Source organism: Paenibacillus sp. 8b26 (assembly GCF_050626875.1).
Taxonomy (GTDB): Bacteria; Bacillota; Bacilli; order Paenibacillales; family Paenibacillaceae; genus Paenibacillus.
Genome location: NZ_CP192445.1, coordinates 1,441,788 through 1,557,130, shown reverse-complemented (window position 1 = coordinate 1,557,130; position 115,343 = coordinate 1,441,788). Strand labels below are relative to the sequence as shown.

At 45.8% G+C, this 115,343-nt stretch carries 110 protein-coding genes, 1 tRNA gene and 3 pseudogenes (1 of these 114 only partly in view); 82 read left to right on the top strand and 32 right to left on the bottom strand.

Features of this window, described 5'->3' with window-relative positions:
• Positions 1 to 34: 34 nt before the first annotated feature.
• The 15 genes from ACQ4MX_RS06890 (at position 35) to ACQ4MX_RS06820 (ending at position 22,128) form a co-directional block, all read left to right on the top strand.
• The gene (locus tag ACQ4MX_RS06890) at positions 35 to 1,459 is read left to right on the top strand and encodes a hypothetical protein (protein WP_431089884.1); all 1,425 of its coding nucleotides are present in this window, start codon (positions 35 to 37) and stop codon (positions 1,457 to 1,459) included.
• A 37-nt stretch (positions 1,460 to 1,496) separates the two neighbouring features.
• Positions 1,497 to 3,332: a hypothetical protein gene (locus ACQ4MX_RS06885; RefSeq protein WP_431089883.1), complete on the top strand. Its 1,836-nt coding sequence runs from the start codon at positions 1,497 to 1,499 to the stop codon at positions 3,330 to 3,332.
• A 30-nt stretch (positions 3,333 to 3,362) separates the two neighbouring features.
• Positions 3,363 to 6,869 carry a hypothetical protein gene (locus ACQ4MX_RS06880; protein WP_431089882.1) on the top strand — a complete coding sequence of 1,169 codons (3,507 nt, stop codon included), beginning with the start codon at positions 3,363 to 3,365 and terminating at the stop codon, positions 6,867 to 6,869.
• A gap of 14 nt (positions 6,870 to 6,883) precedes the next feature.
• The gene (locus tag ACQ4MX_RS06875) at positions 6,884 to 7,969 is read left to right on the top strand and encodes a cell adhesion protein (RefSeq protein WP_431091267.1); all 1,086 of its coding nucleotides are present in this window, start codon (positions 6,884 to 6,886) and stop codon (positions 7,967 to 7,969) included.
• 14 nt (positions 7,970 to 7,983) lie between these two features.
• Positions 7,984 to 8,817: a hypothetical protein gene (locus ACQ4MX_RS06870; protein ID WP_431089881.1), complete on the top strand. Its 834-nt coding sequence runs from the start codon at positions 7,984 to 7,986 to the stop codon at positions 8,815 to 8,817.
• A gap of 143 nt (positions 8,818 to 8,960) precedes the next feature.
• Positions 8,961 to 10,181: a hypothetical protein gene (locus tag ACQ4MX_RS06865; RefSeq protein ID WP_431089880.1), complete on the top strand. Its 1,221-nt coding sequence runs from the start codon at positions 8,961 to 8,963 to the stop codon at positions 10,179 to 10,181.
• Between the two features lie 270 nt (positions 10,182 to 10,451).
• Complete coding sequence (locus ACQ4MX_RS06860; protein ID WP_025682889.1) at positions 10,452 to 10,946, top strand: hypothetical protein; 495 nt, start codon at positions 10,452 to 10,454, stop codon at positions 10,944 to 10,946.
• A 36-nt stretch (positions 10,947 to 10,982) separates the two neighbouring features.
• Positions 10,983 to 11,600, top strand: coding sequence for a hypothetical protein (locus ACQ4MX_RS06855; RefSeq protein WP_025682888.1), 618 nt, complete (start codon positions 10,983 to 10,985; stop codon positions 11,598 to 11,600).
• The gene (locus ACQ4MX_RS06850; protein WP_431089879.1) at positions 11,585 to 14,368 is read left to right on the top strand and encodes a filamentous hemagglutinin; all 2,784 of its coding nucleotides are present in this window, start codon (positions 11,585 to 11,587) and stop codon (positions 14,366 to 14,368) included. Before ACQ4MX_RS06855 ends, ACQ4MX_RS06850 begins: the two co-directional genes overlap by 16 nt.
• A gap of 36 nt (positions 14,369 to 14,404) precedes the next feature.
• Positions 14,405 to 18,394, top strand: a complete 3,990-nt coding sequence (locus ACQ4MX_RS06845; RefSeq protein WP_431089878.1) for a DNRLRE domain-containing protein — start codon at positions 14,405 to 14,407, stop codon at positions 18,392 to 18,394.
• A 783-nt stretch (positions 18,395 to 19,177) separates the two neighbouring features.
• A complete protein-coding gene (locus ACQ4MX_RS06840) occupies positions 19,178 to 19,714 on the top strand; it encodes a sigma-70 family RNA polymerase sigma factor (RefSeq protein WP_431089877.1) in 537 nt (178 codons plus the stop codon).
• A 186-nt stretch (positions 19,715 to 19,900) separates the two neighbouring features.
• Positions 19,901 to 20,365, top strand: a complete 465-nt coding sequence (locus tag ACQ4MX_RS06835; protein ID WP_431089876.1) for a hypothetical protein — start codon at positions 19,901 to 19,903, stop codon at positions 20,363 to 20,365.
• Between the two features lie 32 nt (positions 20,366 to 20,397).
• Positions 20,398 to 20,715, top strand: coding sequence for a hypothetical protein (locus tag ACQ4MX_RS06830; protein ID WP_134910635.1), 318 nt, complete (start codon positions 20,398 to 20,400; stop codon positions 20,713 to 20,715).
• A 17-nt stretch (positions 20,716 to 20,732) separates the two neighbouring features.
• The gene (locus tag ACQ4MX_RS06825) at positions 20,733 to 21,080 is read left to right on the top strand and encodes a hypothetical protein (RefSeq protein ID WP_431089875.1); all 348 of its coding nucleotides are present in this window, start codon (positions 20,733 to 20,735) and stop codon (positions 21,078 to 21,080) included.
• A gap of 97 nt (positions 21,081 to 21,177) precedes the next feature.
• The gene (locus ACQ4MX_RS06820) at positions 21,178 to 22,128 is read left to right on the top strand and encodes a sigma-70 family RNA polymerase sigma factor (RefSeq protein WP_431089874.1); all 951 of its coding nucleotides are present in this window, start codon (positions 21,178 to 21,180) and stop codon (positions 22,126 to 22,128) included.
• 117 nt (positions 22,129 to 22,245) lie between these two features.
• Here the strand turns inward: ACQ4MX_RS06820 and ACQ4MX_RS06815 are convergent, their stop codons facing one another.
• Positions 22,246 to 23,334 carry a M24 family metallopeptidase gene (locus ACQ4MX_RS06815; protein WP_431089873.1) on the bottom strand — a complete coding sequence of 363 codons (1,089 nt, stop codon included), beginning with the start codon at positions 23,332 to 23,334 and terminating at the stop codon, positions 22,246 to 22,248.
• Between the two features lie 72 nt (positions 23,335 to 23,406).
• On the bottom strand, positions 23,407 to 24,135 hold the full coding sequence (locus ACQ4MX_RS06810; protein ID WP_149094587.1) for an MBL fold metallo-hydrolase: 729 nt from the start codon (positions 24,133 to 24,135) through the stop codon (positions 23,407 to 23,409).
• Positions 24,136 to 24,346: 211 nt separating this feature from the next.
• On the opposite strand from ACQ4MX_RS06810, the gene ACQ4MX_RS06805 reads away from it, so the two are divergent.
• Positions 24,347 to 24,868, top strand: coding sequence for a GNAT family N-acetyltransferase (locus ACQ4MX_RS06805; RefSeq protein ID WP_431089872.1), 522 nt, complete (start codon positions 24,347 to 24,349; stop codon positions 24,866 to 24,868).
• A 121-nt stretch (positions 24,869 to 24,989) separates the two neighbouring features.
• Here ACQ4MX_RS06805 and ACQ4MX_RS06800 read toward each other — a convergent pair whose 3' ends face one another.
• The 3 genes from ACQ4MX_RS06800 to ACQ4MX_RS06790 form a co-directional block, all read right to left on the bottom strand.
• On the bottom strand, positions 24,990 to 25,436 hold the full coding sequence (locus ACQ4MX_RS06800; protein WP_431089871.1) for a threonine/serine exporter family protein: 447 nt from the start codon (positions 25,434 to 25,436) through the stop codon (positions 24,990 to 24,992).
• 20 nt (positions 25,437 to 25,456) lie between these two features.
• Positions 25,457 to 26,212, bottom strand: a complete 756-nt coding sequence (locus ACQ4MX_RS06795; protein ID WP_134910629.1) for a threonine/serine exporter family protein — start codon at positions 26,210 to 26,212, stop codon at positions 25,457 to 25,459.
• Between the two features lie 112 nt (positions 26,213 to 26,324).
• Entirely contained in the window at positions 26,325 to 27,182 is an 858-nt protein-coding gene (locus ACQ4MX_RS06790) for a hypothetical protein (protein ID WP_431089870.1), read from the bottom strand.
• 415 nt (positions 27,183 to 27,597) lie between these two features.
• On the opposite strand from ACQ4MX_RS06790, the gene ACQ4MX_RS06785 reads away from it, so the two are divergent.
• Both ACQ4MX_RS06785 and ACQ4MX_RS06780 read left to right on the top strand, forming a co-directional pair.
• Positions 27,598 to 28,374 carry an HAD family hydrolase gene (locus tag ACQ4MX_RS06785; RefSeq protein WP_431089869.1) on the top strand — a complete coding sequence of 259 codons (777 nt, stop codon included), beginning with the start codon at positions 27,598 to 27,600 and terminating at the stop codon, positions 28,372 to 28,374.
• A 92-nt stretch (positions 28,375 to 28,466) separates the two neighbouring features.
• Complete coding sequence (locus tag ACQ4MX_RS06780; protein WP_431089868.1) at positions 28,467 to 29,147, top strand: serine/threonine protein kinase; 681 nt, start codon at positions 28,467 to 28,469, stop codon at positions 29,145 to 29,147.
• A gap of 108 nt (positions 29,148 to 29,255) precedes the next feature.
• On the opposite strand, the gene ACQ4MX_RS06775 is transcribed toward ACQ4MX_RS06780, so the two are convergent.
• The 3 genes and pseudogenes from ACQ4MX_RS06775 to ACQ4MX_RS06765 all read right to left on the bottom strand — a co-directional run.
• Positions 29,256 to 30,674 (bottom strand): NAD-dependent malic enzyme, encoded by a 1,419-nt coding sequence (locus ACQ4MX_RS06775; protein WP_431089867.1) that lies wholly within the window; start codon positions 30,672 to 30,674, stop codon positions 29,256 to 29,258.
• 271 nt (positions 30,675 to 30,945) lie between these two features.
• Positions 30,946 to 31,752 (bottom strand): adenosylmethionine decarboxylase, encoded by an 807-nt coding sequence (gene speD / locus ACQ4MX_RS06770; RefSeq protein ID WP_431089866.1) that lies wholly within the window; start codon positions 31,750 to 31,752, stop codon positions 30,946 to 30,948.
• Positions 31,753 to 32,608: 856 nt separating this feature from the next.
• A pseudogene (locus tag ACQ4MX_RS06765) lies at positions 32,609 to 33,427 on the bottom strand (FAD-dependent oxidoreductase); the annotation flags it as partial.
• 218 nt (positions 33,428 to 33,645) lie between these two features.
• On the opposite strand from ACQ4MX_RS06765, the gene ACQ4MX_RS06760 reads away from it, so the two are divergent.
• A complete protein-coding gene (locus ACQ4MX_RS06760) occupies positions 33,646 to 34,422 on the top strand; it encodes a helix-turn-helix domain-containing protein (RefSeq protein WP_431089865.1) in 777 nt (258 codons plus the stop codon).
• A gap of 194 nt (positions 34,423 to 34,616) precedes the next feature.
• Positions 34,617 to 35,465, top strand: coding sequence for a hypothetical protein (locus ACQ4MX_RS06755; RefSeq protein WP_431089864.1), 849 nt, complete (start codon positions 34,617 to 34,619; stop codon positions 35,463 to 35,465).
• Between the two features lie 87 nt (positions 35,466 to 35,552).
• On the opposite strand, the gene ACQ4MX_RS06750 is transcribed toward ACQ4MX_RS06755, so the two are convergent.
• A complete protein-coding gene (locus tag ACQ4MX_RS06750; protein ID WP_431089863.1) occupies positions 35,553 to 36,599 on the bottom strand; it encodes an RluA family pseudouridine synthase in 1,047 nt (348 codons plus the stop codon).
• A 245-nt stretch (positions 36,600 to 36,844) separates the two neighbouring features.
• Here ACQ4MX_RS06750 and recQ point away from each other — a divergent pair, with 245 nt between their 5' ends.
• Together recQ and ACQ4MX_RS06740 are read left to right on the top strand one after the other, a co-directional pair.
• The gene (gene recQ / locus ACQ4MX_RS06745) at positions 36,845 to 38,743 is read left to right on the top strand and encodes a DNA helicase RecQ (protein ID WP_431089862.1); all 1,899 of its coding nucleotides are present in this window, start codon (positions 36,845 to 36,847) and stop codon (positions 38,741 to 38,743) included.
• 50 nt (positions 38,744 to 38,793) lie between these two features.
• Entirely contained in the window at positions 38,794 to 40,683 is a 1,890-nt protein-coding gene (locus ACQ4MX_RS06740) for a B12-binding domain-containing radical SAM protein (RefSeq protein ID WP_134910619.1), read from the top strand.
• A 237-nt stretch (positions 40,684 to 40,920) separates the two neighbouring features.
• Here ACQ4MX_RS06740 and ACQ4MX_RS06735 read toward each other — a convergent pair whose 3' ends face one another.
• From ACQ4MX_RS06735 to ACQ4MX_RS06715, 5 genes and pseudogenes are all read right to left on the bottom strand, one after another.
• Complete coding sequence (locus tag ACQ4MX_RS06735) at positions 40,921 to 41,010, bottom strand: putative holin-like toxin (protein WP_007429455.1); 90 nt, start codon at positions 41,008 to 41,010, stop codon at positions 40,921 to 40,923.
• Positions 41,011 to 41,171: 161 nt separating this feature from the next.
• The gene (locus ACQ4MX_RS06730; RefSeq protein ID WP_025684591.1) at positions 41,172 to 41,462 is read right to left on the bottom strand and encodes a hypothetical protein; all 291 of its coding nucleotides are present in this window, start codon (positions 41,460 to 41,462) and stop codon (positions 41,172 to 41,174) included.
• 803 nt (positions 41,463 to 42,265) lie between these two features.
• Positions 42,266 to 42,319, bottom strand: a pseudogene (locus ACQ4MX_RS06725) (putative holin-like toxin); the annotation flags it as partial.
• Positions 42,320 to 42,325: 6 nt separating this feature from the next.
• Entirely contained in the window at positions 42,326 to 42,931 is a 606-nt protein-coding gene (locus ACQ4MX_RS06720) for a DedA family protein (protein ID WP_431089861.1), read from the bottom strand.
• A gap of 15 nt (positions 42,932 to 42,946) precedes the next feature.
• Positions 42,947 to 43,522 carry a class I SAM-dependent methyltransferase gene (locus ACQ4MX_RS06715; RefSeq protein WP_431089860.1) on the bottom strand — a complete coding sequence of 192 codons (576 nt, stop codon included), beginning with the start codon at positions 43,520 to 43,522 and terminating at the stop codon, positions 42,947 to 42,949.
• 264 nt (positions 43,523 to 43,786) lie between these two features.
• Here ACQ4MX_RS06715 and ACQ4MX_RS06710 point away from each other — a divergent pair, with 264 nt between their 5' ends.
• The 11 genes from ACQ4MX_RS06710 (at position 43,787) to ACQ4MX_RS06660 (ending at position 53,599) form a co-directional block, all read left to right on the top strand.
• Positions 43,787 to 44,623, top strand: a complete 837-nt coding sequence (locus ACQ4MX_RS06710) for a hypothetical protein (protein WP_431089859.1) — start codon at positions 43,787 to 43,789, stop codon at positions 44,621 to 44,623.
• A gap of 79 nt (positions 44,624 to 44,702) precedes the next feature.
• On the top strand, positions 44,703 to 45,059 hold the full coding sequence (locus ACQ4MX_RS06705; protein WP_431089858.1) for a FlxA-like family protein: 357 nt from the start codon (positions 44,703 to 44,705) through the stop codon (positions 45,057 to 45,059).
• A 271-nt stretch (positions 45,060 to 45,330) separates the two neighbouring features.
• A complete protein-coding gene (locus ACQ4MX_RS06700) occupies positions 45,331 to 45,636 on the top strand; it encodes a hypothetical protein (protein WP_431089857.1) in 306 nt (101 codons plus the stop codon).
• Positions 45,551 to 46,072, top strand: coding sequence for a hypothetical protein (locus ACQ4MX_RS06695; RefSeq protein ID WP_431089856.1), 522 nt, complete (start codon positions 45,551 to 45,553; stop codon positions 46,070 to 46,072). Before ACQ4MX_RS06700 ends, ACQ4MX_RS06695 begins: the two co-directional genes overlap by 86 nt.
• A gap of 658 nt (positions 46,073 to 46,730) precedes the next feature.
• Positions 46,731 to 47,156 carry a GNAT family N-acetyltransferase gene (locus ACQ4MX_RS06690; RefSeq protein WP_431089855.1) on the top strand — a complete coding sequence of 142 codons (426 nt, stop codon included), beginning with the start codon at positions 46,731 to 46,733 and terminating at the stop codon, positions 47,154 to 47,156.
• A gap of 180 nt (positions 47,157 to 47,336) precedes the next feature.
• A complete protein-coding gene (locus ACQ4MX_RS06685; protein ID WP_431089854.1) occupies positions 47,337 to 48,164 on the top strand; it encodes a helix-turn-helix transcriptional regulator in 828 nt (275 codons plus the stop codon).
• A gap of 130 nt (positions 48,165 to 48,294) precedes the next feature.
• Positions 48,295 to 49,254, top strand: a complete 960-nt coding sequence (locus ACQ4MX_RS06680) for an aldo/keto reductase (protein ID WP_431089853.1) — start codon at positions 48,295 to 48,297, stop codon at positions 49,252 to 49,254.
• 633 nt (positions 49,255 to 49,887) lie between these two features.
• Complete coding sequence (locus ACQ4MX_RS06675) at positions 49,888 to 50,379, top strand: 8-oxo-dGTP diphosphatase (RefSeq protein ID WP_431089852.1); 492 nt, start codon at positions 49,888 to 49,890, stop codon at positions 50,377 to 50,379.
• Positions 50,380 to 50,381: 2 nt separating this feature from the next.
• Positions 50,382 to 51,389, top strand: coding sequence for a phosphotransferase family protein (locus ACQ4MX_RS06670; protein WP_431089851.1), 1,008 nt, complete (start codon positions 50,382 to 50,384; stop codon positions 51,387 to 51,389).
• Positions 51,390 to 51,428: 39 nt separating this feature from the next.
• Entirely contained in the window at positions 51,429 to 51,950 is a 522-nt protein-coding gene (locus ACQ4MX_RS06665; RefSeq protein WP_431089850.1) for a GNAT family N-acetyltransferase, read from the top strand.
• 614 nt (positions 51,951 to 52,564) lie between these two features.
• Positions 52,565 to 53,599, top strand: a complete 1,035-nt coding sequence (locus ACQ4MX_RS06660) for an NAD(P)/FAD-dependent oxidoreductase (RefSeq protein WP_431089849.1) — start codon at positions 52,565 to 52,567, stop codon at positions 53,597 to 53,599.
• Positions 53,600 to 53,711: 112 nt separating this feature from the next.
• On the opposite strand, the gene ACQ4MX_RS06655 is transcribed toward ACQ4MX_RS06660, so the two are convergent.
• Positions 53,712 to 54,911, bottom strand: coding sequence for a hypothetical protein (locus ACQ4MX_RS06655; RefSeq protein ID WP_431089848.1), 1,200 nt, complete (start codon positions 54,909 to 54,911; stop codon positions 53,712 to 53,714).
• Positions 54,912 to 55,141: 230 nt separating this feature from the next.
• Between ACQ4MX_RS06655 and ACQ4MX_RS06650 the strand changes: the two genes are divergently transcribed.
• The 4 genes from ACQ4MX_RS06650 (at position 55,142) to ACQ4MX_RS06635 (ending at position 58,333) form a co-directional block, all read left to right on the top strand.
• Positions 55,142 to 55,798 carry an HD domain-containing protein gene (locus ACQ4MX_RS06650; RefSeq protein ID WP_431089847.1) on the top strand — a complete coding sequence of 219 codons (657 nt, stop codon included), beginning with the start codon at positions 55,142 to 55,144 and terminating at the stop codon, positions 55,796 to 55,798.
• 166 nt (positions 55,799 to 55,964) lie between these two features.
• Positions 55,965 to 57,026 (top strand): SPFH domain-containing protein, encoded by a 1,062-nt coding sequence (locus ACQ4MX_RS06645; RefSeq protein WP_431089846.1) that lies wholly within the window; start codon positions 55,965 to 55,967, stop codon positions 57,024 to 57,026.
• Positions 57,023 to 58,075 (top strand): sugar kinase, encoded by a 1,053-nt coding sequence (locus ACQ4MX_RS06640; protein ID WP_431089845.1) that lies wholly within the window; start codon positions 57,023 to 57,025, stop codon positions 58,073 to 58,075. Before ACQ4MX_RS06645 ends, ACQ4MX_RS06640 begins: the two co-directional genes overlap by 4 nt.
• Positions 58,076 to 58,153: 78 nt before the next feature.
• Positions 58,154 to 58,333, top strand: coding sequence for a hypothetical protein (locus ACQ4MX_RS06635; RefSeq protein WP_025682442.1), 180 nt, complete (start codon positions 58,154 to 58,156; stop codon positions 58,331 to 58,333).
• A 102-nt stretch (positions 58,334 to 58,435) separates the two neighbouring features.
• Here the strand turns inward: ACQ4MX_RS06635 and ACQ4MX_RS06630 are convergent, their stop codons facing one another.
• A complete protein-coding gene (locus ACQ4MX_RS06630) occupies positions 58,436 to 59,551 on the bottom strand; it encodes a LuxR C-terminal-related transcriptional regulator (protein ID WP_431089844.1) in 1,116 nt (371 codons plus the stop codon).
• Positions 59,552 to 59,861: 310 nt separating this feature from the next.
• Between ACQ4MX_RS06630 and ACQ4MX_RS06625 the strand changes: the two genes are divergently transcribed.
• The 12 genes and pseudogenes from ACQ4MX_RS06625 to ACQ4MX_RS06570 form a co-directional block, all read left to right on the top strand.
• Positions 59,862 to 60,647: a class I SAM-dependent methyltransferase gene (locus tag ACQ4MX_RS06625; protein WP_431091266.1), complete on the top strand. Its 786-nt coding sequence runs from the start codon at positions 59,862 to 59,864 to the stop codon at positions 60,645 to 60,647.
• Positions 60,634 to 61,719: a saccharopine dehydrogenase family protein gene (locus ACQ4MX_RS06620; RefSeq protein WP_431089843.1), complete on the top strand. Its 1,086-nt coding sequence runs from the start codon at positions 60,634 to 60,636 to the stop codon at positions 61,717 to 61,719. Before ACQ4MX_RS06625 ends, ACQ4MX_RS06620 begins: the two co-directional genes overlap by 14 nt.
• Before the next feature lie 534 nt (positions 61,720 to 62,253).
• A complete protein-coding gene (locus ACQ4MX_RS06615; protein WP_431089842.1) occupies positions 62,254 to 62,967 on the top strand; it encodes an HAD family hydrolase in 714 nt (237 codons plus the stop codon).
• On the top strand, positions 62,964 to 63,557 hold the full coding sequence (locus ACQ4MX_RS06610; RefSeq protein ID WP_431089841.1) for a GNAT family N-acetyltransferase: 594 nt from the start codon (positions 62,964 to 62,966) through the stop codon (positions 63,555 to 63,557). Before ACQ4MX_RS06615 ends, ACQ4MX_RS06610 begins: the two co-directional genes overlap by 4 nt.
• Before the next feature lie 27 nt (positions 63,558 to 63,584).
• Complete coding sequence (locus ACQ4MX_RS06605) at positions 63,585 to 64,154, top strand: hypothetical protein (RefSeq protein WP_431089840.1); 570 nt, start codon at positions 63,585 to 63,587, stop codon at positions 64,152 to 64,154.
• Entirely contained in the window at positions 64,147 to 64,305 is a 159-nt protein-coding gene (locus ACQ4MX_RS06600; RefSeq protein ID WP_431089839.1) for a hypothetical protein, read from the top strand. The genes ACQ4MX_RS06605 and ACQ4MX_RS06600 overlap by 8 nt, the downstream gene beginning before the upstream one ends.
• A gap of 1 nt (position 64,306) precedes the next feature.
• The gene (locus ACQ4MX_RS06595) at positions 64,307 to 64,804 is read left to right on the top strand and encodes a DUF2809 domain-containing protein (protein ID WP_431089838.1); all 498 of its coding nucleotides are present in this window, start codon (positions 64,307 to 64,309) and stop codon (positions 64,802 to 64,804) included.
• Between the two features lie 60 nt (positions 64,805 to 64,864).
• Positions 64,865 to 66,070 (top strand): rhamnogalacturonan acetylesterase, encoded by a 1,206-nt coding sequence (locus ACQ4MX_RS06590; RefSeq protein ID WP_431091265.1) that lies wholly within the window; start codon positions 64,865 to 64,867, stop codon positions 66,068 to 66,070.
• A gap of 122 nt (positions 66,071 to 66,192) precedes the next feature.
• Entirely contained in the window at positions 66,193 to 67,125 is a 933-nt protein-coding gene (locus ACQ4MX_RS06585) for an ADP-ribosylglycohydrolase family protein (protein ID WP_431089837.1), read from the top strand.
• A gap of 37 nt (positions 67,126 to 67,162) precedes the next feature.
• The gene (locus ACQ4MX_RS06580) at positions 67,163 to 68,107 is read left to right on the top strand and encodes a class I SAM-dependent methyltransferase (protein ID WP_431089836.1); all 945 of its coding nucleotides are present in this window, start codon (positions 67,163 to 67,165) and stop codon (positions 68,105 to 68,107) included.
• 62 nt (positions 68,108 to 68,169) lie between these two features.
• Positions 68,170 to 68,586: an HD domain-containing protein gene (locus ACQ4MX_RS06575; protein WP_431089835.1), complete on the top strand. Its 417-nt coding sequence runs from the start codon at positions 68,170 to 68,172 to the stop codon at positions 68,584 to 68,586.
• A 26-nt stretch (positions 68,587 to 68,612) separates the two neighbouring features.
• A pseudogene (locus ACQ4MX_RS06570) lies at positions 68,613 to 68,717 on the top strand (helix-turn-helix domain-containing protein); the annotation flags it as partial.
• Positions 68,718 to 68,762: 45 nt separating this feature from the next.
• Here the strand turns inward: ACQ4MX_RS06570 and ACQ4MX_RS06565 are convergent.
• The gene (locus ACQ4MX_RS06565; RefSeq protein WP_431089834.1) at positions 68,763 to 69,032 is read right to left on the bottom strand and encodes a hypothetical protein; all 270 of its coding nucleotides are present in this window, start codon (positions 69,030 to 69,032) and stop codon (positions 68,763 to 68,765) included.
• 458 nt (positions 69,033 to 69,490) lie between these two features.
• Here ACQ4MX_RS06565 and ACQ4MX_RS06560 point away from each other — a divergent pair, with 458 nt between their 5' ends.
• Both ACQ4MX_RS06560 and ACQ4MX_RS06555 read left to right on the top strand, forming a co-directional pair.
• Positions 69,491 to 70,048, top strand: coding sequence for a hypothetical protein (locus tag ACQ4MX_RS06560; RefSeq protein ID WP_431089833.1), 558 nt, complete (start codon positions 69,491 to 69,493; stop codon positions 70,046 to 70,048).
• 27 nt (positions 70,049 to 70,075) lie between these two features.
• Positions 70,076 to 70,636, top strand: a complete 561-nt coding sequence (locus ACQ4MX_RS06555) for a GNAT family N-acetyltransferase (protein WP_431091264.1) — start codon at positions 70,076 to 70,078, stop codon at positions 70,634 to 70,636.
• 2 nt (positions 70,637 to 70,638) lie between these two features.
• Here the strand turns inward: ACQ4MX_RS06555 and ACQ4MX_RS06550 are convergent, their stop codons facing one another.
• On the bottom strand, positions 70,639 to 70,980 hold the full coding sequence (locus tag ACQ4MX_RS06550; protein ID WP_134910597.1) for a GIY-YIG nuclease family protein: 342 nt from the start codon (positions 70,978 to 70,980) through the stop codon (positions 70,639 to 70,641).
• A 32-nt stretch (positions 70,981 to 71,012) separates the two neighbouring features.
• Positions 71,013 to 71,771, bottom strand: a complete 759-nt coding sequence (locus ACQ4MX_RS06545; protein ID WP_431089832.1) for a DUF2087 domain-containing protein — start codon at positions 71,769 to 71,771, stop codon at positions 71,013 to 71,015.
• Positions 71,772 to 71,976: 205 nt separating this feature from the next.
• Between ACQ4MX_RS06545 and ACQ4MX_RS06540 the strand changes: the two genes are divergently transcribed.
• The 4 genes from ACQ4MX_RS06540 to ACQ4MX_RS06525 all read left to right on the top strand — a co-directional run bounded on the left by ACQ4MX_RS06540 (position 71,977) and on the right by ACQ4MX_RS06525 (position 73,958).
• Positions 71,977 to 72,465, top strand: coding sequence for a HEAT repeat domain-containing protein (locus ACQ4MX_RS06540; protein ID WP_431089831.1), 489 nt, complete (start codon positions 71,977 to 71,979; stop codon positions 72,463 to 72,465).
• A gap of 101 nt (positions 72,466 to 72,566) precedes the next feature.
• Complete coding sequence (locus ACQ4MX_RS06535; protein WP_431089830.1) at positions 72,567 to 73,373, top strand: barstar family protein; 807 nt, start codon at positions 72,567 to 72,569, stop codon at positions 73,371 to 73,373.
• A gap of 28 nt (positions 73,374 to 73,401) precedes the next feature.
• Positions 73,402 to 73,698 carry a hypothetical protein gene (locus ACQ4MX_RS06530; RefSeq protein ID WP_431089829.1) on the top strand — a complete coding sequence of 99 codons (297 nt, stop codon included), beginning with the start codon at positions 73,402 to 73,404 and terminating at the stop codon, positions 73,696 to 73,698.
• 47 nt (positions 73,699 to 73,745) lie between these two features.
• Positions 73,746 to 73,958: a hypothetical protein gene (locus tag ACQ4MX_RS06525; RefSeq protein ID WP_431089828.1), complete on the top strand. Its 213-nt coding sequence runs from the start codon at positions 73,746 to 73,748 to the stop codon at positions 73,956 to 73,958.
• Between the two features lie 102 nt (positions 73,959 to 74,060).
• Here the strand turns inward: ACQ4MX_RS06525 and ACQ4MX_RS06520 are convergent, their stop codons facing one another.
• Positions 74,061 to 74,282 (bottom strand): helix-turn-helix domain-containing protein, encoded by a 222-nt coding sequence (locus tag ACQ4MX_RS06520; RefSeq protein ID WP_010349271.1) that lies wholly within the window; start codon positions 74,280 to 74,282, stop codon positions 74,061 to 74,063.
• A gap of 342 nt (positions 74,283 to 74,624) precedes the next feature.
• Between ACQ4MX_RS06520 and ACQ4MX_RS06515 the strand changes: the two genes are divergently transcribed.
• Positions 74,625 to 75,032, top strand: a complete 408-nt coding sequence (locus tag ACQ4MX_RS06515; protein ID WP_431089827.1) for a hypothetical protein — start codon at positions 74,625 to 74,627, stop codon at positions 75,030 to 75,032.
• 46 nt (positions 75,033 to 75,078) lie between these two features.
• Here ACQ4MX_RS06515 and ACQ4MX_RS06510 read toward each other — a convergent pair whose 3' ends face one another.
• From ACQ4MX_RS06510 to licT, 5 genes are all read right to left on the bottom strand, one after another.
• The gene (locus tag ACQ4MX_RS06510) at positions 75,079 to 75,381 is read right to left on the bottom strand and encodes a hypothetical protein (RefSeq protein ID WP_431089826.1); all 303 of its coding nucleotides are present in this window, start codon (positions 75,379 to 75,381) and stop codon (positions 75,079 to 75,081) included.
• Between the two features lie 156 nt (positions 75,382 to 75,537).
• Entirely contained in the window at positions 75,538 to 76,809 is a 1,272-nt protein-coding gene (locus tag ACQ4MX_RS06505) for an MFS transporter (protein ID WP_431089825.1), read from the bottom strand.
• 215 nt (positions 76,810 to 77,024) lie between these two features.
• Positions 77,025 to 78,488, bottom strand: a complete 1,464-nt coding sequence (locus ACQ4MX_RS06500) for a glycoside hydrolase family 1 protein (protein WP_431089824.1) — start codon at positions 78,486 to 78,488, stop codon at positions 77,025 to 77,027.
• A 24-nt stretch (positions 78,489 to 78,512) separates the two neighbouring features.
• Positions 78,513 to 80,423, bottom strand: coding sequence for a beta-glucoside-specific PTS transporter subunit IIABC (locus ACQ4MX_RS06495; protein ID WP_431089823.1), 1,911 nt, complete (start codon positions 80,421 to 80,423; stop codon positions 78,513 to 78,515).
• Between the two features lie 115 nt (positions 80,424 to 80,538).
• Positions 80,539 to 81,372, bottom strand: a complete 834-nt coding sequence (gene licT / locus ACQ4MX_RS06490; RefSeq protein WP_431089822.1) for a BglG family transcription antiterminator LicT — start codon at positions 81,370 to 81,372, stop codon at positions 80,539 to 80,541.
• 360 nt (positions 81,373 to 81,732) lie between these two features.
• Between licT and ACQ4MX_RS06485 the strand changes: the two genes are divergently transcribed.
• From ACQ4MX_RS06485 to ACQ4MX_RS06455, 7 genes are all read left to right on the top strand, one after another.
• A complete protein-coding gene (locus tag ACQ4MX_RS06485; protein ID WP_431089821.1) occupies positions 81,733 to 82,050 on the top strand; it encodes a hypothetical protein in 318 nt (105 codons plus the stop codon).
• Between the two features lie 4 nt (positions 82,051 to 82,054).
• A complete protein-coding gene (locus ACQ4MX_RS06480) occupies positions 82,055 to 82,219 on the top strand; it encodes a hypothetical protein (RefSeq protein ID WP_431089820.1) in 165 nt (54 codons plus the stop codon).
• 76 nt (positions 82,220 to 82,295) lie between these two features.
• Positions 82,296 to 82,369, top strand: a tRNA-Pro gene (locus tag ACQ4MX_RS06475).
• 110 nt (positions 82,370 to 82,479) lie between these two features.
• Positions 82,480 to 84,195, top strand: coding sequence for an ABC transporter ATP-binding protein (locus ACQ4MX_RS06470; protein WP_431089819.1), 1,716 nt, complete (start codon positions 82,480 to 82,482; stop codon positions 84,193 to 84,195).
• Between the two features lie 305 nt (positions 84,196 to 84,500).
• Positions 84,501 to 87,392, top strand: coding sequence for a 2-oxoglutarate dehydrogenase E1 component (locus tag ACQ4MX_RS06465; protein ID WP_431089818.1), 2,892 nt, complete (start codon positions 84,501 to 84,503; stop codon positions 87,390 to 87,392).
• 5 nt (positions 87,393 to 87,397) lie between these two features.
• Positions 87,398 to 88,702 carry a 2-oxoglutarate dehydrogenase complex dihydrolipoyllysine-residue succinyltransferase gene (gene odhB, locus ACQ4MX_RS06460; protein ID WP_431089817.1) on the top strand — a complete coding sequence of 435 codons (1,305 nt, stop codon included), beginning with the start codon at positions 87,398 to 87,400 and terminating at the stop codon, positions 88,700 to 88,702.
• A gap of 137 nt (positions 88,703 to 88,839) precedes the next feature.
• The gene (locus tag ACQ4MX_RS06455; RefSeq protein ID WP_431089816.1) at positions 88,840 to 89,370 is read left to right on the top strand and encodes a YfiT family bacillithiol transferase; all 531 of its coding nucleotides are present in this window, start codon (positions 88,840 to 88,842) and stop codon (positions 89,368 to 89,370) included.
• A gap of 118 nt (positions 89,371 to 89,488) precedes the next feature.
• On the opposite strand, the gene ACQ4MX_RS06450 is transcribed toward ACQ4MX_RS06455, so the two are convergent.
• From ACQ4MX_RS06450 to ACQ4MX_RS06435, 4 genes are all read right to left on the bottom strand, one after another.
• Positions 89,489 to 90,466: an alpha/beta fold hydrolase gene (locus tag ACQ4MX_RS06450; protein WP_431089815.1), complete on the bottom strand. Its 978-nt coding sequence runs from the start codon at positions 90,464 to 90,466 to the stop codon at positions 89,489 to 89,491.
• A 25-nt stretch (positions 90,467 to 90,491) separates the two neighbouring features.
• Positions 90,492 to 91,466, bottom strand: a complete 975-nt coding sequence (locus tag ACQ4MX_RS06445; protein ID WP_431089814.1) for a type I phosphomannose isomerase catalytic subunit — start codon at positions 91,464 to 91,466, stop codon at positions 90,492 to 90,494.
• Between the two features lie 174 nt (positions 91,467 to 91,640).
• The gene (locus tag ACQ4MX_RS06440) at positions 91,641 to 92,222 is read right to left on the bottom strand and encodes a class I SAM-dependent methyltransferase (RefSeq protein ID WP_431089813.1); all 582 of its coding nucleotides are present in this window, start codon (positions 92,220 to 92,222) and stop codon (positions 91,641 to 91,643) included.
• Complete coding sequence (locus tag ACQ4MX_RS06435) at positions 92,223 to 93,176, bottom strand: TIGR01212 family radical SAM protein (protein ID WP_431089812.1); 954 nt, start codon at positions 93,174 to 93,176, stop codon at positions 92,223 to 92,225.
• A 304-nt stretch (positions 93,177 to 93,480) separates the two neighbouring features.
• Between ACQ4MX_RS06435 and ACQ4MX_RS06430 the strand changes: the two genes are divergently transcribed.
• Positions 93,481 to 93,678, top strand: coding sequence for a hypothetical protein (locus ACQ4MX_RS06430; RefSeq protein WP_014280552.1), 198 nt, complete (start codon positions 93,481 to 93,483; stop codon positions 93,676 to 93,678).
• Positions 93,679 to 93,782: 104 nt separating this feature from the next.
• Positions 93,783 to 94,496: a tRNA (guanosine(46)-N7)-methyltransferase TrmB gene (gene trmB / locus ACQ4MX_RS06425; RefSeq protein WP_149095281.1), complete on the top strand. Its 714-nt coding sequence runs from the start codon at positions 93,783 to 93,785 to the stop codon at positions 94,494 to 94,496.
• 26 nt (positions 94,497 to 94,522) lie between these two features.
• On the opposite strand, the gene ACQ4MX_RS06420 is transcribed toward trmB, so the two are convergent.
• Entirely contained in the window at positions 94,523 to 95,656 is a 1,134-nt protein-coding gene (locus ACQ4MX_RS06420) for an MGDG synthase family glycosyltransferase (protein ID WP_431089811.1), read from the bottom strand.
• A gap of 51 nt (positions 95,657 to 95,707) precedes the next feature.
• Positions 95,708 to 96,235, bottom strand: coding sequence for a phosphatase PAP2 family protein (locus ACQ4MX_RS06415; RefSeq protein WP_044646674.1), 528 nt, complete (start codon positions 96,233 to 96,235; stop codon positions 95,708 to 95,710).
• A 601-nt stretch (positions 96,236 to 96,836) separates the two neighbouring features.
• On the opposite strand from ACQ4MX_RS06415, the gene ACQ4MX_RS06410 reads away from it, so the two are divergent.
• From ACQ4MX_RS06410 to ACQ4MX_RS06370, 9 genes are all read left to right on the top strand, one after another.
• Complete coding sequence (locus ACQ4MX_RS06410) at positions 96,837 to 98,075, top strand: glycosyltransferase family 2 protein (RefSeq protein WP_431089810.1); 1,239 nt, start codon at positions 96,837 to 96,839, stop codon at positions 98,073 to 98,075.
• Positions 98,076 to 98,392: 317 nt separating this feature from the next.
• Positions 98,393 to 98,890: a translation initiation factor IF-3 gene (gene infC, locus ACQ4MX_RS06405; protein WP_014280557.1), complete on the top strand. Its 498-nt coding sequence runs from the start codon at positions 98,393 to 98,395 to the stop codon at positions 98,888 to 98,890.
• 20 nt (positions 98,891 to 98,910) lie between these two features.
• On the top strand, positions 98,911 to 99,111 hold the full coding sequence (gene rpmI, locus ACQ4MX_RS06400; RefSeq protein WP_013309379.1) for a 50S ribosomal protein L35: 201 nt from the start codon (positions 98,911 to 98,913) through the stop codon (positions 99,109 to 99,111).
• A gap of 53 nt (positions 99,112 to 99,164) precedes the next feature.
• The gene (gene rplT / locus ACQ4MX_RS06395) at positions 99,165 to 99,524 is read left to right on the top strand and encodes a 50S ribosomal protein L20 (protein ID WP_431089809.1); all 360 of its coding nucleotides are present in this window, start codon (positions 99,165 to 99,167) and stop codon (positions 99,522 to 99,524) included.
• A 377-nt stretch (positions 99,525 to 99,901) separates the two neighbouring features.
• Positions 99,902 to 100,939, top strand: coding sequence for a BMP family lipoprotein (locus ACQ4MX_RS06390; protein WP_044646671.1), 1,038 nt, complete (start codon positions 99,902 to 99,904; stop codon positions 100,937 to 100,939).
• Positions 100,940 to 101,080: 141 nt separating this feature from the next.
• The gene (locus ACQ4MX_RS06385) at positions 101,081 to 102,619 is read left to right on the top strand and encodes an ABC transporter ATP-binding protein (protein WP_431089808.1); all 1,539 of its coding nucleotides are present in this window, start codon (positions 101,081 to 101,083) and stop codon (positions 102,617 to 102,619) included.
• Positions 102,612 to 103,691, top strand: coding sequence for an ABC transporter permease (locus ACQ4MX_RS06380; RefSeq protein ID WP_044646669.1), 1,080 nt, complete (start codon positions 102,612 to 102,614; stop codon positions 103,689 to 103,691). The genes ACQ4MX_RS06385 and ACQ4MX_RS06380 overlap by 8 nt, the downstream gene beginning before the upstream one ends.
• A gap of 1 nt (position 103,692) precedes the next feature.
• Positions 103,693 to 104,652: an ABC transporter permease gene (locus ACQ4MX_RS06375; protein ID WP_044646668.1), complete on the top strand. Its 960-nt coding sequence runs from the start codon at positions 103,693 to 103,695 to the stop codon at positions 104,650 to 104,652.
• A gap of 266 nt (positions 104,653 to 104,918) precedes the next feature.
• Positions 104,919 to 105,272, top strand: a complete 354-nt coding sequence (locus ACQ4MX_RS06370; protein WP_431089807.1) for a hypothetical protein — start codon at positions 104,919 to 104,921, stop codon at positions 105,270 to 105,272.
• Between the two features lie 34 nt (positions 105,273 to 105,306).
• On the opposite strand, the gene ACQ4MX_RS06365 is transcribed toward ACQ4MX_RS06370, so the two are convergent.
• Positions 105,307 to 105,747, bottom strand: coding sequence for a GNAT family N-acetyltransferase (locus ACQ4MX_RS06365; protein ID WP_431089806.1), 441 nt, complete (start codon positions 105,745 to 105,747; stop codon positions 105,307 to 105,309).
• Between the two features lie 614 nt (positions 105,748 to 106,361).
• On the opposite strand from ACQ4MX_RS06365, the gene ilvB reads away from it, so the two are divergent.
• The 8 genes from ilvB to ACQ4MX_RS06325 form a co-directional block, all read left to right on the top strand.
• A complete protein-coding gene (gene ilvB / locus ACQ4MX_RS06360; RefSeq protein ID WP_431089805.1) occupies positions 106,362 to 108,107 on the top strand; it encodes a biosynthetic-type acetolactate synthase large subunit in 1,746 nt (581 codons plus the stop codon).
• 1 nt (position 108,108) lies between these two features.
• Positions 108,109 to 108,594, top strand: a complete 486-nt coding sequence (gene ilvN / locus ACQ4MX_RS06355; protein WP_431089804.1) for an acetolactate synthase small subunit — start codon at positions 108,109 to 108,111, stop codon at positions 108,592 to 108,594.
• Positions 108,595 to 108,757: 163 nt separating this feature from the next.
• Complete coding sequence (ilvC, locus tag ACQ4MX_RS06350) at positions 108,758 to 109,750, top strand: ketol-acid reductoisomerase (protein WP_014280566.1); 993 nt, start codon at positions 108,758 to 108,760, stop codon at positions 109,748 to 109,750.
• A 123-nt stretch (positions 109,751 to 109,873) separates the two neighbouring features.
• A complete protein-coding gene (locus ACQ4MX_RS06345) occupies positions 109,874 to 111,415 on the top strand; it encodes a 2-isopropylmalate synthase (protein WP_431089803.1) in 1,542 nt (513 codons plus the stop codon).
• A gap of 204 nt (positions 111,416 to 111,619) precedes the next feature.
• A complete protein-coding gene (gene leuB / locus ACQ4MX_RS06340) occupies positions 111,620 to 112,696 on the top strand; it encodes a 3-isopropylmalate dehydrogenase (protein ID WP_431089802.1) in 1,077 nt (358 codons plus the stop codon).
• 301 nt (positions 112,697 to 112,997) lie between these two features.
• Positions 112,998 to 113,537, top strand: coding sequence for a peroxiredoxin (locus ACQ4MX_RS06335; RefSeq protein ID WP_014280569.1), 540 nt, complete (start codon positions 112,998 to 113,000; stop codon positions 113,535 to 113,537).
• Between the two features lie 266 nt (positions 113,538 to 113,803).
• Positions 113,804 to 114,220, top strand: a complete 417-nt coding sequence (locus ACQ4MX_RS06330; protein WP_007429530.1) for a hypothetical protein — start codon at positions 113,804 to 113,806, stop codon at positions 114,218 to 114,220.
• 341 nt (positions 114,221 to 114,561) lie between these two features.
• Positions 114,562 to 115,343 carry the 5' portion of an ATP-binding protein gene (locus ACQ4MX_RS06325; protein ID WP_134910565.1) on the top strand. 322 nt of this gene lie beyond the right edge of the window, so 782 of the gene's 1,104 nt are visible here — the first part of the coding sequence; the start codon lies at positions 114,562 to 114,564; its stop codon lies off the right edge, out of view.

The window sequence follows — 115,343 nt, the reverse complement described above, 5'->3', positions numbered from 1 at the left end:
ACACAATCGTAATTCAAAGAAAGGGGAGAAACAAATGTCATTCATTGATACGACAGCAGCAGCATTTACTCCAAAAGTAACGGAAGCGGACCTACAGCCCCGTTTGGGAGAGTTGCTGGCTACCGCAGGCTGGAAAGTCGCAGCCAATTATAAAAGGGTCATTTTCGACGCCAATATTACCCATCCCTCAGATGCAGTGAGGAATTATCAAAATTTCCGGATTACAGTTGCCGAGCATTTTATATATTCCAATAAGGATAATCAAAGCTTTGGTATCGCCATCGCCGGAACATGGTACCCTCGATTGGTTGATTATGTGAAGCGTCCGGATAAAGATTCCTACAAGCAGTTTGGGGAATGGGCAACGAATGAATTCCGCAAATACCGGCTGTCCCATACTTTATATGTGTACATGCTGGAGGATTTGAAAGGATTGAAACCAGACGGTGCAGATGTTGTACTGGCCTGGAATGATAATTCTGAAGCAGGACAGCTTCGAGCAGCGCTAGATATCGAAGTAGAGGAATCTGCCTGGAAAACAACGGTTAGCGGTCCTATGTTTACGGTGACTAAAGCAGAAGGAGCACGTATGCAGTCACCGATCATGCAAGCAGGTCTGCGCTACAAGCTGATGGAGTCTTATTATAACAACTCTTTTAACTATCCTGTCCAAAACACAAACTGGTGGAGTGATTCTGAAATTTCGGTGAAGGGGACTCTTTCAGACACCAATTTCTTTTTCACCATTCAGTGTGATAATGTACCGGCTCCAGAAAACAATCTGGTTCCGATCATTCCGCTCTACTTTGGCAAGCTGGACCCGGTTGAGGAAGGCGATAATGTTTATGCTTTATTTGCAGGAACGGTTCCGATCATGGATACGGTGAATGGAGTCGCTACGTATGACTTTGACGATACCACCACCAGACAACCCCATATTATGCCTTTATTAAAATCATATCCTAACTTTCCAGCTAATGGTATGGATAATATCATGGTTAATCGCGCCAAGCTGGGTGCAAGATATCAAGCCCATTATCTTTCCTGGAATTCGCCGCCCAATCTTATGCCGCCAGCCAGAACTTCTGCGGATGGCAAGAAAGATTACCCGCGCGCCTGGAATAATGCTGAAAATCCTTTGTATAAATACACTTTCAATCCTTCTCGTTACAGTGGGAAGGTGCATACTTCCAAAGTATACGTTATTCACCCCGAGGAGGGTGTGCGCGGTACGTTAAAAGATACGATCTCCTTGGCTGCCTTTTCGTTTAAGGCCAACAAATTAAGAGTCAAGCGGGCCAACTGTCCAGATGAATTTGATGTATACCGTTACTTCTTGGTAGAGGGAATTTCCCCATTGACCAAAAAACCAGGTACTCAATTCAGATCTGCGGGCATTGGCTTGTATGTGAACACAGTAGATGATGAAGGAAATGAAATAAAACCAACTACCCTATAGTGTAGCTTGGCTAATCTAATAGTAGAGGTGATTGATTGTGTCGTGGTTTGATGGAGATGCTACTTTTCAACTGTTTCCGCAGGAATTGGAGAAACAATTCAATGCTCATGGCTGGAACACGTTTATTAAATACCGGGCAGTAACCGGGAACCCTAGAAATACAGCGACCAAATTCGCTGACGTCCGATTGTTCAGATCCACAGGCAGTGACGGTCAGATACGTAATTTCGGCATGGCTTTTGGTTACGGTGGAACGGTCAAACAGCCCGGAGAGATGGACTTCATCTCACAAAACTCCATGCTTGGAGAAGCACAGCGGGTACAAGGTAGTGACACGCAATTGCAGGTTGTCGTACGGCCTGTAGAGGCGGACTCGGAGATGCTATATAAGAATGGCGTATTCGTTCAGAAGACAGAATATACCTTTGAACCTTACAGTGGCGTGTTTAAGCTGAATAAAGCTGCACTAGCAAGCGATCAATTTACCGTATCCTATGCACCTGCTGCTAATGCTCCAAGTCTACCTAAGCGTTTATTTTTCTTTACCTTCGATGATGTACGCTCGGAAAAAATTGTGGAAGCTGTAAATAACGGAGTAAGGGTAGGCGATCCTGAATCCCTTCTTCCTGACGGAGATGGAACTCGTCGAGAATTTAAAATACCTGCTGACACGACCATCAAGGCAGGAAGCGTTCGGTTGTATATTAATCAGGTAGAGGTTTCTCCTGCCGACTTTACGGTTGACTATGATACCAATACGATTAAAATCCCAACCACGGTTAAGGCGCCGGACGCTGGCAGTGAGCTTCATGCTTCTTATATCAGAGTACTGGCGGGTACGGGAACAGACATGATTAATTTCGGGGATGTGACTACCCGGAACTTTGACCCGGATTCCGGAGCAAGCTTAATGGACGCTGTGTACTCCTGCATATACTATATTTATCCTTCGTTGCCTACAGCGTTGTCCTTTACTTCACTGGATAATTATACTCGCGGCTGGCAGCGTGATTCCAGCATCTATTATTGGGGGAACTTCAACAAAGACCGTATTGTCATGTTTCTGCGTCCCGATCCTACCTCGGGTCCTGAAAACACATACTTTGCACCACTTTACATTGGCAAAATGACCACGCTTGGCAAATCGCCAAGAAAAAATCACGTGCTGATCTCCGGATGCCGGGAAAAGGACGAAGTGAAATGGAAAAAGGATATGAAGCTAGGTGCCACATACGTAGATTATGGACTGAATACCTCGAACGGTAACAGCTCGGTACAGCTTCAACAATCTATTGGCGGAACGTATTACCAACAGCATTATCTTGCCTTCATTACACATGACAAACAGGTGGATGCAGGTGAGTCTCGTTTCAATCCTTCGGTATACAGTGGAAAATACCATATTTCTCCTATGTATGTGGTTCATCCAAATGACGGTTTTGTCGGTAAGCTGGATGAATGCTACGCTGTTCATCCGAAAAATATCTCTCAGCTCGACGAGCTGGAGGTCGTGGAAACGACAGATCATGAAATTCTGGGCACAGGTGATGGGAAAAATAAGGTGTTCCATTTATCTCATCAGCCTTCATTAAAAGATGATGGTACACCATTCAATCTGGTGATCAAAGTTAATTGTGTCGAGGCCAAATTTGGCACAGATTATACATTGGATTTGGAAACCAAGCAAATCACGTTCCTGGACGGTAAAGCGCCGAAAGCGGATGAAGAGGTTCTGGCCACCTATGAGTACAAACAGATTTACCGTTATACCTTGGCGGATACACCTGTGAGTCCGTTCACATTGGCTACCATTAGTCCATTCGCTCCGATCGGCTTGGGTATTCTGAAGGAAACGCTTGTTAAGAACAGTTAACCTACAGGGTTAAAGGAGGTCGGCGGTGACATGCTGGACGGTAAAAAATCTTACCTGATCAGTATCACCGCCCTTTTTTCTAAAAAGGGCTATGAACTGGCATTTGGTACAGACATGATCTTGGATACACAGCGGGATACGCGTTACCATCTGTCTGCTCCTGTGAATAGTACGTACCGAACACTGAGGCAGGATACGTTAAAGAATGCATCCAAAGCTCCATATTCCGCTACAAGTTTATTCGGGAGAGATTGGAGAGAGGCAGCCATTGCTGGTGAATTCGAGGGTCAAACCGTGGAAGCTGTTCACTCGACCATTGTATCTTACCTATCAGATATTCACAGGTATTTTAGAGGAGAAATCAGACAGAAAGCGCAGCAGCCTTCACATTCCACAGTGTCAGATGCGCGTTGGAAAATCGGTAGCGAGATCCATTCCATGGAACATGCAGATTCTATTCAGCAGGGATATAGGCAGGAGCCCATTCAGGCTAATTCTATTTTTAATGCGGTGCAGGAAGAAGACGCTGTTTCTGAAATGAGGCAGCAGGTAGAGGCTTCAAGTGATGCTTATGAATCCGGGAAAATTTTCTCTATCTATGAGGGACTTCTTGATGCAGGCTCTGTATCTGAGCAGCGTCAGGGTAACGGATCGCCTTCTTCAGAATCTGCAATTCACGGAGAAACGGTGAAGCAGGGAGACAACGTTGAACAACAGACGGTTATTCACCAGATATTTCAGGATCGAGAAGTAGTGGTAGAACAGCAAGACGAGGCTGAAAGCCTTGCGATGGAAACTCTTTTCCAGCCAGTAAGTGAGGCGTTGCGCTATCGAACCGATATTCGGGATGCCCTGATTGAGACATCAGAGTCCAGTGTGAAGGAACAGATTTTGGATTCGGACGAAATCAACGATTTAACAAAAGCCGGGAAGCTTGAACAGGTAGTCGGGACTATTCCCGATGATCTACTGGGGACAGATGCTAGAGCAAAGGATGATGATGCCCCTGTAGAAGCTCGTATGGCGAAGTCTGACAAAAGCGAGGATACTATCATGAATCGGCAGATGCCTGCCAGACAGCGTCAGTTTATAGATTCCACCGATGAGCATAGCACTGCTGCTTCCATGCGTTCTGGCACTGGTACTGAACATGAACGAATGAGCGCAACGGAGTTGAACCAAGACAAGTTCATGATGATTCAAAAGTCCGCCACAGGTAAAAGTATATATCTTCAAGAGGCTACGGAATCTCAAGGCAAACTGGCAAAAGAAATCCGCTCTATATATGGCGAACAAGCGATGGAACTGGTCGAAGCGGGAATGGGAAGTGACCTGCCAGAGGGTTTGCAACAAGTTGGCGTACCCGCTATACCAAGCTCGATTGAAAGTGTAATTCAGCGAATGGAGGAGGCTTCAAACGGCGGTTCGCTGGAGGGAGTTCAAGGTCACTCGGTGGTAGGAAGTATGGAATTCGGTGGTGGCACGATAGGTGTGCAGACAGAAACGGTTACAAGTGGTTTCGCTTCCTCAGGCCGTGACAGTCTGATCGAGCCTACAAGCGTATCCGTCTATAAAAATGAACAAGTCTATCCTACCAGTCTAGATCAGTATAGAGTAGCTTTTCCATACGACGACTCTAAAGTTCTGCCAGTGGAGCAGAGCAGTACAGCTTATATTCATGCCTCCACAGATGCCGACAATGAACAATTAGGTTCAGCATTATCTGAACATCACGCAACGTTAGACGACTCTCAGCGTGGAGAGCGGATATATGTCAGTGAAGATGGAGAGTTGGACGACCTTAGTTCTGCGGATTTTAATCAATTGGAGTTGGAGACGCAGCCTGGAGAGTTACTTGCAGCTGATGTTCTGAGAGAAATGATTGCGGAATTCCCTGAAATCAGCAAAATGGCTCGAATGCTCCGGATTATGTTCGGTGAGCAAGCGATGGAACTGATTGAAGCAGGCATTGAAAATATTGTGGCAGAGGCTGTGAAGGAAGGGACAACTCAGGCTTCGGTTGGTCTAATTACAGATAGCGTCATTCATCAGTTGGAAATATCATTGGATGGTGGTTCGCTGGAAGCTATCCAGATTCGTTCGGATCAAGCCAATATTGAGCATACCGAAGGAACGTTACAAACAAACGCTGAACAAGGAAGTAAGTCTTCCGCTGAAGAGGGACAGCTTACAAATTTCGAATCCGGTAACTCCTATTCTTCCAAGGAAGGTGCGTATCATGCGATGGAACATGCAGAAAGACGCATGTCTATCGAAGCTGAAATCCAAGCGTTGGGCAGGGCACTTATTAGCTCGGATCGTGCGAGTGTCACGATACAGGACACGCAAACAGGCAGAACCTTCTCCAGCACTACAAGTGTCATGGAGTCCATGGAACAGGCCGTTCTCCAATCGTTTACGGATGGTGAATATAGTCATTTGGAGAGGGCAGCCATGAGCACTGGAAACTTTGATACAACGGAGTCAGGGCCGCTGGAAAGTGCACAGCATATTGGGGAATTGGATGCGGAGAAAGTGGCGTTGGTTCCAGCAGAGCGAACAAGCATTGAGAGCTTGGAAGCGGAGAGAGTCACGCTGGTTCCGTCGGAGCGGATAAGTATAGAGAGCCTGGAAGCGGAGGAAGCCACGCTTGTTCCATCGGAACGTGTAAGCATCGTGAGTTTGGAAGCCGATCGGCATGAGGTTAAAGCTGGCGAGCTTTTAGAACAGACGAGGGAAGCTGACGTTACTTCATCGGAGCACGCTTTTGTCTATCCGGATATTCAAGCAAGTGTTATCACTAACGGCACTTGTGCTGACAGTCAGGAATATAATCAGGTCTCCGATGCTGTCCTCGTTGACGGAGAGCAAGCAGCCTCTATGGAATCGGTTCGCGAGACGATTACAGATGAGATCGATCAGGCGAACAGCATCATGAGAACGAATGAGGCTGTGATCGAGCAGGTGCATGGACAAGGTAACAACGTTGAAAATGTGCTTGAAGCCATATGGGTTCATGAGGAAGGTTCCAACGGTGAGAAGCAGACCTACACCAGTGTCAGAGACGGTCTTGAAACTGCCACGCTAGGAGATATCAGCAAAATGGTGGATATTCAGGAGCTGGAACAAGGCCAAGCCAACGAACAAACGTTGGAAGCAGTGGTGCCTGCTCATACAAATGCAGAGCCTATTTTAAAAATAGAAGAAACCGATCTACATGCTATATCTGAAGGAACTCGCAAAAAGAAGGTCATGTCTACAAATATTGAGGATGAACACCAACAAGCTAGCAGAAAGAAAAAGGTAATAAAAACACAGATTACAGATGCACAAGAAGGTACACGTTTGAAAAAGACAGTTACTGTTCGTATCGAAGCCCCAGAGTCGGCCAAGCGGCATAAAACCTTGAAGACGGTGATCGAGACTCCATCCGAAGCTACGAATCAATCGATACCGGGCATGCCTAAACGTAAAATATGGATGATTATGGGCAAGATCGCTTCTTGGAACATCTGGAACTGGAAGAAGACAAGGTAGGTGATAGAAATCTCATGGGGATTTATAAGAAATGGAGTGGATTGATTTTTGATGACATGTTCCAAAGTGGAGAAATCCATTCCCGCTACCAATTATCTCCGACAACGGCTTGCGCCCTGGATACAGGTTCACAGCAGTTAATCATGTCCCACACTGAACCGGAAACCATGCTTTTGTTTGACGCACCAAAGGATGAGCCTACCCTGCTGTTAGAAGTTACTGCCGACTATGTTCCTATTGCATACGGTGATGAAGGGGGCATTGTCATCTGGCAGGATGGCTACCATCGGCTGGAATTCCTGGAGAGTAAGGATACGACGACCCGGGAGTATAGCCGATGGCGGGCAGAGAAAAAGGGCAACCGATGGACCTTTTATGCTGATCGCGGATTGGGGTGGGAGCTATTTGACTCGGCTGATCTGGAGGCTGAAAAAATAGGTGTCCTCTTAAAAAATCCACAACGTGATGAATATGAAAAGCTTGGCTTAGACAGGCTCGTGTTATGTAAAAGCAACAAAATAACGATGGGAAATTTGCCAGAGGGGTATTCCGTGTTTTTATGCAATCCTGATGGATATGCTATTGCTTCCTCTAAGGTAGAGCCCACGTGGACAGGGGCCCATTTGGAGCTTCCGACAATGCCCTTTAGCGGCATACTGAGGGTCTATGATGAAAATGGTGTTCTTTTATCGAGCCTTGGTGCAATGGATATGTACGGTGGTGATCTGTATCTGTATGGTACCGATCTTCGTGTGCTGTGGAAGGATAAAGAGCTTAGTTTAAGCGGGGAAACCTACCTGGGCACGATGTATGACAATACCATTCAGGTGCAAATGGAGCTATATAATCCCTCGAAAAATAAGAAGGCCGAGCAGATCTCGATGGGGATCCTGAAATATCTGGAGGAGTTTGGTTATGAATGGGCGGACTTGAGTCATGATGATGGAACGGATCATCCGCAAGGGGATTATATGCAGCGACTCCCTATGGGGACTCTACCCCCCGACGGCAAGATGAAATTCTGGATGAAGATAGAGCGCAAAAATGAGCACTTTGGCATCAAGCCTCTTCATTTTATTTTGGATATTACTCATATATAAGGAGGTGTTGGATTTTGGCTGGTACGAAGATGACGTTGCGCAGATATGGAAATGAACTAATTTATTGGAATGAGCAGGAGATTATTGTGGATCAGGCCTACCTGGACAAGCATGAAGACTTGTACATCCGTCTGACACATCCTTATATATTGGGTACAAAGATGCTGGACGTATATCTGAATGGGCAGCATTTGCTGGTTCAGGGTGGATATGAGGAAGTGGACGAAAACACGATTCGTCTCGATTTGGGTACTTATCCACAGGAGCACCCACTGGCAGGACAGCACATTCCTCTCGTGATTGATGATGAAATATACATCCGTACCTGGAAGCCTGAGTATCGTCAAGGGGGTGGGGGCGGTATTGATGATCTCAGGTTCAAAAGGCTGGAGGAAGAGGTTGTTTCGGCCCGTAAATATACGGAGCGTGATGTTCAGTTTCACCGTCTGGATGACAGGCTGGATTATATTCAAGAGCGGGCAGAGGCCAAAACGATGGTATTTGTGCTGGATCGGATTCCGCTGGGTCCCTGTAAATATGAAATGAGATTCCCCTTCGAAGGTAAGATCAGGGAAATATATGCTTCTTGCGGAGTGTACGGGACAAGTAAAAGTGAGTTTTCCATTGAAAAATGCTCACAGTTCGACTATGAAACGTTGCCGAACTGGACTAATATTTTCACCCGTAACCTGACCATTCATGCAGGTGAAAAATCCAGCAATACGAGTCATCTACCCTATATTCTTTCCGATCCTATGATTCACAAGAATGATCATTTTCGTATTTACACTCATGTGGCAGGCGAAGACTTAAGAGGCTTGACACTAGAAATTGTCGTCACTATATAAGGTAGAAAATAAGGTGAAAAATTAATGATTTACAACAAAATATGACTACAATATCGGATAAGAAGGCATCAAGCAAACTTATATTGCATTCGTAACAAAACATAAATGGGATTTTGTGAATTCCCGACAAGGAGAGATGGGTTATGGCAGAAACAAGAGGTATTGCGAGATTCCGTGGTGAGCAGTTGAATAACAAGCTGTTGCGGAATCAACATTTTGATGAAGCGAATAAGATTGCAGAGAAGTACATTGACCTCCAGTTTCATAATCACCGTGAAATTTTGGAAGACACCAAGATTGATGTATTTGTACAGGTAAACGAAAAAGCGGTTGCCGGCAGCACACAACTGGATGTATCGGGCGATATCGGTACAAGAACCATCTCAACCGGAGACAGAGTAGAAGGTGTTGTGCTGAGCGAGAAGGTGCAGCTTCGCTCCGCCGGTACAGACAGTCCGATCGGAGACAGCGATTCTGACGTGGTATACGGTCGTCTTGAAGAAAGTAAAGGCAGCTACCTTCTGAAATTTTATAGTGTAGAAGGGGGGGAAGAGCAGCCTTATACATTTGATGCAAAAGCGGGCAAAATTGATTATCGTTTCGTGATTCGCACGAATTTGTCTGTCATTCCTTCGGATGCGATCATTCAAGGCGGTAGCGGATTCGTGGAAGGTGCCACCGATGCCAAGGCCTATATGAACCTGATTCAATTGATGAAGGATGTATATGGTCCGACGGGTACGCTGGACAATGACGGTAATTCGAATCTGATAGTTTCTATTCAAGATCAGATTAGTCAGGAGGTACAAGATCGCCAAGATGCGGATCAGGCGGTTCGGAATCAGTTGGCGTCTGCTACAGGCGCACAACTGATCGGGGTTGCGACAGATCCGAACTATAGCGGAGTGACTTTACAGTTGGCTCTCAGCCATTTGGCGCAGCGCTTGAAATCTTCTGAGGATTTGATGAATGGAATTAATGACCGGGATGCAGATTCTTCAAATGGTTACTTCAAAGCAGGTGCTTTTGGTAATGCGGAAGGTCGTATTCTTGATTTGGAGAAGGCGGCAGATGCTGCGTTCAAAGCATTAAGTGTGAAAGTGGGCACCATCGAAGCTGCGGATGAAGAAGAGGTATTTGAAGCCGTTGGGGGCGAGACGGAATACACTCTAAAAAAGGGAAAAGCCAAAGACAAAACGGTACGTCTGGCCATCAATGGGCAACTCCAAACACCAGGTATTAACTTCACTTATATCAAGGATGCCGGCGGATTGATTACAGGCTTTAACTTTACGCCGGATACGTTGAAGGTTGTCGAAGATGTACCGGATGTTTTGTTCATTCAGTATAAAAAGGCTGAATAAGTAATAAGCAGGCTTAATCCTATTTTCTTAAACAGGTAACTCTTTATATCCATCAGCTTGAGTTATAGTAGCACCCCTTAGAAGCGTTGAACGAGTGTATGCTCATTCGTAGCAGCTAAGGGGTGTATTTATGTCTACCTCTAAAGAGTTTTGTAGGTTTTATTTCCGCAGAATGTTAGTTTTCGATTCTAGTTACTTATATTGAGTATGCCATGAAGAACGTGGCGAAGAGTTTTATTTTATCTTTTCTAAAATGAAGGAGGAAAAAACATGCCAGCACCAGCAGTATCATGGCTTAAAACAGACAACGTAACAACATTGTCAAAATGGGAGATCGGGACGATAGACGCGGGATCTTCTTCTCCATCCCTGGGTGTACTTATTTGGAACAACCGGGGAAATGTAAACACTGATTTCTCTACGATGACCAATTGCACCATTACGACCAAGGATAGCTCAGGTGGGGATAGTGGTGAGCTGGTCCTGAATACATGGATTCAGGTACGTGTGGATAGTATGGCAGAATCCAGCTTTACTTCAATTGGCGGGACAGCGACGAAAGTCATTCAGGCTGGCGGGAATACGGTCAATTCCAAGGGAACCTTTTCGCCGGGAAACAAGGAAATTCTGGGCGTTATCAACGATGGCTCCGTAGGGAACTCCAAAGGCAATTACACACAAGTGACACTACAAGCAAGCGTTCCAGCTACCGCCACGGCAGGTAATGTAAATTTTCTGACACGTGTGGCCTATCAATACGTCTAACAACTGATATCCAATACAATGGGAGGAAGAATATCTATGTTTGCACAATGTAACGGATATTCTCCTGTGTCACAGGATTTTATTTGGCTAGGTGAGTATACGGATGGTACTCACCTTTCTGAGTATGATTTTGTCACTCAGGCAGAAAATAGCTTTTATGCTATTCAAAGAGATAAATTGATTCGTTTTGGCATGGTAGGGCATGGTCAAAGCTTTTTCTTTGAAAGTGACGGTATTTTCAAATTAGCTGGCAGGATGGTGGAACTGGTATATTCAACGCCGGACAAAGACTATAACCTGACGGGTAATGTGTTTCAATCCTACAGAGACATTATTTCATATAAGGATGCGGAGGCATCTGGATTACCCAATTATAGCCCTGCTGCGGCTGGAGAAAAAGGCGTAATGAGCAGTACGATTACCCAATTTAATTTTGGATATAAGGCGGCACTTCTGATTGACCATGTTGAATTTCATGTCAAAGCGATCTGTAAGATTCCATTCAACGCACCCGTTCATATGGCATTAAGACTAGTATCCAATACGGAACTGAATGGTAAATTACAGGTCAAGGTAAACGGCTTGGTTACTCAGGAATTCAGTGCTCCATTAAAACCCGATATCGGAGGTGAATTGAATTGGCTGGTTCAGTAATTCGTAATTATACGATTGAAGTGGATAACATCAATAAAAAGTCAGTATTCAGTATATATCCATATCCTGTAGAAGTCCTCACTCCAAATGGCTGGGAGAATATCCGAGAAGAGTTTGAAGAGCTTCAGGGAAAAAAACTAAATGGAAATTACACACTAACACCTGATGAAGAGCAGATGTATCAAGAATATAAGCAATTGGCTGATTCCTTTTACGAAAATAAAATAGCATCCACGATTATTTTGGATACCGTCGATCCGACGGGAATTGACATCGTAGGCAGAGACCGGGTTCAGCATGTATTGGATGCGGAAACCCGTGAGCAGATCCCGTTTGGCCGTGAATTCGCTTATGTGCATGGAGCCTCCAATCTGAGTGGAACGATTATTTTACCCTATGATGATTACTCGGATGTATATGTCGTCAGCGATGCGGATGAAGATGGTACTGCTGAGCTGATATACGTGAAGACGGAGGAAGAGACGGGCGGAGTAAGACCCTATTACGAAAAGGTAGAGGGCCAGACCTATATTTATGTGGACCATTTCTCAGGTGGCGGCGGAACGCAGGCAGATCCTTATATCGTTTCTACCGAACAGGATTTGGATGATGTACGGAAGAAGCCCGGAGCTTGGTATATGCAGGATAGGGATATTGTCATGGGCAGCTTTCAGAGTGGAGAGGGGTTTACACCAATAGGGAATGGTAGTACCTCTCTTATGTTCACAGGTGTGTATGATGGAAATGGTTACTCTATAAAAAGCTTGTACATGAATCAGGACAGAAATTATGTTGGTTTATTTGGATATACCAGATTAGCCACAATACGTAATGTAAGATTGATTGATCCTAGCATCACTAACAAAAAGGGGTATACAGGAGCTTTAATAGGTTGTGCATATAATACTTTAATATATAATTGTAATGTTATTTCGGGTGTAGTAGAAGGTCAGAATGGATATGTTGGTGGCTTAATAGGATATTTCTATCAAGATAACGGTAGTTACTCAGGCAGCTCAATTATTAATTATTCATATAATTATAAGTGTAACGTTCGATCAGCCGGCAATATTGCAGGAGGGTTCATTGGAGATGTAACCCGCCTATCTGGTGGACTTTCCATAGCATATTGTTACTCTACGGGTACGGTTGAGGATATCACATTAGCTCGGGAAAGAAGCAATATTGGAGGGTTTATAGGCAGCAGCAATATGGCTGCTGCAATCACAAATTGTTACTGGGATATAGAAACCTCTGGAGTTCAAACCAGTGCAGCGGGTGTTGGCAAATCCACATCGGAATTAAAGACTGCATCCACATTTGTGAATTGGGATTTCGCTATTTATTGGTATATGAGCCAGGATTACAATGGAGGATATCCTGAGCATCGCCAGTTTATTCGATACCAAAGTGGGATAGGCACAAAGGAAGACCCTTTCATGATCCTGACAGAGTTTGATCTATCTCAAATGCGTTGGTTCCGCAATGAATCTTACTTTAAATTCGAAGATGATATCAAAATGACAGAATTCCAGGCGGAGGACGGATTTTACCCCATTGGTTTTAATCTTGTGGGTAAAGAATCGTATTTCAAAGGATATGTTGATGGTGGGGGGCGCTGTGTTGCTAACCTATTCATCTATCGTCCCAATGATTCATTTGTAAGTCTGTTTGGCTACATGATGGGCGGGTGGATCAAAAATCTGGATATTATTGATTGTAATGTTACAGGGTTTCATTATACGTCGGCATTAGCAGGCCAGGTTTCCAAATCTACCATTAGCAATTGCCATGTCGATACATTTTCATATTGCAAAGTTACAAGTACAGGAAGTCATGGTGCCGGTTTGGTAGGACAAATAACTACGGATGGAACCTTAGAGGACTGTAGTGTAAATGTAACTGTTGTAGGAGTAAGCTACACTGGAGTGTTCGCAGGCTATCTCACTGGTAATGGAATCATACGCAGATGCTATGCTTCTGGTAAAGGCGAGAGTACAGGAGATTACCTAGGGGGATTTCTAGGTTACGGTATTAGTTCTTCTATAGTGGAGGATTGCTGCACGGTTGCGGAGTTAAATGGAAAAACGGTGGGTGGATTTGGTGGAAATACGGCTACCCTCACTATAAGACGGTGCCTTGCGTTAGGCAAGGCATTTGCTTCATCCACTTGGAGTGGATTTATTTATACAGGTAGTGGAGTTTTTTCGGATAATTACTTTGATAAGGAATTGTATAAGAATGCTTCTGGCACAGGGGGATCAGGCTTGACTACCCGTGAAATGAAGTACAGGGGAACCTATTCCAATGCGGCCTGGAATTTTGACGATACTTGGATTATGGACCCCAAATACAATGACGGTTATCCCGCATTAAGGAAGCTCCGGCCTCTTGATCTGCCATTGCTCGGCTTCCGTAATGAATTTGGTAAATACTATACCGATAATGCAGGAGAGCGGCTGCGTTACCTGGAGTTTGGCACATTAGTAGCAAGCCAAACCTCTTCCCCCAAACCAGTATGGTTGCAAAACAATGCTGATTTCCCGGTGAATCAACTCAAAGCATGGGTGGATAGTGCGACGGTAGCCAAAGGGATGGAAATTGATTTAAGTATGTCGGATACTCCATTTTTGCCTGCTCAGGAATTAGCCTTTAATGGCACCTTGGCCAAGGGCGGCGCGGAAAAGTTCTATGTCCGAATCAAGTCGGATATTGCAGTGAAGACGGGTGGAACGTTTGATCTAAGGGCGAAAGCAAGCCCCATGTAATGATGTTCCAATACAATGGAATAGGGCGTGATGTTCATGTTTAGTAAGAGAGGATTAATCCTTTCCCTTCACGCTTCCCTTGCCGATCAAGGTTTGGAGGTTGGCTCCAACTCAAAACCCACTTCGCAATGGCATGATTTGAGTGGTAAAGGAAATCACGGCATACTGAATGGCTTCCATTTTACGAAAGATGATGGTTGGGGGGGCAGAAACACCCTCGCCGATCCCTATGCCCTGTTTTTTAATGGGACGAGCCATTATATCCAATGTACAGGCGCGGATACCTCTAAGCCTATCGCCAGTGTTACCTTTGAAGTGTGGATATATTATATCGGGGGCAACGTTGTTTTGTCTTCTGGGGGAGAGTTGAACGATACTCAGGGCATTTTAGTCATGTTTAACCCTGCAGGGGAATTGGAGCTTCAGATCGCGACCCGTACGAGAAAAGCATATGCCAACTTAGGGAAATTACCCAGAAACAAATGGTATCATATTGTTGGCGCATATGACGAAATTACAGGCAATCTATCTACCTTTCTGAATGGGGCTCCTCAAGGAAATGTACAAGCTGAAGTCACTGAACATATCAAGCAGCCAGATGGACTTTTTATTGGTAAACACAATACAGAGGCAAGCCAATGGTTTCGTGGATATATTCCTGTTGTACGGATGTACAATGCTGCGCTAACGATGGATGAAATCGTTGCAAACTATATGGCTGGTTACCTTTTGGGGATAAGTCATTCTGACATGCAGATTCATGCGAGAGTACCGGAAAGGCAGAATCTCACAGCATCCTTACAAGTGGGAATTAGCGGGGGAGTTCAAGGAAAGCAGACCATTATTCCTACCGACATGGCTGACATGTCTTCACATATAACCGTTAAAAAGCCTAGTCATATAGTGAGCAATATGCATATTAATACTCATGTTTCTGTAAAAGCGCACTATGCGGCCCACCCTGCGGATCATGATGATGTACAGAGTACTATTGAAGTTAAAGTAGCGGATAATCTTGCAGCCGTACTGGGTGTTAGTGCGTCAGGGAAAACGGCTGTAAAGGCTCGATACGGTATCCTGCCTGCGGATAACAGCGATGTTCAAGGTAGAGTGGCAGTTAAGGTATCCGATCATCTCACTGCTGTGCTGAGTGTTAGTTCATCAGCTATAGCAGTAGCCACATACGATGTGAAGCGGCTCATGCCAAATGATTTGCACTCCAGCCTGAATGTTGTGCAACAGGGATTACCTTCCCGGATATCGGTTCAAGCAAGTACTACTTTAGCCGCCCAATACGATATTCATGCTGCTCAGAAGAAAAATCTCAAAGCTGCAATAGAGATCAAAAAGCCTAATGATATCGTCAGCAGCTTAAAGGTAAACACTCAGGCAATCAGTAACGGAAGATATCAGGTACGGGGAATTGAGCCTGCTAATCTCAGCTCCAGCCTGCAAATTAAGTCTATTCATCAAATATATTCATTATTGTCTGTACGAGCCCATACTCACCTGGGCGTGAAATATGGTATAGAGTCTCTTGGAGCCGAAGACTTAACCTCCTTCCTGACGGTACCAAGTATATCTGAACTACACGGTAGCATTCAGGTAGGCAGCCATACCCGAGTAATAGGGCACTACCATATTCATAAACGTCATGTTATAGATATATATGCTAGTCTGGAAATTAAGAAAACGGAGAATCTACCTTCATTCTTGTCTATTGCATCCTGTACCCAGTCTACCGGCAGATACCGGATAACTTCTCGGAGTTATGATGATCTTCCCTCGGCAATGACGGTTCGGGAAGTTTCGGATATGGCTTCATCCATAGGAGTTGCACCCTATACCTGGATGAAAGGCAGATATGATGTTATCGAGCCCCCGACGTACACGACTAGTATTTATTCTAATAAAGATGCTTTTGTGCGGGAGTCTCAGCCCAGATTAAACTATGGTGTTGAGGAACAAATGTATGTCGGATATTCTGCCTCGGCTCAGGAGAGATACAGATCTTATGTTGGTTTTGATTTGGATACAGCTTCAATTCCCGAGAAAAATACAACGATTAAATCGGCCGAGCTCAAAGTGTATTTCGATGGTCGCAACGTACCCCTGAAGGGGATACAGCTCATTGAAGCATCCAGGGAATGGGCAGAATATGGAGTCACCTGGCAAAATCAACCGTTTCCGTTTGGCTTTAACAGCCCGGATTCAACCTATAACGGTATAAACATCGTTCAAGATGTAGGTGGAGATTCAGGGTACATTTCTTTTGATGTGACTGATTCCATTCGTGCATGGTATGAAGGAAAAAGGCCGAATTTTGGATATATCTTTAAAGCTCTGGATGAATTTGAAAATGGAAGTATTCGTTTTTTTACCAAGGAGCAAAAATCGTACCGTCCTATATTAGATATTACCTACTATGATACTCGTATCTATAGTTTGGGCAGGAACAGTATAGAAGGCGGCCTTACCTCTCGTGTAAGCAAGGGGTCGCAGCTTAAAGGCTCGTTACGCATCAAGCAGTCCTATGGAGCAACAGTTTGGAAGGGAAGCCTGTTTGTCCATAACCAAAGGGAGATCCTGGCCGATATCACAGTGACGGTACCTAACTTAAACGGTAAGGTGTCCATACGGCGCAAGGATAATCATTCTTTGAAAGCTCAGCTTGTTATTGCTGTTGCACGTGAGAATTCAATGGACAGCACCCTGTGGGTGAATAGGAAAATAGTACCTTCGAGTATGTATGTCTTTTACAGGGGGAACCTTGCTTCCGAACTGAGCGTTGCCCGCTGGGCAGCTCCGTTTCCCGAACTTCTGGCAACGATTCTTGTCAATCGTAAGGAAACGCTTGGGTCGATCCGTGTAAGAAGGACAGAGCATCAGGATATCTTTTCCGGTATGGAACTGAGTATCCCTAATATATTAGGGAGCATAACCGTTTTTCAGGGAGCAGTAAAGAAAAGCACTATTTCAGTCCGTAGATCTCGTGAAGCGGATCTGATGGTGGAAGGACGTATACTTTATAGACAAGATATGCCTGCAGATATGAATATCCACAATCCTGATTTTTACGGCAGGCTTCAAATTGTGTTTAGTAATCTGCTCATATCCGATTTGTCTGTAAGAACAAGAGCGCATTCCGGGCTACTTTCAACGGTCACAATACCGCATTATACTTCTTTGAGATCAAGTATAGCGATCTGGCCGAAAAAAGATGTGCCTTCAAGCCTTTCCGTGCTTTCAGGAAATTTATGGGCCTGCATATCCATTCCGTACCATAAAAGAATGGATATGCAGTCACGAATTACAGTGCGAGTTAAGCTCATTTCAGATTTGGAAATTGCAGTAGGAGTAAGATCCGGCAATCTAGGCTCTAACATAAAGGTTCGAGTGGACAGTTATACGGATCAGTCTTCTCATCTGCGAATCAGACGTAGTCATTTGGACTCTATCTCGAGTGAGCTTTACGTAAAAACTTGGGAGAAATCTGAACTTAAAGGCAGGATCAGTGCACGGAAAAGCCGTGAATCTGATAGATGGTCTCGAATCTTGGTGCGTCTTTCCGATCAGCAGGATTGGGATACCGAACTATCGGTTCGTGTTATGGAACACCATGATCTGAATGCTGAAGTGGGGATTAGGCGGGACGCAGCGTATGATAAATATGGTCATGTTGCCGTTCGACATTCAGAGCAAACAGAGCTTCCATCAGATTTGGGGATTCGGGAACATAGTCACATCACAGGCTCTCTAACTGTGAGAAGGACAGCCCAAATAAGCTTACAAAGTGATATGAGTGTGTGGGAGAAATCCATTATTACTGGCTCAGTGGTGGTCAGACAGTATCGACAAAATGATCTTCATGGTTCCATGGACATTTGGAAAAGATCTATATTAAAAGGCCATATTTCCGTGTGGCAGAAATCATTACTACCTGGGGCTATACAGGTTCAGGTGTATGATGATATGGCTTCCAGTATAGATGTGGCTACAGAATACGGATACTGCTTTACCATGTAAACTTAACCCCTGCTATTCGTAGCAGGGGTTAAGTTTTACTGATTTTTACTTATATTGAACCTGTCGGGGAAGAAAATAGACAAAAGGCAGGTGATATGGGCTGGACATAAATGTAATAACCGCGGTTATTGGAGTCATCGGTACAGCCATTTCAGGAGTCATCGGCTACGCCAGCGGTCGTAGCAATAATAAGGTCTCGGATCGAGAGCTATTGTCAAAAGATGAGCAGGCTTTCCGGGTCACCCTAATGGATGCATTGTCAAGTCATAAGGAGGAAATCCATCGCTTAAGTGAAGAGGTAGCTGTACTTCAAGCTGAAAATTTAAGTTTGCTCGCAGAAAACAGATCCTTGAATGCGAAGGTAGAGGCATTGGTAGCTAGACTTGAAGGTGGATAGGAAATAGATTTTTAGGTTGATACTTGAAATAGGTCTTATGGAACATGTTCGAAAACCAATGTTAGGAATTGACAAGGTTATATATACCTATTAAAATGAGAACGTAGGTTCGTATTTTGAAAAAGTAATAGATAAATTGCAACTCTTCTGATAGATATGACGACTATTAGAGTAGAATCCTAAAAATTATATATTCAATTAGGTAAATGGAACTGATTCAAATGTATTACGTATTAAAAAAAAGAGTAGGGTAAGATAAAGAAAAAAGTGGAAACTAATTGTCGAATGTCGAAATTCGGAAAGGTTGTGATACAAGTTTTAAGGAGGGAACAGAGTGAACTGGAACCTATTGATTTAAAATAAACTATTAAAATAGGAGAACCGCAATGATAACGACAAATGTTAGCTCATTTGACCCAGATACCTTAAATCATATTTTTAACTTTATACTTCGTGGTGTTAACGAGGAGGATCGAGAAGATGTGAAACAGGATTCAATCGTTCAAATTCTGACAGCGATCCACAAAGGGAATATAAAAAAGGATATATCTACTTTTTCACATACGGTTATTAAACGTTCTGTGGTTGACTATTATCGTAAAAAAAAACGTAAAATTACACAGTTCAGTACAACCGTTAACTTTTGCGATGGCACAGATGAAGAAGGCTCTATGGCCAATTATTACTCGGTTCAAGTGAATGATTATGGGTTTAAATTAGCAGACGTGAAGGTAGACTACTTAAGCAACCGTAACAGATTCACAAAACAGGAGCAACGAATCATAAATTTCATGCTATTCACCGAAGAAGGAATGGATATGAAACCTGCAGAAATCGCTCATTATCTTGATATTCATAAATCTCATGCTTGTCGAGCCGTGAAAAAACTAAGAGAACTCTATAAAACTGAGATTGACAAATAAACACTGATTAACAAATAAACACTCTGATATACCACTATCAGAATAAAATCAAATCCAAAAGGAAATAGAAAGGCACTACGCACTGCCCCTTACTATACATTAATTAGTATACATATCTGACTGAGGCATTGCAAGTGAATGATTCTGAAAATTTAATGAAAATTGTTAATAAGGAAGGTAGTTTACATGTTGAGTCGCTATTTAGTCGGTGGAAGATTAGACCCACCTTTCTATCCTACCAAAACAAGGCCCTGCATAGCAAGCCGCAGGGTTGATATAGATGGTTTAAGAGCTTTAGAAGGTAAAAGGATGGTAACAGATACCTTTAAAATATCCAATGATCTTGAGTTTTTTGCTATTTCAATAAAGGCGGATGTTATTACCCCTGCTGATTATTGGTCTTTAGTGGTTGATGAAAATGTAATTGTTAACCATGTATATTGCAAAGATTATAGTGAAGGTCTCTATTTTCAGGTAGCTCATCCTGTAATGGGCGGGAGGGAATTTCGTTTTGAATTTTACACGGAGAGTGCTGACCGCAAAAGAATAGAAGTATCCTATTATTTTTTGACAGACCCGAAGGTTACCCTTCGTCTAAACGGTATAACGAACCAAAGCTATGATCCTATTTCTCTACCAGACCGGGTTTAAGGAACAGCACCAAGGGAAGGAGGTTATAGAACATGATCGGTTATATGAATAAATGCCCCCATTGTGGGGCGGAATCTTCTTTTGTTCCTGAAGAGATGGAATGCGATCAATCCCTTGTTCTTTGGTGTAAGCACTGTGGGGATTATATCAATCAGACCATAACGATGGAATCCTTGAGGAAGTGGTGGGCGAGATACGACGCAGGCGAAGACGCATTTAAGCCACCTGTGAGCAAAGGCATACTGCTTATGTTTGAAAAGCTGGAACAAACGTTGGCAGCAGAACCTGACTGTAACCTGAATCGGGTTGAAATACATCTCAAGGATTTTACAGATTATCGCTATAAATAAACTCTGGAGGCAAGGCTATGAACTATACGAACAACAACAGGTATCAGCAAGATGGGGAAGATTCTGATTCAGTAGAATTTATACAAATTATTAGGAAAATTCAGAGAGTTGTCAAAGAGAATAAGGAGCTTAAAAGGAAAAATCATCATCTGATTTCCCAAAATAGACAACTTGCGGCCTGTAATCAATTGCTCGAATTGCAAATGAATGAATATACGTCTTTGGTTCAGGAAATGGAGCAGCAGTTCCTTACCCAGCACGAGTATGTGTTGGATTCGATGCAAACTAACCAAACGCGTTCAAAGAATTTTTTATACTTGGATGATTCCGGCCATACGTATCTCATTAACTATTCAGATAAATAAATTCTAAAAAGGTAGACCGACTACTGGAGTGTGAGCGTGATCAATGTAGAAGAAAATTCATTATGCTGGTATTTCCAGAAAATACGGGGTGAACGGATTGCTCAGTGATACGTATGTACAATTAAGAAAGCCTGCTGTGAAGGATATGCATAATATAAAGCTGATCTGTGCGTGTAAAGAGGACAAAGACCTTCTTGGGGAATTTCTTCAAGAGAATCGGAAATTTATGTTTTCGATTATTATGCGATATAAGGGAAGTATAGAAGAGCTAAAAATGAAATTCAAGGTTACTGAAGATGACTTATACCAACATGCATGTATAGGATTACTAACGGCGCTCAAGGATTTTGATATTCATCGAGGAATTAAATTTACTACGTATGTAGTAAGACCAATTTTATGGGAGGTTAATCAGTTATTATATAGCAACTCTCAAGAGGTAAGACTTAGTCGAGGAGCTATTGATATGATCCGAAGGATGGTAGAAATAGAAGATACACTGGGCTACAGGCCGAGTGAGCAAAAAATGGCGAAGCTCCTTCAAGTTCCTATAGAACGTTACAGAGAAGTTGCCCAATTCAGTGATGCAATGGAACATTTTGATTCAATAGATAACTTCGAAGCTACAGACAACTCACAAAATAACATGGATGAGCATGTGATTAATAAGGTTTATGTTCAACAACTGTTATGTAGTTCTCTGTTTACAGAACATGAAAAAACGGTGATGCACTTAATTATGAAAGGAGCTAATAACTCCCGGATATCTGAAATACTCCACGTATACCCCATGACAATCAGCAGGACGTTAGCACGCATCAGGAAAAAAATAGACAAACACAAACAGGATACTGAGAATATCCAAATTGAAGCTCAATCAAAATACAGAGAAGAAATTAACTTAATTGTAGAGATGAGTAAAGAACATAAACAAGTCTTGAATGTTACAGACATTACAGATGTACTTAAAATATCCGGCTATGATATTTCAAAGTATTCAAAACGTGTTCTTTACTATATCCGCAAAAAAGCAAAATTAGCTATATAAAGTATAGCAAAGTTAATCGCAAATCACAACTGCTCTCGATCGATATTAGAACCAAGAGGGTGAAAAAAGCCCATGCAGTTTTCAGCATGAGCTTTAAAGCGAAAAGAAATATCAAACTTATCCCAGTACCGTTAGCTCTTTCGGAAAAGAGGTCAGTACTTCTACGCCGTCAGAGGTGACCAGAACGTCATCTTCAATCCGCACACCGCCGAGGCCTGGCACGTAGATGCCGGGCTCTATGGTGAACACGAAGCCCTCATGAAGCAGGTCTTCATTGCCGCCATGCACAGACGGATATTCGTGAACGCTCATGCCAAGGCCGTGTCCAACCCGATGGTTAAAGGCGGGACCATACCCGGCAGCTTCTACAACTGCACGTGCTGCCTGGTCTACCGACGCGCAGGATACACCCGGACGAATGGCGGCAATACCAGCCTCGTTTGAGCGGAGTACCGTCTGATAAATCGTCTCCAGCTCAGCTGACAGCTTGCCAAAAGCAAAAGTACGCGTAATGTCTGAGGCGTAACCATCTGAATATACACCCATATCAAACATAAGCAAATCGCCGTGTTGCAGCTTGCGTGTACCCGGAACACCATGAGGTAACGCTGTTTTGGGGCCAGATAGCACCGTGGTGTCAAAGGACGGGCCATCTGCGCCGATTTTCTTCATCTGGTATTCGATTTCGGCTACCAGCTCGACTTCTGTTACGCCTTCACGCACATGGGTCAAGCCGTGGCGAAGTGCGTCCTCCACCAACTGTGCGGCATGCTTCAGACGCCGTACTTCCTCAGACGTTTTCCTTACGCGCATATCCTGAAGTACGGGGCCGAGATCCACATATTGAGCCGCACCAATGGCAGTATGTAGCTGTTCGTAGCGGAGTACGGAGACATGTTCTTTTTCCAAGGCGAACACCTTCACTCCAGTGCCTGTGCGCTGGCGCAGCAGATCATATGGATTATCTGTATCTGTGTGGGTAGAGATGCAAGTCACGGAAGAAGCAGCGTGGGCCGCCTCCGCATCGAGTGCAGGCACGATCAGTTCAGGCTCCTCGTCCCGTAGCAGCACCAAGCCGAGGAATCGCTCATGCGGCTCACTGGCAAAGCCAGTCAGGTAGTAGATATGCTTGGGATCGGTTACGAGCAATCCGTCCCATGACTGTAACTTCAATTCATCATATAGCCGGGTTATTTTATCATTCATGCAGATTCATCCCTTTCTATTCATGAATTCATTATAACGCTTATTACATATTTGTTTATAGATCTGACTACTTTAGTCTCGTTCCTGACTTAATGTCTGTAGACGTGCCTGTACATTCTGATCATAAAAACCCCCATGGTAGCACAGCACCTTCTCGACATCCAATACGGTCAGTTTACCGAGGCTTTCCAAGGCCAGTGGCATATCCGGTGTAGCCGATTCAGCAGGGCCGACCAGTTTGCCTTCAACTACACGGAGCTCGTCCGCCGCCAAAAGCAGCTTTTGTGCGGGCACATACAAGCTGATATGTCCCGGTGTGTGACCAGGTGTATGAATAATCTGTATTCCTCCACCATAAGGAAGATGCTCACCGTCTTCGAGGACATGGGCAAAGCGCAAGTCCGGCAAGCGGCGGATCATATCCTCTGCTTGCTGTTTGAGTGTATTATCCAACTGATTAATTCGTTCCGGTGTCAGCTTCACAAACGGCCGATCCCCTGTCATATAAGGAATATCATCCTTATGAGCCAATAGAGCGGTATTCGGTAGCAAGTCCAGTAGTGCATGAACATTACCGATATGATCAATGTCCTGATGCGTTAAAATAATTCGCTTCAGGTGGCTGATATCCTCTCCCACATCTGCAATAGCCTTGCGCAACGCTTCCAACTGGCCTAGCATCCCCGTGTCAATGAGCGTAAGCCCGTCCTCATCCTTGAGCAGCACAGGATAAATCGTTGTTTTTCCAAAGAAAGATTCCATAGGTATTTCCAAAATCAAAATTTGAGTTCCAATATTCATATAAGCTGCTTCAGAATCCCGTGAACTCCGAAGCACACCTCCTGTCTCATATTGTTAAATGGGTCGGCTAATCTTTGAAGCTTTTGATTTTCTTCAAGCTCTATTATAGAACCCTTTGCATCCGAACCGCAAAAAACAACTCGATATGGCTGTTTGGGAGCTTGTCTTGTACAATGAAATAAATCAACAGAACAGGAGGCGGATACGAACGATGAATAGGGACCAATCTTTTTCCATTGAATTTGCGCGCAGGGAGAATCTTCCGGATATTGTGGGCATTTATAATTCCACCATTGCAGGACGAATGGTAACGGCAGATCTGGAGCCCGTGACAGTGGAGAGCCGTATCCCATGGTTTGAGGCTCATCAAGAAGACCATCGACCTTTGTGGGTTCTGAGACATAAAGAGGCGATTGCAGGGTGGGCCAGTCTCCAGTCTTTTTACGGACGTCCAGCTTATAACGGTACGGCGGAAATCAGTATTTATGTCCATGAAGATTCTCGTGGAACTGGAGCAGGAAGTCGTCTGGTGCAGCACGTACTGAATGAATGCCCTAGGCTTGGAATTACGACGCTGTTGGGGTTTGTATTTGGTCACAATGAGCCGAGTATCGCCTTGCTGCGCAAGTTCAGTTTTGAGCAATGGGGTTATTATCCGCGTGTTGCGGTGCTGGACAGCATAGAGCGGGATTTGGCTATTCTGGGTAAACGAGTGGATGTTGAGGATAAATAGACGAACAAACGTCGTTTATAAAGTGGAACATGAAAAAAAAGCTGCATCCAAAATCTTCTGTGCACTACAATCGTGCGTGTTTTTGGAAGCAGCCTTTAATGTTGTGAAAAAATGATGTTGCTTATCCCGTCGTTTTACGCTGCGGTTTCAAACGTATGTTGTGAAAAATCTGATTGAGCACTTCAGACAGCACCAAGCCGACAGCAATGGCACCTGCGATCATGAGTGTGCTCATAGCCAGCTCCAGCGCCTGAGGATAATTATGCTGTACAAACTGTCGCATCGCATTGTAGGCCATTCCTCCCGGAACCAGCGGAATCATGCCTGCCACGCTGAAAATAATAACGGGCATTTTGTACAGTCTGGCCAAGCTCTGGCTGATGATCCCGATCAGAACCGTTGCCAAGAGGCTGGCACTCACGGGTCCCATGCTGTCTGTCGTCCAATAATAGACGAGCCAGCCCAGCATCCCGACGAAGCCGCATTGCAGCAGTGAACGTCGGGGAGCGTGAAAAAGAATGCCGAAAGCAGCGGTAGCAATAAAGCTTGTGAATAATTGTGCAACCATAAACTTGGATCTCCTCCGAATCACATATACGAAATGATAACCGCAACACCGGCTCCAATACCAAATGACGTCAGGCAAGCGTCAGCCCCCTTGGATATGCCCGAAACGAGGTGTCCTGCCATTAAATCCCGAATGGCATTTGTAATTAATAAGCCTGGCACCAATGGCATAACGGAGCCAATAATGATTTTGTCCATCATCTGGCCCCAGCCTGCAACTGTCAGTAAAGCCGCCAGCAAGCCAATTAGAAAAGATGCCGAAAATTCTGAGAAAAACTTAACCTTAACGAGCCTGTGAAAATATTGCACGGCTGCGAAGCCAGCCCCGCCGCAGAGAACGGCTGCGGGGAAATCCCGCCATACCCCGCCAAACATAATCATAAAGCAACCACTCGCCAATGCCGCGGCTGCCAGTTGTACGCCGTTGGAATAGCGGTGTGGACCACGTTCAATCTTGGTCAGCTCCGTAACCGCTGCGCGGGGTGACAAGCCACCCAGACTTATTTTACGTGAAATCGCGTTAACCTCTACAACCTTATGCAAATCCGTGGTCCGCTCCACAATCCGGATCAGCTTGGCAGGCTCTGCGTCGTTAATGGCAAAAAAAATCCCAGTCGGTGTCACATAGCTATGGGACTGGGGTATGCCGTAGGCCGAGGCAATGCGGGACATCGTGTCTTCGACGCGATAGGTTTCGGCTCCATTTTGCATCATGAGCTTGCCAGCCAGCAGACAAACCTCGATGATCTCAGGAGTAGGATGGGAATGATTATTCATGCTCGCTCTCTCTCATTCGTACCGGGCCGCTAGGCCGTATTATTTGTATATATTGTAGCACAACAAGCCGCCTTTTCAGAGGCGGTTGTGTGGGGAAATAAGGAGTAATCCGTCAAGATTCCATCGTATCGGGAATAACTGTATAGTAGGACTCTTCCAAATGTGTTGCCGCCTCAGACAAGCCCATGGATCTAAGCTGTCCTGCTACAAAAACACGAAGGGCAGAATGGGTGAACAGATGGCGTGTTTGAGCATCCCGGATAAAGGCCAATCTCGCTTCACGCGAACCGTTGCGGAACAAATCACGAACCGTTTCACCTTGTTTATCCCAATGAAAGGGCTCTGCCACGCTTAAAAGAGCACTCTTAATAGACGAACGCTGTTTTGAGGAAGAAGGAAAGGTCGGAATGCCCAAGCCGTTCAGTGTAGGGGCAGCTTCGTTTTGCTTGCGCTCGATTCGCAAATTGTCGATGTAGGCAGCCATATCCTGAATCGGTTGGACACCGAAGCGTTCCCGAAAGCACTCCCGCACTAACGCGGTGCGCTCATCGACGGCCTGAGGAGGCCGATGTCCTGCATGTCCTGTATAATCCTGTCCACTGGCGTAGTATCGCTTTAACGAACTGTTCTCCGTATAAACAACACTTAAAAAATCCTGCAAGTGGCGGGCAACCACCCATACACCCGTCCAGTCAACAGGGGATATGCACACAATGGGGGCCTGCGAAAGATCCTTTTCAAGTCCAAAATCTGTTAAAAAGCCGTAATGTATTCCGTCCACGCCCGCGTGGGCAAAGGGAATCACATCCGGCGGTGTAGCCATATATCGTGGCGCGCGGCCATGCTCCATAATCAATCCCAAATCAAAACTCAGAGAATGCCGGTTCGCTTCAAGCTCCTGTTCAAATTCTATAAGTGCCTCAATCAAAGGTGTAGCTGATCCGTAGGCAGGGTTAGAACCGGAATTCATCGTGTATGCCTCCTTATCCAAGTACATCCGTAAAGCGTTCATCCCTAAAAGGTACGTGATTTTACACGAAATGTAAACCTGTATGCTGAATCTTTTCAAAAATGTGACCTTTTACCTGTGTGCTATGAAATAAGCCGCTTTCGGGCAAAACAGGACGAGATACCTATTTTAGATAAGTACAGAAGAAAGTGAGTTTGCGAAAAGGATGGTCTTTTCATTTTATGACTGTCACGGTGAAGTGTGAATGCGGGAGTGGTTATAACAACAGATACAAATAGCAGATCAACTATAGATATGAGCTATGGATGGCGAAGGGGTAAGATGTAATGTGCAACGCATCGGGTCAGCGGGTATAATATCAGGACAAGGTGAAGATGGACGACATCCAATGATTTTTACAGAAAGAAGTGGGTATATGAACTTGCACAAGAAGGCCGTATTTTTTGATGTAGATGATACAATGTACGATCATTTGCACCCTACTCGCGATGCATTGCGTACAGTATTAGGATTGAATGAACGTTTTCCTTATGAAGAGGCTTATCATCGTATTCGTTATTACAGTGATGTATTGTCGGCAAAAGGAGGACTATTGGAGGGGAAGGCTGGGCTGGATGAGCTGGAGGATATGAGGGAAGGCCGTTTTGTCCTGGCTTTACAGGAATTTGGGGTGAATATTACCCGTGAGCAGGCAGTGGATATCCAAAAAGAGTACCTGGATCGTCAGTACCGGATTGAGCCTTTCGAGGGAGCTACATCGTTAATGGATGAATTGAGCTCGGCAGGATATCTGGTCGGCTTGATTACGAATGGCCTCAAAGATCACCAGATGAGCAAAATCAGGGCCATGGCTCTGGAAAATCATATTGCGTCAGAGCATATTTTTGTATCCGGAACGGTTGGCTATGCCAAGCCTGATCCACGTATTTTCGAAGTGGTGAACGAACGGACAGGGACTCTGGCAGAGCATTGCTGCTATATCGGGGATTCCTGGCGCAATGACGTGGCGGGAGCTGTGGGGGCCAACTGGCGGGTCATTTGGTTCAATCACAGGAAGGCTGCCCCGGAGTCTGAGGTAGCGGGAGCCTATGAAACAGTGGCAAGCTATTCAGAGTTGAAAAAATTACTGCTGCCGGACGCATCAAGCACGGCACATACCATATCTACCCAAGCGGGTCACACACCATCCTGAATCCATTCCTGAAGACGGCTCGTAATACAACTTATCCGACATATGTCTAACTTCATTCAAATGGTTCAGAACAGAGAAGGAAGGGATCGCACATGGTTGAACAATGGAGGCAGGCAGACGAAATCATAAGTCAAGTGACTGTTTACAGTACCGAGGATAATGATCCGGTTACGATTAAAACAGTCTCCCAAGACGTCCGTTGTATTGGCATCGGGACGGATGCGGCCGTATTTACGCTCGATACGTTGCCCGGCTACGCGTTCAAGGTGTACTCAGACATGGCGATCGAGAAGAAAGATGTGGAGGCCGACGTATACGAGCGGTTGCGGGGGTCCGATTTTTTTCCTCATTATTACGGGAAAGGCGATAAGTATATCGTCATTAGCTATGAATCAGGTATTACGCTGCTGGATTGTCTGCTGCAAGGCATTCCGGTGCCGGAGCAAGTGATCCAGGACGTGGAAGAGGCGAGGGAGTTTGTCCGTTCCAAGGGGCTGAATCCCCGTGATATTCACCTCAAGAACGTACTGATGCAAGATGGACGCGCCAAGGTATTGGACGTATCCGAATACGTGAAGGAGGGCGATGACAAGCGCTGGGAGCATCTGGTGTGGGCGTATCATACGTTTTACTCAAGTATCTCGGAGGTTAAAGTTCCGTCATGGATTCTGGAGACGATTAAAAAATGGTACTACAGGCTGGACAACTCCAGCTTTAATCTGGAGGAGTTCGCCCAACGAGCCAGCCAGTTATTTTCCAAATGGAAGTCATAGCCGCAGAAAATCTTCATCTTCTTATAAAAAAGGATTGCACCCGTATTAGGGGAGCAATCCTTTTTGGCACGTTACCAGACATGTCTTACGGAATAAGCAGATTCTCTTTTACCTGAAATCGCGAGGTACTCTTCTGGCGGTTCCGCTCTCAATCGCAGCCCGAATAACTTTTTCACGTACCCGCTGAACGGCATTCTCGTTAAATACGCCGGGGATAATATACAGCTTATTTAATTCTTCGGGACGGATGGTGCTCGCAATGGCTTCTGCTGCTGCCAGCTTCATCTCTTCGTTAATTTCACGGGCGCGACAGTCGAGTGCCGCGCGGAATATGCCGGGAAAGCAAAGCACGTTGTTGATCTGGTTAGGATAGTCTGAACGTCCGGTGGCAATGACGCCTGCAATGTCTTCGATATCCTCGGGGGCAATTTCGGGAACCGGGTTAGCCATGGTGAACACCACCGGAGCTTCGTTCATGTGTTTTACGTCTTCCCGTTGAAGCAGCCCGCCAGCCGATAGACCGATAAACACGTCAGCGCCTTTCAGAACCTCGGACAGCGTGCCTGACAGCCGCTCGGGATTGGTATGCTGTGCATACCAATCCCACACCGGATGATCGTACGTTTCATCGGCTGTGATGGCCCCGTGGCGATCTACACCAATGATGTTAACTGCACCCGCAGACAGCAAAATTTTAGTGCAGGCTACACCCGCAGCTCCGATACCGCAGACGACGATTTTGACATCAGACAGCGCTTTGCCGACGACCTTGAGTGCATTGATCAGCCCTGCGTACAATACAACAGCGGTGCCATGCTGATCATCATGAAAAACAGGAATATCCAGCTCCTGACGCAGCCGTTGCTCAATCTCAAAGCAGCGAGGTGATGAAATATCCTCCAGATTAATACCACCGAAAGCTGGAGCGATTTGCTTGATCGCCTTGATAATTTCCTCGGTGTCCTGCGTGTCCAGACAAATCGGAAAAGCATCAACAGACCCGAGCTGCTTGAACAGCATGGCTTTACCTTCCATGACTGGCATAGCCGCATAGGGGCCGATATTGCCCAAGCCCAGGACAGCGCTCCCGTCCGAGACGACAGCAACAGTGTTCCGTTTGATTGTCAAACGGAAGGCTTTGTCCGGCTCCTCATGAATCGCCATGCACACGCGTGCTACATCTGGAGTGTACACCCGGGACAAGTCGTCGCGATTCTGTATCGGAACCTTGGGCTGCATTTCAATTTTACCCCCGAGATGCAGCAGAAAGGTCCGGTCAGAAATGGACAGCACCTTCACGCCTTGTGCTTTTTTAATCCGGGCAATCATTCGGTCGATTTCGGCCGGGTCGGCAATGGTCACTGTAATATCCCGCACGGTGACCTTTTCAGAGGTGCGAATGACGTCAATCGCAATAACATCCCCACCATGTTCGTTGACCAGCGTAATCAATTGACCAAATTGGATGTGCTCGGTGGAAATTTCCAGTCGTAAAATGATGTTTTTACCGCCAATACCGCCTTGCATGCAAATTCCTCCTTTGTGTTACATAAGAAAATAAGTGGGATCAATTGATTGCGCTTACAATCGAAAGCGTGCCTAAGAGGTGCAATTTAATATTTCAACTAGTGGATTCTTTCCCTATCATAGTGAACAATCTCTCACTTGTACAGATAAAGCTGAATCAATCTCCCATTTTGCATCAAAAAAAGGACAAAAGCCCGGCTCCATGTCAGCTCCAAAGCTATGGTCCTTTTCTTATAGATAACCTGTAGTCCATTCTACTGTCTTCATCCCGCTATGTCATATTTTTGCCGTAATAGATTTCGTCCATTTCTATCTTAAGCCGGGCGGTTATGTTTTGCTGCTCGTTCTCGCCCAGACTTTCCTTCGTATAGCCGAATAGATAATTGTCCAGATCGAATTGTTTCAGCTTGCATTTGGTGTGGAAAATGTTTTCCTGATATACGTTCACGTCTATCATGTCATACTGGCTGCGCACTTCGTCAGGAATATAATTTTGAATGGAGGCGATGTCATGGTCAATAAACAGCTTGTGCCCATTCGTATCACGAGTAAAGCCGCGTACCCGATAATCAATCGTCATAATATCCGTGTCAAAGGAATGGATCAAATAACGGAGTGCCTTGAGTGGAGAGATTTCTCCACAGGTAGAGACGTCAATATCGGCCCGGAACGTGCTGATTCCCTCGTCGGGATGATATTCCGGGTAGGTGTGGACAGTGATATGGCTTTTATCCAACTGCATAACGACAGAATCGGGCAGAGGACCGGGTGATTCATCGTAAGACTCTGTAGGCACCTCCACGATAGGACCTTCCGATATAAGCATGGTCACACTGGCTCCTTGAGGAACATAGTCCTGCTGGGCTACGTTGAGCACATGTGCTTCAATGATGTCGGACACATTTTTTAAAATGGCAGTCAGGCGATCCGCGTTGTATTGTTCGTCAATATATTCGATATAGGTCTCGCGTTCTCCCCTTGTTTTGGTATAACAAATATCGTACATGTTGAAACTTAACGATTTGGTCAGATTGTTAAACCCGTGCAGGGTAATTCGCTGTTCCGGTGTCATGGTCATGGGCTATTTCCCCTTATAGTCGCAGTATTCATACATAATGTTCCCATCACGTCTTTTCATATACAATGAATCAACGTTCATGTACACTCAAGTTCTGCTCATATAGACGAATTTCTACGATTTCAGCCCGTGGGCAACCGTGAGTGGCCTTCACAACCAGACGAAGCTGATCTGTAGCAACGGGGTTCCTGATTTCATGAATCCTTTTTCGCTTTCGATTATTTCGTTCCGTGTGGAGGGTTACCCAGCTTCCATCTGTAAATGCCTCGATTCGATAATGACGTACCAATTCGGGCATGACTTCAAAAGGGGCCCGATGATGGTGAAGATTGATCAAATCCTCGTTAACGTCATCATTAAAGGTACAATGAATCTCCCGAACAATCGTTTTTTGCGGCACCCGCAGCTCAATCCATGCTTCCTGTCCGGCAAGCAACGGATCGGATACCCACATGTTTGGTCCACCATATGGTCGTACATGCCCGTTTATAATATTAGGGGGAGCGTAACTATTCGTTTCCTCTATAATGCGAAAGCAAAAGCATTTGCGCACCATAGACGTGGCACCGGATCGCATGGTCCATTCCAGCATCGCGCTGGCTCGCACATATCCGTGCAGTCCCGAGCTGGAGCAGACAGCCTGATCCTGTATAAAAGAAAGCACGCCGCTGAGCGGTTGATGGGACATGTATAGCGATACATGTTCATTCGCTCTCACGATCAAGAAGGCATTCGCTGCCTGGTCAGGTGCCCAAGGCAGACGGGCCTCAACCCACTGCTGATCACCTGCGGAAACCGCAGTTTCACAGGAGGCTTGGAGCGAAGCAGGTACATAGTTTTGCGGTTTGCCCGTGTCCCACAGCTCGTCACGTATCCGTTCATTATCATGTACCGTGTCCAGTTCACCGCCCCATTCAATCCACCAGTAGTGGCAGCCGGAATCTCCGCTGCGAAGGATTCGGCTTTTGGGAATCGGTGTTTGGCGGATGTCCTTGGCAAAGGAAGGAGGTACGTATTTGACGGAATGCCCGGTATCACGTGTATAAAATAAAATCGTACTGCCGAGTAACGTCATATCTGCCGTTTCAGGAGCCAGTGATTCTCCGAATTCTTGCTGTGACTCGCGTCCCAGCCGATATTTGGCACCTGCCAGGAATCCGACCAGCCCGTCTCCCGTACAATCAAGGAACACGCTGCTCTCAAAGCGGATACGCCGTTCCGAGCCTGTCATCCATCCGGTCACTGCCCGAATCATACGCTGCTGTCCTTTTTCCTTAGACTCGCTTTCCTTAGATTCGTTGGTTGCGAATACGAGTTCCTCCGATTCTACATCATAAATATCCGTGTTGAGGAACAAGGTAATGTTCGGTTCAGCAAGAACAAGATCAAGGACAACCGCATCCCACAGATAAGGATTCCCGTCAGGGTTGCGATACTGATTCTCCGTGAATAGCTCGCCCATAATGCCGCTTTCACGGGCGTACCGGTTTACCCCGTGTTTCGTGGCTCCGCATACCCATACCCGCACAACGCTGCTGGAGTTTCCTCCCAGCACCAGACGATTTTGTACCAGCGCCACCGTCTGGCCCAGACGAGCCGCCGCAACAGCTGCACAGACACCGGCCAATCCCCCGCCTGCTACGGTAATATCGGCGCTAAAGGTTTCCTGTCTCATGCAGTCTCACGCTCCTTTATGATCGATCGAGATCATGTTACCCGAGAGAGCTTCGCTTTGACATGCACGGAAACATCATGCACATATACTTAATTTCACGTTCAGCTAATCTTTAGTAACAGGATTTATAATGTGACTAGGCGGATCATGAATAGCACGCTTTGTGGATATTTGGCTCATAGTCAGCAGGACATGGAAAATGAAGGTGGTGAACGCCCGTGTTTGGGGTACACATTCATCAGCATGTATATTGGAAGCGGAAAGAATTTTTTCAGTTGGCGTTTGATACTGACGCGTATTGGATTGCCAATGTAATTGAAGAAGGAAAGTTTGCTTATACTATCAAGGAACACCGTGGGGAGGCGAAAGCCGGGTCCTTGATTCTTTGTCCGCCCGAAGAGGTATTCCACCGTAAAATCCTAACGCCGCTGAGCTTCCACTTTTTTCGTTTTTCACTCCCTGAAGCCAGTAGCATTGGCGCATCAATCCATGCTGTTTTGGATAAGGAAGATGAGGATCGCTTTCTATCGAATTGCCGTTATTTATGTGCGAACGCGCTGGATGATAGCAGCCGTGCCCGAACATGGAAAAATCATCTGCTGGAGGATTTGCTTTTTTTGTTTTGGAGCAGAGCCAGCAGAGGGGGCACGGAGGAACGTACGAATCGGGTGAATGACCCGTTGATCCAACGTGCGCTTCACTATTTTCAGGAGCATGCATGTGAACCCTTGTCCATCAAAGAAACGGCTGCTTGTTTGGGGTTAAGTTCGGTGCAATTCACGAGGCGCTTTCAAGCGGCGGTGGGCTTGACACCCATCCGGTATGTGACCTCACTGCGTCTGGAGAAGGCCCAGACTTTATTGCTGGAGACAGAATATACGCTGGAAGATATTGCGGAAAAATGCGGATACCTGAACGGATTTTATTTTAGTCGGGTTTTTTCCGCCAGAAGACACATATCACCTTCACAATACCGTAAACTTAACCGAATATGATTATAGACTTGCAAAGATAGTGACTTTGGGCATTGCATAAAATGAAAAAAGAAACTTCAGCTAAAACCAAACGTATAATAAAATAAACGTAAGAAGCTGAGAATTATGAAGTTAAAATGAATTTGATAGCAAAAAGGATTTCACAATACCATCCCATGTTACACTGAAAGTAAAACGGTGAAAGGAGTTTCAAGATGCTGGCTTTGTCCGATCCGGCCTGGGCTTTGCTCCAAGGCCCCTATGGTTCCTCTCAATACGTCCCGGAAATGTTGAAGCAGCTCCAAGCCGGATACGACGGCGAAATAGCTGACACCTTGTATTGGGAGGAACTATATCACCAAAATACGTTATATACATGTACCTTTGCGGCTGTACCGTACCTCGTAGATATTGCGTTAAGCAGTTCTGATATAAGTATTCGAGCAGATATTTATAACATTTGCGGAATATTTGAAGCGAAAAATGTTAATCCCTTACATTCAAAAGTTCCGTTGGAATTTGCAAGGGATCAGGTAGAACTGGATGCAGGTCTGGCTGAGTATATATATGAACAATACCAGCAAGCCATTGTCCGGCTTACCGAATTGACCGAGGAAATGGTGTTGTATGCCAAGGATCACGAAGGAAATGTCGGCAAACGATATGTTTTGGCTGCGGCTGCTGCCTTTCAGGGTTATCGGTGCGTAGCTTATATGCTTCAAAGCTTTGATACTGGGGATGAATATACACTGGATTGTCCGCATTGCGGAACCCCGCTCTATATTTGGCCTGTTGAACATAGTGATGTTCTGGTGGTTTACGATAAAGATCCGGTAAATTCAAACAGTCTGGTTCCCTATTCGATCCAATCCGGCTCATTGGACCATAAAGGCTCGAATCTACAGTGGCTATACCAATATGCCCAAAAAATTGAGGAAAACAACCTTTTAGCGCACTTACCCTACTTAAACGGTTGGCTGAGTTGTCCTGTTTGCAATGCACCCATTTCCATTTGGGACGAGCTGATGAAAACGGCCAATGGTGTCCGAAAGCATACCGCTTAATGAATAAAAAAGGGAGCTGTATCATACAGCCCCCTGATTCCCCGTAGATTTTTCCACTTCAATTATTCCTGCTTGTTTTACGTAAGTCTACTCTCGAAACAGATTTAAAAAGGTTTTAGGAATGTCAGATTCAAACCGCAGCAATACTCCAGTGACGGGATGAATAAACGACAATACCCGCGCATGCAGGCCGAGGCGGCCGATAGATTTGGCTTTGGAGCCGTATTTTTTATCTCCGACAATCGGATGGCCGATATCCTCCATATGAACGCGGATCTGATTCTTGCGTCCGGTTTCCAAACGTACTTCCAGTAAGGAAAAATGCCGATTGGCCTGTAGCAGCTTGTAATGAGTAACGGCGTGCTGTCCGTCATTCGGATATGGGCTGGAGTACATTTTCAGCGTCTTGCTTTCCTTTAGCCATGAGGTGATGGTGCCCGCAGCTTTTTTAACCTGTCCTTCTACGAGAGCGATGTACGTTCGTTCATACACAACTTCCTTCCACGCTTGTTGCATTTCCTGCTGTATGGCTTCGCTTTTCGCAAACATCATGACTCCAGATGTATCACGATCCAGACGATGCAGCACAAAAATACGATTGTATGGATGTTCACGTCGAACATGTGCCGTAAGCTGACGGTATGCAGTTACTTCCTGTTCCTGCGCAGAGGCGACGGACAGCAGCCCGGCATCCTTGTGAATGACAATAATAGCCTCATCCTCATGCAAAATACGCAGCCCGGTCAGCGGCACCACGGGAGTGATCTTTTCCTTGGAGAGGGCCACTGTCTGACCTTGCTCCAGCGGAAAATTGAATACGGTACGAGGAATGCCGTTCACGGACACCTGTCCACGGGCCAGCGCTGATTTAATGGAATTGCGGCCCATGCCAGACACATGCTCTACCAAAAAATTCAACAGCTCGGCAGGCTCCTGTACAATATATGTTTTTGCAATGTTTTTTTCCGGTTTACCGTGCTCTCGGGCAGCATTTTTATCAAAAACCCCCGTTTTGCCCCGTGCTTCGGGTCTATGTGAGCCGGATTTTCCGGCGGGTTTGTGGCTGCGTTTGGCGTTGCCTGTGTTTGGCGTGGATTTTGTATGATTTTTTCGATTGGGTTTACGATTGTTCATGGGTTCTTTCTCCTTCTTGGTACCGTGTCTCATCATAGTAATGGACAAACTTGCGGCACCGTGTTCACTATATCATGAGAAAACAGCGAACGCCATGGTAGAAGGGTTCGATAAGAATTTCATTATACATTATACCTATGGACTTCCAGCGGTTGAACATTGCCCTGAACCCCGGTAAACTAAAGGTAACGAAAGATAAGCCGATATGCGTCGAGGACGCCAGAAATATGAGGGGTTTTGAAACTATGAGTGTACAAGCACCAACATTGGAACGGGCGCAGGATCTACTGCAAAAATTTTATGGCTATCCCGATTTCCGGGAAGGCCAGAAGAAAATTGTCGCCAGTATGCTGGAGGGCAACGATACGCTGGGCATTATGCCGACAGGCGGCGGGAAATCCATATGCTACCAAATCCCTGCGCTACTGCATGATGGGCTGACGATTGTTGTATCACCGCTGATCTCGCTGATGAAGGATCAGGTGGATGCACTGACCACGATGGGGATTGCGGCTGCCTATATTAATAGTACGCTGAGTGGCCGGGAAGTGAACGACCGCATACGTGCCGCACGGAATGGAGATTTGAAGCTGCTATATGTTGCACCGGAGCGGCTGGAGCTGGACTGGTTTCGCGATGAGATGGCGCAGTTGCCGATTTCCTGCGTTGCGGTCGATGAGGCGCACTGTGTATCCCAGTGGGGACATGATTTCCGTACCAGTTATCTGGCGGTGGCTCCGTTCGTGGAGGGGCTGTACGAGCGCCCGATTGTAGCGGCATTTACAGCAACGGCGACACCGCAGGTCATGGACGACATCGTGCGGCTGCTTCGCCTGCGTGAGCCGGAGACATTCGTCACGGGCCTGGGACGGCCAAATTTGGCGTTCAGTGTGCTGCGTGGGGAGGACAAGCGCAGCTTTCTGCTGAATTATGCGCGTGAGCATGACGGCGAATCGGGCATTATTTATGCAGCAACACGCAAGGACGTGGACGATCTGTACCAACGGCTGCGGGATGCGGGAATGGCGGCTGGGCGTTATCATGCCGGGATGACCGATCAGGAACGGGCAGACAGCCAGGAGGGGTTCCTGTACGACGATATTCGTGTCATTGTAGCGACTAACGCCTTCGGCATGGGGATCGACAAATCGAACGTGCGCTACGTCATTCACTACAATATGCCTAAAAATATGGAGGCTTACGTACAAGAGGCGGGACGCGCAGGACGTGACGGCGATCCGAGCCAATGTATTTTGCTGTTCGGACCGCAGGATATTGTGACCCAGAAATTCCTGATCGAGCAAAATCCGCAGGATGAGGACCGCAAGCGCAACGACTACCGTAAGCTCCAGCAGATGGTTGATTATTGCTACACGACTCGCTGCTTGCGTACGGCACAGCTTGAGTATTTTGGTGAGGCAGAGGAGCATGAGGCTTGCGGCACATGCAGTTCATGTACGGATGAACGGGAACTGGTGGACATGACCATTGATGCGCAAAAGATTTTTTCGTGTATTCATCGCATGCGGGAACGTTTTGGTGTTTCGATGGTAGCCTCGGTATTGAAAGGCTCGCGTAACAAAAAAGTGCTACAGTATGGCTTTGACAGCCTGCCAACCTATGGTGTAATGGGCAATCGGACGGAAAAAGAAATTTCTGAAATTATTAACGTCCTTGTATCAGAAGGCTACTTGTTGTTGTCTGAGGGACAATATCCGGTTGTGCGCTTGCAGCAGCCTGCCGCTGAAGTGCTGAAAGGTCAGCGCGAAGTCATGCAGCGTGTGGTGCGACATGCCACAGCTTTTGCAGGTGGGACAGGCTCACGTGGACGACAGGGACGCGATGCGTACCCAGCGGCAGTCAACGAAACGGTGTTCGAGCAACTGCGCCTGATTCGCCGCGATTTGGCCGCGCAGGAGCATGTGCCGTCCTATATCATTTTTAATGATGCTACGCTGCGTGAGATGAGTGTAGCGAACCCGCAATCTGAGGCGGATATGCTACGAATCAAGGGTGTCGGCGAAGTGAAGTTCCGCAAGTACGGCAAGCTGTTCCTTGATTTTTTTCAAAATCAGGGGAATGCCGGAGGAACGGTGAGTGAAGATGAGATTTATGCGGACGATGTGTACGAGGATTTTGAATAGCTATACTAAAAGATATGAGGCGTCATGCAAACTATAAAAGGTTGTGACCTATGAAAGTCATTTTATCAACGTTAAACGCAAAATATATTCATACCTCGCTGGCGATCCGGTGTCTCAAAGCCTACAGTGAAAAGGACTTTGACATTGAGCTGGCGGAGTATACGATCAAGGACCCTGTGATGAACATCGTATCCGACCTGTTTCAGCGGGGAGCGGATGTCATCGGCTTTTCCTGCTATATCTGGAACATTGAAGAGACGATTAAAGTCATTGATGTGTTGAAAAAGATTATGCCGGAGGTCAAAATCATTCTCGGTGGCCCGGAAGTCTCTTACGATACCGACCATTGGATGAAACGCCTGCCGAATGTGGATTTTATCGTTGTCGGTGAGGGGGAGGAAACCTTTCATCAGCTGCTTCAGGAGATTGAGGGTACGCAAAAGTACCATTTTGTATATGGACTGGCCTACCGTAAGGGAGAAGAGGTCATTCAGATGCCGGGCCGTCCAAAGGCGGACTTGAACGAGCTGCCGTCACCGTACCGCTTTGCAGAGGATATACCGGAATTAGGCAAACGGGTTGTTTATTTTGAAACCAGTCGGGGTTGCCCGTTCAGTTGCCAGTTCTGTCTGTCCAGTATTGAGGTAGGGGTACGTTATTACGATATTGAGCGCACGAAGTCGGATATTCTGTATCTGATCGACAACGGAGCCAACCTGATCAAGTTCGTGGATCGGACCTTTAACATTAAACGCGATTATGCGCTAGAAATGTTCAAGTTTCTCATTGAAAACCATCGCGGATGTGTCTTCCAGTTTGAGATTACGGCAGATATTATGCGTCCCGAGGTGTTGGATTATTTGGCGGAAAACGCGCCGCCGGGCGTATTCCGCTTTGAAATCGGCGTCCAGTCGACGAATGATCCGACCAATGAGCTGGTCAAGCGTCGCCAGAACTTTGCCAAGCTTTCCCGTACCGTTACGAAGGTCAAGCAAAGCGGCAAGATCGACCAGCATCTCGATTTAATCGCCGGCCTGCCTTTGGAGGATTACAACACGTTCCGTAAAACGTTTAATGACGTTTTTGCGCTCGGCCCGGAAGAGCTTCAGCTCGGCTTCCTCAAAATGCTGCGTGGCACGGGGCTGCGCATCGACGCAGACAAGTACAACTATACGTACATGGATGTTGCGCCTTATGAAATGCTGAGCAATGACGTCCTTTCCTTTGCCGATATCGTTCGGCTTAAACGTTTGGAAGATGTGCTGGAGAAATACTGGAACTCCCATCGTATGGATCACACGGTGAACTATCTGATCGAGCGCGAATTTGCGTCCGCCTTTGATTTCTTTCAGGAGTTCGGAGACTATTGGGAGGGACAAGGCTGGCAAAAAATCGGCCACCAGCTCGAAGACCTGTTCACGCGTCTCCAGTCCTTTCTTGAATCACGCGGAACGAAGCGAATGGATATGGTGCTTGGGCTGATGAAGCTCGACTATTTCCTGAACCATAAATACAAGCCGCGTAAAATCTGGTGGGAACACGCCTTGGAGAAGGACGATTGGTCCAGCTATATGAAAATGGCTCTCCAGCACCCGGATGCGCTGTTGTCACCTGTGGTTGCAGACTTTGTGGCAGATGCGACGCAAACTGCTGCACCTGCTTCTCATGCTACAGATGGCCATTCCGTTTCGGACAGTCCGCAGCCGCAGCCATACCGCGAGGTGATTCCGTCTTTCGCTTCCTTGAAGCTGGGTGAAAAGGAACTGCAAAAGCACGCTGTGCTGGATGTTCTGCCGTTCCGGCTGGATCATATTCTGAGTGGCGGCAGCCCTTTGACCGCCGAAGGCCGCACGCTGCTACTCGTAGTCTACCAGCAAAACGAACAGCAAAAGCCACTCTATTACACCATGCCGATTGGCAAGGAAATTGCAGCGATTTAAGTGGAATTATGAATAGAGAATGTTAGGTGGGCAATCTTACATTTGGGTGCCTGAATAAAAGATTTTCCATATTGGCAATATGGTTTTTCCTGTGATAAACTATAGCCAATAGGTATATACTAAAAAAGAGTAAGGATGCTTCCAACATCCTCACTCTTTGACAACAGCCGCTTATAAGGGCGGTGGCTGTGTTAACAAAGGCGCTGAAGTAGACCGTTTACCTTTGCTGAGGGCGGTCTACTTCTTTTTGTTGAAGGAAATAATCAAGATCACTAACGTTGCAAACTGAATCATCAACATCAGTGTATCTTTAACCTCCACAGGCATCACCTCCTTTGCAGGAGACTAGCCGACCGCCCATCTAAGCCATTCTGTTGTTAGTTTATAGTATATCATATGGATAGTCTTGCTAAAAAGGACAAAAATGAAAACGCCTGTTTCTAGGTGTTTGTTTTCTATTTAAGATAAATAGGTTTAGATTATAATTATTAGTCGGTATAAGATACGCGTAATTCATCTAAAAATTGTATGGCGTCTTTAAATCCTTGTAAATATATTTGGTTCTCCAAAATAGATTGAAGAGAGATTTGAGCATCTTCATATAAGAATAGTGTGTGTTCGAGATGCTCAGGAACGGATTCACGAATTTGCTGGAAGTATTGATTACATTCCATAGAAAATTGATTGTATTCTGGTGTGTTTTTGGAAAGCATGCTATACAATTTTTCTAATCGGTTTCTGATTATGGGTTCAATTAATATCTCTAAAGAATTAGACATGACTTGCAAACCTCCGGGATGAAAAATATTTTTAACACGCTATTAAAAATTATCATGTAAATATTGTATCATTACATAGCGATCTGGTATACCGAAAGGTGACATCATAGTGACATCAAATCAATAGGAAAATATCGAACATTGTGTGAACATTCTAGATTAACTTGAAAGATGAGTAAATAAAGGGAGAATATTACATTTATACACGTCTTTTTGTTAGACAAGCTACCATTGAAAATCTCAATGAAATCGCAGAATTGCTTGATCAATACCGAATATTTTTTAATATAGGAATCGGATATCGAGGGAGCGCGAGCGTTCTTAAAGGAGCGTTTTGTCGCAATGGAATCTGTCGTTTTATCCTAAAGGATATATAAGTTGAATTAGAGAATGTACATAGAAAACGGAGTAGGCGGAATGGTGCTGTACAAGCGAAGCGGTCGCTTTCAAAGCTTTCCATAGGAAAGCCCGCTTCGGAAGCATCACCTCCCTGGATTTCTACCCTAATCATAGGCTTAATTCGAGAAATCCGGGGGCGGTGGCGATGGGAAGCACCATCCGTCTGCGGAGTGGCACCACATGTAACTTTCCATTTCAGTTTATATAGCTCAGAAACATGGAAAGCTAACTGGAGCCAAAGGAATGGGTTTAACAACAGGAAGGGATAATAAGATGGCTCAAAGGTTTTATGAAAGAAACAGCTATATCAGGAACAACGGCTCCAGCATACAACAACTGCATAAAGAGCAGTCGGCCGCGTAAGATAAGGTCGGAAATAGACCGTTTTCCTTAGTCAGGGCGGTCTATTTCTTTTTCATGTAGGTAAGTAACGCCAGAATGAACATGCCGAACATGAGTCACCTTCATTCCTCAGTTGTTTTCTTCCCCCAAACGTATTTCATTATAAAAAATAGTATTGCCAGTACCATAAGAAGCAACGCGATCTGTAAGCCATAATGATGTATAAGTTCTCCTGCTGTTTGTACATGATCGGCGAAAAAATGTCCGAGCAAAAAGAAGATTAGCGTCCAGATCAAGCCTGTTGAGTAAGAGAACAAAGCATAACGCCTGAAGCTCATTTTATTGATCCCGACAATATAAGGGATGATGTGACGAACAATCGGCAGAAAATAACTGATGCAAATGGTGAAATTGCCATACTTATGTACCAAATTTTCCGAAAATGTAATGTACTTGACCATATTCTTTTTTCGTCGTAAACGATCCAGTACGGTTGTACCCAAGAATCTTCCCAATACATAACCTAAGGACAAGCCCGATATAACCCCTAGATATACGATGAAAAAGGCGAGTAGCGGTTGAAGTATTCCCATGCTGGTTACAGCCCCGCCAGTCATCACAATCACTTCGTCTGGAATGGGTAGCCCCACAATCCCGAGCCATAGGGAAAAAAATAGTGCCGCATAGCCATACTGTTCGATGATGGAAATTAAGTATTCAACGTCCATAACGACTCCCCCTATTCATGCTTTCTTCCGGCATACATAGACGAAAGCAGGTGGAATGTTCATGGGCACAAACTTGATTTCCTCAATATCAAACCATTCCCCTAACTGCTGCTTCATTTGCTTGGAATATTGAAAGGCAATAAACATTCCCTGATCCTTGAGCGACAGGTGAATCTGTTCTACAATTTGATCTCGCATTGCTTGGGGGAAATTAAAAAATGGCAGCCCGCTTATAATGCAGTCAAGCTTTTCAATTTCGGCATTTTGCATAGCACGTTGAAGCTCACGGGAGTCGGAGTAACAAAGATAATTCGGAAATTTCTTTTTTAAATCTCGTCGCATTGTCTGATCCTTCTCAAAAAGCAGTACCTTGGTTTGTTCCTTTGCAGCAGATGGAATGTATTGAGTGATTGCCCCGGTACCAGCACCAAGCTCGGCAACACTATGAATTTCACTCCATGGAATGGATTCGATCATTTTTTTAGCTAGAAATCTGGAGCTTGGTGTTACACTACCCACATAGGCTGGCGAATGGAAAAATTTAAATAAGAACAGAAATCTCTCGTGAACCAAATGACTAATACGGATCATGAACCGTTCCCCTACTTTCGATTTTCTGAATACGTTCGTTTATTCTCTGCTAAGAGTAACAAATTATACCTTAGCTTGCTCCTGTCTGGAGTAGGGTTCATATCCCCGTCCTACGGCGGGGATTTTCCTCGACTATAGTCCAGGGAGCAGTGGGGAAATTATTCAGTTATCATTCAGCGTATCCTCAGGTTGCATTCAGTTTCGCTACCGATGAAAGAGAGGTGGGCAACTAAAAACATCATGTACACTGAGAGGGGATCTACTTTGTCACTATCCATTAACAGGCATCTGATCACGACTTCCTATGATACCTCGAATACGGTGAAGTCCAACGAGATTGGATTAAATAACACAGGTAACATCACACACAAGAAATCTAACGATTCACTCGAATTGAGCACGGAATTTATGGAATATGCGGGTGGAATGCAAGCCTCGATTCCTACGGAAAACTACAGTAAGGATTACAAATACGATCAGGATGCGTTTACGCTGACTACGGATCAACAGAAAACGTTATTATCCGAGCTGCAAAGCTACCTGATCTCTTCAAGCGCCTTATCTGAACCAGATGAACCTACTAACAGCAATACCAAGAACCCGCTGGCTTCGGTTACCGAGTTATTATCCAATCTGGATCTTTCGACGGCAACGGATGAGGAAGTATCGGATCTATTCGATAAAGTAGCAGAAACGATCCAGAGTAACCGCCCTGCACCGCCGCCCAAAGATGACTCCTTCCAATCGGAGGTCGATAGCAGCGGTTTACCCCCTATGATGCAAGCGATAGGTGGGATTATGCCTCCGTTCGTATGGAATATACAGAAGACCTCGAACCAGGAGGACAACAGCACTACATCTGAAAAGGAACTTACGATAGATGAAAAAAGATCTCTCATGAGTGATTTGCAAAGTATTCTGAGTTCCAGTCTGGTATCCAGGTCGACGTCCTCAGAGGATGATCAAACAACGGATCTGTTGTCTGCATTAAAAAATGCATGGGGCAATACGGACGAATCGAATGCGACAGATGAAGAAATATCGGCTTTATTTGATAAAATCGCTAAAGTTTTTGAACAATCTGTTTCATCATCTTCATAGTTATACCTTGCAATACCATTACTTAGAGTTAGTTAGCCCACAACTGTAAACCCATACTATTATAAAGGCGGAATCTATTATGAACATTTCATCGACATCCAGCAGTTCTATATCTATTGCAAGCACCACATCTTCATCCAGCACCAATGATACAGCTAGTCTGGAAAAGCAAAAAGCTCAACTTGAAGCGGAGTACAACAAGGTACAGCAAAGTAAGGATAATAAAGATACAAAAGAAACGAAAATGAAGCAGATTCAGCAGCAAATTAAACAAATTGAAGCGCAGATTGCCCAGCAAAGTTCTCAAACCAGCGGTACTTCAACTCAGAAAGTGGAAAAGCCAGCTCCACCAAGCAACACGGAAACCACTCGTGTCAACACTGCTAACAGTAGCGACATTACCGGTGTTGGGAAGTCACTGGATATTTCAATCTAATCCAATCTTTTTTTCTCATTGTACGGCAGACGATAGACAGCAGAAGACAGCAGTTAGCAGGCTCTCCGCCTTATTGGAGGGTCTGCTTTTTTGCATTCAGCAAACCTTCAGTGAGCACTCATTTTATTTTCAATTTAGTGTTCTAAGATGAGTTTGTAGCCGATAAGGACAAGCAATTCACTCCTTAAAAGTTACCTGACACCTTATAGAACCATCAAGTCCATGCATACAGGCTTTACCAAACTATACTTTGTGAAAAGGGATGAATTTTATGAAAAAGAAATTGAATGTAATCGTTACGGCTGTACTGCTGGCTTCCATTACTGCATCGTATGCTTATGCCAGCTCCTCGACGGACGGAACAGCCGCTGCTTCTACTTCATCATCTGTAACTGCCACTCAAGAGGATTCCGCTACAGTAACTTCCACAGACACCAGTGCCACAGGTACTAGCGCAACCGTAGAAGCCCCACCGGAAGGAACGCCCCCGGATGGCGAGCCACCAAGCGGACAACCAGGCGAAGGCTCGGACAGCTATACATATCTTCTATTCTACCAATACAGAAGCTGTGATTAACCTGAAAGGGGCCAAATTAAAAGGAAATACAGGAGTATTGCTGAACGCTGCTGCTGACAAGTGGGGAACCACAGGTTCAAACGGGGCGAATATAACACTGAACGCGGACAATCAAACATTGCCGGGCAGCATTACTGCGGATAAAGTCAGTTCCATTACAGCTAATCTGAAAAACAAAACAACCCTGAAAGGCGCTATGAATTCGGAAAACACAGCCCAATCGGTTGTGTTAAATCTCGATAAAACAAGCAAATGGGTCGTTACAGCAGATTCTTATCTGACCTCTTTGACAGACAGTGACACTAAACTCTCCAACATCGTGGATAACGGACACACCATTTATTATGATGCAAGCACGAGTGCAAATAGCTGGTTGAACGGGGAAACCATCACCCTGTCCGGCGGCGGTAAGCTGATTCCAGTCAGCGCTTCATAAGTAGCTCATTCGATAGAGTTGGTAGTTGAATCTATAAAAAGGTAGTTGCAGGTCTAACAAATCCACAACTACCTTTTTGCATTTAATTTTACAAAAGATAACCAGTTTCTATCTTGTTACTGTATCTAAATATAACCCTTGAGGAACATCTCCACGAGGTCCTATTTTGATGACATAGATATAAAAGGATATGATCTTCAATAGAATATAAAATGGGTATGAGCCACACGGAGACGGTATAAGTTAATATAACCTTGCAATTTTTTTATGTTTAACTCAGGATGTCGTGGATAGAGCCTAATTCAATTTCGTAATTCATTTTCAAAATCCTTTAACTTGAAGCTTGTTCCATTGTCAAATTCTTTTTTTACATTCTTCATAGCTTGGATATCGCTGTCTGTAAGCGGCTCATCGTCATATGGGATGTGAGAGTCTAAAGGGTGATTAATCAGACGTTTGATTAAGTATAAGTTGGGAGAGTTCCTTTTTGTTTACTGCCATTAATATCAACTCCCTATATGAGAAATGTTGACCACAAATAAAAAGAATATACCACTAATATATCATAGAAATAATGCAGGGTAGTAACAAGGGTGAAGCTTTAACGTGAATCTCTATTTCAAGCGATGATAAATTTTTAATTTGGAGGAACTATGCCATGACATTGGAAAATCAAGTGAGTCGAAGCAGTAAGGATGAAGCGCGATTTGTCAGAAATAAATTGATTGAATTTAATGCGAAACACATACCTGAGGATATCCGAACCCGGTATGAGGAGATTAATCTTACTCTCAAAAACGACGATGGTCAGGTGATCGGCGGTCTGTTAAGTGTGCTGTGCTGGAACTGGGTGGAGGTAGATATTTTGTGGGTAGATCAGAGCTACAGAGGGAAGGGCTATGGTTCACAGTTGCTTGGTGAGATCGAACAAATCGCCAAAGATAAAAAGTGTACCTTTATACAACTCAACACGTTTACTTTTCAGGCCCCCGATTTTTATGAAAAGCAGGGGTACGAAGTGATCGGCGTCATTGATGATGCCCCCCGAGGTTTTAAGCACTATTATTATAAGAAAAATATCTAGCGAGGACTCTATATATGCGTGTTCAAATCAAGGAAATCGAAAAACATCATAAAATAATGATTCGTAGTGACGGTGAGGAAAAAGTGTTCGGCTATTGGGCGCGCTTTTAGTTATGTTTATGTACAGATTCGGTTGAGGTAAAATGGTATACATAGTGATTGATCCGAGAAGAGGTGGCACATGTCTAGTGAAAATAGTAAATCGAAAACGATGGGTGCTTTTCTGAAATCACGCAGAAATCGACTTCAGCCGGAACAGGCAGGAATTAGACGTTCACAGGGGCAGCGAAGAACGCCGGGACTCCGACGGGAAGAAGTCGCTATGCTGGCTGGTGTCAGTGCAACTTATTATACATGGCTGGAACAAGGGAGAGAAGTAACAGCTTCCAAGGAGATTATCGAGAGTATAGGAAAAGCACTACAGTTAACCGATGATGAGAGCGCACATCTGATTCAATTGTGGAATCCCAATGAGACGGTTGCCATTTCGTCCATCCACACAACGCTGAACCCGCAATGGCAGAATATTATCGAGCAATTGTCCTATCCTTCCTTCATCAGCAATGACAGGGCGGAGGTGCTCGCTTGGAATAGCGCAGCGAATAAGGTCATCACCGATTTTTCTTCCATGCCAGTTTCTGAACGCGTCATGATCCGATTGCTGTTCGTTGATTCGGGGTTACGTCGTCGTATGATTAACTGGGAAGAATTTGCGTCGTATTCGGTCGCTGTCTATAGAACCTACTATGACAAGTATCGGGGAGATCCTTGGTTTGAGGAAACGGTGGAGCAGTTGCGTGTGGAAAGTACAGAGTTTGACACGATGTGGAAGCTGCACAATATCCAGCTCAAAAAAGTGAACCGCGTTTCTTTTCGAATCCCCGGTGCTGTGGATGTAGTTTCATATGATATTAATTCCCTGGCGAGTATTGTAGACCATCCGGATATGCATATGTGTATCTACACGCCGATTTTGGAAGGGAAAGCTCATTCAAGTAAACAAAAATAACCTGATGCTGACCTTGTGCCTGGTAATCTTGTTACTAGCATAAACATACTGTGGTTGCCTCCTTACAGGTGGATTAGAATGAGTATTGTTCAATTCATCCATTACCCCAAAGAAAAGAGGGAGCCATTATATGCAGAAAAGAAAACTGGGACGCGAAGGGCTGGAGGTGTCGGCTCTGGGTCTGGGCACGATGATGATGCCGAACAACGAGGAGTCGGTACGTACGCTTCAGGGAGCGCTGGATCTGGGTGTGACATTGTTCGATACAGCAGATATTTACGGTGAGGAGTACGCACAGCAACAGTTTGGAGGTAATGAGAAGCTGGTTGGACGGGCACTCAAGGGTCGACGGGATGAGGTTGTGATCGCGACTAAATTCGGGATAACGCACACTCAGGGTCCCAAGGGAGATCCGGCTTATATTAAAAAGTCTGTAGATGCCAGCCTATTTCATCTCGGGATTGATTATATTGACCTGTATTATCAGCATCGGATCGATCCCAATACCCCAATCGAAGAGACCGTTGGAACGATGGCCGATCTGGTCAAGGAAGGGAAAATCCGTTATATCGGCCTGTCGGAAGCGACCGCCGAGCAGATCCGTCGCGCCCATGCGGTGCATCCGATTACCGCGCTGGAAACCGAATACTCTTTGTGGAGCAGAGAAGTGGAAGACGAAGTTCTGCCGCTTCTGAAGGAGCTGGGAATCGGCTTTGTGCCGTATAGTCCACTAGGTCGAGGCTTCCTCACGGGCCAAATCAAGAAGTTCGACGATCTGCCAGAGGATGATTATCGCCGTCACTTTCCGCGATTCCAGGGCGAGAATTTCGCCAAAAACCTGGAGGTCGTCACCCTGGTCGAAAAGTTCGCAGCCCAAAAAGACTGCACTGCCGCTCAGTTGGGATTGGCATGGCTACTGGCACAGGGGGATCATATCGTCCCGATTCCGGGAACGAAGAGACTGGAAAGAGTGCAGGAAAATCTCGGCGCTCTACAGGTTTCCCTGTCGGAAGCCGAGCTTGCGGAGATCGAATGCATCTCGCCGAAAGGCTTTGCCGCAGGTTTCCGATATCCCGGTGGTCATGTCTAAGAACCTGAATGGGGCTATAACAAACGCAGTGCTACAAGACTCTTTGCTTTGGTACTGTGCAATGGCACCACTGGCAATATGAAGTAGATATTGGCATTACAGTAGAGCTTTTTATGAGACCGTTTCTTTCTGAAGTCGCTGGGTAGTACCAACGGCTTTACGGAAGAACGGTCTTTTTTTTCGATGATGCACCTACACAAAAATTCTGGTTCGGTTTTTAGATTTTGGAGAAATAAGCAGCTATTACACTGGCCAAAGTCACAACTTCGATAACGATGATGGCTGCTGTCGCACTGCCTGTTGCATCGGTGATCATGCCAAGCACGGGAGCAACAACCAAGGCGCCAATGTTCGAAACGGTGACAATAAATTCGCTGGTTTGATTAGGTTGCTTGTGGCTGTGAAAGCTCCGTAGCCCATGTCCAGTAAGTCCCGCCGTATAGGTAGGCTGAATTTCAATTTATTTTGAACGTCCAATACATTTTAAGGCATGAATTCTTTGATCCAGTCTATAGTTTGAGTTATTGCGCGATATAAAATAACGCGTTAAAGTTGGAGAATACCATATTTAACCACGCGGTACCGGCTGGAAAGATAGAAGTTATACTATAAAGAATAGTGATAAAGAAAGGTATGATCGGATTGACCACAGAAGTGACACACAAAATATATACGATGTGCATGATTCAGGACGGAACCAAGGTATTGCTCATCAACAGACCGGATAAAAAAGGCTTTCCGGGTTACATTGCGCCAGGGGGGAAAGTAGAGTTTCCAGAGAGCATTGTAGGTGGAGCCATTCGTGAAGTGAAGGAAGAAACCGGACTAACGGTTACGGAGATTGTATTTAAAGGAATTGACGAATATTGCGACCCGAGCCAAGGATTAAGATATATGGTCTTTAACTATTTAGCTACGGCATCTGAAGGAGAATTACTGGAAAATCCTCCTGAGGGAGAACTGCTATGGGTAGATATGAAGGAAGCGCTAGACTTGCCGATGCAGGATTGGTTTAAACGGAGATTTCCGTTGTTTTTCGAGCCGGGAACGTTTGAGGTAAGTTTGGTTTGGCTGGCGGATACCGACGAAACCCTGGAAGTAACGGTCAAAAATTATGGTGTGTAGAGATGACGACGACCATTTATTTTTCATCTAAGCGGTTGGGGGAGGTCACGGCTGATCAATTGCAACGGATGCTGGATCGTTTTGATTTGGGTCGCCTGATATCTTCGGGAAAAACGGCAGAAGGTGTCATGGGACAAACCCTTTATGTTTCCTCAACGGCTGGAAAGTTTGTGTTGAAGGGGAATCCGCTTTTTCCAGGGCAATGGGTGGAAGAAAAGTTTATGGTGGAGCAGCTGCACACACGGACTCCAATTCCTGTGCCAGCTCCGTATCTTGTGGATGAAACCGAGGATATTTTTGGCTGGAGCTATGCTGTTATGCCCCGTTTAGACGGTCAGCACATACATACACCCGAGTTGCAGGCGAAATGGACTCCGCTGGCTAAACAACAGATAGCTGAGATGCTTGCTTCTGTACTGTTGGTGCTTCACAGCTGGAAGGTTGAGAACAGTGGAGAGCTGGATACAATCAGTCTGGCTATTCGTCCTTTTGAAGTTTCTTATCGGGCGTGGTTGTATGGGCGGATTCGATACTGGCTAGAGGATGCCCGAAAGTACTCGGACATTTCTGCACAGGATATGGCATGGGTAGAGTGTATTTTGGAAGGCGCACACAAAGCATTCGATGATCTGGATACCAGTACATTCGTGATGGGGGATTTTAAACCACAAAATTTCCTAGTACAAAACGGGGATAACGACTGGAAAGTCAGCGGGCTTTTTGATTTTACAACAGCCTATTTTGGGGACGGGATTGCAGACCTTCCGAAAATAACCATAATGTATCTGGAGAATGGAGAGGAAGAGCTGGCCAGACGTTTTCTTACAGCTTACTTGAAAGGGATGGAAGACAAAAAAGGATTTGTAGAGCGCTTCCGGGTGCATATGCTGCATCAGCAGATTTTAAATTGGGGTTGTGCCAAAGCGATGAAGCAGGTCACTTGGGATGACAAGCTATCTTTTACAGATTGGGCTCGGAAATTCACGGATATTGAGGGTTATGAACACTAAGCAGAAGAATTGAGATTTTAATATGAGGAAGTGATTGACGTGCAAACAGTCAGATTGGTAAAGCCGGAAAACGTATGGAAAGAGGCCTATCTTTCTTTTTATGAGGATTGGAAAAAGAGTCAGGAGCTTATGGTACCGTGGGTGATTTCTACAGAACCGTATGATTTTGAAGGTATGCTGACGTTTTTGAGTAATCAGGAAAATGGAATTGGTCTGTCTGAGGGCTGGGTCAAAACCTCAACATACTGGCTGGTGACTGCCACTAAGCAGGTCGTCGGAGCGGTGAACATCAGGCATAATCTTAATGAAAAGCTGTTGAATGCCGGAGGGCACATCGGCTATGGTATCCGTCCTTCCGCACGGGGGAACAGCTACGCGGTTACTATGCTTGCGTTGGCACTGGAAAAAGCAAAAGAGCTGGGGATTTCCAGAGCTTTGGTCGTATGCGACTCCGATAATATTGCCTCCAAAAAGACAATCCTCAGAAACGGGGGCATGCCGGACTGGGATTACGTAGAGGAAGACGGGAAGCGTATGAACCGATTTTGGATAGAACTGTAAGCAGATTATGGCATAAAAAAGGCGAGCTCGTTTTGCTTGATAGCAATGTGGACTCGCCTTTTCGCAGATTACGATGGAGAGGGTTTATTTTTGATGCAATACAATAAACCGTTCTTTATCTGTATTGCTGGCTAATGCACTGGCACGAAGTTGGTTATCGCTCGTAACGCCCACAAAAAGATGATTCTTTTGCGATTGTAATGTAATTAATCCGTTAGCCGCTTGGGAAACGATAAATTTCTCTGCATCTCCTGCTGTTGCACTTCCGGCGGTAAGTAGCTGATCATCGCCTACGGATACGTAGGAGTCTGTTCTTTCGGGCTTAAAGTTGTACAGCTTGTTGCCTATATACTCCAGCGTAAAGGTTTTCGGCTTTTTAATATTACTTTGATCATCCGTTTTAAAACGGTATGCTATGGCACGTTGGTGAGGCGAAAACGAACAGTATGGATGGTATTATCAACCATATCATGGTGCATGTGCGTAGAAAATGTAGTTCCAAGGTCGCAAAAGCCTCCGAAGCGGATATGTTTTTAATTCTTAATTGATATTGATAATTATTATCACTTATAATAGAAGCAGACATATCACGTTAAGGTAGGGAGAGTTGCAGAGTGACAGAGTCCTTGGAATTATATGATGTAACGATAATCGGCGGTGGTCCTGCCGGCATGTATACTGCATTTTACAGCGGAATGAGGGATATGAAGACCAAGCTGATCGAAGCCAAGCATGAGCTGGGCGGACGGATGCGCATTTACCCGGAGAAGATGATTTGGGATGTTGGAGGTGTCACGCCGATATTATGTGAAAAGCTGATTGATCAACTAGAGCAGCAGGCGCGGACATTCGAGCCTACGATTGTGCTGGGACAGCAGATCACAGGTTTGGATCGGCAAGAGGATGGAACGTTCCTGCTGACCTCTGCGACAGGGGAACAGCATTGGACACGTACGATAGTCTTGGCAGTAGGCTATGGCATTCTCAAAATGGCCAAGCTGGAGATTGAAGGCGCTGACCGCTATGAGGTAACGAACTTGCATTATACTGTGCAAGAATTGGAGCCGTTCCGAGGCAAGCATGTCCTGATTTCTGGCGGAGGCGACTCGGCTGTGGATTGGGCGAATGAGCTGGAGTCTATTGCCGCGAGTGTGACGGTAGTCCATCGTCGAGAGCATTTTGGCGGACATGAGAAAAATATAGTTCGCATGAAAGCGTCTTCTGTCCAAGTCCTGACACCTTACGCGGTGAGCCAGCTACATAGTAACAATGGCGAGACGATTGAACAGGTGACGATCAGCCATGTAGAGACGGGTGAAACACAGATATTGAACGTCGATGCAATCATTGTGAATCATGGTCTGAAATCCGACTTCGGCCCGCTTCGGGATTGGGGACTGGATATGGGTGAGTGGCACGCCAGAGTGAGCGAGAAGCTGGAAACGAATCTGCCGGGAATTTTTGCCGCAGGCGATTTTGTGGAGTACGGAAGCAAGCTGTATCTGATTGCAGGTACATTCACGGATGCTGCTCTTGCACTGAACAGCGCCAAGCTGTACATTGATCCCGGAGCAGATAAAGTGGCCTATGTATCTTCCCACAACAGCCGTTTCAAGGAGAAAAACCGCGAGCTTGGTGTCGTGGAGTAAGATGCGAAAATAAGTTTAATAGGATAGGGATAGGGATAGGGTAGGCAAAATGCAAAAGAACTTCCGTGACTACTATTAGAGTGGTTTTGGAAGTTCTTTTTTGCATGTGCTATTACGAATGATCCAGTCGAATGATATGAAGGGTGCTGAGGTCACGGTCAAATATGGCGGCTTCTTTATGTTGAATCCAGATCGCGGTCACTTCGGAATCTGGGCTAAAGGAAAGATTGGCGATCCAACGGAAGGTATCCGAATCGGCAAAGGCAATTCCCCCAGATCTTGAAAAATTCAATAACCCAGAGGGAATATAATAGATATAGTCGGAATCTGGTTGGAATAAAACAGATTTCGCTTTTCCGTGTTCAAGCAGAAGAGACTTGGTATGTTTGAGATTTGTTGCGAAAACCTGATTTTTAATCACATGGTAAGGAATAAATGCATCACTCATATGTCCCCATTCAAATTGTCCGTCAGCATTGTATTTTCGAAGTCTGAAAGTAGCTTCACCTTTTATTTTGATATCTGTTTCTACAACAAAAGATCCGTTGTCTAGAAAATACAGATTCCAGAAGGACTCCTCTTCATAGTAATACTCTTTTTTTACTTTATATTTGGTATCCAGAATTTTAATTACAATCCCTTTCCTTGTGGCAGAAACTGTTGCATAAATCTCGTCTTTAGAGGCTTGCTGTAAAGTTCCATTAATTTTTTTAGTCTTGATCAGCTTTCCGTTTGAGTCGAGGTAACGCAATGTAGTTTGATTACCCGCAGAATAGGATACAAGTAAGATATTGTTTTTCAGCATAAAATAGTCCCAACTCATAAAAGTCCATCCTGAGGGCTTTGGTTGGGAGAGTGAACGTGTGATTTTGCCCGTTTGTGCGTTAATAGTATGCAGGAAGATGGTACTTTTGTTTTCACTTGTAGCGATGATTTCGTTGTTCTCCTGCACAGCCTCTATTGTTTGCCTTAGACTATTTGCAGATCCAAGGGAGGTTCTCCACTTCGTTTCCCCTGTTTCCCGGTCCACAGATCTAAACACCAGCTCATTTTGAGCAGTTGTATAATTGAGAACAATTAACTTCCCTGTTTTGTCCGTAAACATGCTATGTAAATTATAGACATCCGGAAATTCAACACTTTTTTCTAAACCATACTTCGCGGGCTTTAATTCCCCAGTCATGTCGGATAACTGGACAGATTGAAGTACAGGAATTTGTCCAGTTTCATTTTCAGCTTTAGCATGTCCATTCCAAAAGCTGAGGCTCATGATTAAAGTAAAACATAGTAACCACCCATTTTTTCGTTTCATACCGTTCCTCCAAGTTTATTAGAATCTTGCTTGTATATCATACATGAGTCAGAGTATATCTACCTGTTATTTATAGGCCTAAATGACTATTTTTTTATGAAATATATCGTTCGTAACTTTTTATCCGTTGATGTTTGGATCCCATACACCATATAGAATAAAATAAAGATGGCCTGTCCATTTCGACCTTATTATAGTATTTTGAATAGAGAAATAAGGAGCGTGAAAAAATGAGTATACGAGAGGAAGCTATTTTAGCAGATATTATTCAAAAGGCAGAACCCTTTGTACAGCAGCAGTTGGAGCATGACCACAGTGGTCACGATTGGTGGCACATTGACCGGGTGAGAAAGCTTTCCCTCGAAATTGCTGCCAAAGAAGGCGCAGATACGTTTATTTGTGAACTGGCAGCGCTACTGCATGATGTAGCGGATGAAAAATTAAACGACTCCAAACAAGCGGGGCTGGATAAAGTGGAGCACTGGCTGCGTCTGCATGTAAGCGATTCGGGCGTGATTACGCATGTGATGACCATTATCGCTACAATGTCCTACAACGGTGGGCAAAATCCGCCTATGAATACGCTGGAAGGTCAGGTTGTGCAGGATGCAGATCGGTTGGATGCACTTGGAGCGATTGGCATTGCGAGGACTTTTATGTATGCAGGCTCAAAAGGCAGTATGATGCATCACCCGGAAAAGGATTTTTCACAGCATGCTTATCGTGCTACGGGGAAAAGTGCTATATATCATTTTTACGAAAAGCTGTTAAAGCTCAAGGATTTAATGAATACCGCGTATGCCAAGGAGTTGGCGGCTGTCCGGCATCAATGGATGGAGATGTATTTGGAGCAGTTTTACAGAGAGTGGAATGTGGATGATAAATAAGGATTTCAATAAGGCTGTTTCCTCTAACCGAGTGTATCGGAGGGGAAGCAGCTTTTTTTATATAAATGTCATATTGATATTATTGAAAATGTATGCTATTTTATTGTTAATAACTAATTGATAATAACAAAATAATAAAAACTAAAACGAAGGCGAGGCATCTGCCATGTTCGGGTTTAATTTTGTGAAATTTCAGCCCAGTGAGTATGTGATGAAGGTGAGAAACGGGAAGGTAGTTCGGGAAGGAGTGGGATTATCTTTTTATTATTACGCTCTAACAACCTCGGTCGTCGTCGCTCCTGTATCTTCTATTGATGTGCCGTTCATATTTGAGGAAATGACCCATGATTTTCAGGCGGTGACTGTGCAGGGGCAACTAACCTATCGGATTGTGGATTACCGGAGAACGACGCAGATTTTGAATTATACGTATGATTTGAAGACCAAACGCTACATTTCGGATGATCCGGGCAAGCTGGCCCAACGGGTGATTAACATTGCCAAGGTGCTCACCAAAAAATATCTGGAGCGTATCCCGCTCAAAGAGGCTGTTCAATCCAGTGAACGTTTGGCCCAAAGCATGACGAAGGATATCGCTCAGCATGCGGAAATCGAAAAGCTCGGCATTGAGGTCATGGGCCTGTCGATTTTGGCGATTTTGCCGAATAAAGAAACAATGAGAGCATTGGAGGCACAGGCGAGGGAGGAAATTCTTCGCAATGCGGATCACGCCTTGTATGAGCGTCGGAATGCTTCCATTGAGCAAGAGCGGCGTGTGAAGGAGAATGAGCTGAATACCGAAATTGCAGTAGAGACGAAAAAGAAGCAAATCCGCGAAACCCAGCTCGATGCCGAACGTTCAGTAAAGCAGAAGCAAAGCGAGATGAAGGAGGAGCAACTGCGTTTTGACACGGCTTTGGAGGAGAAAAAACGTGAGCTGATTGAGCTGACCGTAACGAATAAAAAGGCGGAAGCCGATGCCAAAGCCTATGAGCTGACAGCAGTCATGAAATCGTTGCAGGATGTCGAGCCGAACGTGCTTCAGGCTATGGCAAACATGGATATGAGTCCGGATAAGCTGATTGCCATTGCATTCCAGGAGCTTGCAGAAAATGCAGGGAAAATCGGTCAGTTAAACATTACGCCGGATTTGTTGCAAGGTCTGATGTCGGGTACGGGGGCAGGCGGATCGGAAGGAACGAGAGGATCGGGAGGAAGAGTGCGATGAGCAGTCGGATGACAGAGCACAAGATCATTTTGGTGAAGCGTAAAACACGTCTGGAGGAGCTGATTGTCCGGTATAACACCGTGCAGCAGGCCCGGTTTTTTATAGAACGGCTGGGTGCGGATTTCAGTGATTATGTGCTGGAGGATGAAAATTACTGCAGAGCGGTAGCAACGGCAACTTCGGAGCTGACAGCCTTGGGGCGGGTCCAGATTGTGGAGCGGGAGCATGTGCCCAACTTTATTTTTGGTGAGCAGGATACAGTAGTGGTGCTAGGTCAGGACGGGCTGGTGGCTAACACGTTAAAATACTTGACCGAACAGCCGTTGATCGGTGTGAATCCAGATCCATTGCGTTGGGACGGGGTACTGCTGCCATTTACGGTATCGGATTTGCGTTGGGTTGTGCCAGATGTGTTCGTACACAAACGTCCGATCAAGGAGGTTACGCTGGCTAAAGCCCAGCTCAATGATGGTCAGTCGTTGTATGCGGTGAACGATTTGTTCATTGGACGCAAAACTCATGTTTCTGCAAGATATGAGCTGAGGCTGGAGGATCAGGTAGAGCAGCAGTCATCCAGCGGCATCATCGTGTCGACGGGGCTGGGCGCGACGGGCTGGCTGGCCAGCGTGCTTGCCGGGGCAGCCGGAATTGTCGGCAGCGCTACGCAGCGCCCAATTTCGCTGACCCCAGATCATCTGATGTCAGGCGCAGCCTTCCATCCAGAAGCAGCGGCAGATGGGCGAAGACGAAGCCGGGGGAGCAACGGGCGCGACTATAGCGGGAATGATAACGATCATCATGATAACCGCGCAACGTGGAGTTCGCCATCGTTATATTTTACGGTGAGAGAGCCCTTTCCCAGTCGGACGACTACTGCGGATCTGGTGTTTGGTCAGGTGGAGGCCGGAAAGCCGCTGCGGATTGCTTCGCAGATGCCGGAACATGGAGTGATTTTCAGCGATGGAGTGGAAAGCGACTTTCTGGAGTTTAATGCCGGGATTGAGGCGACCATTGGTCCGGCAGAGAAAAAAGGGCATCTGGTCGTGTAGAGGTTTGCACAGGACGGCAATGGGTAATTATGAGTAAGGTACACATCAATCAGATGAAGTTAAAAAGGAGGAATCAATATGAGCGACCACACTCAAGACGAAGCGAAAATCCGCAACAAGAAGAACGAGGACGGAGATTCCTTGATGGAGAAAAATAAGCTGGAAAACGGCGTGGATATCGAGCCGGAGGCTGACGAATGGATTGCGAAGCCTTCACCTGTGTCCTACGATGATACGAAATCCTCTTCGAACCAATAAGACTCTTGCGAACAAAGAGAGCAGACATGCAAAGACAGATGATCCTTAATCGGGTCATCTGTCTTTTTGGCATGCATTTATTGTGGAATAGGAGAATTGAAATTAATTGAATCTGGAATATACCTTCCATACCAGTTCACGGCGGCTGCTTACATTGGTTTTCAAGAAAATCGCTTTCAGATGATCTTGCACCGTGTAGGCTGAAATATGAAGTGCGCTTGCCAGCTCGCGGGTCGATAAGCCTTGAACAATGAGCCGGACAATTTGTCTTTCCCGCTCGGACCATGCATACATCTCGGCCATAAGCGGAAGCATTTCAGAGGCTTTAGCAGGTTCAAACCATACAGCAAGTTGATGCTCACCATTACTTCCCTGCCCGCCTTGGAGGAGAGTGGCTCTGAGTGCTACCCACGGTGTTCCTGCATCTGCGGCGGGAATACATAGTTTGGCTGGTGAAGAGGAAGTAGTGAAGGCTCCCGGAAGGGCTGTGGATAGTGCCCGAAAGCATACCGCCCGAACGGGCGCGGGAATGCTATTTTCGTCGATATCTTCCTGCTGCCGAAGCAACTTTAGCCACTGGTCTGCCGTTGGATTGGAGGAAATCGGCTCCAGCTTGCCGGAAAGCACCAGAACCCCTGGCTCCATATCATTTTCCATAATTATACCGGGGTCTGGAGATAAGCCCACACTGGCCTGACGCAAATGGTAGGCTATGGACGGCGCTAAGGCTTCAAGAAGCTGCTGGTCCTCTTTACTAAATACCGGCTTTGTATGATGGCGAAATAACGTAAGGAATCCCCAGCAGCTTCCTTTGTACATTAAAGGAATACGCAGCTCATCCCCGAATCCGGCAGGCTGCAAAACATCCCTGTACCGTGCGCTCCGACCCGGTTCACCTTCCGTGGCTCCGTTGAGAGACGCTATGGACTGCCCCTCCCGTACTAACTGGTCGTATTTCATTACATCATTGCGCAGATATTCGTATTCTAATAGCTTGTAATGAATATCACCCACGCCAGATTCGGTAAATGCACCTGTGGAAAGCAGCGTATGCGGATCTACCGAGGTACAGCATGCCGCATCGAATGAAACCTGAGTACGCAAACGGTCGATGAGCGTATGTTTGTACGCTTGGGATGAAGGAGGTTTTTCTCCCAGTCGAATGATTTGCTGTCGAGCATCCTTTAGCTGTGCTGATGGTGTGTATTGTGCGTTCATAGATTGCTCCTATCCTAAAAAGCTGGAGTTTCGCCAAAGTGTATCGAAGTAAATCCCACATCTGTGGGATGGTGGATATACGTGTGGTTGTTATAATTGAGAACAATTCTTAATTAAATCAACAATATACGAATGCTAGGGGAAGATCAAGGCTAATTGTAAGGCCAGCCGCATCTTTTTCCAGTTGTTCGAATTTTGGAGGGAACGATATATGGAATATAGCAACAGTAAGCCAAACGATCCTATGGACGCTCATCACACAGGCAACAGTCATCATACAAGCGCTGAACATACGATTCCTAACCAGTCTATGAGCTGGAACGATCCGAATGTACGCAAGTACCAGGACACGATTGCTTTAAAAATACCAGGATATGCTCATCTGTATGAGATGACTGACCGCTTGATAACCGCACAGCTTGAGGCTCAGGCCCGCACGCAGGCCGCAGATCCGAATGTACTAATCATCGGGGCTGGCGGTGGTCAGGAGCTGATCACGTTCGGAGGACAACATTCGGCATGGTCTTTTACGGCAGTTGATCCATCCGAACGCATGCTGGATTTGGCACGTCAGCGTGTGGCGCAAGCGGGTATAAGGTCAAAAATATCATTTGTCACAGGTACGTTGGGAGAGCTTCACGGAGAACTACTCCAAGAACAGCCCATTGAGCAGTCTGGAAAACAGACCGTAGAAGTACATGCGGAGCCGATTTATGATGCGGCCACCTGCCTGCTGGTGCTTCATTTTCTTCACAGCATGGAGAGCAAACGGGCACTGCTACAGCAGATATCCGCTCGTCTCAAACCGGGCGCGCCTTTTTGCCTGGCCTCCATCAATGGAAATCCACAGGAGCCTGCTTTTGCCATTCAAATGCAGGCGTGGAAAAGCCATATGCTGGATCAGGGCATTCCTCTGGAGGATTGGGAGCGATTCGCTGCTTCCATTGGCCGTGAGTCCGACCCGGTGTCCAATACGGCAATACAGGGAATGCTGGTGGATGCAGGCTTTACCCATATCACCCGGTATTTTGGTGCTTTTTTAGTGAATGCGTGGTTTGCAGTTAAAGGGGGAGCATTTACTCATGACAAAGGATAATATCATCATCATTGGCGGATACGGTCATGTCGGAAAAATTTTATGCACAGAACTAATTGAAATGTTTCCCGGCAAGGTGTTTGCCGCAGGACGCAGTATGGAACGTGCCACTGAATTCAGCAAGCAATCGGGTGGTAAGGTGCTGCCTTTACAGCTTAATATTCATGAGCCGATAGCCCCGTCGATTTTAAAGCAGGCTAAGATCGTTATCATGTGTCTGGATCAGGAAAATACAAACTTGGTACGTGCCTGCCTTCAGCATGGGGTGCATTATATGGATATTACCGCGAATGCAGCCTTCTTGAGTCAGGTCGAGCGGTATCATCAGGAAGCACGAGCTTATCAGGCTACTGCCCTGCTAAGTGTGGGGTTGGCCCCCGGGCTGACGAATTTGTTGGCGCTGCAAGCGACGCAGCTTATGGATCAGACAGACGAGTTGAACATATCTCTGATGCTGGGCTTGGGAGACAAGCACGGTCAGGCTGCCATTGAATGGACAGTGGATCAGATTCATACGGATTTGGAGGTTATGGAACAGGGGCGCCCGGTGATTCGAAAAAGCTTTAGCGACGGGCGAGTGGCAGATTTCGGCGCAGGTGTGGGACGCCATCGTGCATATCGTTTTCCTTTTTCCGATCAGCAGACACTTCCACATACGCTCGGGATTCCTACGGTCAGCACCCGTCTGTGTTTCGATTCGCGGTTGACTACCCGCCTTCTGGCAGGGCTTCGGACCACAGGAATATCGGGTCTGCTCCGACGGCCGTCCGTGCGTAATGAAGTAGTTCGCAGCTTTAGCAAGCTGCATCTGGGAGGGAATGCGGTGGCGGTCAAGGTAGACGCGCGAGGAACCCTCCATGGCAAGGAAACGAAAGTCGAATGCCAACTAAGGGGACATCATCAATCCGATTTAACCGCCAAGGCAGCTGTCTTTGCAGCGCTGGCGCTATACCGTTCTGAGCTTCCTCATGGTGTATTTCACATGGAGCAGTGTTTTTCGTGGAATCGCATGCGGGAATGGCTGGGACAGCAGGTAGCCGTAGATATTCAGGTGAATGGACAGCATGTATAGAAGTCATATTTTCTGACCCAAGAGGGACTTATGTCATCCAAGCTTATTCGGCAACTCATTGCGGATGGGTCTTGGATTTCTTTTCCTGTTAGATTACACTAGAAAGAAGTACATATTTTTGGAAGGACCTGAGACAACTCAGATAGATTTGAATGGAATACTAGGATACAACTGGCCGCTGGAATGCATGATTTTTGATGTGGAGCAACATGTATTCTGGCCTCCCGAATGGAGTGATAGACCGACAGATTCGGCAGATGCTGTTGACATATGTAAACGTGAATTTCTGTGCGTGCCCAAGCTCATTCCGATATATGTGCACAGATATATTCCCGAGCAGCGCAGGATCTGGAAGAAATCAAAGATAGATTGACCCAGATTGAGGCGAAGCTGGAACGAGGGTCGACTTCCGGAAAAATACTGAAAACCATGCTTATCATTTTTTTGTCTATTTTTTTCTTGCTTTTGGTAATCGGAGTTGTTCAATTTGTTTCGAATTCATCGGTATAACGAACCGGAAGAAGGGAGCTCGTGATGTCCATAGAAGCGATTATTTTTGATCTGGATAATACGCTGATTCATCGCAAACAGGCGTTTGCGGTATATACGGAGCGTTTTGTGGAACGATTCATTGTGGAGGAAGACCAGGCGAGCCGGGCAGCTGTCACCGAACACATACGCTTGGCGGATCAGGATGGATACCGGGACAAAAGGGAGCTGTATACGGAGCTGCATGCAGATTTGGAACTGAAAAATCCAGACACAACGGTGCAGGAAATGCTGGGCTTTTGGTATGGCGAATTTCATAAGTTTACGGTACTGATGGACGGGGCCAAGGAAGTGCTGTCCGAGCTGCGGTCGCGGGGCTTGAAGCTTGGCATCATCACCAATGGCTCACTCCGCACGCAACAAGCAAAGATCAACCGTGTGATGCTGAAGGATTATTTTGATTCCATTATCGTCTCGGGAGGCGTCCACGTCGAGAAGCCTAATCCTCGCATATTCGAGTTGGCGTTAAATGAGCTTGGGATAACAGACCCAGGCAACGTCTGGTATGTAGGCGATCATCCGACGAATGATATTCGCGGTGCCCAAAGCGCGGGTTTGCATACGATCTGGCTGGAGGGCTTTATGCTGTGGCAGGAAACGGGTATTGTACCGGATTACAGGATTGGCAGTTTGCGCGAAATCATTGGTTGGCTGGAGGATGTCAGCTATTCCGGCAATATAGAGGAGGGAGCATCATGAGTAAGGCGCAGACGGATCAGACTAGCCCCATCTTATTATCGTTTCCGGAGCAATTCCAGACAGAACGGTTGACGATTCGCGCTCCACAGTGGGGTGATGGGGCAATGGTCAATGAAGCGATGCGGGAGAGTGTGGAGGAATTGCGTCCTTGGTTGCCTTTTGCAAGAAATCTTCCTACGCCAGAGGAATCTGAAATCCGTTCACGCCAAGCCAGACTTCAATTTCTGGACCGGTCTGACATGATGTTGTACGTATTTGAGACGGCATCGGGAGCTTTTGTAGCCAGCAGTGGCTTGCACCGGATCGACTGGGCTGCACGCAAGTTTGAAATCGGATACTGGCTTAGAACGTCTTGCACAGGGAAAGGCATGATAACAGAGGCGGTACACGGTATCACGGATTTTGCCATACAGCATTTGGAGGCGAATCGGCTCGAGATTCGTTGTGATTCCAGAAATACACGCAGCGCCAAGGTAGCAGAACGGGCAGGTTTTACGCTGGAGGGCATTTTGCGGAATGTCCAGTATGATGAAGAGAGAACACTGGTCAGCCAAATGATTTTTGCCAAGGTACGCGGTATTGAATTTTAGCATCAGGAGTGGAGTGGGGATACAAATATGAACCGAAAAAGCAAGCAGACAACAATCAAGCACAAACTTCAGCTTTATGCCGATATTCGTGCATACACAGATGGTTTTGAAGTCGTTTCCTCCTCCATTGGCCTTGACGACAGCCTGTATATTTTACTGATTGACCGTGCACCGGAAAGGGAGCAGGGGATGTTTGTTCCTTCCCGAACAACGTATGGGCATACATACAAAGTGTTAACGCTCGATGGCGATCATATGGAGGAACTGCTGCTTTCTGGACAGAAGTTTAATTATCATTTTGTGCAGCCGAGCGTAGAGTTTGCGAACCCGCATATCTCGGGGGCGTCCGGATTTATCAAGCAGGGACAGGCCTTTTTATTCGATAAAGGGTATGGCAAGCATGAACAATATATTTTAACCCGACTCAAACCTGAGCGTGGATTCAAGGAACAGTATACGGTCCGGTTTGTAAATGAAGCGGGCGAAGCGATCAAGGCGGTGGACAGGGATTTCAGAGGGGATACCCTGTTGTTGCGCGAAGATCATCTGATTTACAAGTTACGTTTGTACGATATTGCGGAGGCTCGTTATGATTAATTGGATCACGAAAAATACAGACAAGCTGGTGTGCATACAATATGACATCAGCAGGAATATCAGCACTCTTGCAAGCGCTAACCTAAAGGTATACTCGACGAGATTCCAGCAGCTTGGCGAAGATTTTCCAGCGTTAGGACAGGTGATTTAGCATGGGAAGAACTCGTAAAAGCGTCGACGTCAACAGGAATACGAATCGGAAAGCGGGTGCGAAATTTCGCTGGAAGGCCCGAGCTATGTATCTGGCTGCTGTGCTTGTCGCTATCCTGTTGGGCTTGGGAAGTCGGGCCTTTTCCTCCCGGTTGCCTGAATTCGTTGCCAATCATTTTGGGGATGCCTTGTGGGCGTGCATGATTTACTTTGGGCTGAGGATGTTGTGGGTGGATCGTCGGTTGTCTGTAGCGCTGTGGGGCAGTTTGCTGTTTTGTTTCGCCATTGAGTTCAGTCAGATGTATCAGGCTCCCTGGATTAACAGTATCCGGGCGACGACATTGGGCGGGCTGGTGTTGGGAAAAGGGTTCCTGACTGCCGATCTGGTCCGGTACACGGTGGGTATTGCGGTATCCTGGGCGTTGGACCAAGGCTGCCAAAGGCTGGCGGTTATCACAACACGCACTACACGTATAGACGATGACAAGTCATTCAAATAACCTGAAAAGTGAGGGTTGCGCTTGAGACAAAAGGGAAAGCGTCACAGGTTGTTCGGTAAAATGATCGGATTATGCGCAGGGTTCAGCTTGTTGTTTGCGACCATAATTGTTCCAGGGCAGGCATTGGCCGATAAACAGCTCGTGGGGCCACTTCGTTTTGACTTTGGCCCGGGAAGTATAGCTGAGGGCTACACTCAGGTCACCGCCAAGGATGCATACACGCCTGAACGAGGCTATGGATTTACCGATCTTTCCAAGGTGAAAGAAGAGGATCGTGGTGGAAATGACGCTATTCGTTCGGATTTCGTTCGTGTTCAGGGATCATCCTTTGTCGTCAATTTGCCGCCTGCGGATTATACGCTTTCCCTGATCGCCGGGGATACAGCCGGAAGCACAGACATTACGGTGAAGGCCGAGTCCATCGTCAAGGTGGAGCCTACCGCCAAAACAGCAGGACAATTTGTCGAGGCCACATTTGAGTTTGCGCTCATCGACGGTCAGCTGGAATTGTATTTCTCGGGAAATGATCCGAAGATTAACGCGCTGGTTATTACGCCAAAAGAGACTCGAACGCAGAGTGAGCATCCTTCCGTATATCTTGCTGGGGATTCTACGGTCCAAACCTATAAATCCTCTATGAAGCCTCAGGCTGGCTGGGGACAGATGATTGCGCCGTTCTTCACAGACGAGACGACTTTTGTGAACCGTTCCATTGGTGGACGAAGCACGAAGACTTTCCTTGTACAAGGAAGACTGGACGATATTTTGCGGACCATCCGACCGGGTGATTATTTGCTCATCCAGTTTGGTCATAATGATGCGGCAATCAACAACCAAGAGCGTTATGTTTCCCCAGCGGATTATAAAGTCTATTTGAAAACCTACATTCAAGGAGCGACACAGCGCGGGGCTACACCTGTGCTGATAACCCCTGTTGGCCGCAGGGATTATGATGCCGCAAGTGCTTCCTATCGGATCAGTTTTCCGGAATACGTGCAGGCCGTGAAGGAAACGGCCTCCGAGACAGGTGTTGCGCTGGTCGATCTAAGCCGGTTAAGTGTGGCGTACTATAATACACTTGGTCCGGAAGGGACACTTCCGTTATTTTTACATCTGGAGCCGGGAGTGTATCCTGCGTTCCCTGATGGGGTGAAGGACGATACGCATTTTCAGGAGTATGGTGCGGAGCAAATAGCCCGTCTGGTAGCACAGGGTGTCCGTGAGCTGAATATCCCTTTATCCTCTTATGTACGGACGAATCATTGACCATAAAACGCTATTTCCATACGCATGGTATACTTAGAAAATAAGCTGGCCCTACCCAAAGATGGCTCTGTTCCGGCTTGGGTAGGGTTTTACGTTATGAGCAGAAGAAGGAGAGGACAGACATGAGTAACATAAAGGACGGTATTTTGGGTCTGTGCATCGGGGACGCGCTTGGCGTGCCTGTGGAATTCAGCAGCAGAGAGGCGCGGCGGGAGCAACCCTTGACGGATATGATGGGCTACGGCACACATCATCAGCCACCGGGCACCTGGTCAGATGATGCCTCGCTCACGCTGTGTCTGTTGGATAGCCTTACTGCATGCAGGGGCATCGACACAGAGGATATCGCCCGTCGATTTGTGCAGTGGTATCATGCAGAATGTTGGACACCGCATGGTAAAGTGTTTGATATCGGCATCGCGACCCGTAAAGCACTGGATCGAATCAGCCGGGATGGGATCAATCCGGAGCTGGCAGGTGGCGATGATGAATATAGTAACGGCAACGGTTCGCTGATGAGAATTTTGCCGCTCGCCTGGTGTGGGTCAGCCCATGATAGTGTGGATCTGATTCAGGCTGTGACTCAAGTGTCCTCCATTACACATAGACATCCCATTTCTATCATCGCTTGCGTATTTTATGTGCATATGGCGATGCTTCTGATTCGTGGCAAGGCTCTGGACGAGAGCTACCGGGAAACAATCCTTTATGTACAATCGCAATTTCAGGGTGATCCTGAGCTGCGGCATTTTGAACGGATTTTATCAGGGAAGATTCCTCAATTAGCTGAGCGTGAAATATACTCCAGCGGATATGTCGTTCATACGTTGGAGGCGAGCTTGTGGAGCTTGCTGATGACAGACGGATATGCGGATGCTGTATTGCGTGCTATTCATTTGGGCGAAGATACAGATACAACGGGGGCCGTTACGGGAGGCTTGGCAGGGATTTATTATGGGCTTGGGGAGATTCCGCAGCATTGGCTTACCTCCTTGGCGAGAGTAGAGGATATCGTCAGGCTATGCAAACAGTTTGAGCATTCATTGGCAAAATAAGAACTTCATTTAACTTGAGCCACGGGAGGAAACGCTAATGACGGTTGCCCAGTTGAACAGACTCATTGATGGTCAAATCCTCTATAATCAGCATCGGAGTTTGTTTTATATGCATGACGGGAACGCCCTGATGGGACCTTCACCGGAAATGACGTATTGGCTGACACAGAGAAGCCCGGAACTGCTCCTTATGCTCCAAAGCTTGAAACGGCAGCATGAATATACCGCTTTTGTCACGGGCGTAGCGGCAAAAACACTGCACCAGTTTGTGAGCGTCAATCAGTATATTCATTTTCACTCCGACCATCTTGATGAGCTTACGCAATTGTATGATCGACTTTTCACCCGGATTCAAAAGCTGTTCCAAAACCAGGTTATGAATGAGAGAATACTAAATTTACTGCTACAACAGCATTACGGGCATTTAAGAGATTTTCTAATTCGTACCAACGGACAGACGATGTTTGCCAAGTATGCAGAGAATGAATATACTTTTTGGATACCTTGTGAGGAATACACGCCTAAATTGCAAGCAAAGCTGCTTGGTCTGGACGTTGCTCGTTTGCAGGAGCCTGTTCTCGATGTGGGCTGCGGATCAGAGGCACGGCTGGTCGGCTATTTGCGTTCCCTTGGGATCGAGGCTTATGGGACAGATCGGTTGGCTGAAAAGGGAACAGGTGTTACTCAGGGAGATTGGTTGGAGACAACCTTCAAGGAAGGCGCATGGGGAACAATTATCTCTCATATGGCGTTCTCCAATCATTTTATACATCATCATCTGAAAGCTGACGGCAATATTCACGAATACGCCCACAAATATATGGAATTGCTTAGGGCAATCCAGCCGGGAGGAAGCTTTATTTACAGTCCGTGTCTTCCTTTTATGGAAAAGTTTTTGGATATCCGAACCGGTTATCAAGTAGAACATATCCAGTCATCTAAAGGTTATGAAGCCACGAAAATAACACGATTACGTTCGTAAGTGCTAATTCTTAATAGCTAAAGGGTGATTAAAGGTAAAAGCAGAGTATGGAGGGGCGCACAATGAACATCGAAACAGCGATTGCAATTGCCGCACAGGCTCACCAGGGACAGACGGACAAGGGCGGTCAGCCTTATATTTTCCACCCGCTTCAGGTCATGAACCGTGTAGAGCGTATGGATGAAAAAATAGTTGCCGTGCTGCATGATGTGCTGGAGGATACAGAGGTCGCAGCGGATCAACTGAAAGAAGCGGGCTTTGGCAACCACATCATTGAAGCGGTGGAAGGGCTCACTCGGAACGAGGGAGAGGAATACAGCGATTTTATACGGCGAGCCAAAAACAATCCATTGTCCAGAGCGGTGAAAATAGCGGATATTCAGGAAAATATGAATCTGGATCGCATCCCTCATCCCACGGAGAAGGATACAGCACGAATAGCAAAGTATAAACAGGCGCTGCAAGAGCTTTTGGATTGAACCCATTTTAAAGAAAAGCAACTGAATTATTCATGTCCCAAGGCTACAGCATCACCACCATTCGGCAAATTGCAGAAGCGGCGCAGATTGGACGAGGCCATCTGTACTATTATTTTAAGAAAAAAGAAGATATTTTGCTTCATCTATATAAGGGCTTAATCGGAAATATACACGAATTACTGAATAACGTACTGAGTAAAGAGCTTGACCCCTTGGAGAAATACGCACTTACGGTCCATGCCTTTATTCATATGATCACTGAAGATGAGCATATTCCCCCAATTATGATCATGGTAGCCACTGCCTTCGACTTCCTGAGTATGATCTTCCACCGTCATCGTACCTGCAAATTTACCGCTCGGTACTGCACAGAACCAGGTGAAGAATGCTCCATTCGTTTCCCAGTAACCCGTTCCCGGACGATAGGAAGGGACCCGTTTTTCCAATGTAAGATGTACCCCAAAGCCATGATTGGATTCAGAATCTACAAAGATTTCAATGGCTTATTCACTCCTTGTGCGTCCACATCTATATGAAAACTAGCTACGAAAAATAATCCATTCGTAAAATGACCATCCGTATACCACCATTCCCATTGTCCCGGCGGTTACAGTCATAATAATGTCCTTCATTATTTTAGATTTGGGCATACCCAAATGTTTGGCAACTCAGCTATGATCACTTGGAGAATGACCAAGGAAGAAGGTGGGACTTTAATCCTTTTATTTGTCAGAGCTCATCTTGGAATGGTAGTATAAGGTTAGATATTACTCTATTTGGGATTCTGTTAACGATCTAAACCATATTTTCCTAAAAGCCGATATATCTGAATGAGGCGAAAACACACTGTTATTATACCCGTCCGAAAATGGATGTATATGATTGGGTTAGGAGAGTAGAAGAAGTGTCGGATTTGTATACGAAAAAAGAAGTAGAAGACTATGTAACGAATGTAGTTTTTGAGCGGCCTTTAGGTGTAAGTATTGCAGCTATTTTATTGATTTTTAATGGAGCTCTTCTGCTGGTGACACAGCTGTTGACGCTTAATGCGTTGAATGAGGCTTCTACGTTGGTGGGAATTTGCAGGGGCATGTTTCAAGGGTTTATCGCTTTGCTCGGTTTGTCAGGGGCAACTGCCGGTGTTGGTATGTTATTTGGTAAGAAGTGGGCCTGGTGGCTGGCTGTATTTTATTTTACATATGAAACGATGCGCTATACGTGTGCGATCCTGTTTATTCCGAATGTACCTCCAATTTTGGGGGGCGTACATCTAAGTCCTGACCTATACTATGTAAAGTATGGCATGCGTATTGTTTGGAATTTGCTGTTTACGGTATTTATGTGCCGTAGTACAGTGACTGGATTTTTCCAAACAAGTGGTATAAACAAGTGGAAGGCATGTATTTTATTATTTTTAATCAATGGGGTGATGGTCGGAATCGGCTGGTGGCTGATGAATTAGTATCATATATGAGGAAGGAGATAGATGATGACAAAGGAAATATCTCCGGTGCTGGAAAGCAGCCGCTTGCATTTAAGACAGCTTACGTTGGGGGACGCGAAGGATGTGTTTGCCTATTTCTCCAAAGATGAGGTTACAAAATATTATGATCTGGAAAGCTTTACGGAGGTAAAGCAAGCAGAACATTTTATTCGTTCCATGCAATCCAAATATGAAAAGCAAGAGGGCTTTCGTTGGGGGATTACGTTAAGAGAAGCTCCTGAACGTGTAGTTGGTACTATTGGATTTCATAACTGGCACAAGAAGCATTCCCGTATTGAAATTGGCTATGAGCTGGCACCCGAATACTGGCGACAGGGCTTGATGGCAGAAGCGATGAAGGCAGTGATTCATTATGGATTTCATTTGCCGCAGGTTCACCGTATCGAAGCCTTCATTGATCCGGATAACGAAGGCTCCAGACGATTGCTGCTCAAAAGTGGTTTTACCGAAGAGGGTCACTTGAGAGACTATTTTTATGAAAAAGGCCAGTTTGTCGACGCTGTTATTTTTGCCATACTTCGAGAAGAATATTGTGCGGATCGGTAATTTTACAAATATCCCTTTTCTCCGTAAGGCTGGAGCCGATCAAGCCAGATCTGCTCCAGCTTGGCCAGCGCATCTTTGACATCGAAGAATTCCGAATCTTTTTTCTTCAAAAGTTCCAGCACCTCAAACTCAAACGCATCTTCGCCATACTCATTCCAGTCCTGTTGCAATTGCTTGTTCTTACAAGCTCCCATTTGCAACTCAAACCGACGACCGTTCAGTGATTTTAAATTTGGTGTGCCAGCGACAAAAATTTTTCCGTTGTGTGTATTGCGAATACAGTAGATTCCGGCTTCTGTCTTGATCTCCATATACTGCTGCACCAGTTCTTTTCTTCGATTCATTTTGAGTCCTCCTAATTTACAAATATCGTGCTTCAAGATTCCTTCAACCAATATTCACTGCCATCCGGTTTGCGATCCAGTAGACTATATTCAATCATATATCTTCGTACCGTGACATAATCGTCATACACTTCCTGCAAAATGGCATTAATATCCTTCTCATGATACGTCCGTCCTTCCTCAAAACGTCCCACAATTTCACGCAGTACAATCAACTTATGCTTTTCCTGCATTTTGAAGGTTTTTAGGCGACCTTGTGTACCATCTGGAAAATATTTTGCCAAAACCTTTTGTCTTTCGTCTTCGGTAATGTTGTAGCGTTCATCCACCATCCGTGCCCGTACCGGCACTTCGACGATAGCGGAAGCGTGGCGGTCTTTTTCCTTTAACAGCTCCATCAAGGTGAGAAATACCTTGGCCTGACGTTCCTTTTCTTTGAGACCAAAGCGATGATTGCGGATGGTGGATGCACTGCCGATTCCGGTTTCCTTTTGAATATCCGCATCGCTCATGCCTTGATAAAATAACTGGAGCAATCGATTCTGATGATCCGTCAGCCCGGTCAGTTTTTTGTCCAGTCCAATCAAATAGTCAAAGACCGAACCGTACGTCCGCTCAATATGAAGACGCATATACCGCTCCGCGTCATAAAATACCCCTTGATCCTGATATACGATTCCCTGTTCGTAGCGCTGTCCGTCCAGCAGACAAATCACCTGTTCTTCCTGACGGATATACCCACGCTTCAGCTCCTCAATTCCAGCATTCCAGAATAGTTCAGAATGATCCATATTAACAAACACCTCGATTAAATGTTGATTATTTTATAGACAATATAACACTTTGTTTATTTAAAATCAATGGGTGGATATTTCTTTAGGGTCTCGACAATGTTCGCTATATACAAAAGAGACATAGGATTGTTATCATATGTAAATTGTTGAATTGTATTAAGATTGGGGTTATATACATTGTAATAAGGTGGGATGGTAAAATATGAACAAAATGCGATTAGAAGAAGTCATAGGAAGTGGAGATTTAAAGGAAGCGATAAGGATTATAGAGGATGTAGGTGAAAAGCTGGATCATACATTCACTCCAATATTATTAAGATATTTGGCAACGACAGATAGTGTATTACTGAGGAATGTAATCGCTATTACGTTAGCTGATCTAGGAGACAGTGAGGCGGTGTTACCACTTATCAATTTGATAAGAAATCCAAAGACTAAGGGGAACAGAGGAACACTGCTATATGCTCTAGAATCTTTTGATGTATCTACTCATGTTGTGGCGCTGGTAGACTTATTGGATGATACCTTTGAAGCAAGTAGACAATCTTATCAGCTGATAAGTAACATGCAAGATAAAATTTCCGAGGCTCAAAAGGACAGATGCAAACAAATGATAAGAAGAAAGCTAGACGATCATAAAAACAAATATAAGCGTGACTTTTTGCTAGAATCTTTAGGGCTTTTTATATAATTCTTTATTAGAGAGGTCTGGTTGGAGTGGTGAAAAAAAGCTATTTTATTTGTAATCATCATTGTAATTGCATATACAATTGTGAGGAGATATGATATAAAATGAGGCCGAGATTTGCTGTCATTGACGCTGAAAGTGGGCTTACGGTTGGTTATTGTAGAGATGTGGTTGGCTTAACGGGTGATATCATTGTCGAAACGTATGAAAAGGTCATTTTTCAGCAATTTGTTTTTAATGAGGAATTCATAGGAAACATAACAATGACAAAACAATCTGTATACAACTTGTACATTGCTATTTTAAATGATGAAGAAAAAGTCATTGGAAGCTATTATTATCACCTACCTGAATCCTACATAATCCATAAACTAAAGTACAATAAAGGGAACTTCAATCTGGAGTTAACAGGTATACTTGAAACGAAGCCCTCCCCTGTGGAATTAAGATTATGGGAGCTTTTAAAGGGAGCTCTGCCGCTTGAAAATAATATATGGAAAAGCTTCTCTAAAGGAGAGCGATCCGGGTGGCTAAACGTGACTAGAATACATTCTGCACCTAATCATTCTCATTCTTCCAGACTGGATAAACGAGGAGAAGTCTACACCTTAGACGGCGAATACATATCTGATTTTACAACATTTTTTATAGCATTGGGTGAAGCTATTAATGGACATGGTGGGTATTATGGATTTAATTTGGACAGTCTATCGGACTGTCTCTGTGGAGGTTTTGGCGCTATAGCACCGTTCACGATCCATTGGCAAAACGCGCATTACTTTTTGAAAAGATATGAGGAAGAGTGGATTCCAAAAGAGATGTACAATCGATGTTCACCACAGCAATATTTTATGGATCTATTAACAATCTTGATAACAGGTGGTGTCAACGTGAAATTTTTCTACAAATAAGATAATAAAGCAAGAAGGGATTTTTGAAATGGACTATGAATTAATGCTTCCACCTTTTGTAATGAAAGAATACTCAGAAATGAGTAAAAACGAAGCGAAAGAACATTTTAATTGGTTTAAACAACAAATACCTACGCGTTTAGAGCAACTTGGCGCATTTTCACAGATACATCTGGAATATAGTCATCGCTCACTTATAGATATTTGGGAATGGTATCTAAGAAATGTACAGATTCAAAACAAAAGTACGTCAGAATTAGAAGAGGAGTATTCAAAAACCGAAGAATGGTTGAAGAGCTATATATACGAAAAAAACTCGACATAAAATCTCAAGCCATTACACTGGATATTGGTATTTATCTAGGAGAGGTTGTGAAAAGTAATCACAGTGGGTTGGACTGGGGAGTTGTTTTTAAACCTAAGTCTTATGTTAGCGTAAATCGCCCTGTTATCACTGGTATGACTAAGCAAAAAGATATGGATGTGATCAGAATTGTATTGAATAAAATGTTTGCAGTATTAAAGGGACAACGTAACCCTAATGCTTTATTTGACATTTATCATATGTGGGAAGAGTTTATTTGAAATCGCTGATAGGAAGGGTTTAACGATGATCGAATCTAATTGAGTGGGCAGATCGGTAAAAAATTTGAATATTATATAAAGAACAGAGAGCCGTAAGCATGTTTAACGGCTCTCTTCGTCGTCTTCTGGCAAGTATTCGATTAGTTCACCAGGGAGTACGCCAAGGGTTCTACAAAGTGTATTCAAGGTTGGGAAGTCAATCCGGGCGTTTGCGTTGGAGGCCAAAGCTTTAACCGTATTTCGATTAATTCCCGTAATAGAAACAATATCTTTTTGTTCCAGTCCACGATCCTTCATGATTTTATCAAGAGAAAATCTGATCACAACAATTCCTCCAAAGTAATTAAGTAAACTAGTTGACATGCATGAAAAAGAAGTTTATACTTGTAGATAAGTAATCTAGTTAACAAGATTATAAGTAAACTAAGTTGATGCCTTCATAGTATCAAAATGTTTTAAAATTAGCAACAGTTACGATTTTGAAAATCCTAAACAAATAAATGCGTGAGGAGGCTTAAAAACTGTATAGGAGCTTCCTCATAAAATGCATATAACAACGTTTTTAAATTAATTTGAGTGGTTTTTAAAATGGATAAATTGTAATACAGGTTAATATTTCATCGAACTAAGCTGTGATAAATGGACAAAGAAATGGAGCGAGGATGTATGACAGAATCAGTAATGGGATTGGAGCGGGTCTCCATGGTGCAAGGGCCGTATGATTACCCTCATATGTATGAGATATGCGAAGGGGTTCTGTATAACCGTCAATATTTCTTTTACCTCGAAAATGGCATACTGTGCTTGCGCCATGTAAAGAAGGTTGAACAAACGTATCATACACATCTTTACTTGGATGGAGAGAGCGGAGGGCTGCAACTGGCAGAGGGCGTAGAAGGGGAAGTTCTGCAAGTTGTCACGGAGATCATCGAACGCTTACGCGCCAAGGATGGGCTGACATTTTTATTCGATGAACTGCTGTGGCTACATGGTAGGGGCCCCATTGAATTAAACCTTTTCAATAAGAAGGATGAAGTGACTCCAGCGACAGACAACTTGCTACGAAATAAATGATCCTTATGTCTATATCATGGAACTTACCGAATAGAAAAAAAGCTTATCATTTCAGCGAATATACCAGTTTCTGACTGATAAATACGAGTGGATTGCGAGCCAATATGGTCAATTCCAGCACAACAGCACCAACAGAAGGAGTAAAACCCCAATCACCCCCCAATAATATGTTTTGCTGCTGCCCTAATGTAGGTGACTGAGGCTCCTCCAAGCCATATTGCTCTATGATTCTCTCCTTCATTTCATGATCTATGACAAGGTTATCCTGTGCAAAGGTATAGCAGACGGGAACGCTTAACTGTATTAAAAGAAGTAATACAACTGGTATAAACACTTTTTTGCTTTGCATGGTTAGCTCCTATGACCTCTGTTTTTGACCTCTTAACTTTTGTATCTACCATAATGTACGTGCTTGTGGAGCATTTGAGGGGAGCTATGATGAAGCCACCTCTGCACTAGATACGGAGACAGAAGTGGCAATTCAACTTAGGACTCTTTTAATCTACTATAAAGATTCCTGAAGATCTGTAGAAGAAGTGTCGTAATCAGCATAACGGGGGAGCACAATAGTGTAGTATATTCCTACAATAACGGTACAGACCCCAACTAATAAAAACAAGACTTCAATTGAAATAAATGAAGGAAAGCTTACAGCAATGAAACCCAATGTAAGAGATTGGGACAGCATCATTAACGGATTAATTAAACCTTGCACACGTCCCATCATTTGAGGATCTACAATACAAGGCAGCCATCCTCCTATGCCAATATTAATGAACGGAAGTACCAGTGCAATGGCGAAGTCGATAATCAAAAAAACATAAAGGTCATTAACAAATCCAAGTATGCATATACCAATTCCGGCGACCAGAACTCCCGCTGCAATCATCTGGTGTAGCTTTAGCTTGGCGGAGATAAGAGAAGCAATTAAGGTGCCAAGCAACACACCTGATCCAAAAATAATACTTGTCCATACCATATACTGCTCATAGTTGTCTGGAGCTAGCTTATATTTAAGAATAAACATCGGTAAAACGCTAAATCCCCCATTTAAAATACCGAACATAAAAAAGCCTGAAACCAACCAAATCAATAGTCTGTTGCGTAATATGTAAAGAAACCCTTGTTTAAAGTCATGCATGACCAGTTTGAATTTTAATTGTTTAAATTGATGTGCCCCGTTCGGAAGGCGTACTTCCTTTTGAATTTTGCAGGAACGAATAAGCAATGCAGAAACAATAAAAGAAACAGCATCAATTAGGATGGCTCCAGTAATTCCAAAATGCCAGTAAACGACGGCCCCCAGAGTTGCTCCAAATAACATGAAAAGACTCCCTATCATTTGATTGAGGCCTGCTGCAATGGTGTAATCATCTTTGCTTAAGATTCCCTGTATAAGGGCACTTTCGGCTGGGAAAAAAAATTTGGAAGCAGCACTACGGATGAAGAGGAAGGCAAATATCAAAGGAATAGAATCAACCCAAATAAAAATGAGCAAACATAAGGATAATAAAGCGCTGATCCAGTCACAATTAACAGCGATTTTTTGTCGGTCCATCCGATCTGCAAGTACTCCAACTACGAGAAATACTGCCAGCATCGGGAGCGAATACATTAACTCGGCAAGCGTTGCATAGTATGGCTGATTCGTAAACCGTTTCAACAAATAAAACATGAATGCAGTAACCCCAATAACTCCTCCCATTTGTGAGGCGAACGTTGCCAGAAAAAGCCTGACATAATTCTTGTTTCTGAGTACTTGTTTTAATCCAGTCACAGTTCCATCCCTTTCGCTTTCAAAGCGGTTTTTAGATGCCTAATTAAAATAATAGTGAAAAGTAGGAATATTGTACAGAAAAGTGACTTTAATGTCACATTAAAGTGCAGCATAAACTAAATAACCAGCCGTCGGTTGATATCCGACGACTGGCTGGTTAACTTGCCAGGTGTTTGATTCCTGACTCACAAATGGAGGGCAGTCCCTAATCTAAATTAAGCTAAATCCTCGCCATTTGTGGCGATTACTTTTTTATACCAGTCAAAGCTTTTCTTCTTTTTGCGGTTAAGGGTTCCGTGGCCTTCGTCGTCCTGATCCACATAAATAAATCCGTAACGTTTGGACATTTCTGAAGTGGATGCACTGATGATATCAATGGCCCCCCAACTGGTGTAGCCGATCACCTCAACGCCATCCAGGATAGCTTCTTTTAGTTGTTCAATATGCTGTCTGAAATAGTCAATCCGGTAATCATCTATAATGGAGCCGTCTTTTTCGACAGTATCCTTGGCTCCCAGCCCATTTTCTACCACAAACAAAGGCAATTGATAACGATCATACAATTCTTTCAAAACCGTTCTCAAGCCAATCGGGTCTAACTGCCAGCCCCATTCCGTCACCTTCAGATTTGGATTTTTGACGGTACTGTACAGGTTACCTCCAGTAACTCCATACTTCTCCGGCGTTGTAGTGGAGACGAGGGATGTATAATAGCTGAAGGAAATAAAGTCGACAGTATTTTCTTTCAAAATCTGCTCGTCTTCTGTTTCTTTTGCGATATGAATTTGATGATCCTCAAAATAACGCTTGATGATTGGCGGGTAGCTACCGCGTACCTGGACATCGGTGTGAAGCAGGTTCATCTGATTGTCGATCTGAGCTTGCTGTACATCTTCCGGGCTGCTCGTAGCTGGATAATGGATCATTCTGGCTAGCATACAGCCGATTTGGAACGCCGGATTGATTTCACGTGCTCTTTTAGTTACCAGGCTGCTGGCGACGAACTGATGGTGTAATGCCTGATAGGACGCTTGCAGCAGATTATTTTCCTTGTCCCCAACAATTCCGCCGCCTGTGAACGGTTCAATAAGGGTTGTATTGATTTCATTGAACGTCAGCCAGTATTTTACTTTATTCTGATATCTGTTCATAACGGTCTCGGCATACTTCACAAAGAACGAAATGACCTTTCTGTTTTTCCATCCGCCATAATTCAATACCAGCGTCATTGGCATTTCATAATGGGATAGCGTAACCAGAGGTTCGATACCGTATTTGTGTAGCTCGTCAAAAACATTGTCATAGAACTGTAGGCCAGCTTCATTCGGCTCCTGATTATCTCCATTGGGGAAAATGCGGCTCCAGTTAATGGAGAGGCGGAATGTTTTGAAGCCCATCTCGGCAAATAACGCAATATCTTCTCTAAAATGATGGTAAAAATCAATTCCATAACGCTTCGGATAACCCTCAGCTGTTTTTGTTTCCATAGCCTCTGCGATCATTTCACTGGATACGTGCATGAGGGCACTAAGATTGGCATAATCTTTTTTCTTATAATAAGGAACCATATCTGCGGTAGACAAGCCTTTGCCGTCTGCGTCAAATGCGCCTTCCGCTTGATTGGCGGCGATAGCGCCTCCCCATAGAAAGTTCTCGGGAAATACTTGTGCTTTACTCATAAGTGTGAGCTCCTTTATCGTTTTTTAGATTTCTACCTTCAGTACGGGTTCCTTCATGATGATATCCCCCAGCTTGATTGGAAAAACAGATTGATAGTCGCTTGTATTGGTGACAACCATGGCTGTTGTGATATCATATTCTTTTGCGATATGCTCCAGATCAAACGTGAGCAGCTTATCGCCTGCTTGAACTACATCACCAGCCTGAACATGAGCCTCAAAAAACTGCCCGCGAAGTTTAACGGTATTGATGCCTACGTGGATGAGCAGCTCTGCACCGTCGTTGCTGCGAATAACCATGGCGTGCTTCGTTTTGAACACATTCAGCACGGTGCCGCTTACAGGTGAGGACAACTCGCCAATGGCAGGAACAAAGGCCACGCCTTTACCCATCAATTCGTCACCAAATGTCGGATCATTCACTTCCTTTAGTGGAATCGATCGACCTGTCATTGGAGCATAGATCGTCTCATTCGAAGCGGGAATATTTACATCTTCCTGTACCTCATTAGAGGAATCCGTTGAGCTGTCACGGTTTGCTGGAGAGACAGCCGTTTCGCTCGTGGTTTGCAAAGCTTCGTCGCTCGGTTCTTCGTTAATCCCCATCAGTATAGCTGCGATTGTGGCTACAACGAATGCGATTACCATACCGCCAAATGCATACCAGAATGTCGGTCCAATCAGTGCAGGTAGCCCCGGAATCCCGCCGTTGCCCGCCAGTACATAGGCATTCGCACCAAAGGCAAGGGAGAAGCCACCACCAGCGGCACTACCGATCATACCCGCTACAAAAGGCCGTTTATATCTCATATTAACCCCATACATAGCAGGCTCGGTGACACCCATAAGTGCTGTCAGGCTTGTAGAAAATGCTACAGATTTCAGCTTCTTATTCTTTGCACGGAAGAATACTCCCATGGTTGCTCCTGCCTGCCCCATATTGGAGATGTAGGTCAGCGGCAGAAACTTGTCAAAACCCAGTTTCGCCAAATTACTGATTATGACTGGAACTAGCGCATAGTGCATGCCTGTCATCACGATCAACGCCATAGCTCCGCCCAAAATAATACCTGCGAACAAGCCGCCTTCGGAAATCAGCCAATTAATACCGCCTGACAATCCATTACCGATCAGAGTACCCAGCGGTCCAATAGCGATCAATGTAACCGGAACGACAATGAGCATCGTAATCAATGGGACAAGTAATAGCTTAAAAGAAGAAGGAATGATACGATCTACGCCTTTTTCGATATAAGACATCAGCCAAATGGCCAGAAGTATAGGGATAACGGAGGACGCATAGGTAACGGCAGTAACCGGAATACCGATAAAAGAAACAGCTTGACCACTCGATAATAACGTTCCCATGTCCGGGTACATGAGTGCTGCACTGACGGCAACGGCGACATAAGGGTTACAACCGAATTTTCGGGCGGCACTCACAGCAATAAGCAGCGGCAGAAAATAAAAGACTCCGTCTCCGATCGCTGAGATAATTCGATACGTATCCGTGCCCGCTGTAAGCCAGCCCACGGATACGAGCAAAGCAATCAAACCTTTGAGCAAACCTGCACCGGCAATGGCAGGCAAAATAGGAGCAAATACACCTGCAATGAACTCAAACAATCTGGAGATAGCATTTTGTTTCTTTTTTTCAGAAGGTTTCTTTTCGCCGGAGTCGCTCTTTAAAACAGGATATAGCTGTGCCATCGCATTGAATACTGTGGCCACTTCATTGCCGATAATGACCTGAAATTGATCACCAGATACATTTGTGCCCATAACCTTGTCCAGCTTCTTTAATTCATCCTGATTTACCTTGCCGTTATCCTTGAGATCAAAGCGCAAGCGTGTAACGCAATGATATACAGAATTAATATTGTCTGTTCCACCAACGGAGGCCACAATTTTTTGGGCTGTTTCCTGTTGATCCATCTTGAATTCCCCCATTTTTAGGTAAAAAAATACCCGAATGAGCAGACCCACGTATCGTGAGCCTTTTTCATTCAGGTTTTGCCTGATTTAACAGTGACAAGCCTTGAAAAATATTCTATTTTCTTTTGATGAGACGCTCCAAATGCAGTGTCAGGTACAATTGCTCAGAATGTGTCATAGTGTACTTATAGTTCTTTTGAATAAATCTTTCGATTTTACCAATGCATTTAAAAGTGTCCGCATAATTTTTCTTCACCACTTCATACAAATATTCTTCTGCATCATCATGGCTTGAATGCGTAATAACGCGCTGGCAAAAATATTTGAGATGTGTAATAAAACGGAAGTAATTCACACTGTCCTCATCAAATTCCACATTAAAATGGTATTTGATAATGTTCATGATCTCCTGAAGCAACTGCATCATATGAGTGACATCATTCATCGAATCATTAATTTCAGCATTCACGAAATGAAGGGCAATATTACAAATTTCTTCCTTAGGGAATTCAATACCCAGACGTTCGCGCAAAAGCGTCAACGATTCTTTGGCAGCGTCATACTCAGCCTTATAAAAATGCTGAATCTCCCATGATAGTGGGTTGCGTACGATCATGTCATGCTCCATACGCTGTATGGCAAAATGAATATGATCCGACAGGGAGACATAGATGCCGTCACTTATTTTTTTGTTCAACTGTGTGCGCGCCAGACTAACAATGTCATCGGTGACTTGTAAAATATCAATCGGAACTTCCATGACAGTCGCTTTAAACTTCTCATAAATATTTGCATCCTGAAGACGGAAAATTTTCTCGATCCGATTTTCATCAATAGGGTCACCCGCACGGAAGTTAAAGCCGATACCCCGGCCGAGGATAAGCAGCTCCTGATTTTTATCATCCACCGTACTGACAATATTATTGTTGAAGATTTGTTTAATTATCACATTGAACCACCCATTTTGAGGAATAAAAAAGAGCAAAACTACAACAGAAATAAACATCATCATCTCCGTTGTGGTTTTGCCCGCATTACCGGTAACAAGCCTCACGGATAAGTTATCATGATCTGAAAACGTTGTCAACTTTTTTGAGATTAGAAGTGAACCACCAGTAGAATCTTTTGCTATACTAAAAAAATAAAATTTTACAGAATCATGTTACATAAAGGAGATTACGATGAGACCATCCGTTGGAGATATTTATTGTGTGTACTCGGACAAATTGCAGCAATATGTAGCCTGTCAGATCACCATGCTTAGAGAGACTGATTCTAAAAGAAACCCACAGCAGACCGATTGCCACATTTGTCCATGTTGTGGATGACCAGCTTACCAGCAGACGCAGGCAAGTTGATTAAGGCTGCTTACAAAAAAGAAGTCCCACGTGGACTAGACTTCTCCATTACCAAAGCACGCAAACCGGAATGGCTGGCTGAAAATCTGGACAATCCGTTTCGGGATTGGGATGGACGCGAGCAGATTACAGCAGCCAATGCCAAAAAATCCGCCCAACTGTATAAAAAAAATGCTGGCAACTGTAAGAACACTGGATGGACAAATGGACATCGATACAGTGAATGCAACATTGAAATCGCTGGTGAAGGAATATACAGAAGCTTTTAACAAATTGGATCGTCGTACCGGGTGTATCGAAACAATAGAGGTCGAAGAAATCTATATGGTGCTGTCAGGTCTATTGGATCTAGTGGAGCAGCAGCTTGGTGAGCAAGGAAAAACTCTCATTGACAGAGATCTGTTGTTTGAGCTTTTTGATCAACTGCGTGATTTTTAGAAAAATGGATTTACAGGATTTTATGGTCACCTTATAATGGAAAATAACAACATCGGTTTACATACAATGGTTATATCGGGGTATGGCGCAGTCAGGTAGCGCGCGCCCTTGGGGTGGGCGAGGTCGTGGGTTCGAATCCCGCTACTCCGATTCTAATCAAAATGTCCTGCTGACGCAAATTGTGCGCCTGCCGGATATTTTTTTGTCTATTCGGTTGGAAGCCTGTTCGCTAACGAGTACATACAGAAATGGGGAGAAGCATGCTACGCCGTTTTTTGGAATACTATCGACCTTATCGGTCTTTGTTTCTTTTAGATTTTTCGTGCGCGGTTTTTGCTGCGCTGCTGGAGCTGGGGTTTCCGCTCGCTGTGAATTATGTGGTAGACGACTTATTGCCGCAAAATAACTTGAAGCTGATTCTGTGGGCCTGCGCGGGTTTGCTGGCGATCTATGCAGTGAACACGGTGATGCAGTACATTATTAACTATTGGGGTCATATGCTGGGGGTCAATATTGAGACAGCGATGCGGCGGAAGCTGTTTGAGCATATGCAAAAAATGTCCTTCCGTTTTTTTGATAACAACAAGACAGGCAATCTGATGTCGCGGATTACGAATGATTTGATGGAAATTGGCGAAATGGCGCATCACGGGCCGGAGGATTTGTTTATTGCGATTATGACCCTGATTGGAGCATTTGTGCTGATGAGCTCAATTCACTGGAAGCTGGCGCTGCTGATTTTTGCGGTAATTCCGGTGCTGATCTGGTTGTCCATTTATTTTAACAAAAAGATGACCAAGGCCTTCGATACAATGTATACGAGCATGGGAGATTTTAATGCCCGTGTGGAAAATACGATTGGCGGTATTCGTGTCGTGCAGGCTTTTGGTAATGAGCAGTTTGAGAAGGTTCGCTTTGACAAGGACAACAACCGATTTCGGGGCGCGAAGCTGATGGCTTATAAAATCATGTCCAACGGACTGTCGATGAGCTACATGCTGACCCGTATGGTTACGCTGTTTGTGCTGATTTTTGGTGCATATTATGTCATTCGTGGAGAGCTGTCGTATGGACAGTTTATCGGGTTCATTTTGCTGTCTAATGTATTTTTCCGTCCGATTGATAAAATCAATGCCATTATTGAGAGCTATCCGAAAGGCATTGCAGGCTTCAAGCGTTATACGGATCTGCTGGATACCGCGCCGGATGTGGCAGATGAACCTGATGCATGTGCTGTGGAGCATTTGAGAGGAGATATTCGCTATAGCGATGTTTCTTTTGGATATGCAGGCAAGGACAAGGTACTCAAAGGAATTGATCTCAGCATTCAGGCTGGTGAAACGGTTGCTTTTGTAGGACCATCAGGGGCGGGTAAAACGACGATTTGCAGCTTGCTCCCCCGTTTTTACGATGTGGAGGGTGGTAGCATTACCATAGATGGTATGGATATTCGCAGCATGTTGCTGATTTCACTACGCCGACAGATTGGGATTGTGCAGCAGGACGTGTTCCTGTTCTCTGGCACTATTCGTGAAAATATCGGGTATGGCAAGCTGGATGCCGGGGAAGATGAAATATGGGAGGCTGCGCGGCGTGCGCAGTTGCATGATTTTATCCGTTCGCAGCCGGAAGGAATGGATACGGTGATCGGTGAACGGGGGGTAAAGCTGTCTGGAGGTCAAAAGCAGCGGTTGGCGATTGCACGGATGTTCTTGAAAAATCCGCCGATTCTCATTTTGGATGAAGCGACCTCAGCGCTGGATACGGAGACAGAGGCTGCGATTCAGCAATCGCTGGCAGAATTGTCTGCCGGAAGGACGACACTGGTCATTGCCCACCGACTGGCGACGATCAAAAATGCCGACCGTATTATCGTGGTGACAGAAAAAGGCATTACCGAACAGGGGAGACATGAGGAACTGGTTGCGGCGGGTGGTGTATACAGCCGTCTGCATACTGCCCAATTTGGTTCCTGATACTATGATTTGTACCATAAAAGCGCCAAGGCTGGGGGACAAACCCGTCTCTGGCGCTTGTTTTCATACGAAATAACCCGATTCATCTAATTTACGCATTGGTATGTTGAGAAAAAGGAAATGCTCATAGACAGAAAAGTTTATACAATGGAGGAAGGATAGGAACTGTGAAATTCGACTTTTGATGAAGGATTTCATATAATGTGAGCATATTGTGAACAACTTAAATTGAGAATTTTGCAAAAACTGAAATGAAAATGATTTCCGTCCAGCTATGAATTTCAAAATTTGACGGAGGGAACGAGATGACAATGGAAGAGAGCAGCAGACAGGTACCTTGGCAGAGTTATTATGGACCTAATCTAGGTTATGTGCAGGACCAGTATGAAAAGTATGTAGCGGACCCCGGAACAGTTGATCCGGCTTACCGCGAGCTGTTTGATCAATGGGGTGAGCCGCCGCAATCCGAATACTCGGCTGCTTCCATGATAGACTACAAATTGCAAGGCCCCCCGGCAAGCGCTCAGGGACATCTTGATTCGAACACATTACAGAAAGCGGTTACAGCCGGGAAAATGGTGTGGAACATCCGTGAATACGGACATTTGGCTGCACAAATAGACCCGCTGGAACTGGATGCGGAGCAGGATACTCGCTTGCTTGATCCGGCATCCTACGGTTTAACTGAACAGGACCTAAAGGCTTTTCCGGCCTCTTTAATATGGGATAACGCTCCTGCTGGAACACTTAACGGCTGGGAAGCCATCCAACGTCTGCGTGTGGCATACACAGGCCCGATTGCCTATGAATTTAGTCACATTCATAATGAGGAGGAACGCCGCTGGCTGAACAGCTATGCTGAATCCGGCTGGTCCTCCAAACCACTCACCACACAGGAACGCAAGGCATTGCTAGGCAGACTGGTAGAGGTGGAGCAATTCGAAGAGTTTTTGCATAAAACGTTTGTCGGACAGAAACGTTTTTCCATCGAGGGTAATGATGTCCTTGTACCGGTACTCGACGAGATTATCCGTCTTACGACGAATGCAGGTGCAAGCCACGTCTTGATGGGGATGGCGCATCGTGGTCGTCTGAATGTACTGGCCCACGTGCTGGGCAAGCCTTACAGCAAGATTTTCTCTGAATTTCATCATTCTCCGAATAAGGATCTGATTCCGTCGGAAGGCTCAACAGGAATTAATTACGGCTGGACCGGAGATGTAAAATACCATCTGGGTGCCGATCGTTTTGTAAAGGATGGGGAAGCGGTACAGGCCCGTCTGACATTGGCGAATAACCCGAGTCATCTGGAATACGTGAATCCGGTCGTGCAGGGCTTTTCCCGCGCAGCGCAGGAGGATCGCAGGGAAGCAGGCTATCCGAAGCTGGATGTCAGCAAGGCGGCAACCATTATCATGCATGGCGATGCGGCTTTTCCAGGTGAAGGCATCGTGGCCGAATCACTCAATTTCACGAATTTGCGCGGTTTCCGTAATGGCGGCTCGGTTCATATTATTGTTAACAATCGTTTGGGCTTTACAACGGAAAGCGTGGACTCACGTTCGACTCGCTATGCAAGCGATCTGGCCAAAGGCTATGAAATTCCGATCGTACACGTGAACGCGGATAATCCCGAAGCGTGTATTGCAGCAGCTCGAATGGCTGGTGAATATCGCAACCGTTTCAAGAAGGATTTCCTGATTGATCTGATCGGCTACCGCCGTTACGGTCATAATGAATCGGATGATCCGGAAACAACGCAGCCGCTGGTATATAGCAAGGTGAAAAACCATCCAACGGTTAGCAAATTGTACGCTCAAATCCTGATTAAGCAAGGAATTGTGGATGAAGCGTACAATGCTGGGCTTATCGATAAGGTGCAAAATCGATTGAAGGAAGCCCACGAGCATGTGAAGAATAACCCGGAAGAGGAGCCGAAAATTGCTCCTACCAAGGCAAAACGGGGTCAGGATTCTGTGGTTCGTACAGCAATAGAGCTGAAAAAGCTGCGCCAGATCAATGAAAACCTGCTGAAATGGCCGAAAGACTTTCAGGTATATCCGAAGCTGGATCGTATTCTACAGCGCAGAAAAACGGCTCTGAACGATGGCGAAAAGGTAGATTGGAGCTTGGCGGAAACGCTGGCTTTGGCTACAATTCTGGCCGATGGAAAACCGATTCGTATGACAGGTCAGGATGCAGAGCGGGCAACCTTTGCTCACCGTAACCTCGTGCTGCATGAGCCTGAAACCGGCAATACGCATTGCCCTCTGCACACTTTGCCGGAAGCACGTGCTTCGTTCAGTATTCATAACAGTCCGTTGTCCGAGGCGTCTGTTCTTGGCTTTGAATATGGCTATAACGTGTACTCTCCTGAAACGTTAGTGATTTGGGAAGCGCAATTCGGTGATTTTGCCAACTGTGCGCAGGTTATTTTCGACCAGTTCATTTCCGCTGGTCGCGCCAAATGGAGACAGAAATCCAGTCTGGTGATGCTGTTGCCTCATGGTAGTGAAGGACAAGGACCGGAGCATACAAGCGCACGTCTGGAGCGTTTTCTCCAACTGTCTGCACAAAATAACTGGACTGTCGCTAACTTGAGCAGTGCCTCGCAGTATTTCCATCTGCTGCGCCGTCAGGCTGCATTAAGCGAAAGTGAGGAAGCTCGTCCGCTTGTGATGATGTCGCCGAAAAGCCTTATTCGTAACAACCGTGTCGCTTCGCCTGCTTCCGAGTTCAGCGAAGGAACATTCCGTCCCGTGCTGGAGCAGCCCGGATTGGGTGCGCGCCCGGATCGTGTCGAGCGGATTGTACTGTGCAGTGGCAAGATTGCTATTGATCTGGAAGAGGCGTTGGAGAAGGACAAGGCTGAAGCGGAGGACCGTCTGCACATCATTCGCGTCGAGCAGTTGTATCCTTTCCCGGAAGAGGAAATTCGGAATATTTTCAGCCGCTTTCAATATGTTAAGGAATTCGTATGGGCACAGGAAGAACCGAAAAACATGGGTGCCTGGAGTTACATCGAGCCTCGTCTGCGGAATGTAGTGCCACAAGGAGCGGAAATTCGCTACGCAGGCAGACCGGATCGTTCCAGCCCGGCGAGTGGTTATCAGCAAGTACACAGCCTAGAGCAGCAGCGAATTATTCAATCAGCGTTGAAGCAGGATTCCAAAAACAATATTACACTTGGGAGGTAGCGGCTGTGAGCGATATTTTAGTGCCAGCAATGGGAGAATCCATCACGGAAGGAACAATCTCCAAATGGCTTGTGAAGGAAGGGGATTCCGTAGGACAGGGAGATGTTCTACTGGAACTGGAAACCGATAAGGTCAATCTGGAAATTAGTGCAGAAGAAGCGGGTGTAGTCCAGAAAATCCTTCGACAGGAAGGGGAAACGGTAGTTATCGGTGAAGCAGTTGGCTTGATTGGAAGCGGCAGTGGGAGTGGTAACGCAGAGCCATCCGGTGCCGGAGAAGCAGCAGCGACCAAAGTGCCGGAAGCATCGTCTGTAGCCACTTCGCCCGCTTCCACAGCAGGCGGCACACCAGCAGCGGAGCAGGCCGCACAGCCTATTGCATCCAACGGTGACGGGAACGGTCAGACGGCATCTCCCTCTGCCCGGAAGCTGGCACGTGAGCGTGGAATTGATCTGGAGCAGGTACAGGGGAAGGATCCGCTTGGGCGCGTGTTCCAGGAGGACGTTAAAACGCATGCAAATAGCGCTGATGTCTCGCGAGCTGCATCACCTGCACCTGCGACTCCTGCTGCGAATAAGCCTGCGGCGGCGTCTCAGACAGAGTACAGCAAGCCGGTGGAACGTCAGCGCATGTCCCGCCGCAGAGCAACCATTGCCAAGCGTCTCGTTGAGGCACAGCAAACGGCCGCTATGCTCACGACCTTTAATGAAGTGGATATGACCGCCATTCTTGATGTTCGCAAACGCCGCAAAGATAAGTTCAAGGAGAAGCACGATGTAGGGCTGGGCTTTATGTCCTTCTTTACAAAGGCAGTGGTCGGCGCGCTCAAGCGGTTCCCTACTGTGAATGCGGAAATTAACGGCGATGATATCGTACTGAAAAAATACTATGATATCGGGATTGCCGTATCTGCGAAGGAAGGGCTGGTTGTACCTGTTGTACGGGATGCTGATCGTCTCGGCTTTGCCGAAATTGAGAAGAGCATTGCAGAGCTGGCTGGCAAAGCACGTTCCAATTCGCTTTCTCTGGCGGATCTGCAAGGTGGAACCTTTACCATTACCAACGGAGGTATTTTCGGTTCCCTGCTGTCTACGCCAATCCTGAACGCACCGCAAGTGGGTATTTTGGGAATGCATAAAATCCAGCTTCGCCCCATTGCCATTGACGAGGAACGTATGGAAAATCGTCCGATGATGTACATCGCGTTGTCCTATGATCACCGGATTATTGATGGTAGCGAAGCGGTTCGCTTCCTGGTAACGGTCAAAGAATTGCTGGAAGATCCGGAATCGCTGTTGCTGGAAGGATAAAATACACCAACAGTTGTATTTAATTTTTACGTCTATGAAGAAGCAGGCTCTTGCGGGTCTGCTTTTTTTCCTGCATAGTTAAAACATAAGATTACAGGTAACAGGATACTCAGATGCAGAGAAGGGTGGGGACTGTTTTGGATCATGATTTGCGCTACCCGATTGGGCCATTTGTCGTTCCAGATACGATTACAGAAGAACAGCTTGTGGCATGGACTCAAGATATTGCTGAACTGCCTTCTCAGCTTCGTCAGGCGGTGGAAGGGCTGGATGAACAACAGTTGAACACGCCTTATCGCGAAGGCGGCTGGACGGTTCGGCAGGTTGTTCATCATCTGGCAGACAGCCATATGAACAGTTATGTTCGCTTCAAGCTGGCGCTAACAGAGGATACACCCACGATTAAGCCATATGATGAGGGACGTTGGGCCGAAATACCGGATGCAAGGGAGCTTCCGCTCGAGCCTTCTCTGCAATTGCTGGAAGGGCTGCATGAACGGTGGGTGGTTGTGTTGCGTTCGCTGGGGGCTGATCAATTACACCGAACGTTTATCCATCCGGAATCGGGTCAGACGATTCGCCTGGAACGAAACATCGGCATCTATGCCTGGCATGGCAAACATCATATAGCTCATATTACTTCCCTAAGAGAACGGAATGCATGGTAATTTTGAACATAACCTCAAAGTAAAAAGTAAACACAAAAAAGAAACCTTCAAGTCCACTATAATCGTGGTTTTGAAGGTTCCTTTTTTATTCCAGCGAGGATGACCTGGACAAAGCGGATCAACCGGATGTCTCAGAGCCTCCAGACATAACAGAAACGGAAGTCGCTGCTGTGTTGACATGACGATCCAGCCAATCCACGATATCGTTCATGACCTCGTTGCGGTTCGTTTCATGCAGCATCTCATGTCGGCCGTCAGGATAGAGACGATATTCTACATCCTGAAGCTTCAGACTTCTATACATATCCACCAGCGATAGAACGCCTTTACCGAACAACCCCACCGGATCACGGTCCCCGGCAAAAATATAGACTGGCAGTTTGGAATTGATTTTTTCGAGTGAGGAGGGCCAATGGATTTCCTGCAAAAGCCGGAAAAAATCCAGAAAAAAGCCTGTCGTGCAGATGGCTCCGCATAACGGATCATGCACGAATTGATCTACTTCCTCGGGATCGCGGGATAGCCAGTCGAACGCCGTCCGTACCGGACGAAAGGCCCGATTAAATCCGCCGAAGACCATAGCGTTGAGCAGTATGCTGCGGTGATCCATTCCTTGCAGTTTGGCTTGCAGCAGGGCAACTTGCTCTCCAAGTTTCAGCAGACCGCGCCGCCCGTTCGTTCCCGATAAAATAAACCCGTGATACTGTTGCCTGTCATCATACATGATTTTTTGGGTTAAAAAGGACCCCATACTATGACCGAGCAAAAAACGAGGCCGATCCGGAAACTCCTTGGCCGCAATTTCGCCCAGCTCCAGCATACCGCTTGCCATTCGTTTGAATGCATCCGCTCCCGGCATGCCAAGTTTATCTGGATCACCAGCGGTACGTCCGTGGCCGATATGATCGTTGGCATATACACCGTAGCCGGAAGCTGTAAGCTTCTCAGCCAAGCGAATATAGCGGTGGGACGTCTCGCACATCCCGTGCGAAATCTGAACGATTCCCCGCACGGGCGTATGCTCATCCGGTAGCCAGCGGTAGGCAAAAAGCTCCGTTCCGTCATTTTCAGCGATGGTGAAGGTATATTCCCGCATGATTAGACAACACACCCTTTAAGCTTTAAGGAAGATAAGATCTAAGGACAGTCATTCCGTCATTCAGCGTGTACCCGCCCAGATTGGCGGGTAACAGAAAGCAATCTCCGGCTTTGCAGGAGAGAGAGGCCGAATGATTGTCCCACGTTAATGTACCGCTACCTTCGCAAATCACGAGAATGGTAAAGCTGTCACCAGTTGTAGAAAGCGCCCAGCTTCCCTCTACGATACCCTTTTCCACGACAAAATACTCACAGGCTGCGAGTTGAAGCCATTCACCCGGCTGCAAATCACCTGTCTTCATCGTTGTTGCACCAGCCCCCTCGTAAGAGGTCACATTGAGGGAGTCCTCGATATGCAGCTCACGGGGCTTACCATCCAGACCAGGACGGTTGTAGTCATATAACCGATAGGTGGTATCTGAATTTTGCTGAATTTCAGCAACAACAACGCCTGCACACAGCGCATGTACGGTTCCAGCAGGGATGAAGAATGTGTCGCCAGCCTCGACAGGAACCTGACGCAAGCTGCCCAGGATGTCTCCGCTTTCAAGAGCGGTACGCAGGCTGTCCCGGGTCACGCCCTCGGTCAGACCGTAAATAATTTTAGCATCCGGCTTGGCATCAAGCACGTACCACATTTCGGTTTTTCCCAGCTCTCCGGCTGGAAGTCCTGCATAATCATCTGTCGGATGCACTTGAACGGACAGATCGTCATTGCAATCCAGCAGCTTGATCAGAAGCGGAAAACGTCCGCCTTTTTCCGATACGCCCTTGGCCCCGAGCCAGCCCTGCCCGTAGGTTTCGCGAATTTCATCCAGTCCTTTGCCAGCCAGCTCGCCATTGATGACCGTTGTGGTTCCATTTGGATGATCGGCAATCATCCATCCTTCACCAATATGCCCTTCCGGCGGGGTCAAACCGAATTGTTCCAAGGCTCGTCCTCCCCAAACTCTCTCTTTGAACTCAGGTTGAAATTGCAGCGGGTATGGCTTTAGCATAATTTCTCTCCTCCATAATGAGTAATGAGTGCGACCTAACAGAATAGGGAAACAGAAACGTGCCGTTGGGGCAATAAAACTGGGATGAATAGCCCGTACGACGATCAAAAAAGATATATGTAAGGCGACTAAAAAAGCCGCTCATAACCTGAATATGCAATAAAAAAGTAGATATTATTTTTTTTCAACCGCTACTATGTAGGGCGAAGCGGCTCGCTGTAGTTGGCGATAAATAATACTTTGACCGCTGGATACCAGGAGGGCGGAAGCCCATTGAAGGACAGCTTCCGCTTCCTCGCCACCCCCGGCGTGCCCCGGATACAGTACGGCGGTCAAAATACCGCGCGGACGCAGCAGATACAGTGCCGCATCAAGAGCGGTGAGTGTACTGTCCGTATGCGTGATAACAGATGGATCAGCGCCTTCAGAGGGCAAGTAGCCGAGATTAAACATGACCGCAGCGACTTTGCCATGCAGCTTGTCGGGAACGGCTTCCCGCATCTGCTCATGACCTTGCAGCAATAGCGATACCTCCGCCAGTGAGGGGGATTCGTCTTCGTTCAGCCGACGACGAGCGAGTTGCAACGCCTCCTGCTGGATATCGAAGCCGTAGATGCGTCCCCGTCTTCCGGCAGCCTTAGCTAGGAAAAGCGTATCCGCTCCAGTGCCAACTGTGGCATCTATAGCGATATCGCCCGGCTGGACTCGCGCAGCTACCAATTGATGTGCGTAACTCAAAACAGACAGGAAGCCCATTTAAGGCTGCCTCCAATACTTACCTTGCCACGTTTCACGTGATTTTAGCTCATCGTCAATGGCGTTAAGCACTTCCCATTTTTTGAGCGACCACATCGGTCCCATCAGCAAATCGCGGGGTGCATCCCCGGTCAACCGATGGACGATCATTTCAGGCGGCAAGAATTCCAGTGTATCGACGATCAGCTTGACGTATTCATCTTTTTCCAGAAAACGTAGCAATCCGGCTTCATACTGCTTGACCATCGGCGTTTTGCGCATGAGATGCAGCAGGTGGATTTTGATGCCCTGCACATCCATAGCCGCCACTGCGCGACCTGTGTCCAGCATCATTTCATGCGTTTCCTGCGGCAGTCCGTAAATAATGTGCGCGCACACGCGGATATTGCGCTTGCGCAGCTTTTCCACCGCATCCAGGTAGCATTGAGTGTCATGCGCGCGGTTAATCAGCTCCGAGGTGGATTCATGGACAGTTTGCAGGCCCATTTCGATCCACAGGTATGTGCGCTCGTTCAGCTCGGCAAGGTAATCCACTACATCGTCAGGCAGGCAATCGGGACGTGTAGCAATGGAAAGGCCGACAACGCCAGGCTGCTCCAGAATCACCTCGAAGTATTCGCGCAGCTCCTCAACCGGGGCATACGTATTCGTATAGGCTTGAAAATAGCCGATATATTTGGCATTTGGCCATTTTAGATGCTGTCGATCCCGAATCGCATTGAATTGGGTGACCAGATCGTCCCGGCGGCGTCCTGCAAAATCACCAGATCCCCGTGCGCTGCAAAAGGTGCAGCCTCCTTTGGCAATTGAACCATCCCGGTTCGGACAGGTAAAACCCGCATCCAGCATGACTTTAAACACTTTATTTTGAAATTGCTCGCGCATTTCGTAATTCCACGTATGGAACCGTTTATCTCCCCACAGGAGAGGAGCAGGCAACAAATCTGTTTTCATGGGTGTACTCCTTTTTTTGCGATCACCCTATTGTAACAAAAATCAGTCGGAATTGGGAATCACTTGATAGCGAAAGACAGGAGAAAGTGCGGATTTTATTGGATTCAGGATTGAAAAAGATTACACCATGTGTTATATTGTAAGCGGTACCAGACATATTATAAAAGGACTGTTTTCGATCCTGAAAATAAAAGTTAACCATCGACTAATGATTATTTTTCAGGGCAGCTGTGCTGCTTCTATCGCCTGCTTTAGGGTAAATGCACGTCGGTTCCATCACTAATAACCCGTGAGGTGATCTTTTATGAGTACGCAGGATAAAACGCGTATGGATAAAGTTACTGTTGAGTTAACCTTTGATGAGGCATTGGCGCTAACCGGTGTCCGTTTTGGGCAGGACCGCCAGATTGGAACGGCCGCACGTCAAAAAATCAGAGCCGCTTGCCAAAAGACGATTGATTTTTCACCTGCTGATGGGGTAGACTATGAACAATTAAATTAGTTGGACCCCAATCCAAATATATTGAAAAAGGAATTTCATTTCCGTATCTTCAAGCGGGGGTGAAATTCCTTTTTCCTTGATAACAGAGCATATGGAGGAGTAACATGCGTTTACGCGGAAGAAAAGGAATACGGGAAAGTCTGGAAGAACAGCAGGACCTGGTCATCTTGGAGCCAGGACAGTATAAAGGAAAGTGGCAGCAGCTTTTTGGCAATGATCGTCCGATTCATGTGGAGTTCGGCATGGGCAAAGGTCGGTTTATCAGCCAAATGAGCTATCGGAATCCGGAAATCAACTATATTGGCTTTGATATGTACGACGAGCTGGTGCGTCGTGCAGCAGAAAAGTCACGTCTGGCCTGGAGTGATACAGAGGTGGATACGCCGCCTAATATCAAATTGGCGCTGGCGAACATTGAACAGATTGAAAATGTTTTTGAACCTGGGGAAATTGAACGCATTTATTTGAATTTTAGCGATCCGTGGCCTAAAGCCAAACACGCGCGTCGTCGTTTGACGCATCCGCGCTTTTTGGACAAGTACCGTCAGCTTTTGAACAGCAAGGGGCAAATTCATTTCAAAACCGATTCGGAGACGCTGTTTGAGTTCTCACTGAATTCGTTTGCTGATAGTGGTCTGCAAATGACGAATATATCGTTGAACCTTCATCGTGATGGTATTAATGAAGAGCATGTCATGACCGAATATGAAAATAAATTTATGGGCAAAGGTATGAACATCCATCGTGTCGAGGTGCTGATCGGCAAAGATGCATTGGAACAGTATGAGAAAATCCGCCTTGAGAAGTATGGAAAATGATAAATATAAAACAGGGTGCTTCCTTTTTAGGAAAGCACCCTGTTTGGTTCCAGTATATCCAAAATACTTTGTGCACTCTGAAGAGGATAATATCGCGCTACATTATGAACGTGATCCTGTCGCTTGCGAACGATTTCCGGAAATTCGTGTAACAGCCGGTTCATCCATTTAACGACAACATCCAGCGAAGTAATCGGTTCTCCGAAGCCTTGAGCCGTAAAGTATTGGCAATTTTCTTCTTCCTGTCCGGGGAGAGGTTTGTGAAACAACATCGGAATCCCTTTTGCCAGCCCCTCGGTGCATGTCATTCCGCCGGGCTTGGTAATAAGCAGATTCGATATCTCCATTAATTTGTCGATTTCCCGCGTAAACCCGAAAATATGAATATTCGGATGATCGAAGCGGGGGTCCATCTGCATTTTACGACGAATTTTATCATTATGACCCAGACAAAAAATAAATTGAATGTTTTCTCTCCAATGGGTAAGCGAGCGATGAATAACTTCATCGTTCATCAGACCCCAGCCGCCGCCCATAACGAGCACGGTGGGTATCGGCTTAAGACCGAATTGGTCCCGTATTTCGTCGTGCCCCGGATGCTCCCAGAAATTTGGATGAACCGGAATACCCGTGACTTGAATTTTCGACATAGGCACTCCACGTACGCGCAATTTGCGCATGACCTCAGGCGTAGATACAAAGTACCGGTCAACCTCGGGACTGATCCATGTTCCATGCGCATCGTAATCTGTAATGACGGTACAAAGCGGGACATGAACGCCCAAGCGCTTCAAACGTGAAATCACCGCACTTGGGATGGGATGAGTGCATACCACCAAATCAGGACGAAGCTGCCGGAGAATGTTACGGGTCTGTGTGTAGAACAGACGATGCAAAGCGAGCGTTGTAAGACGGTTTAATGATTTTTTATACTGATGACGGTAAACCATTCCGATCAGGCGAGGCTGCGATATGATAGTCTTCTTGTACGCTGTAATAATGAGCGGAGCCATTCTCGGATTTAAAAAGCTCCCCAATTCCAGCACTCTGGTCTGCACATTCGGAGAAAGCTTGCGCAAACTGCTTGAGAGCGCGTACGCAGCTTGAGTATGTCCGGCACCGAAACCTTCCGATAATAATAACACTCGTTTTTTAGCCACTCTCATTTCACCTGTTCCTGCTGGGATGTTCTCAATCATACCATATCGGCTTTAAGGCCAGAATGCAACCGTCCCTATTGCCGCAGATGTGCCGATGACCGCTCCTGCGAGTACGTCCGTAGGATAGTGAAGCCCCAAGTAAATTCTTGAAAATCCCACAATCAGCGCGACAGGCAGCAAAAGAAGTGTAAGTATGGGCGACTGTAACATAAAAGGAACGGTCACTGAAAAAATTGCAGTTGTATGCCCTGAAGGAAAAGAATGATCCGACAGGGGATTACGGAACGTATTCGTATCTGGCAGTGCCAGGTAAGGACGAATCCGCGGGTATAGCTTCTTGGCGATGGCTACAGGGATGTGGCTGACTCCGAGCGCGATAGCCCCCTTCATACCGGATTCCTTCCATGGAAGCGGAGCGAGCAGCCATACAAGCAGTGTGGAGGTGATTGTAAAGGTCGCCCCACCCAGATGTGTAAGATAATAAAGCCAGAAGTTCAAAAAACGATTGTGTAAGCGCCCGTTGATCCATTTGAACAACTGCTTCTCCAGATTTACAAGCTTTACGACTAGACGTTGCATTTGGTTTCCTCCGGTTGCCGGCCGGGTTGGTCGGCAAATATTTTGAATCACTTGGACAGAATCAGGCGATAAGTAATTATTCTCTTGCTCTCATCATATTTTTAAACGCTGCTCATTTCAAGAATCACCACTTGTCTGGTTCAATTCTACACAAAAATGTTAATGGAATATAAGTTAAATTGTATAACTTTCTTTGCGTTCATCCGTCTAATACGATAGAGTATTTAGAAGTGGCTGTTAAATGGCCCACAAAAAGGAGGGACTAAAGAAATAAAAAGTTAGCAAATGGATGAAAATAAGACCTACCGTCATGAATGAAAGGCTCAGCGTCGCATTCCTGGTTTAAACGGGAGTTAGTCGTGTTTTTTTGCTGCTGAGACCAGTTTAAAGGCTTTGACAAAAGATTGAAAACCAACGAAAATCGTAATGGCATTCCTGTGTCAGCCAAAAGGGGGCTGCGCACAGCTAATGAAAAAAGCAAGGGTCGGGTCAAAAACTACAAAAAAGGCGCGCAAAGCGCCGCAACTTGCGCTACACAGATAGAAAACAAATAAACGCAAGATTTTTAAAGGGGTATAAAAAAAGGGGGTAACAAGAGATTATGTTAGACGCCATTTTCGTGACGTTCCAGATTATACTGGCGCTGATCGCGGCCTATCAATTTGCATTCTCCTTGTTCGGTCTGGTTCGCAAAAAAAGAAAAGAGCATGCAGCTCCGGAAAAATCATTTGCCATTTTGGTCGCTGCCCACAACGAGGAACAGGTTGTTGGAGCATTGATGGAGAACTTGAAGCAACTTGATTATCCAAAGGAACTGTACGATGTATTCGTTATTTGTGATAACTGCACGGACAAGACGGCGGACATCGTTCGCGCTCACGGCATGAATGCTTGTGAACGTACGAATCCGAATTTGCGTGGTAAAGGCTATGCCATTGAGTGGATGCTCAAGGAGTTGTGGGCTATGCCACGTCAATATGATGCGATTGTCATGTTTGATGCTGACAATTTGGCACATACGAATTTCTTGAGTGAAATGAACAACGATTTGTGCACAGGTGCCCGTGTTATTCAAGGATACATTGATACGAAGAATCCTGAGGATTCATGGATTACTGCGGCATACGGAGTATCTTACTGGTACATCAACCGTTTGTGGCAGTTGTCACGTCACAACCTGAACATGGCTAACTTCCTTGGTGGTACAGGCATGTGCTTTGAAACGAATCTGCTCAAGGAAATGGGTTGGGGTGCGACGAGTCTGGTAGAGGATTTGGAGTTCACCATGCGCTGCACACAACGCAACGTATATCCAAGATTTAATTATGATGCCAAGGTATATGACGAGAAGCCGTTGACTTTTAAAGCTTCCTCCAGACAACGTCTGCGGTGGATGCAGGGTCACTTTACAGTCGCTCGCCGTTATTTCTTCCCGTTGCTGTGGCAGAGCATCAAGCATAGAAGCCTGATCAAATTCGATATGGCTCTTTATGGTCTGAACGTGTATATCGTACTGCTTACCTTCTTGATGACAGTAGCAATGTGGGTAGACATTGCGTTATTTGGTGGACCTAATATCGAAAATATCTATGTACAATTTCCGGCTTGGACCGGTGTTATAGCTGTTGGTCTGAATATTACCACCTTTTTGATCGCGATGATCCTGGAAAAGGTCACGTTCAAAAAAGTATATCTTTATTTGCTGCTGTTCCCTGTCTATCTGATTTCGTGGTATCCGATTACGTTCTATGCGTTCTTTACGCAAAACAACAAGCAATGGAGCCACACCCAGCATACGCGTGTCGTTCGGCTGGAAGAAGTTCAAAGCAAGCAGGGCTAATACAGATTAGGAATTTAGTGTATCGCGACCCCAAGTGTCGACCGTTTTGAATAAATGTATTGACACTCTGGAGAGTTGCGTGATATGATGTTCAAGTATGTTAAATGAAAAGTATGGATTAACAAGTAGAAGGTCCGACTTCTCACCTGTCCGGTATTGCCGGCTGGTCTTGATCCAATGATTTGTGAATTGAACTTTCATGATGAATTGAGTATCAGACAGGGATGTCGGCTGTATAGTCGTCATCCCTTTTTTGTGCTTTAACACAATACAACAATAACAGGTTCTGGAGGTGGAGGGTTATTAGTAAGGAACATATGATCAATGATGAGATTCGGGTGAGAGAAGTACGTCTGGTTGGTGCTAACGGGGAACAAATCGGGATTACACCGACTCGTGAAGCTCTGCAAATGGCGATTGACGCAAACTTGGATCTCGTGAACGTGGCGCCTCAAGCGAAGCCGCCCGTGTGTCGGATTATGGATTACGGAAAATTCCGCTATGAGCAACAGAAGAAAGAAAAGGAAGCCCGTAAAAACCAGAAGATCGTTGACATCAAAGAGGTATGGTTCCGTTCCAACATCGAGGAGCATGACTACCAGACCAAGTTTCGCAATGTGGTTAAGTTCCTGAATGAAGGGGACAAGGTGAAATGCTCCGTTCGTTTCCGTGGTCGGGAAATTACCCATGCTAATGTGGGTCAAAAAATTCTCGAGCGTGTGAAAGTGGAAGTTGCTGATCTTTGTACCGTGGAGCGCCAACCCAAGCTCGAAGGACGCAGCATGATTATGATATTGGCTCCAAAGAGTCAATGACAAATTAAGGAGGAAGTTCAATGCCTAAAATGAAAACACATAGCAGCCTCAAAGGCCGCTTCAAGATTACTGGTACTGGTAAAGTAATGCGTTACAAAGCTTACAAAAACCACTTGCTTTCCCACAAATCCAAACGTGCAAAACGCGTTCTGGGTACTAACCCTGAGATGGCACCTGGGGACGTTAAGCGTCTGAAACAAGGCCTTGCTAACCTGAAATAGCACACAGCACGGCAATGAATTAAGCATAAACATTATTTGGGAGGTCTTTTGATATGGCAAGAGTAAAGGGCGGATTCGTCGTTCGTCGTCGTCATAAAAAAATATTGAAGCTTGCTAAAGGTTATTTTGGTTCCAAACACCGCATTTTTAAAACAGCTAACGAGCAGGTAATGAAATCGCTTGTTTACGCATACCGTGACCGTCGTCAGACGAAACGTAACTTCCGCAGACTGTGGATCGTGCGTATCAATGCAGCAGCTCGTTTGAACGGTTTGTCTTACAGCAAACTGATGCACGGCCTGAAATTGGCTGGTGTGGACATTAACCGCAAAATCTTGGCTGATCTTGCAGTCAACGATATCAATGCGTTCAACTCTTTGGCAATTGTTGCTAAAGGCAAAATCAACGCTTAATTATTGAAATGAAGGCGTTGAAACCTCGAAAGTGGTTGAAAAGGTATCCCGAGCAGTATGCTGTGTAGGGATGCCTTTTTTTGTACATACTTAACGAAATGAAAAAAGTCCAAATTATTCAAAATACGAATAAACATGACGTATGATGACAGAATGTATGGATTTTGCAATAGGTATAGCGCTTACATTGATAGGATTTCAAAAAAAATTGACCCAAGGTTATTAATCATCTAGATTTTAGTCGATCATAATTGTATAATCTCTAAAGTAAGTCTTCTGTACGATCTGTCTCGACAGTAAATGGCATGTATGACGTGTCCATTTTCAGAGAAAAGAGACAGTCCAGGGATCTAACACTAAGGGGGAACAGTATCAGCATGAAGAAAATGTTCAGTATGTCTTTGGTTATGCTGCTAGCGATCTCAGTCATTCTCGCAGGCTGCGGTAACAAAAATCAAGGCGCGTCCAACGCAAGTGGCGGAGATACAGGTGGTTCTGCCAAAACATCGAATGTCCAAATCGGCATGGTTACAGATGTGGGTGGAGTAAATGACAAATCGTTTAACCAATCTGCATGGGAAGCATTGCAAGCCATTGAAAAAGAAACAGGTACCAAGGCTAAATACCTGCAAAGTAAATCGGATCAAGATTATATTCCTAACCTGAACCAATTTGTTAAGGGCGGTTTTAACCTGACTTGGGGTATTGGTTTTAATCTGGCGAATGCGATTGGACAAGTAGCGAAAGACAACCCGGACAAAAATCTGGCGATCATCGATAGTGTCGTAGATGCGCCTAATGTAAAATCGGTTGTTTTTGCTGAAAATGAAGGTTCCTTCCTGGTGGGAGTTGTAGCTGGTAAACTCACCAAAACAAACAAAATCGGTTTTGTGGGTGGACAAGATAGCCCGCTGATCAAACGTTTTGAAAAAGGCTTCGAAGCGGGTATTAAAGCAGTAAATCCAAATGCAAAATTGGAAGTAAACTACACAGGTGCGTTTGATAAGCCGGATCTGGGTAAAGCGGCGGCTGCAACGATCTACAACAGCGGTGCGGACATTATTTTCCACGCAGCTGGCGGATCAGGTACAGGCGTATTTAACGAAGCGCTCGCACGGAAGCAACAAGGTCAGCAAGTATGGGTTATCGGTGTAGACAAAGACCAATCGCTTGAGTTTGGTGACGACGTAACGTTGACTTCAATGGTCAAACGTGTGGATGAAGCCGTAAAACGCGTATCCCAGGAAGTTATCGACGGTAAATTTAAGGGCGGTATCGAAACGCTGGCTCTGAAAGATAACGGAATTGGCTTGGCGGATACTTCCAGTAAAAATGTTCCTAAAGACGTGCTTGATCTCGTAGAACAATACAAGCAAAAAATTATTAAGGGCGAAATTACAGTTCCTTCGAAATAAGATTTGGCTTGCAAGATAAATAAAGGTGGCGACAAGGCTGGTTCATAAGACTAGCCTTGTTCTTACGTCTGGAGTTATACAGATCATAACGGTAAATCAGCTCATTGGAGCACATACTATAAAGTGTATAAGGGTGATCTCATGGATGCAGCGACCCCCGTCGTTGAGTTAAAGCAAATTACAAAACGATTCCCCGGCATCGTTGCCAACGACTCCATCAGCATCAAGCTGCAAAAGGGAGAAATTCATGCCCTTTTGGGTGAGAATGGTGCGGGTAAATCTACGCTTATGAATATTCTTTTCGGACTGTATCAGCCGGATGAAGGATCGATAGAAATCGGTGGGAAACCAGTACAGATTGATAGCCCAAATAAGGCGATTGATCTGGGTATTGGCATGGTGCATCAGCATTTTAAGCTTGTGCAGCCGTTTACTGTCACCGAAAATATTGTCCTGGGCTCGGAGCCACGCAAAGGTCTGAAAATCAATTATAAAAAGGCTGCTGCCGAAGTACAGCGGTTGTCTGAGCAGTACGGACTTCAGGTGAATCCGAATGCCAAAATTGAAGATATATCTGTCGGCATGCAGCAGCGTGTGGAAATTATCAAAACGCTCTACCGTGGCGCAGATATCCTGATTTTCGACGAGCCAACAGCGGTGTTGACTCCACAGGAAATCATTGAGCTGCTGGACATTATGAAGCGTCTGGTAGCTGAAGGCAAGTCCATTATTCTTATCACTCATAAACTTAAAGAAATCATGCAAATTGCAGATACAGTTACGATTATTCGCCGGGGTCAGGTCATAGATACGGTCAAGACATCGGAAACGACTCCAAATGATCTGGCGGAGAAAATGGTAGGCCGCCGTGTGTCCTTTAAAGTGGACAAGCAGCCTGCGAAGCCGGGACAAACCGTCCTGGAAATGAGCCATGTGGTCTCTAAAAACAAGGATGGTATTAGTGTTCTGAATGAGCTGAACCTGCAAGTCAAGGCAGGTGAGATTTTAGGAATCGCCGGAGTAGATGGCAATGGACAGAGTGAGCTGATTGAAGCTTTGACTGGTTTACGTAAGGTCGATGGCGGGCACATCCGATTGCTTGGACAAGAAATGACGAATCAGTCGCCACGTAAAATTTCAGAGGCAGGCGTTTCGCATATCCCGGAGGACCGGCATAAGCACGGGTTGGTACTCGATTTTTCCATGAGCGAAAACATGGTTCTGGAGACGTACTATCAGGCTCCTTACAGTAAAAACGGCTTTTTGAACAAAGAGGCTATTGATAAGCAGGCGAAAAGTCTCATTGAGAAATTTGATGTGAGAACACCGGATATTCATACCAAGGCAAGAGCGTTATCCGGCGGTAATCAGCAAAAGGCAATCATTGCGCGTGAAATCGATAAAAACCCTGACCTGCTCATTGCGGCCCAGCCTACACGTGGGTTGGATGTTGGAGCGATTGAGTTTGTCCAGAAACAACTGATTGCCCAGCGGGATCAAGGTAAAGCAGTATTGCTCATTTCCTTTGAGCTGGATGAAATTATGAATGTATCTGACCGTATTGCTGTTATCTATGAGGGCAAGATTGTTGGGGAAGTGCTGCCGGAAGAAACGAATGATCAGGAATTGGGACTGATGATGGCCGGAAGTGCAGTGAAGAAAGGAGTAGAGAATGGCTAACCTATTGAAAATATTTACAAAAGACTCCTTTGTTCTGGCGCTGGTCTCTATTATTTTGGGTCTTCTTCTGGGTGCTGTCGTGATGCTGATTGGCGGCTACGATCCCATTGTGGCGTATTCTGCACTATTTAGCCGTGTGTACGGAGACTCATACAACTTTGGTGAGGCTATCCGTGAAATGACTCCACTGATTTTGACGGGATTGGCATTTGCTTTTGCGGCTCGTGCCGGATTGTTTAACATCGGCGGTGAAGGTCAATTTCTGGTGGGTATGACGGCTGCTTCGATTGTGGGCATCAAGCTGCATGGACTGCCTGCTATTATACATGCGCCGCTGGCGATCATTGCCGGGGCGGTATTCGGTGGTCTATGGGCTGCAATTGCTGGCTATTTGAAGGCCAAGCGTGGCGTTAATGAGGTTATCACCTGCATTATGATGAACTGGATTGGTCTGTATTTGGCTAACCTGGTGATTAACCAGTTTGCACTCCTGCAGGGTGAAAATCGTTCCGTGGATATTCAGCCTTCCGCTTCGATTTCGATTGAATGGCTGTCACAGATGATGGGAAATGCCCGGGTTCATTGGGGGACGGTCATTGCTGTGCTGGCGGCGGTATTTTTCTATATTTTCATGTGGAAAACCAAGCAGGGCTACGAGTTGCGTGCTGTCGGATTTAATCAGGATGCATCCCGCTATGCAGGTATGAATGTGAATCGCAACATCGTAAAAGCGATGTTCATTAGTGGTGTTTTTGCCGGACTGGCGGGTGCCTTTGAAGTGCTGGGGGTATTCCATTATCAATCCGTCATGGCAGGATCGCCGGGAACCGGCTTTGATGGTATCGCGGTGGCGCTCATTGGGATGAATAATCCGTTCGGTGTGCTGCTTGGCTCTGTTTTGTTCGGAACGCTTACGTATGGTTCTGCGGGGATGAGCTTTAGCGCGGATGTGCCGCCCGAAATTATTCGGATTGTCATCGGCTCGATTATTTTCTTTATTGCAGCCCAGGGAATTGTACGTTGGGTTGTGAAGCCGCTCTACTCCAAGCGGAAGAAAGAGAAGGTGTTGTAAAATGAGTTGGTTAACACTTGGTGAATTAATCCATACAACGCTCGTTTTTGCGACGGCGATTATATTTGCGTCTCTCGGCGGAGTTTTTTCGGAAAAATCCGGTGTGACGAACCTCGGGCTGGAAGGTCTTATGGTGTTCGGGGCGTTTGCGGCGGGTGTAGGCGGATTTTATGCGGAACAAGCAGGGCTGGGGGGAACCTCTGCCGCTTGGGTAGGTGTGCTGTCGGCGGCGGTATTCGGCATTCTGGTTTCGCTGATTCATGCTGTAGCCTCGATTACGTTTAAAGCCGATCAGGTCATTAGCGGGATTGTTATCAACTTTTTGGCGGCAGGCAGTACGCTATACATGGTTAAGCTTTTATTTGAGGGTGATGGCGATACTGGGCGAATTCAGGGGTTTAGCGAAATATCCATTCCCTATCTAGTAGATATTCCGATTTTAGGAAAAGCCTTTTTCCAAGCCTATCCAACGACCTATTTGGCCATATTATTAGTCATTATTGGATATTTTACATTGTATAAAACGCCGTTCGGCTTGCGTTTGCGTTCTGTCGGAGAGCATCCGGGCGCTGCGGATACCGTTGGTATCAAGGTAAATCGACTGCGTTATATCGGGGTCATGATCAGCGGCGCGTTGGCTGGTATTGGCGGAGCTACGATCACCTTGACGACGACAAATATGTTTTCGCATAATACGGTATCTGGTCAAGGATATATTGCCATTGCCGCTATGATTTTCGGAAAATGGAACCCGCTCGGCGCTTTTGGCGCAGCTGTGTTTTTTGGCTTTTCTCAGGCCATTCGCAACTATGTGCAGTTGTTCGCATGGTCGCAAAGTATTCCCCAGGAAATTATTTTTATGCTGCCATATCTGCTGACGATTATTGTGCTGGTAGTGGCTGTAGGGCGCTCGCGTGCTCCCGCTGCTTTGGGTCAGCTCTATGATCCAAGCAAGCGCTAATTTTACATGGGCAGTTAAAAGCTGTTTGTCTTGAAATCTGAAAATTGCATTTGTTCGCAAATCCGGTATCTGCATTCGCAGGTGCCGGATTTTTTTAGGTTGTGCAGGCATTCAAACATACGCTTCTGGCATGGATGGAATAGACTGTGCTATGCAGATTGGATGAACGCTCGGCCCCTGTCAGCTCCAGTCTGTTTTGTGGTGGCGGTGAGCTATCAAGGAGCCGTTCAATCTGTCCATCCGTTGAGAAAGAAGGAGGAAATACGATGAAACAGGCAGTAACCAGAAAGCAGGTGGAGAAGCTTGTCGGCAAAGTCATTCTGGCTACTCGCAAGGATGGTTCCCAGGTCAGCGGCAAGCTGATTCGCATTTCGGGTAACCGACTGATTCTTCAGCCCGATCGCAAGAAAAAGGTAAAGACAAAGGCAATTATTCCCTTGGTGCTGTTCGATTTGCTTGCCATCGGCACAGCTCCTTACGTTGGTGCATATGGCGGTTACGGAGCAGGTTATGGGGGAGCAGGATATGGCGGTCCGGGATACGGTACCCCTCAGTACGGCCCATATACAGATGGGGGATACCCCGGAGCAGGTTATCCGTCTTACCCCAATGTATTCTAGGCTAATGGAATTTTGAGATGTAGGAGGTACATTTTCACAATGCCTTTTCAAGTTCATGGCATCTGCTCAGGGAGACGTATCGTAGCATTTGGTAATGGTTACGCAGATAAAAGCGGATTCCACGGATATTGTCTTCGTCTACCATGACTTTTGCCCGCTTGCAGCGTCGTAGACGTCCGTATTGCTCGGCATGCTCCAGCAGTTTTTTTCCGTAGCGCTGGCCTTGTTGAGACGAAGAGATTGCGATCAAATCAATATATAGCAGCTCTCCATGCAGCATGACATGAATGAAGCCGACAGGCTGCGCATTATCCGGCCTGCAAGCGACAAAAGTGATGCCCCGGTTTAAGCGCCGGGGTAATTCTTTACGAATTTGATCCATTTCTTGTGCGCTTAAATGCGATAGGGGAACAAGCTCTTGCTCGATCAGTCGAAGGATCATGCGGTCATCCTGAGCGCTGCGTTTGCGGATCATAAGCGGGCCTCCTTTTCCACCCTTTTAGCAAGGCAAGACGCAGCTTTGGAGGTGCGCACAGTCTCGCCGTGTGGTCTTTTTTATAATATGCGGATACCTCATGGAAGCGTGCGACTCAGAGGTACCCCGGAGAAAAAACATAAATTTTTATGAAATCTGGGTATTGACTATCCCAGACGGGGGACATATAATGTGTCTAAACATTTGAAAGAATGACATGAACTCAACGGCAATGAAAAGGACGAAGTGATTAGGGCTCTTTTGTTCAGAGAGTGAGGCATTAGCTGCAAGCTTCACCAAAATCCCTTTTTAACGAGCTCACCTTGGAGCTGTTTTCCTGAAAAGTATTTGGGCCCGATGATATTTAGCGGTGCGCTGAATCACCTATTAGGGAAAATCGTACGGTCTACGTTACAGACGCCAGATATGGAGATCCTTTGTGATTTCTGTACCTGCCAAGGTTCGATATTGCGAAATATCGGGCAAATACGGGTGGTACCACGGAAGCTACAGCCTTTCGTCCCTCAGTAACAGCAAGTCTGTTCTAGGGATGGAAGGTTTTTTTGTTTTTACAAATGTCAGATGTATGTAAATTATGTAAAGGAGGATGACCAATGAGTGCACAAATTCCTGAAGTTCGGTCAACCGATGAATTACGTGAAAAGTGGATGAAACCTGAAGTGATTACAGGTTCGGAAATTTTGCTCCGTAGCCTGTTGCTGGAGGGAGTAGATTGTGTCTTCGGATACCCTGGTGGTGCAGTGCTTTACATTTATGATGCCATGTACGGCTTTGAGGATTTCAAGCATGTCCTCACCCGTCACGAGCAGGGAGCCATTCATGCGGCAGATGGTTACGCACGTGCCAGCGGTAAAGTCGGCGTCTGTATCGCGACTTCCGGACCTGGAGCAACCAACCTGGTAACCGGCATTGCGACGGCTTTTATGGACTCGGTGCCGTTAGTGGTCATCACGGGTAACGTTGTATCTTCCCTGATCGGCACGGACGCTTTCCAGGAAGCCGATATCACGGGAATCACGATGCCGATTACGAAGCACAGCTATCTAGTAAGAGATGTAGAGGATCTGCCGCGAATCATTCATGAGGCGTTCCATATTGCCAATACGGGCCGCAAGGGTCCGGTACTGATTGATATTCCGAAGGATATATCGGCAGCCCAAACGCTATTTGTTCCGCAAACGGGACCTGTAACCATGCGAGGTTATAACCCGAAGGTATTACCAAACAAAATTCAGCTAGACAAGCTGACTCAGGCTATTGCTGAAGCGGAACGCCCATTTATTCTGGCAGGTGGCGGGGTTGTATACTCCGGCGGACATGAGGCACTTTACGAGTTTGTTCGCAAAACGGAAATTCCGATTACGACAACATTGCTGGGATTGGGCGGTTTCCCAAGTGGTCATGAACTGTGGACGGGAATGCCGGGGATGCACGGAACGTACACCTCCAATCTGGCGATTCAACAGTCGGATTTGCTAATCTGTATCGGTGCCCGCTTTGATGACCGGGTGACAGGCAAGCTGGACGGCTTTGCTCCTCACGCCAAAATCGTCCATATTGATATCGATCCTGCTGAAATCGGTAAAAACGTACCGACAGACATTCCGATTGTAGGCGATGTGAAAGCGGTACTGGAATTGCTGAATCAGGATGTGAAACGCGCGAATCGAGCGGATGCATGGAGAGCTCAAATTCAACAATGGAAAAATGAGAAGCCTTATTCTTATAAGGATTCGGATACAGTGCTTAAGCCACAATGGGTTGTCGAGCTGCTGGATGAAACGACCAAAGGCGGCGCAATCGTAACGACGGACGTGGGTCAGCATCAAATGTGGGCGGCGCAGTATTATAAATTCAATCAGCCGCGCTCATGGGTAACATCCGGTGGACTAGGTACGATGGGATTTGGTTTCCCTTCTGCGATCGGCGCTCAGATGGCAAATCCCGACAGACTGGTTATTTCCATTAACGGAGACGGCGGTATGCAGATGTGTTCGCAGGAGTTGGCCATTTGTGCAATCAATAACATCCCGGTCAAAATCGTAATTATCAACAATCAGGTGCTGGGGATGGTTCGACAATGGCAGGAATTGATCTATGACAATCGCTATAGCCATATTGATCTGGCCGGAAGCCCGGATTTTGTGAAACTGGCTGAGGCATACGGCGTAAAAGGACTGCGTGCTACGAATAAGGAAGAGGCACGTCGGGCTTGGCAGGAGGCGCTTGATACACCCGGACCGGTCGTTGTCGAGTTTGTGGTCAGCAAGGAAGAGAATGTATATCCGATGGTGACGCAAGGTTCGACGATTGATCAAATGCTGATGGGGGACGAGTAAAATGACGATTAAAAATACCATTGCTGTACTGGTAAATGATCATCCCGGCGTTTTGCAGCGTGTGTCCGGCCTGTTCGGTCGCCGTGGTTTTAACATTGAGAGCATTACCGTGGGTCAATCGGAGGAAGCTGGATTATCCCGTATGGTCATTGTGACCGTAGGAGACGAGAACAATCTGGAGCAGATCGAGAAGCAGCTTTACAAGCTGGTTGATGTAATCAAGGTTATTGATCTTAGCTCCAAGCCGATGGTTGCGCGGGAGTTGGCGATGATTAAGGTGAAGGCAGAACCACCTCAGCGGCCAGAAATTATGGGCGTCGTGGAAACGTTCAGAGCAGCCGTAGTTGATGTTGGAACGACGAGCTTGATTGTTCAGGTCATTGGTGATACCGAAAAAATTGATGCCATGATCGAGTTATTGAAGCCTTACGGTATTCGTGAGCTGACCCGAACCGGGGTTACAGCCATGATACGTGGCAATGCTTAATACGGAGCTTTAACGAATTACCGCTTATAGCGCATTACATCAATAAAGAACCGCCCTCATAAGAGCGGGGGCTCGAAGAGATTTTCAAGTTTTGGTAACGAGGCAGAGTCTCTTGGAGTACCCGCTCATTATGAAGGGTCCAATTAAAAGGAGGAAATTAACCATGGCAGTTACAACGTACTACGAAAAAGATGCAGAGCTCAGCGTATTGAAAGGAAAAACGGTTGCCGTTATCGGTTACGGTAGCCAAGGACATGCTCAAGCACAAAACTTGCGTGACAGTGGTCTGAATGTTGTTATCGGTTTGCGTGAAGGTAAATCAGCAGATGTTGCAAGAAACGACGGTTTTGAAGTTCTGAACGTGGCTGATGCAACGAGCCGTGCAGATGTGGTTCAAATTTTGTTGCCGGATGAAACACAAGCTTCTGTGTACAAAAATGAAATTGAACCTAACCTGAAAAAAGGCGCAGCTCTTTTATTCTCCCATGGTTTCAACGTTCATTTCGGACAAATCGTTGCTCCTAAAGATAGCGATGTATTGCTGGTTGCTCCAAAATCCCCAGGACATATGGTACGTCGTACCTATGTAGAAGGCTTTGGCGTACCGGGTCTGATCGCAATCGAGCAGGACGCAACAGGTCAAGCGAAAGAAATCGGTCTTGCTTATGCCAAGGGTATTGGCTGTACACGTGCAGGCGTGATCGAAACCTCCTTCCGTGAAGAAACGGAAACGGATCTGTTCGGTGAGCAAGCGGTATTGTGTGGCGGCGTGAGCGCACTCGTTAAAGCAGGTTTTGAAACGTTGACTGAAGCAGGATATGCTCCTGAAATGGCTTACTTCGAATGCTTGCATGAGCTTAAGCTGATCGTTGACCTGATGTATGAAGGCGGATTGGCAACAATGCGCGATTCCATCAGTAACACAGCAGAATATGGCGACTATGTAACTGGACCACGTATCGTAACAGAAGATACGAAGAAAGCAATGAAAGACGTATTGACTGACATTCAACAAGGTAAATTTGCTCGTGACTTTATCCTTGAAAATCAATCCGGACGTGCATTCCTGACGGCTACTCGCCGTAATGAAGCTAACCATCCAATTGAAGTGGTGGGCGGACAATTGCGTGAAATGATGCACTGGATCAAAAAATAAGATCTTTTTGTACAACGAGTTCGAAAACATGATTCATTTATAAGGTAATCTTCAATGCGGCCCTGCTTATTGCGTGAGCCGCATTGTAATTTAATGCTTCTATCCTAAGGGAGGTGCGTTGCGTTGCGCAAAATATATATATTTGACACAACGTTGAGAGACGGAGAACAGTCACCTGGTGTGAACTTGAACACCCGCGAGAAAGTAGAGATCGCCTACCAGTTGGAAAAGCTGGGTATCGACCGTATGGAAGCTGGCTTTCCGGCTGCTTCTCCGGGTGACCTAGCTGCTGTCAATGCAGTCGCCAAGGCTGTCAAAAATTCAACGGTTATTGGTCTTTCGCGTGCGAGGGAACAGGATATTGATGCGGTCCGTGAGGCACTTAAGGGAGCTCAGGACCCATGTATCCATATCTTTTTGGCAACTTCTCCGATTCACCGTCAGCATAAGCTGCGGATGGAGAAGGCACAGGTATTGGAGACTGCCCGTTCAGCCATTCGTTACGGGTTAAAATATTTGCCCAAGGTAGAGTTCTCCCTGGAGGATGCAGGTCGTACAGAGCTTGATTTTGTAGTGGAAATGGTCACCATGGCTGTACAGGAAGGCGCGTCTGTCGTCAATATTCCAGATACCGTGGGTTACTTGACCCCTTATGAATACGGCAACATTTTCAAGCATATTAAGGAAAATGTGGTTGGTGTGGAAAAGATTCAATTGAGCGCACATTGCCACAACGACCTGGGAATGGCTACGGCGAATACACTGGCTGCGATCCTGAACGGGGCGGATCAGATTGAGGGTACCATTAACGGTATCGGTGAACGTGCCGGAAATACCGCTATTGAGGAAATTGCAATGGCGCTGGAGACGAGACAGGAATTTTTCCAGGCCAAAACGTCTCTGCAACTGTCCGAGATTGCACGTACGAGCCGATTGGTCAGCCGTCTGACGGGTATGGTCGTGCCAGGCAACAAGGCGATTGTTGGAGCGAATGCTTTTGCGCATGAATCGGGTATTCACCAGGATGGCATGTTGAAGGAAAAAACGACCTACGAAATCATGACGCCGGAAAGTATTGGTTTGAAGGAAAGCAAGCTGGTACTGGGCAAGCATTCCGGTCGCCATGCTTTCCGCGAACGTTTGATCGAACTGGGCTACGAATTGAGCGAAGAGGAGCTGAACCGCTCTTTCGGACAGTTCAAGGATTTGGCTGACAGGAAGAAAGAAGTATCGGATGATGATATTCTGGCGTTGCTGGAAGAAAAACTGGCCGATTCACCGGAAGTCTTCAAGCTGGAAACGATTTTCGTAACCTATGGCAACGAGGCTACACCTTCCGCCAAGGTACGTCTGGTTACCGATGAAGGTCAGGTTATTGAGACGGAAGCTGAAGGGAACGGTTCGGTCGATGCGATTTACAATGCGATTGACCAAGCCAGCAGAGAGGCAGTCGTTCTTTCGGATTACTCGATCAAGTCTGTTACCCAAGGTAAGGATGCTCTGGGTGAAGTGCATGTCGTGTTGACCCAAAACGATCTGTCTGTACAGGGACGTGGGGTAAGCACTGACATACTGGAAGCAAGTGCCCGCGCCTATGTGGATGCATTGAATGGCTTGATCGACAAGCGTAAAACCTATAGCAATCGTGTAGATTACAAGTCCTAGGGATTGCAAATCAAGCAATTTGGAGTTTACAGGATCGGGTATTTCCGGTCCTGTTTTGTTTTGTCTTACTACAGATTTTCAGCTTATAGGCTAAGCCTATTAAATTGATAGATTCTATATCTTGGTCAAAGGCCTGTCATGTATGTTACAAAGAAGGTATAAATAATACGCCCGTAAGGCTGTAAAACAAGAGGAGTGTACGTGATGGCAGACGTGAAAAAGATTGCGGTAATAGCTGGGGACGGAATCGGCCCGGAAGTGGTCGCTGAGGCAGAGAAAATTTTGAAGCGTACGGAGGAAGTATTTGGCCATTCATTTGAAACGGAGCATGCACTGTTCGGTGGAATTGCCATTGATGAGAAGGGTACACCATTGCCGCAAGAAACGCTGGCTGTCTGCCAATCTGCAGATGCCGTACTGTTGGGAGCCGTAGGTGGTCCCAAGTGGGATAACAATCCGAAGGAGCTTCGCCCTGAAACAGGGCTGCTGGGTATACGCAAAGCGCTGGGCCTGTTCTCCAATCTTCGTCCGGCTGTCGTCTTTGATTGTCTCAAGGACGCATCGACACTGAAACCTGAAGTACTGGAAGGTACGGATCTGATCGTTGTGCGCGAGCTGACAGGTGGCATCTACTTCGGTGAGAAGTTCAGACGTGAAAGCCCGCAGGGTGAGGAAGCTGTCGATACATGCGCATATAATGTAACGGAAGTGGAGCGCATTGTTCGCCAATCTTTCGAAATTGCACAGAAGCGTCGCAAAAAGCTTGCATCAGTCGACAAGGCCAATGTGCTGGAAACTTCCCGTTTGTGGCGCGAAGTGGTTAACCGGGTCGCCGTGGACTATCCGGATGTTGAGCTGGAGCATGTACTGGTTGATAACTGCGCAATGCAATTGCTGCGTCGTCCGTCCAGCTTTGACGTCATCGTGACGGAAAATATGTTCGGCGATATCCTTAGTGACGAAGCGGCTATGCTGACTGGTTCCATCGGTATGCTGTCCTCTGCTTCTCTCGGAGAAGGCAGCTTCGGTCTGTACGAACCGGTTCACGGCTCAGCACCGGACATTGCGGGTCAAGGACTTGCTAATCCGATTGCTACGATCCTGTCCGTTGCTTTAATGTTCCGTATGACTTTCGGATATGTGAAAGCTGCTGACGCCATTGAGAAGGCGGTAGCAGAGGTACTGGATGCCGGACATCGCACAGCCGATATCGCAGTGGATAAATCCAAGGCCATCTCGACAACCCAAATGGGTGACCTGATCGCAGCGGCTATTCGATAAAAGCTTAAAGGCTTCTTTGAAACAAGGTAGCTGATTATACAGCAAGTGCGTGATACAGCAGCTCCTGAGCCATCAGGGGCTGCTGTTATATCCGGAAGTGTACAACCTGGTGAATGTGTATAAATTGTGAATTTTCAAAAGCTAGTTTAAAATAATTCTAAAAAAGTAATGGTTACAATATTGACTTTGATTTCTGCGAATGATAACATTTATCAAGTAGGTTGTTTCAATACAATACAGATGATTGAGGAAAACACATTTGATGTTTTTCTTACATATTTTAAAAGGAGGATTTCATATTATGGCAGAAAGATTGGTAGGAAGACCCGCACCTGATTTTGCATTGGAAACAGTGACTGGGGACGGTCAAGAATTTGGTTCGGTGAAGCTTTCCGATTACCGTGGCAAATGGCTCGTATTCTTCTTCTATCCACTGGATTTCACTTTTGTGTGTCCAACAGAAATCACAGCATTGAGCGATGCTGCTGACCAATTTAAAGAGCTGGATACTGAAATTCTGGGTATCAGTGTAGACTCCGTACACAGCCACAAAGCATGGATCAACACAGCTAAAGAAAACAACGGATTGGGCAAATTGAACTTCCCGTTGGCTTCTGATATCACGAAAAAAACAGCAAGCGATTATGGCGTTCTGATCGAAGAAGAAGGAGTTGCATTGCGCGGCTTGTTCATCATTGATCCTGAAGGCGAATTGAAATATCAAGTGGTTAACCACAACGACGTAGGTCGTAGTGTAGAAGAAACATTGCGTGTACTACAAGCTTTGCAATCCGGCGGCTTGTGCGCAATGAACTGGAAACCAGGCGACAAAAACCTGTAATACAAGCTTCAGAAGAAGTTGAACATTAAACTTGCAAGCCCCCAAACAAGCGGTTTTTTACCGACATTGGGGGCTTGCTTGCCTATGTTATGCAGGAAAAGAGTCTATGATTATGTGTGTTTGAAGTGAACAGTGCAGGGTGAAATAAGAAATAATTGTGGAAATGTTACTCTGTTTTGGAGGAATTTCAACTGGTGAAAGCGAATAAGGTAACATAGAGGATAAACAAGGCAGAACAGGTTTTGTTCAGAGGAGGCTGAGCCCGGATGAGTTATTGCTGTGGAGCAAGCATGGTAGGAACCAAGGGAACGCTGAAGCATTACCGCACCCAAGTTCATAATGTTCCTTTGCTGTTTTGCCCGGTATGTCGTCGCATTGAGGTCCATTATAAAGTCGAGAATGAGTATGAAATTTTGGCTGAGTATGCACATGGAGACGGGGCAAGCGAGATTGATTTTCAGGACTACGTCATGGAAGATGATGATACGATATTTGAGAATTGTGTGAATCGGGAGAGTGAAGATGCGTTTGAAATTGTGAAGCGCCAAATTGACATGTCCCTGGATTTATTGATGGTAGCTAAACAGATGAACGATGAAAAATGGCAGGGAGAGCTCAAGAGAAGACTGGCTGTTATGAGCCAGAGACGCTCTCGGCTTCAGCATAATAAGAGCGGCAGTTGACATCCTACACACCAAAGAAGCTCTCACACCTGGAGAGCTTTTTTGGTGTGTAGGGCGCTTATTCCTAACTTATTATTTCGTTTTTGGGAATGTTGCGCAGATATTATGACGAAAGAAAACAGGATAAAAATGTGAATTCGACACTTTTTCCGGTTGACTGGAATCCTAAGTCTTGTCTATCATAAAATTAGACTTTCAATTGGACAGAGATGGTCGGAATTTTATGAATCTGTTTTCTAACTGTTGAAGGGTAGTCGATAGATGATGTCTTTCTCTTCTTCAATAATGTTAAGCGTCCGATACGGCCAGTTTATCATTCCGAAACAAGGGGGAAGCCTGGCATGATCAGTGAATTCCAAGAGGCCTTGCTTGATACCGTGGGAGCTTGTCCTTCCACACAGATCGCCAATAACAAGTATGAAAATGTGCTGGAGAACCTGGATAGTGGTATCATGCTGTTTGACAGTGACGGGGTACTGACCTTTATTAACGTGCAAATGGCCAAACTGCTGGAACTGCCGCGTAGTTCGCTGGCAGGTCGCAACTTGATGCAAATTTTGCATCATCCCGAGTTAAGCCGATTTAAGAAGAAGAAGATTATGCGAATATACAAAGAGACCATCTTTCATAGAAAGCGCTATCATGAATTGATTGATGAGTATGGTCGGCATTGGTTGATTACGGTGACCTACGGGGATCAGATGGATGGCGACTTTTTGTTCAGTGTCAAGGATGTGTCGGATTATAAGCAAATTGAGCAGACGGCGTATCAAAATGACAAGCTCGCGATGTTAGGACGCATTTCCGCATCGATTGCTCATGAAATCCGTAACCCGCTTACCGCCATCCGGGGCTTTATTCAATTACTGCGGCCGCATCTGGTGGAGCTGGGAAGAGATGAGTATGCTCGTATTATTTTGACAGAGATAGATCGCGCGAATGACATTATTTATGAGTTTCTGAATTCGTCCAAGCCTTCAGCTCCGCAAAAAACCGCTGTACCTGTGATGGGTCTACTGAAAGAGGTTGTGATGCTGACCGAAAGCGAGGCGCTGATGAAGGGTTGCCAGATCGCGCTGGATGAAAATAGTACGCTCATGAAGGTTTCCATTGATGTAAAGCA

Coding starts and splice junctions, on each gene's coding strand:
- ACQ4MX_RS06875 (WP_431091267.1), top strand. CDS start 6,884: ATGGGGATTTATAAGAAATGGAGTGGATTGATTTTTGATGACATGTTC.
- ACQ4MX_RS06720 (WP_431089861.1), bottom strand. CDS start 42,931: ATGGACGTTGAATACTTAATTTCCATCATCGAACAGTATGGCTATGCG.
- ACQ4MX_RS06680 (WP_431089853.1), top strand. CDS start 48,295: ATGCAGAAAAGAAAACTGGGACGCGAAGGGCTGGAGGTGTCGGCTCTG.
- ACQ4MX_RS06695 (WP_431089856.1), top strand. CDS start 45,551: ATGGCGAGCCACCAAGCGGACAACCAGGCGAAGGCTCGGACAGCTATA.
- ACQ4MX_RS06735 (WP_007429455.1), bottom strand. CDS start 41,010: ATGCCTGTGGAGGTTAAAGATACACTGATGTTGATGATTCAGTTTGCA.
- ACQ4MX_RS06575 (WP_431089835.1), top strand. CDS start 68,170: ATGAACATCGAAACAGCGATTGCAATTGCCGCACAGGCTCACCAGGGA.
- ACQ4MX_RS06630 (WP_431089844.1), bottom strand. CDS start 59,551: ATGAACGCACAATACACACCATCAGCACAGCTAAAGGATGCTCGACAG.
- ACQ4MX_RS06500 (WP_431089824.1), bottom strand. CDS start 78,488: ATGAGTAAAGCACAAGTATTTCCCGAGAACTTTCTATGGGGAGGCGCT.
- ACQ4MX_RS06550 (WP_134910597.1), bottom strand. CDS start 70,980: ATGAATCGAAGAAAAGAACTGGTGCAGCAGTATATGGAGATCAAGACA.
- ACQ4MX_RS06830 (WP_134910635.1), top strand. CDS start 20,398: ATGATCGGTTATATGAATAAATGCCCCCATTGTGGGGCGGAATCTTCT.
- ACQ4MX_RS06495 (WP_431089823.1), bottom strand. CDS start 80,423: ATGGATCAACAGGAAACAGCCCAAAAAATTGTGGCCTCCGTTGGTGGA.
- ACQ4MX_RS06440 (WP_431089813.1), bottom strand. CDS start 92,222: ATGGGCTTCCTGTCTGTTTTGAGTTACGCACATCAATTGGTAGCTGCG.
- ACQ4MX_RS06590 (WP_431091265.1), top strand. CDS start 64,865: ATGATCGGATTATGCGCAGGGTTCAGCTTGTTGTTTGCGACCATAATT.
- ACQ4MX_RS06410 (WP_431089810.1), top strand. CDS start 96,837: ATGTTAGACGCCATTTTCGTGACGTTCCAGATTATACTGGCGCTGATC.
- ACQ4MX_RS06555 (WP_431091264.1), top strand. CDS start 70,076: ATGACAAAGGAAATATCTCCGGTGCTGGAAAGCAGCCGCTTGCATTTA.
- ACQ4MX_RS06545 (WP_431089832.1), bottom strand. CDS start 71,771: ATGGATCATTCTGAACTATTCTGGAATGCTGGAATTGAGGAGCTGAAG.
- ACQ4MX_RS06755 (WP_431089864.1), top strand. CDS start 34,617: ATGCTGGCTTTGTCCGATCCGGCCTGGGCTTTGCTCCAAGGCCCCTAT.
- ACQ4MX_RS06835 (WP_431089876.1), top strand. CDS start 19,901: ATGTTGAGTCGCTATTTAGTCGGTGGAAGATTAGACCCACCTTTCTAT.
- ACQ4MX_RS06370 (WP_431089807.1), top strand. CDS start 104,919: ATGAAACAGGCAGTAACCAGAAAGCAGGTGGAGAAGCTTGTCGGCAAA.
- ACQ4MX_RS06605 (WP_431089840.1), top strand. CDS start 63,585: ATGAACCGAAAAAGCAAGCAGACAACAATCAAGCACAAACTTCAGCTT.
- ACQ4MX_RS06510 (WP_431089826.1), bottom strand. CDS start 75,381: ATGCAAAGCAAAAAAGTGTTTATACCAGTTGTATTACTTCTTTTAATA.
- ACQ4MX_RS06810 (WP_149094587.1), bottom strand. CDS start 24,135: ATGAATATTGGAACTCAAATTTTGATTTTGGAAATACCTATGGAATCT.
- ACQ4MX_RS06445 (WP_431089814.1), bottom strand. CDS start 91,466: ATGCTAAAGCCATACCCGCTGCAATTTCAACCTGAGTTCAAAGAGAGA.
- ACQ4MX_RS06415 (WP_044646674.1), bottom strand. CDS start 96,235: ATGCAACGTCTAGTCGTAAAGCTTGTAAATCTGGAGAAGCAGTTGTTC.
- ACQ4MX_RS06540 (WP_431089831.1), top strand. CDS start 71,977: ATGAACAAAATGCGATTAGAAGAAGTCATAGGAAGTGGAGATTTAAAG.
- ACQ4MX_RS06435 (WP_431089812.1), bottom strand. CDS start 93,176: ATGAAAACAGATTTGTTGCCTGCTCCTCTCCTGTGGGGAGATAAACGG.
- ACQ4MX_RS06335 (WP_014280569.1), top strand. CDS start 112,998: ATGGCAGAAAGATTGGTAGGAAGACCCGCACCTGATTTTGCATTGGAA.
- ACQ4MX_RS06800 (WP_431089871.1), bottom strand. CDS start 25,436: ATGGTTGCACAATTATTCACAAGCTTTATTGCTACCGCTGCTTTCGGC.
- ACQ4MX_RS06855 (WP_025682888.1), top strand. CDS start 10,983: ATGTTTGCACAATGTAACGGATATTCTCCTGTGTCACAGGATTTTATT.
- ACQ4MX_RS06615 (WP_431089842.1), top strand. CDS start 62,254: ATGTCCATAGAAGCGATTATTTTTGATCTGGATAATACGCTGATTCAT.
- ACQ4MX_RS06840 (WP_431089877.1), top strand. CDS start 19,178: ATGATAACGACAAATGTTAGCTCATTTGACCCAGATACCTTAAATCAT.
- ACQ4MX_RS06785 (WP_431089869.1), top strand. CDS start 27,598: ATGAACTTGCACAAGAAGGCCGTATTTTTTGATGTAGATGATACAATG.
- ACQ4MX_RS06655 (WP_431089848.1), bottom strand. CDS start 54,911: ATGAAACGAAAAAATGGGTGGTTACTATGTTTTACTTTAATCATGAGC.
- ACQ4MX_RS06705 (WP_431089858.1), top strand. CDS start 44,703: ATGAACATTTCATCGACATCCAGCAGTTCTATATCTATTGCAAGCACC.
- ACQ4MX_RS06845 (WP_431089878.1), top strand. CDS start 14,405: ATGTTTAGTAAGAGAGGATTAATCCTTTCCCTTCACGCTTCCCTTGCC.
- ACQ4MX_RS06700 (WP_431089857.1), top strand. CDS start 45,331: ATGAAAAAGAAATTGAATGTAATCGTTACGGCTGTACTGCTGGCTTCC.
- ACQ4MX_RS06890 (WP_431089884.1), top strand. CDS start 35: ATGTCATTCATTGATACGACAGCAGCAGCATTTACTCCAAAAGTAACG.
- ACQ4MX_RS06585 (WP_431089837.1), top strand. CDS start 66,193: ATGAGTAACATAAAGGACGGTATTTTGGGTCTGTGCATCGGGGACGCG.
- ACQ4MX_RS06685 (WP_431089854.1), top strand. CDS start 47,337: ATGTCTAGTGAAAATAGTAAATCGAAAACGATGGGTGCTTTTCTGAAA.
- rpmI (WP_013309379.1), top strand. CDS start 98,911: ATGCCTAAAATGAAAACACATAGCAGCCTCAAAGGCCGCTTCAAGATT.
- ACQ4MX_RS06740 (WP_134910619.1), top strand. CDS start 38,794: ATGAAAGTCATTTTATCAACGTTAAACGCAAAATATATTCATACCTCG.
- ilvC (WP_014280566.1), top strand. CDS start 108,758: ATGGCAGTTACAACGTACTACGAAAAAGATGCAGAGCTCAGCGTATTG.
- ACQ4MX_RS06880 (WP_431089882.1), top strand. CDS start 3,363: ATGCTGGACGGTAAAAAATCTTACCTGATCAGTATCACCGCCCTTTTT.
- rplT (WP_431089809.1), top strand. CDS start 99,165: ATGGCAAGAGTAAAGGGCGGATTCGTCGTTCGTCGTCGTCATAAAAAA.
- ACQ4MX_RS06330 (WP_007429530.1), top strand. CDS start 113,804: ATGAGTTATTGCTGTGGAGCAAGCATGGTAGGAACCAAGGGAACGCTG.
- recQ (WP_431089862.1), top strand. CDS start 36,845: ATGAGTGTACAAGCACCAACATTGGAACGGGCGCAGGATCTACTGCAA.
- ACQ4MX_RS06580 (WP_431089836.1), top strand. CDS start 67,163: ATGACGGTTGCCCAGTTGAACAGACTCATTGATGGTCAAATCCTCTAT.
- ACQ4MX_RS06375 (WP_044646668.1), top strand. CDS start 103,693: ATGAGTTGGTTAACACTTGGTGAATTAATCCATACAACGCTCGTTTTT.
- ACQ4MX_RS06465 (WP_431089818.1), top strand. CDS start 84,501: ATGACAATGGAAGAGAGCAGCAGACAGGTACCTTGGCAGAGTTATTAT.
- ACQ4MX_RS06750 (WP_431089863.1), bottom strand. CDS start 36,599: ATGAACAATCGTAAACCCAATCGAAAAAATCATACAAAATCCACGCCA.
- ilvN (WP_431089804.1), top strand. CDS start 108,109: ATGACGATTAAAAATACCATTGCTGTACTGGTAAATGATCATCCCGGC.
- ACQ4MX_RS06430 (WP_014280552.1), top strand. CDS start 93,481: ATGAGTACGCAGGATAAAACGCGTATGGATAAAGTTACTGTTGAGTTA.
- ACQ4MX_RS06535 (WP_431089830.1), top strand. CDS start 72,567: ATGAGGCCGAGATTTGCTGTCATTGACGCTGAAAGTGGGCTTACGGTT.
- ACQ4MX_RS06380 (WP_044646669.1), top strand. CDS start 102,612: ATGGCTAACCTATTGAAAATATTTACAAAAGACTCCTTTGTTCTGGCG.
- ACQ4MX_RS06385 (WP_431089808.1), top strand. CDS start 101,081: ATGGATGCAGCGACCCCCGTCGTTGAGTTAAAGCAAATTACAAAACGA.
- ACQ4MX_RS06775 (WP_431089867.1), bottom strand. CDS start 30,674: ATGCAAGGCGGTATTGGCGGTAAAAACATCATTTTACGACTGGAAATT.
- ACQ4MX_RS06715 (WP_431089860.1), bottom strand. CDS start 43,522: ATGATCCGTATTAGTCATTTGGTTCACGAGAGATTTCTGTTCTTATTT.
- ACQ4MX_RS06635 (WP_025682442.1), top strand. CDS start 58,154: ATGAGCGACCACACTCAAGACGAAGCGAAAATCCGCAACAAGAAGAAC.
- ACQ4MX_RS06670 (WP_431089851.1), top strand. CDS start 50,382: ATGACGACGACCATTTATTTTTCATCTAAGCGGTTGGGGGAGGTCACG.
- ACQ4MX_RS06645 (WP_431089846.1), top strand. CDS start 55,965: ATGTTCGGGTTTAATTTTGTGAAATTTCAGCCCAGTGAGTATGTGATG.
- ACQ4MX_RS06730 (WP_025684591.1), bottom strand. CDS start 41,462: ATGTCTAATTCTTTAGAGATATTAATTGAACCCATAATCAGAAACCGA.
- ACQ4MX_RS06865 (WP_431089880.1), top strand. CDS start 8,961: ATGGCAGAAACAAGAGGTATTGCGAGATTCCGTGGTGAGCAGTTGAAT.
- ACQ4MX_RS06860 (WP_025682889.1), top strand. CDS start 10,452: ATGCCAGCACCAGCAGTATCATGGCTTAAAACAGACAACGTAACAACA.
- ACQ4MX_RS06650 (WP_431089847.1), top strand. CDS start 55,142: ATGAGTATACGAGAGGAAGCTATTTTAGCAGATATTATTCAAAAGGCA.
- ACQ4MX_RS06470 (WP_431089819.1), top strand. CDS start 82,480: ATGCTACGCCGTTTTTTGGAATACTATCGACCTTATCGGTCTTTGTTT.
- ACQ4MX_RS06780 (WP_431089868.1), top strand. CDS start 28,467: ATGGTTGAACAATGGAGGCAGGCAGACGAAATCATAAGTCAAGTGACT.
- ACQ4MX_RS06795 (WP_134910629.1), bottom strand. CDS start 26,212: ATGAATAATCATTCCCATCCTACTCCTGAGATCATCGAGGTTTGTCTG.
- trmB (WP_149095281.1), top strand. CDS start 93,783: ATGCGTTTACGCGGAAGAAAAGGAATACGGGAAAGTCTGGAAGAACAG.
- ilvB (WP_431089805.1), top strand. CDS start 106,362: ATGAGTGCACAAATTCCTGAAGTTCGGTCAACCGATGAATTACGTGAA.
- ACQ4MX_RS06600 (WP_431089839.1), top strand. CDS start 64,147: ATGATTAATTGGATCACGAAAAATACAGACAAGCTGGTGTGCATACAA.
- ACQ4MX_RS06515 (WP_431089827.1), top strand. CDS start 74,625: ATGACAGAATCAGTAATGGGATTGGAGCGGGTCTCCATGGTGCAAGGG.
- ACQ4MX_RS06675 (WP_431089852.1), top strand. CDS start 49,888: ATGATCGGATTGACCACAGAAGTGACACACAAAATATATACGATGTGC.
- ACQ4MX_RS06365 (WP_431089806.1), bottom strand. CDS start 105,747: ATGATCCGCAAACGCAGCGCTCAGGATGACCGCATGATCCTTCGACTG.
- ACQ4MX_RS06390 (WP_044646671.1), top strand. CDS start 99,902: ATGAAGAAAATGTTCAGTATGTCTTTGGTTATGCTGCTAGCGATCTCA.
- ACQ4MX_RS06625 (WP_431091266.1), top strand. CDS start 59,862: ATGAGCTGGAACGATCCGAATGTACGCAAGTACCAGGACACGATTGCT.
- ACQ4MX_RS06805 (WP_431089872.1), top strand. CDS start 24,347: ATGAATAGGGACCAATCTTTTTCCATTGAATTTGCGCGCAGGGAGAAT.
- ACQ4MX_RS06790 (WP_431089870.1), bottom strand. CDS start 27,182: ATGAATTCCGGTTCTAACCCTGCCTACGGATCAGCTACACCTTTGATT.
- ACQ4MX_RS06815 (WP_431089873.1), bottom strand. CDS start 23,334: ATGAATGATAAAATAACCCGGCTATATGATGAATTGAAGTTACAGTCA.
- ACQ4MX_RS06450 (WP_431089815.1), bottom strand. CDS start 90,466: ATGCGGGAATATACCTTCACCATCGCTGAAAATGACGGAACGGAGCTT.
- speD (WP_431089866.1), bottom strand. CDS start 31,752: ATGACCATGACACCGGAACAGCGAATTACCCTGCACGGGTTTAACAAT.
- infC (WP_014280557.1), top strand. CDS start 98,393: ATGATCAATGATGAGATTCGGGTGAGAGAAGTACGTCTGGTTGGTGCT.
- ACQ4MX_RS06690 (WP_431089855.1), top strand. CDS start 46,731: ATGACATTGGAAAATCAAGTGAGTCGAAGCAGTAAGGATGAAGCGCGA.
- ACQ4MX_RS06825 (WP_431089875.1), top strand. CDS start 20,733: ATGAACTATACGAACAACAACAGGTATCAGCAAGATGGGGAAGATTCT.
- ACQ4MX_RS06595 (WP_431089838.1), top strand. CDS start 64,307: ATGGGAAGAACTCGTAAAAGCGTCGACGTCAACAGGAATACGAATCGG.
- ACQ4MX_RS06530 (WP_431089829.1), top strand. CDS start 73,402: ATGGACTATGAATTAATGCTTCCACCTTTTGTAATGAAAGAATACTCA.
- leuB (WP_431089802.1), top strand. CDS start 111,620: ATGGCAGACGTGAAAAAGATTGCGGTAATAGCTGGGGACGGAATCGGC.
- ACQ4MX_RS06620 (WP_431089843.1), top strand. CDS start 60,634: ATGACAAAGGATAATATCATCATCATTGGCGGATACGGTCATGTCGGA.
- ACQ4MX_RS06610 (WP_431089841.1), top strand. CDS start 62,964: ATGAGTAAGGCGCAGACGGATCAGACTAGCCCCATCTTATTATCGTTT.
- ACQ4MX_RS06640 (WP_431089845.1), top strand. CDS start 57,023: ATGAGCAGTCGGATGACAGAGCACAAGATCATTTTGGTGAAGCGTAAA.